This is a genomic window from Lactococcus fujiensis JCM 16395, assembly GCF_002441655.1.
Lineage (GTDB): Bacteria > Bacillota > Bacilli > Lactobacillales > Streptococcaceae > Lactococcus > Lactococcus fujiensis.
In genome coordinates this window covers 1-115,343 of record NZ_JXJU01000006.1, presented here as the reverse complement: position 1 = coordinate 115,343, position 115,343 = coordinate 1, and the positions used below count along the sequence as shown (strand labels likewise).

Sequence of the window (115,343 nt, the reverse complement as noted above, 5' to 3'; positions counted from 1 at the left end):
AATGTTAATGCCGATAATGACAGTTATTCTGTCGTTCACAAATGTCGCAATTGTTTGGTTTGGCGCTAAATTAATTGGTCAGGATGCCATGCCAATGGGAAATTTGGTCGCTTTTTTGACATATGCCAGTCAAATTTTGATGTCGTTCATGCAGTTGTCAGCTGTTGCCGTAATGGTTCCTCGAGCGCAAGTTTCTGCTATTCGAGTTCGAGAAATTATGGAACGTGAGGATAAAGTTCTTGACTTATCTAACCCAGTCAGTACTGATAAAGCGCAGATTGGCCTTGATTTCAATACTGTTTCTTATAAATTTGAAGAGGCTGAACGAGAAGCATTGTCAGCCGTGTCTTTTCATGTTAAAGGTGGGCAAACACTTGCAATTATTGGGGGAACAGGTTCAGGGAAATCGACCATTATAAATTTGGTGGCTCGACTGATGGATGTGACTTCTGGTGAAGTTCGTGTGAATCAAACGCCTATTCGGAGCATGAGTCAGCATGATTTACACCACTTTGTAGCAATGACCCAACAAAAAGCAGTGCTATTTTCAGGAACAGTTCGCTCCAATCTTTATTTTGGTAAACCAGATGCCACCGACGAAGAAATGTGGCAAGTTTTGCAGATTGCCCAGGCCGCCGATTTCATTCGTGAGCAAGGTGGACTTAATATGAAAGTCGAACAAAATGGTGCTAATTTTTCAGGGGGACAGCGTCAACGTTTAGCCATTGCTCGGACCTTGATTAAACCTGCCTCTATCTACCTTTTTGATGATAGTTTCTCAGCACTTGATTTTGCTACCGATGCCAAATTAAGACAAGCGATAGGCCAATCAGAAAAACACAGAAAAGCCATCAAAGTTATCGTTGCTCAGAGGGTTGCAACAGTCATGAATGCGGATCAAATCTTAGTCTTGGAAAATGGTCATGCTGTAGGACTGGGGCAACATCGTGAATTAGCACGTAATTGTGCTCAATATCAAGATATTATGCGTTCTCAGCTCTCAGATGAAGATCTGCAAGCGATGGGAATCAATTTTTCGACTAAAAATCAAGGAGGTGACTTCAAATGATGCGTAATGGAGGGAATTACCTCAATCGTGGTAGTGGAGCTGCGGCGCGTTTTGGTCAAAAAAAGAGTCATGCCGAAAATTTTTGGCCAACTTTGATTCGACTTTTTAAATATATGAGACGAGATCTTTGGGGCGTCATTTTTTCGATGGTCATTGCGGCGATCTCAGTCATTCTATCTGTTCAGGCCCCTAAAATTTTAGGGAATGCGACAACTGTCATTTTTGATGGGGTAACGAAATCTTTTAAAACTCATTCGTCAATTCAAATCGATATGAATAAAGTGGAATCAATTTTGGGGACGGTCATCATTATTTACCTGATTAGTTTTGTATCTGGCGTTTTGCAGCAAAGTATTATGACCAGAATTTCTCAACGAACCGTTTTTGCCCTACGTCGAGAATTTAAAGATAAAATGCGAAAATTACCCGTTTCATACTATGATTCACACAATAATGGAGATATCATGAGCCGAATGATTAACGATATGGATAACATCTCGGGTACCCTTAATCAAACGCTCATTCAACTGGTTACATCTGTTTTACAATTTATTGGAACCATTTACTTTATGCTGACCATCAGTTGGCAATTGGCTCTCGTTGCCTTCATCACTGTTCCGTTGGCTTTCATTACTGTGCGCGTGGTTGCACCTTTATCACAACGTTTTTTTGCCGATCAACAACGTCATTTAGGTTTGCTGAATAATCAAATTGAGGAAAATTATGCGGGCCATACCGTCATTAAAACATTCAACCATGAAGAAGAAATGATGGCTCGCTTTACTCAACAAAATGAGGCTTTTTACCAATCAGCTTGGAAGGCCCAGGTAGTTTCGACATTGATTTACCCAACCATGCGTTTCATAAATAATTTAGATTATTTGGCAATGGCAGTTATTGGTGGACTTAAGATCATTTCAGGGACAGTTAATTTAGGGGATGTACAAGCCATGCTCCAATATACCAATCAATTTGCTCAGCCTATTACCAATATTTCAAATATGTTGAACACGATTCAAGCGACAGCAGCATCTGCCGAACGTATTTTTGAAGTTCTAGATGAAAAGGAAATGCAAGAATATGAAGCAGTTCCTTCAATCACTACTGACAGTCTAATTAAATTTGACCAAGTCGCTTTTTCATATAACGAAAATCAGCCTCTTATGACAAACTACTCAATGGAAGTTGAGAAGGGGCAAATGGTTGCTATTGTAGGACCTACTGGAGCTGGAAAAACGACTATGATTAATCTATTGGAACGTTTTTATGATACAACAGGTGGAACAATTTATTTAAGAGGGAAAGATACCAAAGGCATTTTACGAGAAAAACTTCGTCAGCAAATGGCTATGGTTTTGCAAGAAACTTGGCTTTTCAGTGGGACAATCCGTGATAATTTACGTTACGGTAGACTTGAAGCAACCGATGAAGAAATTGTCGATGCTGCTAAAATGGCTTATGCCGACGAATTTATCCAGACTTTGCCCCAAGGTTATGATACGGTGCTAAACGAAGAAGCATCGAATATTTCACAAGGGCAACGCCAACTTTTGACAATTGCGCGTGCTTTTCTTGCTAACCCAGAAATCTTAATTTTAGATGAGGCAACAAGTTCGGTTGATACAAGGACGGAGCGCTTGATTCAAAGTGCGATGAACCGTCTACTCATTGGACGAACGAGTTTTGTCGTTGCACATCGCCTTTCAACCATTCGAGATGCTGACCAGATTTTAGTCATGAATCACGGTAATATTGTTGAACAAGGTAATCACCAAACCCTTCTTCAAAAAGGTGGGATGTACGCTGATCTCTACAATTCTCAATTTGCACAATAAAAAAACTTATCTAAGGATAAGCTTTTTTAATTTTTTAAAGAAGATTATTTTTTACTAAGAATTCGTGGGCCACATCAGCAGCATTTTTTTGTTCAACGTTTACTTCATAGTTCATCTCAACCATTTCTTGATCGGTAATTTTTCCAGCAAGTTTATTCAAAATCGTTTTTAATTCTGGATATTTCTTGAGGAGCTTTTCAGACAAGAGCGGAGCTGCTTGGTAAGGCGGGAAGAGATGCTTATCATCTTTAAGGACTTTCAAATCATATTGTTTAATTTGACTATCGGTTGAATAAACTTGTGCAATTTGGACTGCACCACTATTTAAAGCATTATAAATTAAACTGGTTTGCATCGTTTTGACATTGAAAGTCAATCCATATTTGCTTTGGAGCCCTTTGTATCCGTCAGAACGATTGGCAAATTCAAGGTCGAAACCAGCGATTGGATTATTCAAAGTTGATAAATCTGAAATATTGTTCAATTGATTTGCTTTTGCATAATTTGATTTTACTGCTAAAGCATAGGTATCTTGGAATTTCATTGGCTCTAAGTAAACCAGATTGTCTAATTTTTTGATATCATCACGCGCATTTTCATAGACTGTATTGGCATCAGTAGAAGTCGTTGGAGCCTTGACGAAAGTAGTCAAGATTGTTCCTGTGTATTCTGGATAAATATCAATTTTATCAGCTTTTAAGGCATTATAACAAAATGTCGTATCTCCGAAATTAGATTTTAAGTTGACTCTAATGTTACTGTCTTTTTCAATCAATTCTTTATACATATTGATTAAAATAGTGGGTTCGGAACCTAATTTTCCACCTATGGTAATTTGTGGATGATTGTTCGTTTGAGGTTGGTAATATGAGCCTCCCAATACGAGCAAGCCAATGAAAAAACTAATTAAAATCGTTTTAATTTTAGCTTTTTCAAGCAAGTGAAGGACATAAGAAAATGCAATGGCAAGGATGGCAGAAGAAATAGCACCAATCAAAATTAAATTGACATCATTTGAATTTATACCTAGTAAAATGAAATTCCCAAGGCCACCAGCACCAATCAAAGCAGCGAGTGTTGCAGTTCCGATAATCATAACCGCTGAAGTTCGTATACCAGCCATAATAAAAGGCATCGCGAGGACCAGTTCATATTTCATCAATCGTTCACGCCGATTCATACCAAAAGCGGTAGCTGCTTCAGTTAACGACGGATCAATTTGTTTTAATCCTGTGTATGTATTTTGAATGATTGGGAAAAGGGCATATACAACGAGGGCAACAATTGCGGGAAGGGGCCCAATTCCGATGATTGGAATGAGTAATCCCAAAAGGGCCAGAGAAGGGATCGTTTGAAAAATACCAGTGATTTGCAAGACCCATTCAGCTGCTTTTGGAAGGCGACGAATGAGCAAAGCGACTGGAATAGCAATCAAAATGGCAATAAATAAAGCCATTAATGAAATTTGAATATGTTGCAATAATTCTTGCCAAAATTGACTTTGTTGACTCTGAAAAGTCGAAATCAGATGATTCATCAAATTTCCCCGCTTTCATTGGCTTTTTGATAGGTTCGCAAAGCTTTTACAGCATCTGAAACAGTGCTGTTATTAGTGATGGCAATATTTTCATCGGAAATAAGCCCAGTCAGGTCAGACAGATTGATTTGAGATAAATCTTCTTGAAAATTCTCGAAAAAGCTTGCCACATAGTCATTGGCAGGATGCGCTAAAAGTTCTTTGGGACTTGCAATTTGTTGGATTTCACCCGTTTTAATAATTGCAATATGATCAGCTAAAATCATGGCTTCAGACATGTCATGTGTGACAAATACGGTCGTAATTTTAAGCTCTTCTTGCAATTTTTTTACTAATTGTTGTAATTGTTTACGAGAAATAGGATCTAATGCTGAAAAGGGTTCATCCATCAAAATTATCTTAGGTTCAGCAGCTAAGGCCCGTAAGATACCGACCCTTTGTGCTTCTCCCCCAGAAAGTTCATGTGGGTAACGGCTGAGGTATTTTTCAGCGGAGAGACCGACCAGAGGAAGCAGTTCTTCAACTCGTGATCTAATTTTCTCTTTGGACCAACCTTGCATCTGAGGGATGAGTCCAATATTTTCGAGGACGGTCATATTTGGAAATAAAGCGATTTGTTGTAAAACATAACCAATTTCTAAGCGTAAATCTCGAAGATTCAGACTATTTATTGATTGCCCATCGATTTCTATCTCTCCTGAAGTTGGCTCAATAAGTCGGTTTATCATCTTAAGGAGCGTTGTCTTGCCACCGCCACTACTACCTGCAAGAACAAAAAATTCACGACTTTCGATTGTAAAATTGATGTCCTTGAGTACGGATTTTCCACCGTAATCTTTAGTAATATTTTTAAATGTAATTGTCATGCTTTGATTTTAACATGAATTGAAAAAATTGGGGTCATGAGAGTTTTAAAAACAAAGCTTTGTGCTATAATAAAGGCAATTAAAGGAGTAGGAGGAGAAAGATGTTCAAAAATAAGAAATATATTAAATTTAACCAGCCAAAGAGTAGTCATGACGTACAAGATAGTGGAAATTTCGATGATTTTTTTGTGGAAGTAACAGATAAAATGCCACGAAAGTCTGCACAGATTTTGAAATCTTCATACAGCAAACTAAAAAATCAAGCTGAGAAAACACTCGAAAAAACGGGGGATAAGTTTGATCATTCTTTCGATTCGATTTTAAAAAACCTCGATGCTGAAAAACGAAGCCAATGCCACAAAGTTATTCATTCTGCAACATTGATGGCTGCCATTGTAACTCTATCACCGATTCCATTAACTGATTCAGCCATGCTAGTCCCTATTCAGGTCGTTATGATGAGCCGTCTCCATAAAATATTCGGTGCCACATGGCGCGAAGGAATGGCTTGGTCGATTGCAAAAGAAACGTTTCTTTTGGCCTTTGTAAGGGAAATCCCCGGGAATTTAATGAAAATTATTCCATTTTTTGGAACCGCGGCTGGAAGTGTTGCAAATGTTACAGTTTCAGTTCTAATTACCGAAACGCTTGGCTGGGTAACCGTCAATATGCTGAACAATGGAGAAGATATCTTTTCTGATAAAAAAGCGGTCAATAAGCAGGTCAAGAACTTGCTTTCCGTAATGGCGGTAGCTACAAATTTGAAAACAAAAAAATAAAACTGTCAAAATTGACAGCTTTTATTTTATTTACGGAAGCCATTTTCAAGCGTTTCGATAACGGTTAATATTTGTTCGTCTGAGACTAATTTTGGCTGTCCATTCACAATTGATTCATAGACTGCATCATATACACGTGCATAGTCACCATTAACTGATGGGATGCGTTTGACAATGCGATCACCATTTCCATTATAGTAGGTTAATTCGCCATAATCCGAAGGCGTATCAAGTCCAAATCCTTCTGTTCCGGGCATGATACCAACTTTTAAATCGTTTTCCTGCTGGTCAACATCCATTTTTACAAACGTGCCACGTGTTCCGTAAAGTATCCATTTTGGATGTGGCAATGCTGCAACCTCAGTAGCAGCAACCGTTGCACGGAGTGTCGGATAGATTAAGTTGACTGAGAAATAATCATCAACTGCATTGGTATCACGAGTTGAACGAATGTCATATTGTACTTCAGAAGGTTTGCCAAAAAGAGAAACCATTTGGTCAACCATGTGAACGCCGTGACCATACCATGCACCATCAAAATTTTCACCTTTAGACGCATCATTAGGGCGGAAATGGTCCATATTGACTGTAATATCAATCAATTGTCCCAAATAGCCAGTTTCGATTACTTTTTTTACAGTCAAAAAGTCAGAATCAAAACGGCGATTTTGGAAAGGCATGAAGAAAAGATCATTATCCTGTGCAATTTTAACTAATTCTTTGGCTTGCGTCAGGGTTTCCACTAATGGTTTGTCACATAAAACATTTTTGCCACCAAGCAACAATGTTTTGACCGTTTCAAAATGGGCAAAGGCAGGTGTAACAACAACCGCTAAATCGACGGTTTCATCATTGATGATGTCATTAATGTCCGTAGAAAAGATTGTCCCAGTCGCTTCAAGTGCGCTCTGTTCTTCAGGACGCTTGCCCAGTGTACGGTTGACTACACGAACAATTTTAAAATGCTCACGTGTTTTCACATAAGGAATATGGTAGCGATTGGTTGATTTACCAAAGCCAACATAGGCGATATTCATTTGTTTCATTTTTTCTTTCCCTCTACTTTTTTTCTCAACGCGTCAATTCTTGCTTGTGTCGCATTTTTTGTATTGATACCTTTTCCACCGTCCGTAGAATTTTTTTCGTGAAATTTTTGAACAGATGCTTGTCCTTTATAATCGAGTTGATATTTTCCCATTTTTTTCTTTCTATTTCCGCATTTTTTTCTTATTCTTAAAATTTTCCTATTTAAAAAACAGAATTCTATATTTTATGAAAAAATTAAGAAGAATTTCATACGATATAAATGTGAGATTAAATTAGATAATTTTTCTTTCGTAGGGATCAGTTGAAATTCCCTCTGATAGAATCTTTTTAGCCCATTCTTTAGCACCAAAAACGCTATGATTGCGATAGTTACCACATTCTTTTTCAGCAACACCAGGGACATTATCCCAACCAAATTTGTCAGATGCCATTTCTTCGAGCGCATTTTTGATCACTATTGCGATTGCTTCTGGTGAATGCTCTCCCCACATGATCATATGGAATCCAGTTTGACAACCAAAAGGCGAAAAGTCAATCATACCATCAATGCGGTCTCTAATCAAACTAGCCATGCTATGTTCAATCGTATGCAGGGCCGCCATTCCGATGACATTACTATTGGGTTGGACAAAACGAACGTCAAAATTAGTAATCACATCTCCTTTTGGCCCCTTTTCAGCACCAATTAAACGAACATAAGGGGCAAGAACAGCGGTGTGATCCAATTGGAAAGATTCTACTTCTGCCATAATATTTTTCCTCCGTAAGAAATAAATGAGAAAAATAATCTCATTTGTTAATATTTTCTGGTTTAATTAGAAATAAAAATGAAAAACAAATCTATTTCTAACCCTAGACTATTCTATTTTACCATTTTTAAGACAAAATCTTTTTTTTTTCACATTTAAAAGTGGTAGAATGGTCTTATAATAGACTAAAGGAGAAGGAATATGACTTTAACTGATACTTATACGTTAAATAACGGTGTATTAATTCCACAAGTTGGCTTTGGAACTTGGCAATCGAAAGATGGAGATGAAGCCTACAATGCTGTAAAAGTTGCCCTTGAATCCGGTTATCGCCATATTGATACAGCGGCAGTTTATGGCAATGAAGTTTCGGTTGGTAAAGCGATTGCCGATTCAGGAATACCACGTGAAGATTTGTTCATTACAACAAAACTTTGGGGAACTAATACTACCGAAGATGCTGCAGCAGCATTGGATGAATCTTTGAATAAATTAGGCTTGGATTATGTTGACCTTTATTTGATTCACTGGCCAAATCCAAAGGCTTTTCGTCCAAATTTTGAAGAACGTAATGCAGCAGTTTGGAAAGCAATGGAGGCTGCGGTAAATGCTGGGAAAGCGAGAGCCATTGGTGTCTCGAATTTCCATCCGAATCATATTGATAAGTTGCTCAAAACGGCTGAAATTAATCCTGCAGTAAACCAAATTTTTGTCAATCCAAGTGATCAACAAAGAGAAATTGTGGCCTATAACGTTAAACACAATATCTTGACAGAAGCTTATAGCCCACTTGGGACAGGTCGGATTTTTGAGATTGAAGAACTGAAAGATATTGCCAAACGTTATAATAAAACCGTTGCGCAAGTCGTTTTACGCTGGTCACTCCACAAAGGTTATCTCCCCCTTCCTAAGTCAGTTACAGCGGAACGAATCCGTGAAAATACTGACATTTTTGACTTCAACCTCAGTATTGAAGACATTGCTTTTATTGATGGATTACATGGGAAATCAGGTTTGGCAAGTAACCCAGATGAAGTGGATTTCTAATCAATACTAAAAACTGTGTGATTCACACAGTTTTATTATTTATTTCAAATAAATGAGATATTTTTCATGCTATAATTAGAGTAACAATCAAGAAAATGGAAGATAATCAAATGAAAAAAATTTTAGTAGTTGTCGATTTCCAAAATGACTTCATTGATGGAACTTTAGGGACAAGAGAAGCAGTTGCAATTATTCCAGCTGTTATTGAAAAAATCAAAAGTTATCCAGAACATGGACGTTTTGCAACACAAGATACTCACTTTGCTGATTATTTATCAACACAAGAAGGAAAAAAATTACCTGTCTTGCATTGTCAAAAAGATAGTAATGGGTGGCAAATTAGACCTGAAGCAGCAATCGGTTACCACAAAATATTTGAAAAGTATACTTTCGGTTCAATTGAATTGGCGCAATATATCAAGGATGAGAAGATTGATCAAGTTGAGATGATTGGAATTTGCACGGATATTTGTGTAGTTTCTAATGCACTTCTTATAAAAGCTTTTGCGCCAGAAGTTGAAATTACAGTTGATGCGGCTTGTTGTGCAGGAGTTAGTCCCGAAAAACATCTGGCCGCCCTTGAAACCATGAAATCTTGCCAAATCAATATTATAAACGAATAAGAAAAAGCTGTGAAAACAGCTTTTTTATTATTTTACTCTAAGATATTGACCAATGAGAATGGTATCACTAGACAAGTGATTCCATGATTTAATTTGTTGTATCGAAACGTTGTTGCTTTTTGCAAGTTGCCATAGGGTATCACCCGAAACAACTTTGTGTACAGATGTAGCATTTGAACTTGTTTTCGAAGGGGTCTTGTTGCTTGAAGCGTTTGTTGGACTCACTGAAGTAGTTTTGCCAACAATTAGTGTTTGTCCAACTAAAATAAGGTCACTCTTTAAATTATTCCACGCTTTAAGCTGACTCACTGTCGTTTTATTTTGATATGCGATTGCAGAGAGCGTGTGACCAGCAATGACTTTAATTGTCTTGTTTGTAGTAACCGTTCCTCCCTTGTTTGAAGATGGTGAAGTTGGAGTCGGGTTAGTCACTTTATTCGTTGTATTTGATGAGCTTGTTATATTTGACGAAATGGTTTTGCTGAGTTTTAGTTTTTGACCAATGTAAATGGTATCACTTTTGAGTCCATTCCACGTTTTGATTTGTGAAATTGAAACGTTATTCTTCTGAGCAATTCCCCAAAGTGTGTCGCCAGATTTTACAGAATAAGTCTGAGTTGTTGTTGTTTGAAGCACAGGATTAGAATTTATGCCAGCCGATGAATCTGATGTATTGCTTAATGAATTGAATCCATCGTATTGTGTTAAATTATACTGAGAAATCAATTTGTTAAGGGAGTTTCCATAATTTGGGTCAGTTGCATATTTTCCTGTTAATGCGGCAGTTGCTTGAAGGTAGGAAGAGGCATTCGAACGCCAAGCTGCAGCATAAAAGTAGCCAGCTCCAAAGTTTGTTGTTTTCAAAACACGTGCGTTGTCGGCAAAACTGGCACTTAACGATGGATATTTTCTAAAAGGCATTACTTTCGTGACAAATTGGCCATTGATATATTCTTTGGTGGTCATGCTGACAGAATTCCCGTTATAGCTTCCTTGGATACCAAAAAGATTATAATATGGATATTGTGATAGTGTGCTGGTTCCCCAATTGCTTTCTAAGATAGCTTGTGCAATCATTACAGATGGAAAAAGTCCATTTGCATCGGCAACTGGTTTTGCATATGAAGCAATATTTTGAATATAAGCTTGTTGGCTTGAAGTTGTGGCAGCCTCTGCTTTTGGTGCTTGATAACTTAGTAAGATTTCCGAAGTAGAAGTCAAGGCACCCGCTAATAGAACTGTTGAAGCGACTTTTGAAGCGGGTTTATGAAAATTAACTTCTTTTTTCTTCAAATGCTGATTTTTCTTTTTGATACGTGATTGTGACATAATAATCCTTTCCGTACAAAACTTGTCATAAGGTCGATAGCTTAATTTTAACATAGATGAACAGTGAGAACCAATAATATTTATTACATAATTATTAAAAATTAAAAAATAGTAATATATTTTAATACCAATGATAATATTTTTGCTTTTTTATTTTTTATTACAGAACTTTAATTGAAAACTATTGATTTTTCGTTAAAATTTGATATAATAAAAAGACTCAAGGGAGTAGCGGGAAGCAAGTAGCTTCTTATGATATCGTCAATACAGCGTAAGCTCGGTATTATATTAAACAGCGAGACTTGTGGCCATTGTGCTACAGGTCTCTTTTTAGCATAATGACCGCTTATATCATATATTGGAGGAAAATATTTTTGCCAGAAGAACAGAAAAAAGTTCAAGAAACTACACCTTTTTACAATTTACCCCTGACGGAAGTCTATGAAAAAGTGGGATCTACTGACCAAGGGTTATCAGTCAACCAAGCTCAAGAACGACTATCCGAATATGGACGTAATGAACTCTCATCCGGGAAGAAAAAATCCTTGTTGGTCAAATTTGCGGAACAATTCAAAGATTTGATGATTATCATCTTGATTGTAGCTGCTATTTTGTCAGTGGTAACAAGTGGTGGACATGATATTTCGGATGCACTGATTATCATGGCCGTTGTTGTCATTAATGCCATTTTTGGGGTTTACCAGGAAGGCAAGGCAGAGGCAGCAATCGAAGCATTGAAGGATATGAGTTCACCAGCCGCCCGTGTTAAACGAGATGGACATGTTCTTGAAATTGACAGTAAGGATTTGGTTCCTGGCGATGTGGTTCTGCTTGAAGCGGGGGATGTTGTCCCAGCAGACATGCGACTTATTGAATCAGCCAGCTTGAAAATTGAAGAAGCCGCGCTTACAGGAGAGTCTGTACCAGTAGAGAAAGATGCACGCATCGAAATCAGTGCTGACAGTGGAATTGGTGACCGACTCAATATGGCTTATCAAAATGCCAATGTGACTTACGGACGCGGGACAGGGATAGTTATTGCTACGGGAATGTATACTGAAGTGGGTAAAATCGCTAAAATGATTGAATCTGCTGATGAGACAGAAACACCATTGAAACGTAATCTTAACCGTTTATCTAGAGTTTTGACTTGGGCAATTTTAGGAATTGCTCTTGTGACCTTCTTCGTCCACATTTTCCGATTGGATACAATTACACAAGAAGGAGTTCTTGAAGGATTAATGACTTCAGTCGCACTTGCCGTTGCTGCGATTCCAGAAGGACTTCCAGCTATAGTAACAATTGTTTTAGCAATTGGGACGCAAGTTCTCGCCAAACGTAATTCGATTGTCCGCAAGCTTCCAGCGGTTGAAACACTCGGTTCAACAGAAATCATTGCTTCTGATAAAACAGGAACATTGACCATGAACAAAATGACTGTTGAAAAAGTTTTAACCAACGGTAAAGTTGTTGATCGTACTGAAAAATTGGCAGATGGAGATATGACATTACGTGTCATGAATTTTGCCAACGACACTAAAATCTCACAAGAGGGCGACTTTATTGGCGACCCAACTGAGACCGCGCTCGTCAAATTTGGGCAAGATCAAGGGTTCCAAATTTCGTCAGAGCTGACAGCAAATCCACGTGTGGCTGAATTACCATTTGATAGTGACCGTAAGCTCATGTCAACGATTCATAAACTAGCCGATGGACGTTATTTTGTTGCGGTTAAAGGTGCGCCTGACCAATTGCTCAAACGTGTAACCAAAAAATTAGTTAATGATGAAGTATCACTTCTCACAGCAGAGGACCGAAATGCCATTTTAGCAGACAACCATGCGATGGCTCATGAAGCTTTACGGGTCTTAATGATGGCTTACAAATACATTGACACCATCCCAGAAGAACTGACGAGCGAAGATTTAGAAAATGATCTGATTTTTGCTGGTTTAGTAGGAATGATTGACCCAGAACGCCCAGAGGCAGCGGAAGCCGTTCGAGTGGCTAAAGAAGCCGGAATTCGCCCAATTATGATTACGGGAGACCACCAAGATACTGCAGAGGCTATTGCTAAACGTCTTGGAATTATCAGTGCTGACGACAGCGAGGGGCACGTTTTGACAGGGGCCCAATTAAATGAAATGACTGATGACGAGTTCCAAAAACAAGTTGGAAATTATTCCGTTTATGCGCGTGTTTCACCAGAACATAAAGTTCGTATCGTGAAAGCTTGGCAAAATGAAGAAAAAGTTGTTGCTATGACTGGTGATGGAGTCAATGATGCACCTGCCCTGAAACAAGCAGACATCGGTATCGGCATGGGAATCACAGGGACTGAAGTTTCCAAAGGTGCCTCTGATATGGTGCTGGCCGATGATAACTTTGCAACGATTATTGTTGCGGTTGAAGAAGGTCGTAAAGTTTTTGCTAATATTCAAAAGACCATCCAGTATCTTTTGTCAGCAAATACAGCTGAAGTCCTGACGATTTTCATTGCGACATTAGCGGGTTGGGATGTTATGCTTCCAGTTCAATTGCTTTGGATCAACTTGGTAACAGATACTTTCCCAGCAATTGCTCTTGGGGTTGAACCAAATGAACCGGGGGTTATGAAAGAGAAACCTCGAGGGAAAAAAGCGAGCTTCTTTAGTGGTGGTGTGCTTTCATCAACAATTTATCAAGGGATTACACAGGCTTTCTTGACGCTCGGTGTTTACGGCCTTGCACTCGCCTACCCTGCTCATCCAGGTAACTATACGATGATCCACCAAGACGCATTGACAATGTCATTCGCAACACTTGGCCTCATCCAACTTTTCCACGCTTTCAATGTTAAATCACTTCATCAATCCATTTTCAAAGTCGGCGTTTTCAAATCAAAGACATTCAATCTTTCAATCTTAGTTTCATTCATCCTGCTTGCAGCAGTTATTATGGTTCCAGGATTGAACGACATCTTCCACGTTTCACATCTTGATTTCTATCAATGGGGCATGGTGCTCGCAGCATCTGTTTCCGTCGTCATCATTGTTGAAATTGTGAAATTCATTCAACGTAAAATGATAAAAAATTAATGAAAATTAAATAATAAATTTTCATGACATGAACCGTTCAATCAGTTGAGCGGTTTTTTTGATTTTTCTCTTGTCAAATAGTTCATCCATTTTACAAATTTTACGAGAACTATATATTGTGTCTTTTTGAATAAATAATAAGTTTGAATACAATATATGGTATACAAAACGAAAGTAATTTGATAAAATAGTAATGTATGAGATTGAATTTACAATCACAAAGATATCGGAGGCTATGAAATGAAACTGTGGACAGCAAATTTAGATTTGGAAAATAGAACAATGAACGTCGTCAAAAGAGATGGCCGATCGGTTCGATTTGACGAAGATAAAATTTTTCAAGCGCTCAAAAAAGCATCAGATAAAATTAGCCCATGGAGCGAGGCTCAACAGGAACGGATAGAGTCTGTCACAGATCGGGTTATTTCAGAGATTTTCAATCGCTTCCATGAAAATGTCAAAATTTATGAAATTCAAAATATCGTCGAACATGAATTGTTAGAAGCCGAAGAAATTGCATTAGCTGAAGAATATGTCTCTTATCGGACGAAGCGTGACTTTGAACGGAAGAAAGCAACCGATATCAATTTCACAATTGAGAAATTGATACAACGTGATTCAACAGTCGTTAATGAAAATGCGAATAAAGATTCAAATGTTTTTAATACGCAACGTGATTTGACAGCAGGTGCGGTATCAAAAGCGATTGGATTGAAAATGTTACCTCCCCATGTTGCCAACGCCCATCAAAAAGGTGATATTCATTATCACGATCTGGATTATTCTCCATTCACGACCATGTCCAATTGTTGTTTAATCGATTTTAAAAATATGTTTGAAAAGGGCTTTAAACTTGGAAATGCACAGGTAGACAGCCCAAAATCTATTCAAACAGCAACGGCACAGGCCAGCCAAATTATTGCCAATGTGGCAAGTAGTCAATACGGAGGATGTTCTTTTGATCGTGCAGACGAAGTATTGGCTCCCTATGCAAAATTAAATTATGCAAAACACAAACGAGATGCAGATAAGTGGATTGAGACTCCTGAAAAACGCGAAGAATATGCAAAAGAGAAAACGGCGAAGGACATTTATGATGCCATGCAATCGCTAGAATATGAAATCAATACGTTGTTCACCTCAAATGGACAAACCCCATTTGTAACAGTTGGTTTTGGTCTAGGGACGGACTGGTATGCACGTGAAATTCAAAAAGCGATGCTGAAGGTACGTATTAAAGGTTTAGGTTCTGAACATCGAACTGCGATATTTCCAAAGTTGATCTTTACTCTGAAACGTGGACTTAATCTGGAGGTCGGTACGCCTAATTATGATATTAAGCAGTTGGCACTCGAATGTTCGACTAAACGGATGTACCCAGATATTTTGAGTTACGATAAAATTGTTGAGTTGACAGGTTCTTTTAAGGCAAGCATGGGCTGCCGTTCATTTTTGCAAGGATGGAAAGATGCGCAAGGCAATGAAGTGACAGCCGGACGCAATAATCTAGGAGTGGTAACGGTGAATTTACCGCGGATTGCTTTAGAGTCTCGTGATTCAAATGGAAAAGCACAATTTGATAAATTCTGGGCGATCTTTAATGAACGGATTTCCATTGCAAAAGATGCTCTTCTTTTTCGTGTTGAACGCGTCAAAGAAGCCCAACCAAAAAATGCTCCAATTCTATTTATGAATGGGGCGCTTGGTCGATTGAAAGAGCAAGATTCCGTCGATGAACTTTACAAAAATGAACGTGCAACTGTTTCGCTTGGCTACATTGGATTATATGAAGTTGCGACAACTTTCTTTGGCCCAATTTGGGAAAATAATCCAGAGGCAAAAGCATTTACGATTGAAATCGTTAAGCGGATGCACGAAGATTGTGAAGAATGGTCAAAGGCAACGGGTTATCATTTTTCAGTTTATAGTACACCAAGTGAAAGTCTGACGGATCGTTTTTGTCGGATGGATAAGGAAAAATTTGGTTCAATTCCTGATATTACAGAAAAAGATTACTATACCAATTCATTTCATTATGATATTCGCAAAAATCCCACACCCTTCGAAAAACTTGACTTTGAGAAAGATTATCCAGTTTATGCCAATGGTGGATTCATTCATTATTGTGAGTACCCGATGATTCAACAAAATCCCAAGGCTTTGGAAGCAGTTTGGGATTATGCCTATGACCGAATTGGTTATCTGGGAACGAATGCGCCAATTGATCATTGTTATGCCTGTGGTTTTGAAGGTGATTTTGCACCTACTGAGAAAGGATTTAAGTGCCCCCAATGTGGCAATGCAGATCCTAAAACTTGTGATGTCGTTAAACGTACTTGTGGATATCTTGGGAACCCTCAAGCCCGTCCCATGGTTCATGGTCGCCACAGCGAAATTTCACATCGTGTAAAACACATGAATGGGTTAGTTGGAAGTTTGGCTAATGGACAGAATATTGATTCGGTTCTTGTTGATGAGAAAAAATCAGAATATTTTGTTGAGAGATAAAAAATCATTATACATAAGACAGTCGGTTTTTAGCAGTGTACAGGAGTATGGGAATGAACAATCCAAAAGCAAAAGAATGGCGAGCAGCTGATTTAGAGCAGGGATATATAGCGGATTATAAACCTTTCAATTTTGTCGATGGCGAGGGGGTACGCTGTTCGCTCTATGTATCTGGTTGCATGTTTCATTGTGAGGGGTGCTACAATGCTGCAACATGGTCATTTCGATATGGGAAAGCTTACACGTCTGAACTTGAAACAGCAATCATGAAGGATTTGGCACAGCCTTATGTTCAGGGGCTGACATTACTTGGAGGAGAACCTTTCCTTAATACAGGCATTTTATTACCTTTGTTAAAAAGAATCAGGGAAGAACTCCCGGATAAGGATGTTTGGTCATGGACTGGCTATAAGTGGGAAGAGTTACAGCAAGAAACAGATGATAAAATTGAAATGCTCGGATTAATCGATATATTAGTCGATGGTCGTTTTGAGTTGAGCAAGAAAAATCTTCTTTTGCAATTTCGAGGCTCGTCCAATCAGCGTATTATTGACGTGAAAAAGTCAATGAATGCTGACAAAGTAATAATTTGGGATCGGTTAAATGATGGCAAGGCCCAGGTTGAACAAATTCATAAAGAAAAAATGATATAAAAAAGATGTCACTTGTGACACCTTTTTTTACGATTCTGAAGAAAGTTTGACATTGTTCAATAATAAAGAAGAAACAACAACTGTGATTGAACTCATGGCCATGGCAAGACCAGCAAACTCAGGACTCAAAATGAAGCCTAAGGAGTAGAAAACTCCAGCTGCAATTGGGATACCAATGACATTGTAAATGAAGGCCCAGAAAAGATTCAGACGAATTCGATTGAATGTTTTCTTGCTTAATTCAAGCGCAGTTACGACATCTTGTAAATCATTTTTGACCAGAACAATTCCGCCTGATTCAATCGCAATATCTGTTCCAGAACCCATTGCGATACCAACATCAGCAGTCGTTAAAGCAGGAGCATCGTTGATTCCGTCACCAACGAATGCAACTGGTGCTGTTTGTTGAAGTGCTTTAATGTGATCGGCTTTGTCATTTGGAAGGACATCGGCAATGACCTCATCGATACCAACTTGATTACCAATGGCTTGAGCAACGAGCGGATTGTCACCAGTGAGCATGACGGTCTTTAGTCCCTCTTTTTTGAGTGCGGCAATGGCGGTCCTTGAACTTTCCTTTGGAGCATCTTGAATGGCGATTAAACCGATAATTTGATTTTCTATGCCAACAATGACAACTGTTTTCGCCTCGGACTGTAAAGCTTTCATCTGTTTCAGTAATAAGTTATCAGGAGAATAACTCTCGATGAGTTTATCATTTCCTACAAAGGCAGTTTTGTCATCAATGACAGCCTTGACCCCTTTTCCAGAAATTGCCGAGAACTGCTCAATTTTAGCTGGAATAATTTTTTCTTCTTCAGCTTTTTTCAAAATGGCTGTTGCGAGCGGATGTTCTGAAGAGCTTTCTAATCCAGCAGCAATCGTGAGGACTCGCGTTTTATCAGCTCCTATGATATCGGTTACTTGAGGCTTTCCCACTGTTATTGTCCCTGTTTTATCAAAGACAACTGTTTTGACAGAGTGAGCAGCTTCTAACACTTCGGCATTTTTAATTAGAATGCCTAACTTGGCAGCACGGCCAGTACCCACCATTAAAGCGGTAGGGGTCGCAATTCCAAGTGCACAGGGGCAGGCAATAATCAAAACGGACACAGCAAAGATAACCGAATTTACCAGACTAGCACCTAAAAAGACATACCAAACCGTAAAACTCAAGACAGCAATAATTAACACCAAAGGAACGAAAATGTTTGATATTTGGTCAACGATTTTTTGAATGGGCGCTTTACTCGTTTGTGCTTGCTTGACCATTTCCACAATTTGAGACAACAGTGTATCTTTACCAATTTTCTTTGTTTTAAAAATAAATGTCCCACTGTTATTTATGGTTGAACCGATGACATTATCACCTACTTTTTTCTCGACCGGCATTGATTCGCCAGTCACCATTGATTCATCAATAGTAGATTGACCTTCAGTAATTTGCCCATCGACTGCAATTTTTTGCCCTGGTTTGACTCGAATCAAATCGCCAACCAAAATTTGCTCAGCCGGAAGATTAATGAATTTTCCATCACGCATGACTTCGGCGTCTTTCGCTTGCAAATCAAGAAGTTTACTAACAGCGCCAGAAGCAGATGTTTTCATCTTTTCTTCAAAAAGCGAGCCGAGAAGGACCAGTGCAATAACGACAACGACAGCTTCATAATAGACACCTAATGAATTGAACATGGCATAAATACTATATAGATAAGCAGTGACAGTTCCCATGGCAACAAGCGTATCCATGTTGGCGTGGTGATTTTTGAAAGAAGCCCAAGCGGATTGTATGAAAGGCCAACCGGCAAATATCATGACAATTGTTGCTAAGATAAATGCAGTCCAATCACCACCAGGAATCATGTAGCCAAGTGGCATTGTAATCATATTGATAACTAACGGGACAGCTATAATGAATGAAATATAAAATCTTTTTTGGATGGATAACATCACAAATTCCTTCCTACTTTTATTTAACGGTGTATTTTCCTTTCACCATATTCATCCCACAAGACCATTCAATATCGCCTTTAGTTTGAGGTGTGAATTGGAAAGTTTCTGCTTCGTTGAGAGGTAAATCACGTGTTTCACCATTAAAAATAATTTGATCTAGACAACCTTTATCGGATTTCCTGATAAAAGTTACTTTTGCTGGACGGTCAGCTTTGAGTTTGAAGTTTGAAGGTTCGTAAGAGCCATCAACGATAACTGTAATTTCCTGTGTTTTGTTTTTATTGAACATGGTGTTCTCCTTTATTTGATAATAATTTTTCCATGGAACATATTCATTCCACAATTATAGGTGTATTCTCCAGCCTTATCCGTATCAATATCCAAATCAATCGGCTTGTTTTGGGGTAATTTTTCATGAATACCAAAATCTGGGAAGATGACTTCTTCCAAACAGGTTGAAGGGTCTTTACGTAAAAAAGTGACTTGAGCAGGGACCCCTTTTTTCAAAACAAGTGTATTTGGATTGTAGCCACCATTGACAGTGACGAGTGCTTCTTGCCCATTTGAAGTCAGGACTGAAGTCGATTCAGAACTCGTGTGTTTGCCAAAAAACCACCAAATAACAAAGGCAATAAATAAGAGCGCAATAATTAATATGATAATTTTATCCATTTTTTCTCCTTAACAATTACAAATATGGAATTTTGATAAACAATCGCAAGAGACTTTATCGACTTCTGTCTTAGCTGACAAATGACGATTGATTCTTGACTTATCATCTGCAGTAAATTCTCCGTAGTCAATTAAATTGATTACGACATCGGTTTGTTTCATGGCGCAAATTTTATGGAGTAATTCGGAAGTTAAAAGTTGAATCACTTCGTCCTCCGTTTTTTGCGCGTGATAAATAAATTTATGGCCCTTTCTTGTAGAGCTTGTGATGCCTTTCTTTGTCAGACGCGCTAAAAATGTTCGGACTGTGGATGGTGACCACTGATAAAAATCAGGGATGGCCGCAATAATTTCCTCGGAGCTAATATCTCCAAGTGTCCACAAAATTCGCATGACAACAATTTCGCTATCAGATAAATTGAATTCGTCTGTCATATTTCCTCCTTATTCAATATCTTTATATTCTTAGTCTACACTTGTAGATTAAAATTGTCAACTATTTGAATCTACAAGTGTAGATATAATTTTTCCATAGGGAATCCAAAAGAAAAAGACACCGAAGCGTCTCAATTTATTATTTTGTTATTACATGTGCAATTGCTTGTTTTGCATGAACTGTACTATTAACCGTACAGTCTAGATTAAATGTTCCCACCTTATCTACAGTATTTGTAATCAAGACGAGTATAACAGGGTCTAAACCTTCTTCAATAATCGCTGCAATATTAACATTCGCGAGTTGAGTATTTGGAGTAATCTCTTGCCCCTCACTCACCATTATTTCAAAAGGTTTTCCATTCAAACGGACGGTGTCTAGACCCATATGAATCAAAACTTCTAAACCGGTACTCGTGATAATTCCAATTGCATGTTTTGTCTTGAATATTGAAGAAATTTTTCCATAAACTGGAGAGTATACTTCTCCGGAATTAGGGATAATGCCATAGCCCTCGCCCATTGCTTTAGTCGAGAAAACGGGGTCATTGATTGAATTTAAATTTACAAGTTGTCCAGAGGCAGCAGCTGTTAGTCCTTCTGTGATTGGAGCATAAGGAGTCTTATTTTCTACCGATAATGGCTTTTCCTCCACATTTACAGTTGATTCTCCCTCGATAACAATCCCATTTTCAATGATTTGATTGATTTGTTGACTATAAATGTCAGCCTTCCCACCGAATATAGCTTGAATACCACCAGAGACTTCTATGACGGCTGGAGCACCAAGCTGCTTGAAGACCTTTTTTTCTATTAAGGTACTATCTTTAACGGCTACGCGGAGTCTTGTGGCACATGCCTCAACACTTTCAATATTATTTAAGTTTCCTAATGCATGAATGATTTCAACTGATTCATCATATAATTTATTGCCAGTTTTCGGAAGTGTTGAATCAGGGACGTCAGATTCAGCAGTTTCAAGCTCCATTCCTGGAATTTGAACTTTGAATTTAGTAATACAGAAACGGAATACAACGTAATAAATGATTGCCCAAATCACTCCCAAAAGAAGAACACTTGGCCAATTTGTCTTATCTTTGCCTTGTAAAACACCAAACAACAAATAGTCAATCAATCCACCTGAGAATGAATTCCCAATGCGAATATTCATGATGTCAGCAAAGAAAAAAGAGAGGCCGTCTAAAAAGGCATGGATGACATAAAGCCATGGTGCTGCAAAAAGGAAAGTGTATTCAAGCGGTTCGGTAATTCCCGTTAAAAATGAAGTCAAACCACCAGATAGATAGAGCCCACCATCCTTTTTACGATTTTCCTTTGGAATACAGTGATACATAGCTAAGGCAGCTGCAGGAAGACCAAACATCATCGTAGCGAAACGACCAGCAAAAAATCGTGTTCCATAGGTGAATAGCCCGTGGTGATTTGGATCAGCCAATTGCGCGAAGAAAATGTTTTGAGCCCCAACAATGGTGTGCCCAGCAACGACCTCGCTACCGCCAAGTGCAGTATACCAAAACATTGGATAAATGGTATGATGTAGACCGACTGCCCCTGTCAGACGGAGAAGAAAGCCGTAAAGGAATGTCCCAAAACTACCCATCCCTGCAATCGCAGTTCCAGCAACTGTAAGAACGCCTTGAATGGGTGGCCAAATCATATAGAAGAAAGCACCAATAAATATAGCCGCAAATGAAGTAATTATTGGAATAAAACGAGACCCGCCGAAGAAGCCTAAAAACTGAGGCAATTCAATCATTCGGTATTTATTATGAAGCAAGGCAACCATTCCACCAATGACGATTGATCCTACAACACCGGTATCGATCGTTGTTTTTGGGGCAAACATTTGTAAAAGACCACTAATCGTTGCCGTATAAACAAGAAATGAGACACCAGCGGAGAGACCAGCCGTTCCCTTATCTCCATTTGCTAAACCGACAGCTAGACCAATAGCAAAAATGAGAGCAATATTTGCGAATACAGCATTTCCAGCAAAACTCATAACTTTTAAAATGGTTTGTAGCCAACTAATATTTAGAAAAGGATAGGCTTTAATTGCTGCTTCATTGGTTAATGCACCACCTAAGCCAAGAAGCAAACCGGCTGCAGGTAATATGGCAATGGGAAGCATGAAAGCTCGCCCTAATTGGGAAAATTGTTTAAACATCTTATACCTCTCTTATCGCTTTTATAAATCGACTTGCTATTTCTAGGGGACGAGTAATTGCCCCGCCTACAACAATTCCAGACACACCAATTTTTTTGATGCGTTGAGCCTGTTCAGGTGTATGGATACGACCTTCAGCAATGACCGGGATTCCTTTATGGACTAATTTTTCAATAAGTTCGAAATCAGGTCCATCCTGTTTTACGCTTTCATCAGTGTACCCACTTAATGTCGTACCAATAAAATCTACTCCGGCTCCAAATGCATTCACACCTTCCTCAAATGTTGCACAGTCTGCCATTAGGAGTTGTTCCGGATACTTTTGTTTGATTGCTGCGATGAATTGATTAATCGTCAAACCGTCATGACGTTTCCGCAGAGTACAATCTAAAGCAATGACTTCGCAACCGGTCTCAACTAATTCATCAACCTCGTTCATTGTGGCTGTAATAAATGGTTTTTCTGGCAAATAATCTCGTTTTATAATTCCAATAATTGGCAGGTTGACTGCATTTTGTATTTCTTTAATATCGCGAACCGAATTTGCTCGAATTCCTACAGCACCAGCCCTTTCCGCTGCTATGGCCAGCAATGGAATAATTCCTCCATTTTCACTGTATAGTGGCTCTCCAGGTAAGGCTTGACAAGAAACAATGAGCCCCCCGTTGATCTGTTCTAAAAAAGCTTGTTTATTCATTCTCCATTTTTCCTCCAATTTATAATAGATATGGATATTAACTCCATAATTAATATAGCATGCGCTTTCATTCTTGTCAAGAAGAAATTTAAAAAAATTGGGTGCAAATTAATGAAAAATATGATAAACTGAAAAAAATGACCTGATACAATAGGGGTTAAACAGTTATCAAAGCTCGTTTTTTATTGAAACTGAGCTATGGGGTGAAAATGCAAGTCAAACAAATAATTAAAGAAAAATATGATTTACTGACAAAATCTGAGAAAAAAGTGGCAAATATTATTCTGTCGTCACCAGATCAAGTAGCTCACGGGACAATGAATGATATAAAAGGACTAGCTAAAGTAGGAGATGCGACCATCATCCGCTTTTGTCAAAAACTAGGCTATTCTGGATTTTCGGATTTAAAAATTGACGTGGCGAAGGAAGATTATTTTGAGCAAGAAAATAGCGTTAGTATTAATTCATTTTTCGAAAAAAGTGCTGAAAAAATAACAAAAACATTGGAATATACAAAAAAATTGCTCCAACAGGAAGTCCTTGAAAAAGCAATTGAATTGGTTTCTGACTCAAAAAACATTTACATATTTGGAGTGGGGACGAGTGGAAATACGGGACAAGACTTGGAGGCAATGTTTCTTAGGATCGGTATTCAAGCGAAATCAGTTAGTGACCCTCATTTTCAGGCTCAAATTGCCTCCTTGTTACACGAAGACGATTTAGTTATTGGAATTTCATTATCTGGGAAAACAAAGGATATATATGATTCTTTGTCGATTGCTCATACAAAACATGCTAAAATTATTAGTTTAACAAATTACCTCTTGTCGCCAATTGCTCAACAATCTGACCTTGTATTACAAACCGCTACTGATGAATTTTTCGATGGTGCCTCACTTTCTGGTAAAATTTCACAACTATATATTTGTGAATTATTAGTTAAAGGGTTCGAGAAAAGACATGAGGAAGGATCACTTACAAATCGTGAATCTGTTATTCGTGCGATTATGAACAAATCAATGGAGTAATGGCATCAGTATTTTTTTACTTTGATTAAAAAAATTAAATGACATTTGCTAAAAAATTTGTTAAAATAAATTGTCAGGTATGACAAACTAAGTTATAAACGACAACATAGATGAAACGATTTGGAGAGATGTCCGAGTGGTCGAAGGAGCACGCCTGGAAAGTGTGTAAACGTCACAAGCGTTTCGGGGGTTCGAATCCCCTTCTCTCCTTAATTAATGTAATAAAAATGCTCAGAAGAGCTTTTTTTATACCGAAAATGGACTGTCTATTAAGACAAGATGTCTGGAAAGGAAAACGATGAAAACAGTTTTGATTATTTGTGAGTCAGGCTATTGGCGCGATTTGCGTGATGAATTAGCTCAGGTAGGCTGTCAATTTTTAGGATTTGATAAGAAAAAACCGAATCGTTCAGAAATTGATTCGCTTGTTGGCAAGGCAGATTTTGTCGTCATTCGAAACCTAAACGTAGCTCATCATTCGGTCAGTTTCGCTAAAGAGGCTGCAAAAGCAACAGCAAAACCATTTTGGGTAGGAAGGAATTTCGGAGCCGCGAAAGTAATTGAACTTCTAAAAGTTGAATTTCCCGAAGAAAATTTTGTTGTACAAAAGAAATCATTTGAAAAATCTAAACCAAAGCAATTGAAAAACAAAAAGAAGTCGCTGAATCAAAACGTTTCTAAGACTCAGCATGAAGCCACTAGTAATGAACTTCAGCAGTATCTCAGTAGCAGCAAGAAAAATCTGCCATTAAAGACCGCATTGAAGGATATAAAACTCGACGATGATGATATTGATTTCGCAAAACTTTTTAAATCATAAGGTAGAATGGCCTTTTTCAGAAAATTTACACTTTTAAGTGGATACTTAAAACCGTATGGGGCAGAAGTTAGCAAAATTTGATATAATAAAAGTTATGAATAAAATTCTTGAAGTTGAAAATTTACACTTTAAATATGAAAAAGAAAGCGAAGTTGAGCAACTAGACGGCGTTAGTTTTTTTGTGGAAAAAGGTGAGTGGGTCTCTATTATCGGACAAAACGGTTCTGGAAAATCAACGACAGCACGACTTATTGATGGGCTGCTTGAAGAATTTACAGGGACAGTAAAGATAGATAATGAAGTTTTGACAAATCAAAATGTTTGGGATTTACGTCGAAAAATCGGAATGGTATTTCAAAATCCAGATAATCAGTTTGTTGGAGCTACCGTTGAAGATGATGTTGCCTTCGGTATGGAAAACCAAGGGATTCCACGCGAAGAAATGCTAAAACGTGTGGATGAAGCCTTATTAGCCGTAAATATGATGGATTTTAAAAAGAAAGAACCAGCACGTTTATCGGGAGGGCAAAAACAGCGCGTTGCCATTGCTGGAATCATTGCATTGCGCCCTGAAATCATTATCTTGGACGAATCAACATCTATGCTTGATCCAACAGGACGAGCTGATATTATGCGTGTCATCCATGAAATCAAAGAAAAATATGGCTTAACCGTCTTATCAATTACGCATGATTTAGATGAAGCTGCACAATCGGATCGTATCATTGTTATGAAGGATGGAAAAGTGGCAGAAGTTGCTAGACCTGAAGTTCTTTTTGGTTCAAATGAAGATATGGTTGAAATTGGACTTGATGTGCCTTTTACCTCAAATTTGATGGCTGATTTGCGCCATGTTGGTTTTGATTTGCCAAATGAATACATGGATGATAAAAAATTAACTCAAGTTCTAACTGGAATGTTAAAAAAATGATAAAATTTGAAAAAGTAAGTTTCACATATCAAGCAGGTACACCATTTGCAAGCCGAGCGCTTTTTGATATTGATATGGAAATTAAAGGTGGTTCATACACTGCGGTCATTGGTCACACTGGCTCAGGGAAATCGACCTTGATGCAACACCTAAATGGCTTGGTCAAACCGACAGAAGGAACGGTCACAGTTGGCGATATTGTGATTAAAAATGACAGTAAAGCGAAAGAAATCAAACCCGTTCGTAGAAAAGTTGGGGTTGTCTTTCAATTTCCTGAAACGCAATTGTTTGAGGAAACGGTATTAAAGGATGTTGCTTTTGGTCCCAAGAATTTCGGGGTGTCTGAGGAAGATGCTTTGCAAACGGCTAAAGAAAAACTGAATCTTGTAGGATTGCCAGAAGAATTTTGGGAACGTTCGCCATTTGAACTCTCTGGAGGTCAAATGCGTCGTGTTGCCATTGCAGGTATTTTGGCTATGGAGCCAGAAGTCCTTGTTTTGGACGAACCTACCGCCGGTCTTGACCCAAAGGCGAGAATAGAAATGATGGAATTGTTCGAGTCCATTCATGCAATAGGACAAACAGTTGTTTTGGTTACACATTTAATGGATGATGTTGCAAACTATGCAGATTTTGTCTATTTGATAGAAAAAGGCCGCGTGATTGATTGTGGTCAACCACATGATGTTTTTCAAAAAGTTGCGTTCCTTAAACAACATGAGTTAGGTGTGCCAAAAGCGACAGAATTTGCAGTAGCCCTTCAAAAACAAGGCGTAGAGTTCAGGCGTTTGCCCATCACAAGAGCTGAGCTGGTCATGGTTCTGTCAAGTATGAAAAATCATTTGGGAGGCGACTTATAATGAACAATATGTTAATGGGACGCTATATTCCTGGCGATTCTGCGATTCACAAAATGGATCCGCGTTCAAAATTGCTCGTTATGATTGCCTTCATTGCAGTTATTTTCTTAGCAAATGATTGGCTTGGCTACCTTTTATTATTAATTTATACTTTTGCAGGGGTTTGGCTTTCAAAAATATCAATCTCTTATTTTCTTAAAGGGTTGAGGCCAATGCTTGGTCTGATTTTGTTTACAGTTATCTTTCAGATGCTATTTACACCAGGCGAGCATATTCTATTCCATTTTTGGATACTTCAAGTCTCAATCGAATCACTGATAAATGCCGTCTATATTTTCTTCCGTTTTGTGCTCATTATTTTTATGTCCACAATCTTGACCCTAACAACGCCGCCATTGACTTTAGCGGATGGAATTGAAACAGGTCTATCCCCTTTGAAAAAACTCAAAGTTCCTGTCCATGAATTAGGATTGATGTTGTCAATTTCGTTGCGATTTATTCCTACCTTGATGGATGATACAACCATGATTATGAATGCTCAAAAAGCTCGTGGAATGGACTTTGGGGAAGGGAGTCTGTTGCAAAAAATCAAATCGGTTATCCCAATCTTGATTCCCCTTTTTGTATCTAGTTTCCGTCGAGCCGATGATTTAGCAATTGCCATGGAAAGCCGAGGCTATCAGGGCGGCGATGGGCGAACAAAATATCGTCAGCTTAAATGGCAAAGCCGTGATACAATCCTCGTTATCAGCATTATTATAATGGCACTTGTTTTGATTTTATGGTCAAAAGTAAGCAAATAAGGAGAACAAATGATTACATTGAATGTCAATAGTCTTGTTAATGCTGAGATTTTCTGGAAAGAATTAGGGCTTGAAGAAGAGGTGGCTTTAAATGAAGCTGTGATTACTCGGCCCCAAACGATTACAATGACGATTCCTTATATCGATGAGGTGCGTGATAAAGTGATTGAATTGGGATTAGCCACAAGTGAAATTGTGCCTACGGCAAATGACAAGTTTATGTTTTCATTTGTCGCCCCTGAGGAAAATACGGTTATCATAATAGGAGACTGGGTTTGCCAACCTTATACGAGTGAGAAAAGAGCCGAATTTTTCCACAATATAAAACATGTTGACTATGTTCGTAAATATGAACAGTTGACAACGCTTACTGAAGGAGAATATCTACTCTTTGGTCGGTTGACTTGTCCCTGGACGCGCTATTTTGCCCGCCAATTACCAGAAATCTGGGATAAGAAAATTTATTTTATTGACACAGAGTACACTGATTTTGATACTGAATTAGCTTCGCTTCGTGAAAAATATTAGGCACCATTCGTTCCAACCTTTGTTAAGATTGAAAAAAACGGTTCATTTGTTAAATATAATGAAAAAATAGGCACATTAACCGAATTTGTAAAATAACATTTTTGCGAGATTCTCGCAAAAATTTTTAATCAGAATTGTCAGAATAAGGAGAAAATTAAATCATGGATGCACAAAAATTAACGGCTCAAGAAATTATTACTTTTATCGGAAATGCTGAAAAGAAAACGAACGTCAAGGTAACTTATAAAGGTCATCTTAATGGAACTGTCCCAAATGATGTCTTTAATATTGAAACAGGAGCTGCAAATCAAACTCATCATTACGGAACTTTAGCCGGTGACTGGGTAAAAATTGAACCACTTTTGTCAGAGCTGACAGAAAATCAAGATTATATTGTCGAATTTGATGGTAGAAATTCAGCTGTGCCAATGCTTGATACACGTCACCTCAATGCTCGAATTGAACCCGGTGCAATCATTCGAGACCAAGTTGAAATTGGGGATGGAGCAGTGGTTATGATGGGAGCAATAATCAATATTGGCGCTGAAATTGGAGAAGGAACCATGATTGATATGGGTGCTGTCCTCGGAGGCCGCGCAACTGTTGGCAAACACGCTCATATAGGAGCAGGAGCTGTACTAGCGGGTGTTATTGAGCCAGCAAGTGCTGAACCAGTTCGGATTGGAGATAACGTCTTAGTAGGTGCCAATGCGGTTGTCATTGAAGGCGTACAAGTTGGAGCTGGTTCTGTCGTGGCCGCTGGAGCCATTGTCACCCAAGATGTACCTGAAAATGTAGTTGTTGCAGGCGTACCAGCAAGAATCATCAAAAAAATAGATGAAAAAACACAACAAAAAACGGCACTAGAAGATGCATTAAGAAATTTATAAAAGGAGAATCTATGTTAAATCTCGTTGAAATTCGGCGGCAGCTTCACCAGATTCCAGAAATTGGTTTACAAGAGTTTAAGACGCAAAGCTTCCTTCTCAAAATTATTCATGAGATTATTGATGGGAAAGACTATATTGAGTTAAAAACATGGCGGACTGGGATTTTAGTTTACCTGCATGGTCAAGCGCCTGTTAAAACAATCGGTTGGCGAACAGATATTGATGCTTTACCAGTGGAAGAAAAAACAGGACTTTCCTTTGCCTCTACTAATGGTTGTATGCATGCCTGTGGTCATGATATTCATATGACAGTAGCACTTGGCTTGCTTGAAAAAATTGCGCTCAATCAACCAAACGAAAATATGCTTTTCCTTTTTCAACCTGCTGAAGAAAATGAAGCCGGTGGTAAATTAATGTATGACGAAGATGCTTTTGGAGAATGGAAGCCAGATGAGTTTTATGGTCTCCATGTCCGTCCAGACTTGAAAGTTGGCGACATTGCCACCAATAATCATACGTTGTTTGCTGGGACTTGTGAGATAGAGTTAACATTCAAGGGGAAAAGTGGACATGCAGCCTTTCCACATGAGGCAAACGATGCTTTGGTTGCTGCTGCTTATTACATTACGCAAGTTCAAACGATTGTATCGAGGAATACAGATCCTCTTGGCTCAGCCGTTGTAACTTTCGGGGAAATGCATGCTGGAACAACGAATAATATTATTGCAGAAACGGCCTACGTTCATGGTACAATTCGTGCTTTAACACTCGATGTTTTAGAATTCACCAAAAAACGTGTGATTGAAATTGCTGAGGGAATTGGCAAATCATTCAATGTTGAACTTGATTTAAAAATCATCCAAGGGGGCTATTTACCAGTCGAAAATAATCCTCAATTAGCTGATGAACTGATGGATTTCTTTGAAAAATTACCTGATGTTAACTTAATTAATATTGATCCAGCTATGACTGGCGAGGATTTTGGCTATTTACTTTCTAAAATATCTGGCGTCATGTTCTGGCTTGGTATTGATAGTCCGGCAGCTCTGCATTCAAATCAAATGAACCCAAATGAGGGTGCATTAAAATTTGCTGTCGAAAATATTTCAAAATTCCTAGAAATGAAAGGAGGAACTGAACATTGATTCAGTTCTTTTTCATTTTTCGTATCTCGTTCTTGCAATTTATCTAAGTGTTTGATATAATAATTAAGTCGTTTGAAATAAAACATTGCAGGCATGGCTCAACTGGATAGAGTATCTGACTACGAATCAGACGGTTGTAGGTTCGAATCCTACTGCTTGCATCATAAAGACTGGCGTTAGTCATTTTTTTATTGAGCTACGGGAAGTAGCTCAGCTTGGTAGAGTACTTGGTTTGGGACCAAGGTGTCGCAGGTTCGAATCCTGTCTTCCCGATATTAGAAAAGTTCCTGAAAAGGAGCTTTTTTTTTGCTTTGTTTTGCACTGATTTTCTCTGTGAAACCCTGTTGATAAAAATCTGGGATTATCATAAAATAAAGTTGAAGAAAATCATTGAGTAATGTTTAGGAAGGAGAAGAAATGGTAAAAAAATTTGTTTTGGCACCAGATTCATTTAAAGAAAGTATGTCTGCTAATGAAGTTTGTCAGGCCATGACACGTGGAATATTAAAGGTCTTTCCAGATGCTGAAATTGTTTCTGCTCCGATGGCAGATGGTGGCGAGGGGACGACTGATTCACTTGTTAATGCAACAGCTGGACAAAAAATAAAAGTGACAATTAGAGGACCACTTGAAAGTCAGAGGATAGAGACTTATATTGGCTTACTAGGTAGTTCCAAAACGGCAGTCATTGAGATGGCGAAAGCGAGTGGAATCGAGTTAATTTCGAAAGAATTTCGAAACCCAATGATAACTTCTACTTTTGGTACAGGAGAACTCATTAGTGCCGCATTGGATCAGGGTGTAGAAAAAATTATTTTGGGAATTGGAGGCTCAGCGACAAACGATGGCGGTTCAGGAATGGCTCGCGCTTTAGGTGCTCGTTTTCTGGATGCAAAAGGAAAGAATATTCCATTCGGTGGAGGTGCTTTAGGGCAGGTTGATCATATAGACATGAGTCAGTTTGATCAACGCGTTCAAAAAGTGAAAATTTTAATTGCGAGTGATGTTACAAACCCATTATGTGGGGAAAATGGTGCGTCTGTCGTGTTCGGGCCACAAAAAGGCGCTACTGATGAAATGGTTAAGCAGTTGGATCAAAATTTAAGTCACTTTGCTGATCTTGTTTTACGTGACCTCGGTAAAAATGTCAGGAATATCGAAGGTGCTGGTGCTGCAGGTGGACTTGGTGCAGGATTACTTGCTTTTACGAATGCAAAGATGAAACGTGGAATTGACATTGTTACTGATGCCATTGATTTGGAACAAAAGATTGCCGCTTCTGATTATGTCCTCACAGGTGAAGGAGGGATGGACTTTCAAACAAAATTTGGAAAGGCACCCTATGGTGTTTCTAAAATCGCTCAGAAATATGGTAAACCTTGCATAGCGATGGCAGGTTATATTGGAAAAGGGGTTGATGTTCTTTATGACGAAGGCATGACGGCAATTTTTGGGATTCAATCAAAGGCTAATGACTTGGAAATGGCGATGAAAGAAGGTGCAATTAACGTTGAACGAACAAGTGAAAACATCGCTCGCCTTCTTGCTATCAAATAAAGAAATAGATTTAACTTGACGAAAGTCGTCTTTTTTGATAAAATGATAAGGTTGAATATAGCAGTCAGCTAGAGAACTCGTCAACATCGCGTTTTACAGTAAGGCTCACAAATGACTGAGAGCTTTACGTGCTTTATTTTGGTATTGAGGGGAGTAAGCAAATGTACAAAAATCCCATTTGCTTAGCCTTGAAATTTAAGGTAAAGTAAAGTAACCAAAGCTGTAAGGCGAAGTCGCGATGCACGAACTTGAAGCTGTCGAATATTCCTCAAAAATTATAGAGGAGGACATTTTAAATGTCACGTTACACTGGTCCATCATGGAAACAATCACGCCGCTACGGTCTTTCACTTACAGGTTCTGGTAAAGAACTTGCTCGTCGTAACTATGTTCCAGGACAACACGGTCCAAACAACCGTTCAAAACTTTCTGAATACGGTCTTCAATTGGCTGAAAAACAAAAACTCCGTTTCTCTTACGGACTTTCTGAACGTCAATTCCGTAACTTGTACGTACAAGCTACTAAAATTAAAGAAGGAACTGTTGGTTTCAATTTTATGACTTTGCTTGAACAACGCCTTGATAACGTTGTTTACCGTCTTGGCCTTGCAACGACTCGTCGTCAAGCACGTCAATTCGTAAACCACGGTCACATTCTTGTTGACGGAAAACGTCTCAATATCCCATCAGCACGTATCCAACCAGGTCAAGTGATTTCAGTTCGCGAAAAATCTATCAAAGTTCCTGCAATTCTTGAAGCTGTTGAAGCTACTAAAGGACGCGCAAACTTTGTATCATTTGATGCTGACAAACTTGAAGGTTCACTCGTTCGTCTTCCAGAACGCGACGAAATCAACCCAGAAATCAACGAAGCACTTATCGTAGAATTCTACAACAAAATGATGTAATCTGTCATTACTGACAAAAGAACGCTTAGGCAAATGCTTGAGCGTTTTTACTTGGTTTAAAATTCATTGTCAAATTGACCCTCCCTAGTTCCTGAAGATTTTATTGGTCAAAAAATGGTAAAATAAGTAATGATGATAAAATATTTTTATCAAAAATAAAATTGAGAGATTCTAATGGAAAATAGTAAAAAAATTGCTGACCTGTTGAAAGTCAAAGTTTCACAAGTCGAAAAAGTTCTTGAGCTTACGTCTGATGGGAATACAGTACCATTCATAGCGCGTTATCGTAAAGAAATGACGGGCTCACTGGACGAAGTCCAAATTAAGGCAATCATTGATGAAAATGAGAGTTTGACTAAACTTGCGGACCGTAAAACCACAGTTCTATCGAAAATTGAAGAACAAGGAAAATTAACAGCAGGGCTCAAAAAACAAATTAGTGCTGCTGAAAAGCTATCGGAAGTGGAAGAGCTCTATTTACCTTATAAAGAAAAACGGCGGACAAAGGCCACCATTGCTCGCGAAAATGGATTGATGCCTCTAGCTGATCAAATGGTCAAAAATGTTCAAGATATTGAAAAACAAGCTGTAAATTATATAAATGAAACATTCACCACTACTGACAAGGCCATTTCTGGTGCGCTAGATATTCTGATTGAGATGATTGCTGAGGCGGCACCTCTCCGGAGTTGGCTATTAGGCGAAATCAAATCAAATAGCTCGATCACAAGTAGTCTTAAAGCAGGAGCTGAAGACGAAAAACAAGTATTTCATATGTATTATGATTTCTCTGAAAAAATTTCTGAATTACCTAATCACCGCGTTTTAGCGCTTAATCGAGGTGAAAAAATGGGGATATTAACGGTAAAATTTGAAAATAATGAAGAAAAAATACTACGCTTTTTTGCCTCACGTTTTTCTGCACAACAAAATCCTTATATGCAAACGGCCATTCGGGACGCTGCGAAGAAAAAAATGATTCCTGCGATGGAACGTGCTATTCGTACGGAATTGACTGAAAAAGCAGAAGACTCAGCAATTGAAATTTTTGGTGAAAATTTGAAAAATCTTCTCCTAGTGGCACCGCTTAAAGGACGTGTTGTTCTCGGCTTTGACCCAGCTTTCAGAACAGGTGCTAAAATTGCCATCGTTGACGCGACAGGTAAATTACTTAAAACCACAGTGATTTATCCGGTCAAACCGGCATCGGCTATTCAAATTGAACAAGCTAAAAAAGACTTGGCTGGTCTCATAGAGACTTTTGGTGTCAATATGATTGCGATTGGAAATGGGACTGCAAGCCGCGAATCAGAGGCATTTGTTTCAGATGTTTTGAAAACTAATCAATTCACGGATGTCTTTTATGTTATCGTAAGTGAAGCAGGAGCGTCAGTCTACTCTGCTAGTGAATTAGCAAGGGAAGAGTTCCCTGATTTAACAGTTGAAAAACGTTCGGCTATCTCGATCGCCCGTCGTTTACAAGATCCGCTCGCTGAATTAGTTAAGATTGAACCAAAAGCTATCGGCGTGGGACAATACCAACACGATGTCGCTGAGAAAAAATTAAGTGCAAATCTTGACTTCGTTGTTGAAACAGTTGTTAACCAAGTTGGAGTAAACGTCAATACAGCTAGCCCGTCTCTTCTCGCACACGTTGCAGGATTGAATAAGAGTTTAGCTCAAAATGTGGTTGCATATCGTGAAGAAAATGGTGCCTTAAAGACACGCAGCGAATTAAAAAAAGTTCCACGACTAGGAGCAAAAGCATTTGAACAAGCTGCTGGATTCTTACGTATTCCAGAAGGTAAAAATTTCCTTGATAACACTGGGGTTCACCCTGAGTCGTATCCAGTTGCCAAAGCACTTTTAGAGGAAGTAGGTGGCGTGGATCACTTATCTACTGTTGATGTTTTAGCAATGGCACACAAACTTAATGTGGGTGAAGAAACATTAAAAGATATTATTGATGATTTAAAAAAACCGGGTCGTGATTTACGTGATAGTTTTGATACTCCAATTCTTCGCCAAGATGTTTTATCTGAAAAAGACTTGCGAATTGGTCAAGAGCTTGAAGGGGTTGTCCGCAATGTAGTGGACTTTGGAGCATTTGTTGATGTGGGTGTCAAACATGATGGCCTCATTCATGTATCGGACATGAGTAAATCTTTTGTCAAAACACCCTACGAATTTGTTTCAGTTGGCGAAATTGTTACAACTTGGGTTAAATCTGTCGACTTGCAACGAGGAAAAATTAATTTGACTCTTGTCAACCCGCGCGAGAAATAAGCTTAGCTGCTGTGGATAACTAAAAAATGATGGATAAAGAAAATCAATTAACAAATGAGTTGCTCACAATGAGGGTTCGGCAAATTTCATTAGATAAATTCCAAAGACCATTTTTACATCAAGCCTACTGGAATTATCGGTTGATATCAACTGGAGGTCGTTTTTTCCCAAAAGATGGTCACTTAGATTTTAATCCCAGAATGGCCGAATTACCAGAATTTGAACGAATCGTTTTGCATGAATTGACCCACTATCATCTTTTTATGCAACACAGGGGATATCGTCACCAGGATGCTGATTTTAAAGCTACTTTGAAAAAAGTCGGTGGTTCACGCTATGCCCCGACGATTACCAATCCAAAGTTCACATATCAATGTGAAAACTGTGGATTACTTTTTTATCGTCAAAGAAAAATAAAGATAAGTAAATACCGTTGTGGAAAATGTGGTGGAAAATTGATTCTGCAAAATAAAAAAGAACATCTGTGATGTTCTTTTTTGCATTTTTGCTCTAATTAGTTTATCATAGTGAAAATACTTTTTAGAATTGAGTTGATGGACTCGAAAATTTTGTTACAAGGAGATTTATTGTGTTACGGTCAGAAATTATTGCTCAAATGCCTAAAATTGAACTTCACTGTCATTTAGACGGTTCGTTAAGTTTAAATTGTATTAAACAATGTGCTAAAAATGATAACGTTTGGATCCCATTACAGGATAATGAAATTTTAAGACGGGCTCAAGCACCCACAACAACAAAAACATTACTAGAATATTTAAATCGTTTTGATTTTGTCTTACCCCTGTTACAAACCTATCAAAATCTGGAAATAGCTGCATTTGATGTTGCTCAACAAGCTTCAATGGACAATGTAAAATACATTGAAATTCGCTTTGCACCAATGCAACATCTCCAAAAAAATCTTAGTTTGGAAGAAGCAATTGAAGCCGTACTAGCTGGATGTGAAAGAGCTGAAGAAAGTTTCGACTTAAAAATAAATTTGCTTATTTGTGGATTAAAACAAGAGAAATTGAATCAGCTCGAAAAACTTCCAGCGCTTTTTGACCGAGTGATTAATGAGCACTTAGTTGGCTTTGATTTAGCTGGTGACGAATTAAATTATCCTATTAAGTCCTTTGAGTCTCTCCTTAACTCTGCTAAAGGAAATGGCCTAAGATTGACCCTGCACGCTGGCGAGTGCCCCCACTGTGCACAAAATATTAAAGATGCTATTCGGTTAGGTGCACAACGGATTGGTCACGGTGTCTGTGCTAAAGATTTTTCTGAATCTGAATTGTAAAAACTGATTGCTGATGAAATTGTTTTGGAAATGGCACCTACAAGTAATTTCCAAACAAAAGCCGTACAAAAATTGGCAGAGTATCCATTTAAGAAATTATTTGATGCTGGTGTTCATGTGACGTTAAATACGGACAATCGAACGGTGTCGAATACGACGCTTCAGAAAGAATACCAGAAAATTGCGGATTGGTATGATTTTACTCTTGATGATTTTGAACAAATCAATCATTATGCTGCGGATGGTGCTTTTATCAGCGCTGACGAGAAACTAACGCTACATCAAGTCATTTCTGACGAATACAAGTTGATTAAACTTTAATTAATGAAAATTTTGTTAAAAAAAACGAATCATTATAAGATTCGTATTTTTTTTATTGATCAGGAATAAGAAAAAGCCTTGAACTGTTTAGTATGCTTATGTTTATTTCAAATCATTACTTCTCATTATCATCTAATTTATTTGATTTTGGGTTGTTTGTTTCTATATTGTTGCCAAATTTAATTGAATCATTCCGAATACTTGGGTTAGTTACCAGCTCATCAACATAATCTTCATCAAACTTATTGATATGCTCATAGTTCCTTCTCCAATACTGTACTTCTTTTTCAAAATAATTTTCCTCTTTGTCTAAGTCAAAGAATATATTAATGTGGTTAACAGTATTTCTTAGAAATTTATCAACCTCTTCTTGTGTAAGAAGATTGTCAGCATGAGTTTCCATAAGTTGGTAAAGTAAACCACTGAACTTATTTTTGAAGTCTTGAAGTAAAGTTTCTCTCTTTTTATAAAACTCATTTAATTTTTCTTCGTGGTTAGACTGATGAGAATTTACATTAGTTAGTCCAAGTAAATAGTCAGTTGAAACTCCAAATAATTTTGCAATTTGAGCTAAAGATACAAAATTTGGTTGAGATTTTCCTAGTTCCCAATTTGAATATGTCACTCTATTTATTTCTAATAAATCGGCTAAAGCTTGTTTGGATAATCCTCTTTTTTCTCTTAATTCGGTTAATCTATCAGTGAATTTGCTCAAAATATCTCCTTTTTTATTAAAAACGAACAAAAAATGTTCTATTTCTATTGGCAACGAACTAAAATTGTTCTATTATATTAATAACGAACTGATTTGTTTCAATTGTATCAGTTTTGATAGAAAAAATAAAGGAGAAATAGCCTATAGGTCAAGCAAAGTATAAAAAATCTCTTTCCACAACCAAGAAGAAAGAGAATTAAAAAAGTAAACAGCTCAATTATAGCACAAATTATGTACGAGGTAAAATATGGAAAAGCAAGAAAATAAGGTTGAATTAGATGATTTAAGAAGAGGTCTGGGAGTTATCGCAAATGTAATGCTCCTTGGGCAACTAATATCTGAAGAACATAACGGAGTAAGTGAAGAACAATTAGTGACGAATTACAAAGATTTATGTGAAATGACTGGTACTTATACAAGAAAATTAATAGAAGATACTGATAAAGTTGAAATAAATTGGTATGAAGATGCGGTAACTGCTAGAGAATTTCGAAAAATTCAAGCAATGTCAAAAGCTGGATGAATTATAGAGAGCTTGCTGAAGTAATTGACTGCCCTTATAATACAGTTCGTAAATGGCGCGGAGAGATCACTCAATTATCTGGACATCAATTTAAAAGAGTAAAAGTTAGGAATGGAAAGGGACGTAAAAATCGAACAACTTATGATTTTGAAGAAATTGATGTTAAAGGATTCTTGTTACTCTCTCACTTCTTAAAAGAGGGAAAATCTAAAGCTGAATCCATTCGTGAGATTTTCGGAAATGAAGAAGTTGAAGAACTAGAGAAACAAAATAGTGATTTTGATATTCTAGAACAGAAATGTCAAGCATTAAGGGCACAAATTAAGGCACTTTCTAAGAGAATACAAAACCAAAAGAGTGAGCTTGATACTCTGAAAACAAAGACAAGTGACCTAACAGAACGAATTGAAAACCTCGAAAAAAGAGGACTAAAAAATATATTTAATAAGAAAAATAAATGGAGAAAATAATATGAATAATGTATTTAGCTTAAAAGATGAACAACCTAACTTATCGGCAGTAGAATTGAATATCAATCAGTTCAACATTCCAAAACAATTTTTATGTGATTTTTCAAAAGCACGTCATAACTTTGTTTATGAAAAAGGACATAAAACGGATAAAATTTCAAAAGCAACATTGATTACCATTGCAAAAGATGAAGCAGATAAACTGGCAAGCGTTGGGTTAGATGTCAAAGAGTATATGAAACTTCCTGTTGAAATTGAGGATTATAAGAGCATTGACGCTTTAATGGATAGTGAGGAGATGCTTGCAATTGAATTGGTAGATGTCCGTGTGAAGTTCAAAGTGGATAATTTCCGTGCGGTTGGCTATAAATTGGTTGCTCGGTCATTAAAAGTAATTGAGGATACAAAAGCGCCTGTTAAGCCTGCGAAATAATAAAACTGACTAAAAAACAAAACCTGTTTAGAGAGGGCGTTGAGGTCTGACTGCATAGCCCGTCGCTAGCGTAGCGAGGCGATAAGGGTGAGCAGTCAGAAGCTCCGCTAACAAGGCGCTCTCGATAAAAACGGGTTTTGTTTTATTAGATATAAACTAAATTATCTGACAATAAACAAAAAAGTGTAAGAGTTTCTGGGGATATGTGAGTGGTTAGGACACACCCTACGCCCGCACCGTTTTAGGGCTTGTCAACAAAAACGGTGTAAACCCCCACTAGCGTTAGCTTTAGGTTAGACACTTCTACCCAACTAAAAGCCAAAAATTACCAAAAATCAATAGATTTAGTGTCCTATGAAAGTGTCCTATGAAAAGTGGTTAGGACATATGACCTAGTAATTTGAAGTGGTTAGGACACTAGGATTTTATAAAATGACTAAAAATGGAAGAACCAGAATAAAAAACACTTTATTATTAAAAAAAAATGAGATAAACGAAAGGATAGAATATGAGGAAACAAAAAATTAGATGTTTTGTATTTGAACAATACTTTGATTCAGAATTTTGGGATTGGGATGAAAAAAGGTCTTGGTTTGAAAATTGGGAAGAAAATAAGGAAAAAATCTTTCAAGAAATCTACGACCGATTAAAATTTTACGATACATCAGAAAAACAATTAAAAATAGCTTTGATTGTTCATGATAAAGATAGAAAAAATAATGGACAATTGATTGAAGCACACATCCATGTCTATGTAGAATTACCTACACATCGTTCTATTGAATTGGTTGCCGATAGATTAGGAATTTCTCAACATTTTATTGACTACCCCAAAGGAAGAAATAACTACTTTCCTTTTAATCAAAAAGCTTATCTTATCCATGCACAACAACCTACTAAACATCAGTATGAGATTAGTGAAGTTGAAACTTTTGAAACAATGGACTATGAAAAGTTCATTTTAGATAATAAAGATGATTTTCTCAAACGGAGTGCGACAGTACGTTATAGGGAAATCAATGAGAGTTTAGACCTTATCTTTGATAAAGTTCTCTTTGGACAAATTACCTATGATGAAATCATGGAAGATGACAGCTTATAACGCCTATATGCGAATAATGAGCAACGCTTTATTTCAGCCTTTAATTCTTTCTCACAATATAAAGCCCGTAAGACTTTAAAAGCCTTGCGAAACAATGAATTTAAGTTGAGTGTAGTTTATATTCAGGGGAATTCAGGGATAGGGAAATCACACCTAGCTCAAGAAATTGTAGAAAAATTATGTGATGAATCAGAACAATCAGGGTATAACGGAGTTTCTATTTATTCAGCTTCATCATCTAACCCTTTTGATGAATACAAGGGGGAAGAAATCATTTTACTTGATGACCTTAGACCGGAATCAATGGAACGTGCAGATTGGCTAAAAGTTTTAGACCCTATGAATCGTTCAAGAATATCGGCTAGATATCGTAACAAAGTGATTGCGGCTCGTGTGATTGTATTGACGAATACTGAAACAGCAGAATCTTTCTTTAAAAATATAAAAAATGAAGATTTAGACCAGTACGTTCGTAGAATCAATTTAAATGTTGGAATTACTGAAAAACAATTTCCTCGATTTGAATACGATAATTATTATAACTTATCAGAAACGAAGAAATTAGATGAACCTAAGAAGGAACGAGTTTCAGCAAATGAATTCTTAGAGCGTCGCTACGGCTTTCAGGCAATATTTTCATCAGATGATAAAGAAATATTTCTAAACAAATTAATCTTTGATGAATTGTTGCCTAAGAGTTTTCCTAAAAATAAAGGAGTGATAAGAGATGTATCTTAAGAAAGTAGATAGTCAAAAAGCTAAAAAATTATCTGATAGAATGCCTTTTACAACTGGAACATGGTACTTAAAAATGAATGATAATGGTACAGTTGCAACAAATCATAAAGGTCAAACCCTTTATACTTGCATGGCACCACTTGACTTACAAATGGCATTAGAGAGTAAAGAGTTTACTCATGTGGAATATTAAAAAGAGAAATGGAGAACAATTATGTTTATTGATAAAAATGATTTAGTAAAATGTGGATTTGGTCCGTATCAAACGTATATGCTTATTAAACAATCAAAGGCAATCATGGTACAAAGAGGATTTGCTTACTATAAGTCTAACGGTGTTGGTAAAGTTCCAAAAGAAACTGTAGAAGAAATTCTCGGTACAAAGTTAGAAATTGAAAGTGTGGCAGATATTGCCTAAGGTTTCCCACGTATATAAAGATAAAGTGAGAGGAACGTATTATGCAGTCGTTTCTCTTGGTTTTGATGATATTACAGGTAAGAGGATTCAGAAAAAGAAAACAGGCTTTACAAGTCAAGTAGAAGCTCAAAAATGGTATGACTTTACAAAAGCAGATTTATCAAAAAGTTCAGTACAAATGAATAGTACAATGAGTTTCAAGACTTTTGTTGATAAATACTTTATGCCAGATTACAAGACACGGACAAAGTCGCAGACCTATGATGTTGGAGTAGCTCGATTGAAAAGATTAGATTATTTCTTTGATAGGAAATTAAGTTCAATTTCTCCGATAGTTATTCAAGATTGGCATAACTGTTTATTAGAAGAAAATGTATCTATGAGTTATATTTATTCCCTACATCAATTTTTACAAATAATCTTAAACTTTGCTGAGAAATTAGGACTTGTAAGCAGAAATAATGCTAAAGTTGCTGGAAATGTAAAAAGGTCAAGAGGTAAAGTTGATTTTTGGACAATTGAGGAATTTACTACTTTTATTCAGACTTTTAATAAAAAAAGAGTGAATGAAAAGCTGATGTTTACAGTTTATTGGTTTCTATTTTTTACAGGTCTGCGTATTGGAGAACTCCAGGCTCTGACTTGGAAAGATATTGATTTTGAGAAGAAGTAGGTATATATCCACAAATCTATTTATTATCGAAATCGAAAAAATTGGGAATTTACTGATACAAAAACTCAAAGTAGTGTTAGAAAACTATATCTTGATGATGATACATTGAAGTATATGAGAGAGTGGAAAGAAGTACAAGGACAAATCGGTAAAATTGATTTCATATTTTCAGACAATGGCTTACCTATTGTTAAAAATCGAGTGAATAAAATGTTAATTCGACATGCTGAAAAGATTAATATTAAACCAATTCGAGTACATGACTTAAGACATTCTCATGCTTCACTAATGCTACAGTTAGGAATGAATGATTTAGAATTAAAAAATCGCTTAGGACACTCTGATATAAGTATCACACTTGGTGTTTATTCACATCTTCACCCAACTGCAATGAGAAGTGTAGCAGATAAATTTAATGGACTAGTCAAGGTATCTGTGAGCGATAGCGAAATTTCTTAGGGGACTTAATTGTCCTTTTTTTTTTATATGTGTGTACAAGTGGAACGACAATATTAAACAGGGAGAAAAAGTGCGACAGTAAAAGCCTGATTTAGGAAATCAGACTTTTTAGGATAAATATTTTCTTCATTAGCTAGATTAAACACTCAAATAAGTTATTTATCGGTATTTCATTGATTTGTAAACGATTTTCCAATTGTAACTTTGTTAATAGGTTTCTTCCATGGTCTTGATTAGTAAACGTTGTTCCGTACTCTTCTATTAAATTTGTAACATTTTTTACTTGTTCTACACGTATAGTTTTCTTATCTACTCCTTCATATTGTGACCAGTAAAAAATAATTTTTGTATTGCTATGATAAAGGTCAACCGAGTCAAATATAGCTTGAAAGTATGAATAATCTGCTTCTCCAAGTCCATGACCATAAAATTTAATTATGTCTATATCAGAAGAAATATTCATTTTTGTATCTCTTCCACTTTCTAGTATGCGATATGATTTAGAAAATTCTATTGGTGGTTCTGTAAAATTATCTTTTAATTTATCATAGTCAATTCCAAAGAGAATATTTCCTTCACTAAGTGCACCATGTATATTTCTTAGATTGAGCTGTTTTAATGGTTCGGTATAGTTGAAAGATAAAATACTACTCATTATATCATCTTCAGAAAATAGTTTATTGATTGTATCTATTTCTTCAAAAAATAAATCAAATGAATCATATTCGGTAATATCTGTTAATATATCATTTAAGTATTGAATGGAAAAATCTGGCAGTTCCGAAGTGAGAATATAATATCCTATAATTAGAGATTTAATATAATAATTGTTGAGGTTCTCTTTTTTTATTTCTGAGAAAAAATCATCAATCTGTTCATCCTCGATATTGATTTGTTCTATAAGGTATTTGCAAAAGTCTTCTTCTAATAATAATAATTTCTTTATCAGTTGTTCTTGAAATGATTTTTTGGATGGAATCTCATAATAATAAGAATATAGAGAGGTAATTGCTGATGCTGTAAGTCTTAATGAAGGGTTAGAACCATTGAAAGAAATAAACTCCTCCAGTTGTTCTTTTACGATGTATTCATTTTCTTTTAATATTCCATTTGAATAAAAAATTTCTATGTTTTTTAATTCTATTAATATTTGTTTTTCGATATCAGTCCATCCATTAAAGTCTACTCTTCTATAATGTAAGCTCCTAAAAATATAGTACCAATAATTATTTTTAGACTCATCCTTATCAAGAATATATTCAAAAAAATGTCTATAAGTTGACTTAAGGCCGCAAGCTAAATCAAATCCATTTCCAAGAATTACTAACTGATTAAACGCCTTCTGATTTTCTACTATATTAACTTGTTGTGGGTATGCTCTAGTTAAACTGCTTAAATCAGGTAATTTTGGAACACTGAAATTGGGCATTTGGATATTAGGGTCAAGCATGATAACTACTCCTATTATTTATGAAAAAATTTTTTATATATTAATTATATCATAGGGGAGAATTAATATTTGTATAGTACAAGCATTTTTTTGTTTCTAAACTGTTGCTACGAGCAGTCAAAAAAGATAGTAACCCTTTAGGCTACTATCTTTATAATTATAATGAGCACTATTGATCAGGTGTCATAATCATTGGAACGACCAAAGGACTACGTTCTGTTTGTTTGTATAGGAATGGGCTAAGTGCTTCACGCATTGCGCGAGCTACGCTTGCTTCGTTTGCATTTTCATCTTGCATTGCCTCACGAATTGAGTTGAACAAAACACGTTGTCCTGAGCGAATTAAATCGCCAGATTCGCGCATATAGATGAAACCACGGCTGAGCAAATCAGGCCCAGCAAGGACAGTTCGATTTTCAAAGTCAACAGTTGCAACTGCAAGAACGATTCCATCCTCAGACAATTCGTGACGGTCATGCAAAACGGCATTTCCAACATCACCAATTCCAGAACCATCAACATAGGTATCAGATGCACCAAAATGGTCAGCATAACGTGCACTGTCAGCAGTCAAAGCCAAAACGTCTCCGTTTTCCAAGATGAAGCAATTTTCTTTTGGCACACCAACGTCTTGTGCAAGCCCAGAGTGAATTTTAAGCATCCGGTATTCCCCGTGAACAGGCATGAAATATTTAGGCTTAATCAAACGGAGCATCAATTTTTGTTCTTGTTGTCCACCATGACCTGATGTATGAATATTATTCATCTTTCCGTAAATAACTTCGGCACCAGCTTCGGAAATTTTGTTGATCAATTGATTTACGCCATAAGTATTTCCGGGAATTGCGTTAGATGAGAAGACGACTGTATCACCCATTTGTAAGGTAATGTGACGGTGCATTCCGTTAGCAATTCGCGAAAGAGCCGCCATTGGTTCACCTTGCGAACCTGTACACATAATAACAAGTTCGTGGCCGGGGTATTGGTTAATTTCACTCGGGTCAATAATCGTACCTTTTGGAGCGTGTAAATAACCAAGCTCAAGTCCATTTACAAGTGCCTTTTCCATTGAGCGTCCAAAAACGACGACATGACGGCCTGTTTTTACAGCACCATCAATCGCTTGTTGTAAACGGAAAATGTTTGATGCAAATGAGGCAAAAATAATCCGTCCTTCGATGCGTTCGAAAATTTTCATGATGCTTGCGCCGACAACTTTTTCAGAATTTGAGAAAGTTGGAATCTCAGCATTTGTAGAGTCAGACAACAAAAGCAAAACACCTTCGTCACCTAAGCGAGCCATGGCGTGCAAATCAGCGGGGTCACCTACTGGTGTAAAGTCAAATTTGAAGTCACCTGTTGCGACAATTTTCCCTTCCGGAGTATCAACAACAACGGCAATAGGTTCTGGAATAGAGTGAGTTGTACGGAAAAAACTCAAGCTCAAGTAATTAAATTTTATTACTGAATCAGGATGAATTTCGTATAATTTTGCATCACGCAAAAGACCATGTTCTTCAAGTTTACCACGGATTAACGCAAGACTGAGCGGTCCAGCATAAATGGGAATATTTGCTTGCTTAAGTAAGAACGGGATCCCCCCGATGTGGTCCTCGTGACCATGGGTAATGAAAAGCCCCTTTATGCGATCGATATTTTCAACGATGTAAGTATAGTCAGGGATGACATAATCAACACCTAAGAGATCATCTTCTGGAAATTTAATTCCAGCGTCAATGATGATAATTTCATCCTTGTACTCGACTCCGTAGGTGTTTTTTCCAATTTCGCCCAGTCCACCGATAGCGTAAACTGCGACTTCATTGGAATTAATTTTTAATTGTTTTGGCATGTGTTCCTTTCTTATGTTGGTATAGATAGATTAAATAATTAATTCCATATTTTTTTTAATGAATGCCTTTAATTAGCTCTTGATTCATGCAAATGAATCCTGAATAAAATGAGTTCCTCAAGGCAAAAAAATTTGTAAAACAAAATAACTTTAAACTTCACTCAATCTTGAGTAAAGTTTAAAGCAGTAGAATTTTTGCTTGTGAAATTAAAAAGTTGTAATTTCAAAATTGCCATTTTCTTGGTCATAAGCGACTGCATCATCGCTCAAGCCCTCAATAAATTCAACAACATAATCTGTATTTTGTGCAAGAATTTCGCGGCCTGCAATAACGCCAGCTTTTTCATCTTTCACATCAAGATCGAGGTACATTACTTGAGTTGTTTCACGACGTGGTGAACGGCTTTTATTTTTTTGGTAAAAAACTTTGAAAATCATAGGTTTATCATTAACGAGTCAGACTCGTTGTCCTTTCTTTTACAATTCTTCGTGTGTGCTTGTCACAATTGCATTACTTTAATTTTAGCATATTTATAACTTTTTGGAAAGAGAGAGTCTTTTTTTTGTGAAAGTAATCGCTGTCAAAGAAATAAAGGTGGAAGTTCAGGCTTTAGCGTGGTAAAATAGGATTGAAGGATTTTTGACTATATTTTGTCATCTAAAATGTATAAGAAATCAAAATTTTAAAAATATATGAAGAAAAGATTAAAATGAAACTTTTAGCATTAGATAGTTCATCAAAAGCCTTGTCGGTCGCCCTAGTTGACGATAAAACGATTCTAGGTGAAGTCACATTAAACTTGAAAAAAAATCATAGCACAACACTTATGACTGCTATTGATTTTTTAATGGCACAAAGTGAAATGGCGCCAAATTCGATAGACCGGATTGTAGTGGCTCAAGGACCAGGCTCATATACCGGGCTTCGTTTGGCTGCAACGGTTGGAAAAACACTTGCATACACATTAAATAAGGATATCGTTGGGGTCTCAAGTCTGTTGTCAATTGCCAGTCGAATTAAAACAAAAGATGCCTTAGTCGTTCCAGTTATGGATGCACGACGTGGAAATGCCTACGCTGCTGTTTACCAAAATGGTCGAGCATTAGTTCCTGATCAACACTGCCTCTTTTCCGAATTTTTAGCTGATATGAGCAAAAAGATTACGGATTTTAATCTTGTGATTTTTACTGGAGAAACAGGAAACTTTATTGAGGATATTAAGGCAGCAGGATTTCAGGATGAACAAATTCTGACAGATAGTTTGGTCGTTTTGCCATCTGCCTACGACTTAGCACTCATCGGTGCTAAGTTGGACATTGTGCCTGCACATGGATTTGCTCCACATTATTTGAAGAAGGTGGAAGCTGAAGAGAAATGGTTGGAAACACATGAAGAAGCTGAGAATGCTGCTAGCGGATACGTTCAGAGGATTTAACCCAAGACGTTATCTTGAAATGGATGAAATCGAATTAGAAAGTAATCTTAACGGCGTTGCTTATCGTTTAGCAGAGCGCCGAGACATTGTTGACATGCTTGCTATTGAGCGTGATGTGTATGAGGGAGAGGTTCCTTGGACGTTTTCGCATTTTGAACATGAAATTGTCCAGAATAAAGATGCTTTTTTTGTCGTTGCCGAAATTGATAATAAAGTCGTTGGCTTCATTGGCGCTCGTCTTACTGATAAAGGTGTAAATATTCATATTTCTAATTTGGCTGTTTTACGCGATTATCAAAAACGAGGAATCGCAACCACATTAATTAATCAGATTGTTCGATTAATGAGTAATTTAGGTAAGAATCAAATGACTTTGGAAGTCCGTCGTGACAATACAAAGGCACAAGGACTCTATCGTCGTAATGGATTTGAAACTGACAACTTGATGCCTAATTATTATGAAGATGGCGCAGATGCAATTTGGATGGTCAAAAAGTTGAGAAATAATGTTGAAAATTAAGCAATTTGACCCTAATCAGGATGAACTGAGCACATTTAGTCAAATCATTTTTGACATTTTAAAAGTGTCGGACGGACATGCCTCATGGTCATTGAATTTTATTGAGACCGATTTAATGGCAACTAAATCAGTCTATTATTTTGCCGAAATTGACAAAAAAATCGTTGGCTTTTTGTCAACGATTGATTTAGTAGACGAAATTGAAATCAGTAATATCGCGGTTTTACCTGAAAAGCGTGGGCAAGGAATTGCTTCACACTTGATAGAGAAAATTCCATTTGATTGGGGACATCAGCAAATGGATGGAACGATTAAAACGATTTTTTTAGAAGTTCGGGCGACAAATTTGCCAGCACAAAGGCTTTACGAAAAATATGATTTTGATGCATTTCACATCCGAAAAAATTATTATACAGAACCGCAGGAAGATGCAATCCTAATGCGGCGAACTAAAAAAATTAGTAAATAAAGAGAAAAGAATAAGAATGAAAGACAATTATATACTAGCATTTGAAACATCTTGTGATGAAACATCAGTGGCTGTTCTAAAAAATGGAACAGAACTTTTAACAAATATTATTGCTAGTCAAATCAATAGTCATAAGCGTTTTGGTGGAGTTGTTCCAGAAGTGGCAAGCCGTCATCACGTAGAACAAATCACAGCCTGCATTGATGAAGCGCTTGTTCAAGCTGGAATTTCGGCAGAAGATTTGAACGCAGTTGCTGTTACCCAAGGTCCTGGTCTCGTTGGAGCATTACTCATTGGGATTATGGCTGCAAAAACTTTTGCATGGGCACATCACTTGCCACTAATTCCTGTCAATCATATGGCAGGTCATATGATGGCTGCTGCTCTAGTTGATAAAATTGAATATCCTGCGATGGCTTTACTTGTTTCTGGAGGTCATAGCGAACTTGTTTATGTTGAAAAAGAAGGAAGCTACAAAAAAGTAGGTGAAACACGAGACGATGCTGCTGGTGAAGCATATGATAAAGTTGGTCGCGTAATGGGCTTGACTTATCCTTCTGGAAAAGCTATTGACGAGTTAGCGCACAAAGGAAAGGACACTTATCATTTTCCACGTGCTATGATGTCTACTCACGAAATTGAATTTTCATTTTCTGGTTTAAAATCTGCTTTTATTAATACCGTTCATAATGCAGAACAAAAGGGTGAAGATTTAGTTAAAGACGACTTGGATAACCTTGCTGCCTCTTTCCAAACTGCTGTTCTTGATGTTTTAATTGGTAAAACGAAATTAGCATTGGAAAAATATCCCGTTAAAACATTGATTGTAGGAGGAGGAGTCTCTGCTAATCAAGGCCTCCGGGAACGTTTGGCGAATGAAATTACAGAAGCTAAGGTCATTGTTCCACCATTGCGTTTGTGTGGAGATAATGCAGGAATGATTGCTGCTGCGGCTTATATCGAAATGAAAAAAGAAAATTATGCTGGCTTAGATCTCAATGCTAAACCAAGTTTGGTTTTTGATACTCTTTAATTTTGGAGGATTTTTAAATGATGAAATTAACTTTTAAACAATCAAGTGGATTGACTTATACAGAAGAATTTGAAAGCCCAGCTGCTTTTATCTCAGCACAATTAGCAGATTATGATGTCATTCCTGATGAAGATTTAGTTTTAGAACTTATCATTGATGATAAAATTGTTGAATTTGTAGGTAATGTTGGAGAATTATATTACGAATTAAGCTAATTGATTCAAGAATTATTTAATTTCTAAAAAAAGGAAGTGATCTATGAGGAAGAATTACTCGCTTGTTTTAAAAATTATTGTAGTAGTGTCATATTTTTTCTTATGTTTTTTTGTAGCAGGGCATTTGCCTCCGCTTAGAGCACCAGATGAAATAGCTCGTTTTCAGTTATCAAATTTTATTTACTTACATCATCATCTTCCAATTGGTACTGAAGCTGTTGTTCGAATACCCCATTGGGGGTTTTCCTACGCCATGGAGCCATATTTACCGTCAATGCTGGCTGTTCTGGTTATGAAAACAATCGGAACTTGGTTCTCTTTTAAGGTCGCGATTGGAAGTTTATTATTATCAGCGCGGATGGTGAGTGTCCTTTCTGCTGTGGGAATTATGATTTTTTCATACAAAATAGGGTCTAGAATTTTTAATAAATTAACTCCTACGTTGTTGTTTGTAGCCTTTTCAAGCTTTTTACCTCAAATTATTTTCTTGGGTGCATATCTGAATAATGATATATTTTCGATTTTTTCGACTTATATGATTTTTTATTTTTTGATTAGAGGGCAACAGACGCGGTGGGACTGGTGCAGCTGTGTTGGTTTAATTATTTCTGTTTCGGCTTGTATTTTAACTTATTATTCAGCTTATGCTTTTGTGCTAATGGCTGTTATGATTTATTTTATTGACCACAAAGTGACAGAAAAAGATTATCTGATTAAAACAGTTACTATAGTTGGGGGCGTTTTTACATTATCTGCTTGGTTTTTCATTCGAAATTATGCTCATTTTGGTGACTTTTTGGGAATTAAAACGACTGCTGAATATTATGAAAAATTTGGTGCTAATGTAGCTCACCCCGGTGGCCAATATTTCAATAATATCATCGAAATGATTTTTTCAAACCACTCTATTTTTGGGCCAGATCCGGGTTGGTTAGTTATGACGATAAAAAGTGCCATCGGAATGTTTGGTTTTATGGAAGTTCGATTTGCTAATAAGATTTATTTGCTCTATTTTTTGATTTTAATAATTGGATGTATTTTGGGACTTAATTCACTTATTCGTCACCGTAATAATTTTACGGTAACACAAAAATTCATGTTCTTGTTTTTGACCTTCTGTCTTGCTTTACCATTTGCTTTATCCGCTTATGCCTCTTATTTCCGAGATTATCAGGCCCAGGGGCGATATGTCTTGTCGGCCTTGCTCCCGGTAATGTTACTCGCGACAGAAGGGTACCGTTGGCTAGCAAGTAAAACGCATCAGATATTACTCTATCTGCTGACGGGGGGCTGGGTTTTGTTAGGACTTTATCTAATCAAAACCTATCTATTTCCAATTCTTATCCCATAATAAAAAAGCTAGTTTAACTAGCTTTTTTATTTTTTGACAACAGGCACCCAGAATTCTCCATAATAGGTCCCGTCTGTATTTTTCTCACGATAGGTGGCATTTGGCCCTCCTATGTAGGCATAGTCTTTGATCTGACTGAGGACCTCACCAAAGGCTTGATAAGTTAATTGGTCAAATAGCTCATCTTTGGGGCCGCTCCCACTGACAACGATATACTCACTGTCCGGAAATTCAATCAGTCGTGTTGCATTATCAACTGTTGAATGTGTTTCTACCGCAAAATAGTTCCACGGTTTTCCTTGGTAAACTTCATTAACTGACCATTCTCGATGATTTTTTGCTACTTTTTTGAGGTCATCGAATTTACCTGTAACTTGTAAATCATTCCAAAATTTATTTTTTTCTGAAATAAGGGCTTGACTATCTTGAAAGGGAGCAGTGATAACAAAACCGTAACCTGTCAGTGTAAAGCCAGTTTTATGAACTAAAGTGTAATTTGCCAATTTTTCTCCTTTGATCTATGAATTAAACAGATTGATTTTTTTAAACGAAGATCTGTAAGTGCTGACAAAAATACAAAGTGCAGTCAAGTGATCATTCAAAAACGACAACTTTTCCAGTTTATTGAACAACTGTGAGTTCATGAATTGTTCTTCCTTGATCGTCAATCATTTCGAGCCAGCTGTTCGTCCCAGCAAAATAAAGAAAATGACCGACCTCATTTACCGAACGTAAAATAATATCTTCAATGGTCACATAAGTTTCATGATTCCACTTAGCTGCGTTTTCGTCACGTAAATTGGCAGTGAATTTGGCAGGAAGTCCAAGTGTTCCGTCTTTTCGACGCGGCGCTGCCTCTTCAGTCAGCATCTTAGCCCCTGCAAAAAGGCGCATTTCATTTGACTTTTGCCAAACAACGGTACCAGTGGCTCCTTCGTGCTTAATATGAAATTCAATGGTTGAAATAGTCTTTTTCCAACGATGTTGAGCTTTTGGAGAAACATATTTCTTTTTTTCCAATTTAATTGAAAATGCTGATAAAGCTGTCAATAGTTCATCTGCAGCCTTGGCAGAGGCGTTATATATATTCTTAGGAAGCTTGATTTTTTCAGGCTGTCCTACTAATTTTATTCCAGTTTCCTCAGCAGTTTGGACAAAATATTGAACAAATTGCCCTAAATCGATGTCGTAAACACGAGGGTCAATAATGACCAAACGGTCGAATTCAATTTTGGGAATAGATGGTTTATTTGCTGAAATCATTTTGATCTGATTTTTTTTCAACAAGAAGAAAAACTCATTTTCTGAAAGTTCAAAACGGTTGTTGTTGCAATTAATGAGTTTCATTTTTGCACCAGAGGCCATTTCAATTGAAAGTTCTTCATCGTCAACAGTGACTGTAAAACTGATTTTATTCATGGTTTCATTATACTAAATTTTTGTCATTGATTACAGGTATATTTTTAGATTTTTTCAACCCGGAGCGCCATTTCGCCATAAAATTTATTTTTCTCAACAGATTTGACGAAAGTGGCGTTACCCGGTCCAATGTATTTATAATCAGAGGCTTCTTTTAAGCCTTGTCCAAAGACCATGCTAGTGATTTCATCTGCCAAGGTCATTTCATTGGTGCCATTTGCTGAAAAGATCAAATAATCTCCTGCAAGAAAATCCAAGACTACTGCACCGTCTAAATTGAATTCTCCCATAACACCAAATCCTCGCCAAGCCTTACCATCAAGAACATAATTAATTTGGTAAATTTGGCCATCACTCAAAGCTGTCAGCGCTGATAGGCTTCCGTTGGCTATAATTTCAGCTTTTTTTGCTGAGGTACGAGCAGCATTCCCTTGCCAATCATTAAAATCGTCGAAGGAAACGCCGAAAGCGGTCATTTTATAGTTCTTTGCAACGTGTTTAATTGAGTATTCCATTAGATTTCTCTTTTCTTTTTTTGATAATTCAAGTATAAATCTAAAAGGTATCAAAAAATGATACCTTTAAAAAATTGTTAAATTTTTGACAAGCTTAAAAAAGAGTGCTAGACTTAAACTTAGAGTTAATTAAGGTCCCATCTTCTAATGGTTAGGAAACTGGTTTCTCATTCCGGAAATAGGGGTTCGATTCCCCTTGGGACTATCATTAAGGTTTGGCTTAGGTCAAATCTTTTTTTTGTTAAAAAAAATCGAATTTCATGTTATCATAGAATAAATACAAGATAAAAGGAGTTGAAAGATGAGTTTGACAGCTACATATCTTTTACCAAATGGGATGAAAATCCCCAAAGTTGGTTTTGGGACCTGGCAATCAAAAGATGGAGAAGAAGCCTATCAGGCAGTAAAAACTGCGCTCGAAACAGGCTATCGACACATTGATACGGCGGCTATTTATGGTAATGAAGAATCTGTTGGACGGGCAATTAAAGATTCTGGCATTGATCGAGCGGACTTATTTGTGACGACAAAATTATGGGATACGGCCCTGACAACAGAAGATGCAGCAGTCGAAATAAACGAAAGTTTGAACAAACTGGGCTTAGATTATGTCGATTTATATTTGATCCATTGGCCAAACCCCATATCTTCTCGCCCTCATTTTGCTCAACGTAATGAACGTGTTTGGCGCGCCATGGAACAAGCTGTCCGCGCTGGCAAAATCCGTGCCATTGGGACTTCAAATTTTCATGCGAGACATTTAGAACCACTATTGGAAGTGGCAGAAATCAAACCTGTGGTCAATCAAATCATGATTAACCCAACTGACCAGCAGGAAGAAATTGTAGCCTTTAATCAAGCGCATAATATTTTCACGGAGGCCTATAGTCCTCTTGGAACTGGTAAAATCTTGTCTATTCCAGAGCTTCAAGACATTGCTGCGAGCTATAAAAAATCGGTTGCGCAAGTCGTATTACGCTGGTCACTCCAGAAAGGCTACTTGCCACTACCAAAATCGGTGACTCCTGCACGAATAAAGGAAAATGCTGATCTTTTTGATTTTGAGTTAGATGAAAATGATATTAAAACAATTGACGGTTTTCACGGTATAGCGGGTCTTGCTCGCAATCCAGATGAAAATTCTCATTAAAATTCAATAGAGATAAGGAATAACAGCTTTTGACTGTTGTTTTTTCGTCCTCTTGCTTTACTTTTTAAAAATATAGCTGTCCGATTAAAATTTTAAGAACAAGCACAGACAAGCCATTCAATTTGTGGTAAAATAGAAATGATTATGGACAAGATAATTGTTCAAATATAGGAGAAATATATTTATCATGTCAGATAAAATTCGCGTACGTTACGCACCATCACCAACAGGACTTTTGCATATTGGAAATGCCCGTACTGCATTGTTCAACTACCTCTTTGCCCGTCACTATAACGGAACTTTCATCATTCGTATTGAAGATACGGACCGTAAACGACATGTTGAAGATGGAGAGCGTAGCCAGCTTGAAAACTTACGTTGGTTAGGAATGGATTGGGACGAAAGCCCAGAAACTCACGAACGTTATCGCCAATCAGAACGTCTTGACATTTATCAAGGCTATATTGATCAATTACTCGAAGAAGGAAAAGCATACTATTCTTATCGTACAGAAGAAGAACTAGCTGCAGAGCATGAACGTCAAGAAGCTGCTGGCGAAACACCACATTATACCAATGAATATATTGGGATGACAGAAGATGAAAAAACAGCTTATGTTGCAGAACGTAAAGCTGCTGGGATTGTTCCAACTGTTCGTATCAAAGTTTCTACAACTTCTATTTACAAATGGAATGACATTGTGAAAGGTGAAATTTCATTTGAAGGTGGTAACATTGGTGGGGACTGGGTTATTCAAAAGAAAGATGGCTACCCTACCTATAACTTTGCAGTCGTTGTTGACGATCACTTGATGGAGATTAGTCATGTTATCCGCGGAGATGATCACATCGCTAACACACCTAAACAATTGATGATTTATGAAGCACTTGGTTGGGAAGCTCCACAATTTGGTCACATGACTTTGATTATTAATTCTGAAACAGGGAAAAAACTTTCAAAACGTGATACAAATACACTTCAATTTATCGAAGATTACCGTAAAAAAGGCTACATGTCAGAAGCGGTCTTTAACTTCCTTGCTTTCCTTGGTTGGAACCCTGGTGGAAATGAAGAAATTTTCTCACGTGATGAATTGATTAAATTATTTGATGAAAAACGTTTATCTAAAGCTCCAGCTGCATTTGACCAAAAGAAAATGGACTGGATTGACAATGAATATATCAAACATGCTCCTCTTGAACGCGTTGTCGAAATGGCAAAGCCCTTCCTAGAAGCTGCAGGTCGTCTTGATGAACGTGCAGAAAAATTCGTGGAAATGTATCAACCTCAAATGAAATCTGCTGAAGAAATCGTTCCTTTGACAGACTTGTTCTTTGGTGAAATGCCTGAATGGGATGAGGCCGAAAAAGAAATGATGTCACTCGAAACGTCACCAGTTGTTGTGGCTGCATTCAAAGAAAAATTAGCTGCCATTCCTGAAGCTGATTTCACATCGGAAAATATTTATCCTTTGTTTAAACAAGTTCAAAAAGAAACTGGTGTAAAAGGTAAAAATCTCTGGATGCCAATTCGCATTGCCTCAACAGGTTCAATGCATGGCCCAGAACTACATAATGCTATTGCCCTTCTAGGCAAAGAAGTTTCATTGAATCATTTAGAAACAGCGCTTAAAAAATAAGAATTCTTTTGGGATACAAATAAAAATGCTGTTAGCAATGACAGTGTTTTTTTGCACTCTTATTCTTGTGTAAGTTACAAAATTCACTAACAAATTGACTTTTAAGGGAGTTCAGCCAGATTAAAAATAGGGTTTTAAATTTTCTAGTTGTGAAAAAAATAGTACTTTTTGCATAAATTTGATATGATATTTTCATGAGAAAAAAATTAGTTTATCGTCTTGCATTAATCGCAATATTAGCAGCACTTAGCTGTGTTCTTCGAATCGCCTTTGTTGACTTTCCAAATGTCAAACCAATCACAGCCATGTTTTTTGCCTTTGCCTTATGGATTGGACTTTGGGATTCAATTGCAATCATGGGACTAACTATGCTTTTGACTGGAATTCTGCTGGGCTTTTCGCCAATAGTATTTGGCCAAATTTTCGTCTACGCTATAATTATTGCTTTTTTTAAGGCTATAGGGAAGCTTACCAAAAATGTTTTCGTCCTTTCAATAAGTGCTGGTTTTCTCGCCTTTGTCTTTGGTGCTCTGATTGATGTTTTATCAGGGCTCATGTATGGTTTTGGAACAGGTGGCTACATTGCTTATTGGATTGCAGGGCTCCCCTTTGATACCGCCCATGCCATCTCAACTTTAATATTTTATCCCATCGTTATAATGATTTTAGGGAGAATAAAAGCACTCCAATGAGTGCTTTTATTTTTCAATTGGGAAAATAATTTTAGATTGTGATAAATCAATGTCATAGGTAACATGCCGATTGTCTCTGACAGTATGTTCGAAGTCAGTGCTATAAATCAAAATCCGAATTTTATCCCCTTTTTCTAATTTGTAGATGGTTGGTTGAACGCCAAAGTGAACGTCAAGCCATTCATTTTCAGGGATTTCTGATATTTCCATTAAATCATTTCGATTTTGTAAATTTAAGAATCCTTTAGTCATAACTTGATAAGGACAGTTGACTAATGGCAATTCTTGCAGGTTTTCCAATTCAAAATTTCGCCCTCGATCGATTGCCTTTGGATCAATAATTTGAGTCGTATCTCGCAGACGTTTTTTCTCACCAAAATCTAAGATTTGAGCAGATAAAAGTCCTTTATTGTCATTTATTTTTAATTTGAGGTCGAGCTCAATTGCACCATTTACAAATATTTCATGCGTCATTTCAAGGTCAACGACTGTAGCTTGTGTTTTTCCTTCAAATAAATCTTTTTTGAAAACATTAAAATCAGCGCTGTAACGTTCAAAAGTAGCAAGGTCATAATGATTTTCGAATTGACTCAATGAGACAGCTGTTTTTGCGAGGGGCATAGATAATTTTACTTCTGAACCCCAGTTTTTGAGACTTGTAAATGATTGATATTTAGAATTTTCTTGTAAAATAATTGGAGGAAGATTAAGATTCAATGGTTTCTCTAATAATTTAGCCGAAAAGTACGTATTAATACATTCTGTGAAGTCCAATGACTGCCAATTATGATTATAAATGTGTGAGCCGCGGTGAAGAAAAATGTGTTTTGCTTGATTGGCAGGAAGAGCATTCCAAAAATTATAAGCTTGTTCTGGGGTCACATTCCAATCCTGTAAACCATGGTCAATTAAAATATCAGCTTTGACTTTATCCACATTGAGCAAATAATTACGGTTATTCCAGAATTGATTATAATCTCCTGATTGACGGTCAAGGTCTGAAGTCATTTTACTGAGTAATTCTTGGTATTGCTCATTGTTTTTTATGTAATCAGCACCGTCCATGTTTTTAGAATAAGTCAATTCAGCCAGAACGTCAAGGTCTTCTCCAGGGAATCCGCCAGGAGAGCGGACTAGACCATTTTCACGATAATAGTGGTACCAAGAAGAAATTCCGGCCTCAGCTAAAATAACTTCGAGACCATCAATTCCAGTTGTTGCTGCTGCATAAGCCATTGTTCCCAGATACGATTTACCAGTCATTGCAACCTTGCCATTAGCCCAGGTAGCAACAATTTCGTGCGTCTTCTTGCGCGACGTATAAGCTCGTGTGCGACCATTGAGCCAGTCAATTACTGCACAAATTGAATAAACTTGGTGGTAGTCGCCAGAAGTCTGGAAACCGTCTGAACCTCGTGTTCCTACTCCAGCAACATAAATCGAAGCGAAACCACGTGCTAAGAAATAATCGTTCAATGAATAAGTCCATCCATGAGTGAAATGCATAGGAGCCTCATCCACAGCTGGCTTTTCTTTAGTATCAAAATGTACTTTTTCAGGTAAACGATGCTCTACTTCAATATGTCCAGGCTCTTTTTTCTTCAATTCAGTTTTCATATCGTGCAGCCTGTTATCATTAGCTTTGTCATTGGTACCTAGATGATAAGGACTTGCTGTCATTACTGATGGAATTTGTTGGCGTGAAATAGGGCGGATAATCTGAACTTTTATCAGATCATATTGTCCACGGTTGTAAGTATCAACAGGACTTTCTACCCAAACCACTTCTCTTTTTAATTGAGTTGTGTCAAATGTAGCTAAGGCTTTGTCGTTGAAAAAATGATAGTCATTATCCACGGGAAGCAGACCTTCTGAAACCCAGTATTCAACTAAACTCATTCCATTTTTTCGGCGTGTTAAGAGAAGTAGGTAAAAAGCTTCAAAAAGATTTTCACTGTTCATTTGGCCTTCAAATTGAGGGAGATTAATTGATTTTGCAAATGCTTGTGCTTTCCCGATTTCAAATTCAAAATTTGGAACGAAGTCGAGCAGTTGTAAAGCGATTGTCCAAAAAATTCCCCAATCCAGTGCTGTTGTTTTAGAACGCAAAAAGTCCATTATATCAAGTTTTTCTGTGGCTTGAATAACTGTCATATCAATTGGACTTTGAATCAAAAAGTCTTTCAAAATCTTTTTTTCGTCCCAGAAAACGGACCATTTAAAGCCCAAATGATCTAAATCAGCTAATTTTTCATCAAATGTTTTTTCAACGATTGAAAAATGATTGAATTTCATATTTCGTCTGCTCCTTACCTTTTCAAAAATTGCGCCCATGTTAAAAAATACAAGAAATTGGCAATTTCCAATTTTTATAATTATATCAAATTTTCTGTAAAGTTGCAGAATGTGAATAAATACCCTTACATTAGGAATTAACTTGTTTTATCTTGTGATTTTTGATACAATCAACTAGTCTTTATTACAAATAACTATTGGAGGTTTTTTTAGACATGGATTATTCATGGATGGTGAAATACATCACAGAATTTATCGGAACAGCTTTACTTATTATTTTAGGAAATGGAGCTGTTGCGAACGTTGAACTCAAAGGTACTAAGGCATACAAGCAAAGCTGGTTGATTATTGCCTGGGGATACGGCCTTGGTGTGATGTTACCAGCAATTGCGCTTGGAAATGTAACAGCGCAAATCAATCCAGCCTTTACAATCGGTCTTGCTGCAAGCGGTTTTTTCCCTTGGGCACACGTTGCTCAATATATTTTGGCTCAATTGCTCGGTGCAATTGTGGGCCAATTGATTGTTGTTATGGTTTATCGCCCTTACTATCTTAAAACAGAAAATGCAAATTCAATCTTGGGAACATTCTCAACGATTGATGCAGTAGATGACAACGATAGCAAAACACGTTTTGGTGCTCAAGTGAATGGCTTCTTAAACGAGTTTGTTGGTTCATTCATCTTGTTCTTTGGAGCAATGGGAATCACCAATCTTTTTTACGGAAAAGAATTGATTACTTGGTATACAAAATTTGCGGCGAAACAAGGGGCTAATGTTTCAAGCACAGACGTTCTCAATCAAATTAATCTTGCAGCGTCTGGTACTGCTGCCTCTAGAGCAATCGGTATGGTTGTCCTTGGTTTCCTCGTCCTTGTTTTGGTCGCTTCTCTCGGGGGACCAACAGGACCAGGGTTGAACCCAGCACGTGACCTTGGGCCTCGTTTAGTTCATGCCCTTCTTCCTAAATCCGTTCTTGGTGAAGGAAAAGGGGATTCAAAATGGTGGTATGCATGGGTACCTGTTATTTCACCTATCCTTGCTGCACTTGCAGCTGTAGCACTCTTTAAATTGATCTACTTAAAATAAATTAAATTAAAATAAAAACACGCGTAGCGTGTTTTTTTATACCAATAGTGCTGCAACAATCCCAATGGCATTCCATAACATATGGATTGACATGTTCAGGTAAAAATTGCGATATTTTGCATAAATTGTAGTCAGTGTGAAGCTCATGGAGCCATAAACAAGCCAACTGTAAACATTGGTTGGACCATGCATATAAGCGAAAAGAAGACATGCTACAATAAAGGCGATTTTCGGTTGCTTTTTGAAAACGAGTTCGAAAATAGCTACACGATAAGTTAGTTCTTCAAAAAAGCCAGCGAAAATGGTTTGGATTGCAAATATACCAATTGGGATTACTTTTCTTAATTCGTTTAAGGCATCTTGATTGACTGTTCCAGTAGAATGTAACATTTTTCCAATCATACTACTGAAAAGAGAAAAAGCAAATAGGGTTAAAAGCCCAATTAAAATTTTTCCGAGTGGGAAATTTCTCCGTTTTGGTGCTTGAATGAGCTGCTTTTTTCGAGCTAAAAGATAAGAAAAGACCAATGAGATGGAAAATAATGCCATAAAGACAAGAATATCTAGTAAATTAAATTTTTTGTGAAAGTTTAAAATTAATGAGGTTGTCACCATCGGAAGAAGAGATAAACCAAAAAATAAAAGCCAACTTGCTCTACCGTAAAGAAAAAGAAGTGCAATGATATATAAAACCGCCACCGTTAACAAAAAAACTGAAAATGTGTGAGGAGAGAAAAGATAGGCAAAAAGGAGGACAAATGGTAGGCAAATGAGCCAGCGCCATTTTTTTAACTGTTCTAAGTGGGTATTATTCATGCAGTTATTGTACCACAGCATTTTAACTAAGGCAAAATTACAGCGAAATCTTTGAATTATTAAGGAAAATTTGCGAAAATAGGGGGAGAATATATGTATTTGCATTTGGAGGCCAAAATGAGTGAGATCTTAGACCATATAAAAAATTTTTTACCTGTCTACCGTGTATTAAATCGAGAAGAAAATTTAAACTTTTTCCGAGATGTTCTCGGTTTAAAAGTCCATCTCGAAGAGGGCGCGATGGTTTGGCTTGGTGGAAATCAATCAAAAGAAAATTGTTTTTTACTGGAGGAATCTCCGGAAGTCCGAACAGTTCGTGGGAATAAAAAGCATTCAAAGACTATTTTGACCGCAGATGAAGGTGAAATTGAGCAACTTTTGGCCCGTCATTCTGGACAAGTTGAAAACATCTTCACTGATGGTGAAAGATATGGCTTTGAAGCCATCTCACCTGAACATGATCACTTTTTACTCTTACCTAAAGAAATGCATCTTATGCTCCCGATTTCATCTGATGACATAAAATTTGAAATTGATGCTGATTTCAAAGGATTGAGTGGTGTTAAAATTAAATCTTTGGACTTGAATGTTTCTGAAACAGGTCTAATCGATTTTATTTCTGACTTATTAAATGTCGAATCATCTCAACATGCTGTAAATTTACCATTCGTTCGACTTAATGAAAAAATGGTGGAAGGTTCTGATTTACAAGCTACCGCTGATGAAACCCTTGATTTGGAATTTTTAGTTTTTATTGTTGATCAAAGTGCCGATTTGATTGGCTTTTCAAATGAAATTGATGCCTATAATGGTATTTATCTTGATAAGGCGGGTAAGACACTCTCACTTGATGCACCAAATAATATGGAAATTTGGTTTGTCAAAAATTAAAAAGTGATTCTGTCAATTCTGACAGAATTTTTTAATAGTCAACTTAGGAATATAATAAGATGTGGAAAAAAGAAAAAGTAATTGAACTGATTAATGCTTATATTGAGCAAGACATTTTCCCGGGAACAAATTTCGCTGTTTTAGAAGATCAAAAAATGAGTGAATATGTTTTGGGGAATGCAACGTTGATCCCTGAAAAAACACCGCTCGCATCTGGTAAAATGTGGGATTTAGCTTCCGTAACCAAAGTTGTTGGAACAGGTACAGTGCTAATCAATTTAGTTTTCGCAGGAAAAATTGATCTTGACGAAAAATTGAAGACTTATTTGCCAGAATTTTCTAATGAAACCCTTACTATTCGTCATTTATTAACTCATACCAGTGGAATTGATCCTTATATCAAAGATCGAAATGAGCTTGGCCCTGAGGCTCTAAAAAAGGCAATTTTAAACATTCAAGTCACTGATGATAAGACATTTAAGTATACCGATATTAATTTTATTTTATTGGGATTTATGTTGGAAGAATTCTTTGGATTAGAACTTGATGAGATTTTTCAAAGCGAAGTTTTCGATCCTTGGGAAATGAAAAAAACAACTTTTGGACCTGTAGAAAATGCCGTAGCAACTTCCCCAAATATACCTGTTGGGACTGTGCACGACCCGAAAGCAAGAGTTCTTGGGACACATTGTGGCTCTGCTGGTTTGTTTTCTGATTTGACATCGCTTGAAAAGTTTGTACAAGCTTATTTTTCAGATGATTCCTATCTTCAATTAGTTAGGGATTATTCAAACGGGAGCAAAAAACGAAGTCTAGCTTGGGATATTTTAGAAAAAAATGAGAATTGGATATTGCATACTGGTTATACGGGTACTTTTATTCTTATGAATTTGAAAGAAAAGAAAGCAGTCATATTTTTATCTAATCGAGTTCACATAAAGGATGAACGTGCTCAGTGGATAAAGGATAGAGATCGTTTGATTGAAGCATTTATTGCTGGCTTTTAAAAAATACAAAAAAACTGATTCAGCAGAATTGGTTTTTTAATTTGTAACCAATTGAAAAAAATATGAAAATATGGTATAATTTACGCAAAAAATTGGAATGATTCACTAATACAATCGAGACAATCGAAATATTTTGCTTTCATAGCAAATTGAAGCCGAATAAAGCTTTGTGAAGTGATGCATCGGAGGGTACATGAGTAGAATGATGCCAGCACGCGTGCGTTCAGAGGGGATTTCTCTTTACGCCGCAGGGCTTTTGTCGGATCCAGTAGAAGCTGACTTTAAACTCAGCGCGGAGATTGAAGGAGAACAAGTTATCTATGACTTGGATGGTGCACAGGACTTTTGTTCATGTAGCATCTTTCAGCAAAATCACCGCTATTGCAAGCACATTGCAGCTGTTGAAGAATATTTAAAAAATAACGAAAATAATTCAGAATTACAATCAAAAGATGAAGAACTAGAGCAAGAAGACACCATTTACAGTGAAAATCTGGTTTTTCTAGATGCTATTAATTCAACATCACAATCGAATTTTGGCTCAGATCAATATTCTTTAGAAATTATCGTCAGTGATGATGAAAAATTGCGAGATGTTTTTTCGCTCTATAATTTTCTATATTTCGATTTGCGATTAAGAAGTGAGCGTCTGGGAAAATCCTATGTGATTAAAGATTTACCTTATTTTTTGCGTGCTTTACGCAATTTTAGTCAATATCCAATGGGTGGAAATTGGATCGAACTTTATTTTGACAACTTTGACGAAGCAAGTCAAGATTTTCTTAGCTTTTTGATGAAAATTGATGCACGTTCTGATGAAAATATAGCCCGTTCCTTATTTATCAAAAATGGACGTTATTTGAATCTGCCTTTTTTATTTCTTGAGGAAGGGATGGATTTGGCTTCAAATTTGGAAGATTTTACACTTAAAATTTCTGAACGAGAACTAAAATTTTTCTCATTTGTGGCATTAAATGAAGAAGATGATTTGTTTGATTTTGTTGTCCGCTCAAAAGAGAATTTTATTGAACTGAGTCTTGTGAGTGTAGATTATCACAGCTTTTATGATGGCGCCTTACTATATTTCGACCATGCTTTTTATAAAATTAATCAAGAGCAACGTCGCTTAATCAGCGTTCTGGACAAGCAATTTCGTGTTGATTCAGCAATTCGTTTTGGATTTTCTGACAAAGATATTTTGGCACAGGCTCTGCAACAATTGTCAACCATTGGAAAAATTGATGCGCCAAAATATTTCCGAGTTCGCAAATTTAATCCTTTTTTCACTTTTGATCAAAAAGAAGGTAAGCGACTCGAATTGAACATGAAATTCGACTACGGTGATTTTGAAATCGAATCTTTTCATGACTTAGAAACTTTAGAATTTTCAAGAGACCTCCGTAAAGAGCAACGGATTTTTGGCTTAATGGAGCGTTTTGGGTTTGCGAGAGCCTTTACTAGCGGTATTGATATTCCGTCAGCACTGACCGAAAAATTTTTCGTGCGAATCTTACCTGCCTTCCAAAAAATGGGACATGTGGAACTTTCGCCAGCCCTGATGAATTTGAACATGGATGAAATTCCTGACATTTCGATTGACCAAAATGGTGGCTTATTAGATATTTCTTTTGATTTACCACACGTTGGTGAAAATGAATTTGCGGATGTTATTGCCAAATTACAAGAAAATGCGGACTATTTTGTCAGCAAAGAAGGGCGATTTTACCGTTTTGACAAGAAATTTGATGATTTGAAATCCGCCCTTAAAGAATTGGATGATAATTTTACAATATCAGGGAATTCACTTAAGGTTAATGCGAATCGAACTTTCCAAGTCTCAAAAATATTTGAAAATATTAGCGGGACATCATTTTCAGAAAAATTCAGTTCATTCTTTCATGATTTGACACACCCAGAAGATTTTGAATATGAAAAGCCTGAACATATCAAAGCTTCCTTGCGTTCCTATCAAGAAACTGGGGTATGTTGGATGAAGATGTTGACACATTATTCACTGGGCGGAATTCTTGCTGATGACATGGGTCTTGGTAAGACAGTTCAAGCCATCACTTATCTCTTGTCTTCACTTTCAGAAGGCCAGACTGCTTTGATTACAGCACCGGCAAGTTTAACTTACAACTGGGCGAGCGAATTTGAAAAATTCACGGACACTATTGATTTTGTTGTCGTTGATGGCATTAAACCTGAGCGCGATGAGATTATTAGTGGAAAACATCAAGTTTACATTACCAGTTATGGCTCATTCTTAAAAGATTTTGATAATTATCAAGAGAAAAAGCTGACTTACCTCCTCCTTGATGAAGCACAATATGTAAAAAATTACAGCAGTAAGACCAATAAAGTAATGAGCGCATTAAATGTCGAGCATACTTTTGCCATATCAGGGACTCCGCTTGAAAACCGACTTGAAGAAATTTGGGCCATATTCCAAGTGGTTATGCCAGGATTTTTACCTGTACGCGAAAAGTTCAATAAAATGGAACCAGCAGCTATTGCCCGAATGATTCAACCATTTGTCATGCGTCGTAAAAAAGAAGATGTGCTTAAAGAATTACCTGATAAAATGGAAACCACACTTTACAATAATCTTGCTGAAGATCAAAAAGTCATTTATGTGGCTCAGCTTGAATTGATGCAAAATAAAGTAAAAGCAATGGATAGTCAGGCACTTTCTAAATCTCGAATTGAGATTCTTGCTGGTATTACTCGCCTTCGCCAGATTTGTAATACCCCTGCATTATTTATGGCGGACTACAAAGGGAACTCTGGCAAACTGGAACGACTTCGTGAACTCTTAGTGCAAATTAAAGATTCCGGACATCGCCCATTAATATTCTCTCAATTTACCAAAGTTTTCCCATTTATTGAACAAATTATGGGAGAAGTCGGTCTTTCCAGTTATCGTTTAACCGGTTCTACACCTGTAAAAGATCGACTTTCTATGGTTCAAGCTTTTAATGCAGGCAGTCGTGATGCTTTCTTGGTTTCACTGAAAGCAGGTGGGGTTGGATTGAATTTGACCTCTGCAGACGTTGTTATATTGGTAGACCTCTGGTGGAACCCTGCGGTTGAAGAACAAGCTGTTGCGCGTGCTCACCGTATGGGACAAAAAAACACCGTTGAAGTCATCAGAATGATTACACAAGGGACTATCGAAGAAAAAATTATGGAAATTCAAGAACGTAAAAAAGACCTGATTGCCAATGTTCTTGAAGGTGATGTTGTTGATAAAGCACTAAGCGAAGAAGAAATTAGGGAAATTTTAGGACTTGGGCTTTCCAAATAAATAAAAATAAGCTATAATATTTAGTGAAACCACTTTTCACGTGGCTTATTCGGAATGCATCTGTAAAATACATTTTTAGATCACTCGAACAAGAATAGAACGATTGCTTGGAGCAATGGACAAGAGGTCAGTATGACAGAAAGAAGAAGAGTTACATTTCCAGTTATTGGCGACGATGAAGCTTTACAAAAAGATACACGTGTCATCTTCACGAACCAACAACTCATTACAAGAAATCCTAGCCTCCAAGAAGAAGGTTCGTTTAATAGTGCTCCACAAAAAGCGGAAAAGAAGCAATCTGAGCAATTTAAACCCTATTCCCCAAAGGTAAGCTATTCAACGCAGCATCGTCCCCTCAATGGGAAACATGAAGGGGTAAGCTCATTTGACAAAATGCCGAAGAAAACAAGTGTTGATGAATCGAAAGAACGTGCCATTCGTGCAGCAGCGACTTTGCCAAAACCTGTGAAAAAATACGTGTCGCCTCTTGAACGAGATAAAGATGACGTGTCAATGCGTCGTTCGTCCTCCGTAAATTTGACGAAACGTCCTATTATTAACGATAACCCCATTCAAGATATGAAAAAACGTGGGATGAATGTCTCCGACGCTATGGGAAAAACGGGAATGAAACAAGCTATACCGCGCAATCAGGCTGCAAATTCAGTTCAGCCCAAAAGTTATTTTGAAAATAAACGTAAGAATATTTTTGATCGCGGGATTGTTTAATAAATTAATAAAATAAAAAGTAAACTCTGTCAGGACTGACAGAGTGAATTTTTGAATTGTAACTTTGTAAATAAGAGAGGAAACTCTGTCAGTAATTTTATACTGACAACGAATTATCATGGAAAAAACTTATCATTTTATCGGAATTAAAGGCTCGGGAATGAGCGCACTTGCTTTGATGTTGCATCAAATGGGTAAAAAAGTCCAAGGGTCAGATTCTACAGACTATTTCTTTACCCAACGCGGGCTGGAATTAGCAGGTGTTCCCCTCTTGCCTTTTGACGAAAAAAATATTAAACCAGGAGATATTCTTATTGTCGGAAATTCATTTAACGATGATAACAATGTTGAAGTTGCTTTTGCGGATAAAAATGGTTTTCCTTACAAGCGCTACCACGAATTTCTTGGAGAATTCATGGAAGAATTCACAAGTATTGGTGTTTCTGGGGCACATGGCAAAACGTCAACCACAGGAATGCTTGCTCATGTCATGAGTAATGTGGTTGATACGTCTTACCTTATTGGCGATGGGACAGGTCGCGGAAATAAAGATAGTAAATATTTTGTGTTTGAATCAGATGAGTATCAACGTCATTTCATGCCTTACCATCCTGAATATACAATCATGACCAACATTGACTTTGATCATCCTGATTTTTTCCAGGGCATTGAAGATGTAACGGCTGCCTTCCAAGACTATGCACAAAACATCAAAAAAGGTATATTTGCCTATGGGGATGACGAAAATCTACGTCGCTTAACTGCACCAGTTCCGATTCATTATTATGGGTTTAGACCAGAAGATGACTATCAAGCGTTAAACCTGGTTCGTACTACGAGAGGTTCATCATTTGATGCATATTTCCATAATCAATTACTTGGACATTTTGTTGTTCCAACCTTTGGGAAGCATAATGTACTTAATGCCTTGGCCGTCGTAGGGGTTTGTCACCAACTTGGTCTTGATATGCAAGGGGTTGCTGATCACATGCTCACGTTTAGTGGTGTTAAACGTCGATTCACAGAGAAAAAAGTCGGAGAAACAGTCATTATTGATGATTTCGCTCACCATCCAACAGAAATTGAAGCTACACTTGACGCCGCACGTCAAAAATATCCAGACCGTGAAGTTGTTGCGGTATTCCAACCACACACCTTTACTCGTACGATAGCCTTTGCGGACGATTTCGCACGCGTTCTTGACCACGCAGATACAGTCTATTTAGCACAAATTTATGGTTCGGCTCGTGAAGTGGATCACCATGAAATCACTGCCCAAGATTTAGCTGATAAAGTACGCAAACCCGCACGTGTAATTAGTATGGATAATGTTTCTCCACTCCTTGATCATGAACACGCTGTTTACGTATTTATGGGTGCTGGAAATATACAAAAATATGAACTTGCCTTTGAAAAGCTGTTAAGCCAATTGACTGGAAATGTCCAATAAAAAAGATCCCATTGGGATTTTTTTTATTTCATTAAATAGAAAAAGCCGAATACCATGAAAGATATCCGACTCAAGGGGTTATGAAGAAATTATTTAGGGAGTAAGGACAGTATAGCTTAAAAGGCTTAAGATCAGCTTAAAGACGATATTGAATGAAAAACAGTATCAATTAATGTGACTAAATGAATTGCAAAAGCATAAAAAATATAATATAATATAGAAAAAGACGATAAGAGGTAAGCGATGAATTTCGGAGAAAACATTAAGCGGCTTCGCACTTCTGCGAATCTCACCCAATCAGAACTTGCGAAACAGCTAGGAATCAAACAAAGCAGCTACGTTTCATGGGAACAAAAAAAGAGTAATCCAACACTTGAATTGCTCGAAAAACTTTCAGCAATCTATCAAATTCCAGTTAGAAAAATTATCGAAAAAGATGATATAAAAACTGATGAATCAAAACTTCTTGATCAATTCAGACTCCTGACTAAAAATCAGCAAGAGGAATTAGTTGATTTTGCAAACTTTTTGAGCCAAAAACCAAAGCCAATACTTACTGTTGCACCTAATGTGATTGAATTAAAAACATTCAAACGTCAATACCTGAACTATGCAGTTGTTGAAGATGAACAACTTTCAGCAGGTTATGGTCAGACGGTTACAAACACGGGTGAAAAGTATAAAGCATACACAGACGAACGCCTATCACGTTATGACGGAGCAGCGAGAATAAAAGGAGAATCAATGGAACCCGATTTTCCTAATTATTCAATCGCAACTTTCCTAAAAACTGGATTTGATCAAGATGGAGGAATTTATGCCATCTCAGAAGGAGACTTAGGAGAAGAACAGCTTTATATTAAACAGATTTTTCAAGAAGGGGATCATTTCAGAATTCATTCTCTAAATCCAAACTATAAAGATTTTTACCTAGGTGAAGAAGATAATTTCCGTATTATTGGTCCAGTGGTGGATAATTTTACTGAAATTGAAGGAGATCAAATTGAAGATTAAATCATTTTAATCTTTGATTTTTCAATTGGAGATTTGTAATGATAGAAAACTATAAAGAATTACTACCAATGATTGCTATGGGGATCATTTTTGGTGGACTTTATGAATTATTAATATTAATTGACCGCAAAGTGGCAAATAACAATCAAGAAAAGAAACTTGCGGATAATAAAATTTACCTGTTAGACCGGGGAACAATAAAAACGAACAAAGCAAGTAAAACAATTGCCTAAGTAGGTAAATTATGCTGAACTTTCCTTTAATTAATGATACGAGTCGAAAAATCTTACATATTGATATGGATGCATTTTTCGCATCAGTCGAAGTACGAGACAATCCAGATTTAAAAGGCAAGCCAGTTATTATTGCTAGGAATCCTCGTCAAACTGGCGGTCGAGGTGTGGTTTCAACTTGTTCTTATGAAGCACGGGCCTTCGGAATTCATTCGGCCATGAGTGCTCAAGAGGCACTTGAAAAATGTCCACAAGCAATATTTATAGCTGGAGACTATGAGAAATATCGGGCTGTTTCACGTCAGGTTCGAGAAATTTTTTATCGCTATACAAATCTAGTTGAGGCGGCTTCAATTGATGAGGCTTATCTGGATGTAACAGAAAATAAAATTGATTCAAAATCCGCCATCAAGATTGCAAAACTAATTCAACATGATATTTTTGTTGAATTGAAACTGACTTGCTCTGCTGGTGTTTCTTACAATAAATTTCTGGCTAAAGTTGCATCTGATTACGAAAAGCCACATGGATTGACTGTAATTATGCCTGAGCAGGCGAAATCTTTTTTGGCGAAATTTCCCATTGAAAAGTTTCATGGTGTAGGCAAAGCAACTGTCCCCAAACTTCATGAACTTGGGATTGAAACAGGTGCTGATATTCAAGAGGCTGATCCATTGTTATTAGCGGATCGTTTCGGTGTATATGGCTGGGAGCTTTATTTGAAAGCCCATGGTATTCATAATGTACCTGTCAAAACGGATAGGATTAGAAAATCTGTTGGAAAAGAACGCACCTATGGAAAGCTACTTTATTTTCCAGATGATATAAAAGGGGAATTGGAGAATTTGTCAGAAAAGGTTGCAGAAATTTTGAAGTCACATGAATTAGTTGGTCACGTCGTTACGATAAAACTAAGATATGCGGACTTCACGACATTTACAAAGCGAAGGACCTTTCAACAGAATCTATCAAGCAAAGAAGAAGTTTTTATTTCTGCTCAGTTATTATTTGATGAATTCGAATATGATGAGCGTATTGGGATACGTTTGCTCGGGGTTACCGTTAGTGAATTTGGTGCGCTACAAGCAGAGTTAGATATCCAATAGTCAAAAATGGGATAAATGCAATTTCCCTTTTTTTGTATAAGAGGATCCAAATGATTCCTAGCAAAGAGGCAACCTGAATAAGGACAATGGTTTCTCTGAAAGATAGAAGGAATGAAATGAGTGTAAGCCATAAAAAATCACCACTCCCGATTTTCATAGGGTACCATTCTGCTAAAAGAGCCAAAATTAGCCAAAATATCATTTGTAAGTTTATTTTCCAAAAATAGAGTAAAAAAATGCTTGCGAAAAAAATCCAGAGCATTAATGGAAATTCGTGGTCTTCAGCATCTAATTTAGCAAGTATGAGAGAAAAAATTAGCATAATGATTTGTCCCGAGTTGATTAGGTTGAACAAACTAGCCAATGCAAGTGTACCGAAATAAAGCTCAAATATAAAGTTTGACAAGGGAAGTTTCACTCGGCAGTAGTGACAATGATTGAGACGAAAAATTTGAGAAAGAAGTGGGATGAGGTCCCATATTTTAAGGAGATGTCCACAATTGTCACAATGCGAACGGCCAAAAATGAATGATTCATTACGAGGAAGTCGATCAAGAACCAGTTTTAAAAATGAACCGATAACGGTACCTAGAAAAAAGATAATAATAGTCAACATACCTATTCATACGTTATTTTATTGAGTTTGTCACAAAAATTATTAAATGACTTGGAAAAAAATAACAATTTGTTATAATTAATAGAGAGAATAGATTTTAATTAAAAGGAGAAAAAGATGTCAATTGTAAACACAAATACGATTTTAAATCAGACAGTAGCGGATTTAGCGAAAGCTTCTGCATTAGTTCACCAGATCCATTGGTATCTTCGAGGTCCTGGTTTCTTACAACTTCATCCAGCGATGGACAAATTCATGGAAGAACTGAATGAACTTCAGGATGAATTTGCTGAACGTTTAATTACAATAGGTGGCTCTCCCTTGTCCACTCTGAAAGAATTTGATGAAACTTCTAAAATTAAACTTGAGATTGCAAGTTGGGACAATTCAATTGTTGAACGCTTAAACGAACTTCTTGAGGCATACAAATATTTGGCTGACCTGTTTAAAGAAGGGATAATTATATCAGAAGAGGATAATGATCCTGTAACAGCAGATTTGTACACGTCTGCCTTAGGAGCAGTTCAAAAAACAATCTGGATGATAAGTGCAGAAATTGGCATATAAAAAAAGTGGCTTTGGCCACTTTTTTTATATCGTCAATCAGTTTCCTTCTTTGACTTTACCTTTCCAATTTGAAATTCCATTTTTTAGAATATAAATTTCAGGTACACCTGCTTTTTTAAGTTGTTTTGCAACTTTTGCGGCTGCTACAGGACGTGCATTTTCATAAATCAAAACGGGTTTATGAGTGCTTATTGCATTCAGACTTGATTCAATTTGGGCTGCGGCGATATTACGTGCTCCTAAAATATGTTTGACACGGTATTGATTTGCTTCTCGAATATCAATGACTTGTGAAGTGGACATGAGTCGATTAAACTCTTCGTTGTCTACTACTTTTGCATTTCGACGTAAATTCCAACGTGGATACACGAGCATAGCGATAATTGCAAGAATTAAAACAATATTAATAATCCAAGTCATTTGATTCTATTCTCCTTTAAATTTCAAAGCGAGGCTAGCTGCCCCGATAATACCAGCATCGTTCCCGAGGACGGCCAATTTGATTTTAGTTGTTTCCCGAACTGTTGAGAAAGCATATTTTTTGAAGTATGTTTCAACTTTTTCGCGTAAAAATTCTCCAGCTGCAGATACACCACCACCGATAACGATTGAATCAGGGTTTAATGTAGAGCCGATATTAGCACATGCAAAACCGAGGTAGTAAGCAAATTTATCAACCACGAGGAGTGCAAATTTGTCACCAGCTTCAGCAGCTACAAATATATCTTTTGAAGTAACAACATCTCCATTATCAATTGAAGCTTTGATGTTAGAATTACCTTCATATTCTTCAGCGAATTTATTGGCTAAACGAACGATTCCTGTTGCAGAAGTCAATGTTTCCAAACAACCATGGTTGCCACAAGTACATGCGAAACCGTCATTAGGTTCAACACAAATGTGCCCAATTTCGCCAGCTGCGCCAGCAACCCCATGAATGAGTTGTCCAGCAGAAACAATTCCGCCCCCAACACCTGTTCCGAGCGTAATAAAGACAACATCTGGATTATTTTCGCCAGCACCTACCCAACGTTCACCAAGGGCTGCAACATTGGCGTCGTTATCCAAAATGAAAGGTAATCCAACTCCGTCAGCAATGACAGGGCCAACAACTTGAGTATCTTCCCAATTGAGATTAAAAGCAGCTTTAACCGTTCCTGCTTCAATATTTACGGTACCAGGAGTTCCCATTCCAATTCCAATAAAATCAGATTTATCAAGTTTATAGAGGTCAAGACGATGGTTGATAGATTCAACGATATCTGGAACAATATGTTTACCAGCCTCTAAAATATTTGTTGGGATTGCCCATTTATCTTGGACAATGCCTTCCAATGTTAAAATACCAAATTTAATTGAAGTTCCACCAAGGTCAATTCCGATGATTTTGCTAGCCATTAGAGTTTTCTCCTAATTTTTCATTTTCAAAACGCTCCTCACGTTGCAAGATGAGTCTTACAGTCAAATAGTCACGGTCATTTTTTTCAACTATTCCCGATTTCACCATAAATGCAAGTTCCTTTTGCATAAAATAAATTGCATCTAGCCGTCTCGGTGCCAAATTGATATAGCCAAATTTTTTGAACCATTCTTGTACATCATAGAGAGTTTTCATTATTATATTTTACCTTAATTGAAAGCGGTTTTCAAGTGAAGGAGGTAATCACCTCACTTTTATAATAAAATTTTAATTATCTTTAACAAAAGAGAAAGGCTATTTAACAGTCTTTTTTCTATAAATAAATGCGAGTAACAGGGATAAAAGGAGGATAAACGCAAGGATTATCGTGGGGTAGAGTGAAAATCCCCAGACCTCAAACATCCAACCTAGAGGGATTGGAAGAAGGAACATTCCGATGGTTGCAAAAGCGATATTAAATGAAATTATACGCTGTGCGATTGAAGCATCGTAAAGATCATATGCCTTTTTCATTCCCATAGGATAGAGTGGGGCTAATCCGATTCCCAACAGGATACCAGAAAGATACTGAATGGCTACAAGTGGAATAAAACCCAAGCCCCCTCCAATGAGTAAGATGACACAATGGACATAAATAATCGTACGACTCGACATAAAACGTGCAGTAAAGCCAGTTAAAAAACGTCCAATGGTAAGCCCCGCCCAATAAAATGAGGTAATTGCGGCTCCGGTGGCCATTGACCAGTGAAAGTGTTCGACGGCAAAACTAGAATAAAAGCGACCGATGATAAGTTCGATGGCGTAGAAAAAATAAAATAAGGGAAGGATGAAATACTTGAAGTTTAATTTTTGTTCTTTGATAGAATGCTCTTTAGTATGGCTTTCGGCTTTTTCTTTGAAACGATTTCTTGTCGCAAAACATAACATTAAAATGAGGATCTGTGAAAGGGTAATTATCCAAACACCGAGTTGCCACTTATTATTTCCTTGCATAGAAAAAGTCATGATAAATGAGCTAGCCATTACACCAATCCCATAAAAGCCATGCAGAAAATTCATTAAACTATTCGAGAAATATTTTGCAGAAAAATCATTAATTGCAATATCTACAGAGCCTTGTCCAAAACCAAGTAGGACACAAGAAATAAACATGGGCCAAAAAGTTTTTCCAGCACCTAATGCGATTAAGCCAACAACGGTTAATATGGTGCTAAAAATAATAAATTTGTCCAATGTCCAATGGCGGGCTAATTTTGGATAAACGAGGGTGGAACTAAAAGAGAATCCAAGTTGAATGGCACCGAGAATTCCAATCATGTCTACTGGATAAGAGTAAGTTTGACGAATTGCTGGCCAGGCGCTTCCCATGATTGAATCTGGAAGCCCTAGGCTAATATAAATAATAAAAACAATGAAAATGAGAAAAGTGGAGATTCTTCTTGTTGACATTATGACCGCCCTTATTTGTTAGTATACTTTATTATATCAGAACATCGTAATTCCTAAGAATTAATATTATGAAAATATCAGAAAAATTTAGTCCTATGATATATCTAATACTATTAGATTAAAGACGTGAAAAAGTGACCAAAAGTAGTGTAAAACTTGTAAACACATACATTATCACCTTTGGAAAAAGTGTGTTATAATAAATTTGATATATTGAAAGAATAGGTATGATAAAATTGACTAAATTACGCGAAGATATAAGAAACGTCGCTATTATTGCCCACGTCGACCATGGTAAAACGACGTTGGTTGACGAACTCTTGAAACAATCTCACACATTGAACGCCCGCACACAACTTCAAGAACGTGCGATGGATTCAAATGCGCTCGAGCAAGAACGTGGGATTACTATCCTTGCTAAAAATACTGCCGTTGAATATGATGGTCACCGGATCAACATTTTGGACACACCAGGTCACGCGGACTTTGGTGGCGAAGTTGAACGTATCATGAAAATGGTTGATGGTGTTGTTTTGGTCGTTGACGCTTATGAAGGTACAATGCCCCAAACACGTTTTGTTTTGAAAAAAGCATTGGCTCAACACCTTACACCAATCGTCGTTGTTAATAAAATTGATAAACCATCAGCTCGTCCACAAGAAGTCGTCGACGAAGTTTTAGATTTGTTCATCGAACTCGGTGCAGACGAAGATCAATTGGAATTCCCAGTGGTCTACGCATCTGCCTTGAACGGGACTTCATCAATGTCGGATGATCCAGCTGATCAAGAACACACAATGAATAATGTGTTTGATACAATTTTGGAGCACATTCCAGCACCCGTTGATAATTCTGATGAACCATTGCAATTCCAAGTTTCACTTTTGGACTACAATGAATTTGTAGGTCGTATTGGTATTGGACGTGTTTTCCGTGGAACAATTAAAGTTGGAGACCAAGTAACATTGTCTAAACTTGATGGCTCAACTAAGAACTTCCGTGTTACAAAAATGTTCGGTTTCTTTGGCCTTGAACGTCAAGAAATCCAAGAAGCAAAAGCTGGTGATTTGATTGCCATGTCTGGTATGGAAGATATTTTCGTTGGAGAAACAGTGACACCAATTGACCATGTTGAACCATTGCCATTGCTCCATATTGACGAACCAACATTGAAAATGACTTTCCTTGTGAACAACTCACCATTCGCTGGTCGCGAAGGCAAATGGGTTACGTCACGTAAAATTGAAGAACGTTTAAATCAAGAACTGCAAACTGACGTTTCACTTCGTGTTGTCAACACAGAATCTCCAGATAAATGGGAAGTTTCTGGTCGTGGTGAACTTCACCTTTCAATTTTGATTGAAACAATGCGTCGTGAAGGATATGAACTTCAAGTGTCACGTCCACAAGTTATCATTAAAGAGATTGATGGCGTTCAATGTGAACCATTCGAACGTGTCCAAATTGATACACCTGAAGAATATCAAGGGTCAATTATCCAAGCCTTGTCAGAACGTAAAGGTGAAATGCTTGATATGATTAATGAAGGAAATAATCAAGTTCGCTTGGTATTCCTTGTTCCAGCTCGTGGATTACTTGGATTTACGACTGAATTCATGTCAATGACCCGTGGATATGGGATTATGAACCACACATTTGATCAATACAAACCTTACATTCGTGGCGTAAATATTGGTGGACGTAACCGTGGAGCCCTTGTTTCAGCTGATACTGGTACTGCAACTCACTATGCTATTATGTATGTTGAAGAACGTGGTACAATCTTTATTGAACCAGGAACAGAAGTATACGAAGGTATGATCGTTGGGCAAAACTCACGTGAAAATGATATTACTGTTAATATTACACGGATGAAACAACAAACAAACGTTCGTTCATCTAACAAAGACTCTACTGTTGTTATCAAAGCGGCCAAAATCATGACGCTTGAAGAATCACTTGAATTCTTGAACGATGATGAATATATGGAAGTTACGCCTGAATCAATTCGTGTTCGTAAACAAGAATTGAACAAAGGAATGCGTGAAAAAGCTGCTAAGAAACGTAAACAAGCAGAAATGGAACTTGAAGGCTAATTCAATAACTTTTGTCAGTTCTGACAGAAATCATTGAAGTTGGAATTACCTGAAATCGGAGGACATTTTGTTATATATTATTCTTTTGATTTTGTTGGCATTGATCTATTTCTTTGTCATGCCAAAAGATATTCGGCGGAGTCTAGACATTTTCGTTATCGCTGCGCTTACGGTTTTGATTGTTGCATTGGCAATTTCTCAAGCCGTAATGAATCAATCACTTATCTTAGAAATAATTTTAGTTTTGGCGATTTTAGGGATTACAATTAAGGCTTGGACCGAGTTAGAAAAAATCGGTCCAAAGATTCGTCGCAGAAATGTAAAACGGAAAAAATAAGCTGTCAGAACTGACAGCTTTTTTCCGCCCTCCCCAGAAAAAAATAAAGGAGAAAATAATTATGGACATGGAAAAAATTGAACAAGCCTTCATGTTGATCAATGAAAATATTGAGCACATTGAAAAAACGCTTGATACAGATTTTTATGATGCTTTTGTTGAACAAAATGCGGCATTCCTAGGTTCAGTTAATTTAGTGAATACGAAATCCCCAACATCAGCAGAGGATCTTTTGGCAGCTTTGACAAAAAATAATGATCGTTTGCGCGCACTAAATTTGAACAAAAAAGAGTGGCAAAAACTTTTCCAATTTGTTTTGCTCAAAGGTTCTCAAGTTGCACCAATGCAACCAAATCATTCATTTACACCAGATTCAATTGCTACACTATTTCAATTTATGATTGAAAGCTTACATTCTGATCATAAACTTCGCATTTTAGAAATGGGTTCAGGCACTGGAAACCTTGGCGAATATCTCCTCGTTAACTTGAATCGGGAAATTGACTATGTCGGTTTTGAGGTTGACGACTTGTTGCTAGATTTATCGGCATCAATCTCAGAAGTGATAGGTACCGAAGCGACATTTATGCAAGTTGATGCTGTTCAGAGCCAATTGATGGAAGCTGTTGATGTTGTCATTGCTGACCTGCCGATAGGCTTTTATCCTGACATTCAAACAGCTCAAACATTCCAGGTTGGGCTTAAAGAAGGACACACTTTTGCACACCATTTAATGATTGAAGAAGCAATGAAATACTTGAAAGAGAGTGGCTTTGCTATTTTCCTTGCCCCTTCTGATTTATTGACAAGCTCGCAAGCCCCTCAATTAAAAGAGTGGCTGACACATCACGCCCATTTGGCGGCTGTTGTTACTTTGCCAGAAGGATTGTTCAAACATGATTCAAAAGCCATTTACTTGATTAAAAAGACAGCAACAGATAATAATCCAACATTTGTTTATCCAATCGATCAATTCACAGATCGGGAACGCATCCAAGATTTTATGAATGCCTTTCAAAAAAATGTAAAATAAAAAAGCCCCTCTAATAGAGGCTTTTTTCTTATCTTCTTTCAAATTTAAAACCGCTATCATTGTGAATTTGTGATATAATAGAAGAGAATAATTGTAAAAAAGAAGGAAATAGAAATGTCTAAAACACTCGCTGTCAATGCAGGATCGTCCTCATTGAAATGGCAACTCTATGAAATGCCAGAAGAAAAAGTAATTGCAAAAGGACTTATTGAACGGATTGGATTGAATGATTCAATTACGACTGTGAAATATGCAGGTGAAAAAGAAGAACGTGTCCTTGATATTCCAAATCATACTGAAGCTGTACGGATCTTGCTTGACGATTTGAAACGTTTTAACATTGTTAAAGAATTCACTGAAATCACGGGAATTGGACACCGTGTCGTTGCAGGTGGTGAACTGTTCAAGAAATCAACGCTTTTGAGTCCAAAAGTTATTCAACAAATTGAAGATTTGTCACCAATGGCTCCATTGCATAACCCTGCACACGTTGCTTGTATGCGTGCCTTTGACAAGGTATTGCCAGATGCGACAGGAGTTGCGGTCTTTGATACGGCTTTTCATGCAACGATGCCTGAAAAAGCCTTTCGTTACCCCGTTCCAAATAAATACTATGATGAATTCCAAGTCCGTAAATATGGGGCTCATGGAACTTCACACCAATATGTTTCGCAAGAAGCAGCAAAATTGTTAAACAAACCACTTGAAGAAACAAAAATTATCACTTGCCACATTGGTAATGGAGCATCAATTACAGCAGTTGATGGTGGTAAATCAGTTGATACATCAATGGGCTTTACTCCACTTGGTGGAATTATGATGGGGACTCGCTCAGGTGATCTTGACCCATCTGTTTTTCCATATTTAATGGCTCATGATCCATCTTTGAAAACTTCACAAGATGTTGTGGATATGCTCAATAAAGAATCTGGTTTGGCAGGGATTTCTGAAATCTCGTCTGATATGCGTGATATACGTGATGGACGTAAAGCAGGCAATCCGAAAGCTGTCTTGGCTTTTGAAATGTATTGCGATCGTATTCAAAAATACATTGGTCAATACCTTGCTGTTTTAAATGGTGCAGATGCTATTGTTTTCACGGCTGGGATTGGTGAAAATGCGGAATATATGCGTGAAGCCGTTCTTGATGGGTTGACTTGGTTTGGCATTGAATTGGATCATGAAAAGAATGCCAATCATGTCGAGGGTGAAATTTCTACGCCTGAATCACGCGTTAAAGTCTTTGTCATTCCAACAGATGAAGAATTAATGATTGCACGTGATGTTGAAGCATTGAAATAAAATAAAAATGAACCTTATGGTTCTTTTTTTATTACTCAAAGATATATATTTCGTTCTTTATTTTACAAAAATATGTTATACTTAACAAATAAAACGCATACATTAAGGAGCTTAATATGGAAAAAACACTCTCGGTCAATGCAGGTTCATCATCATTGAAATGGCAACTCTATGAGATGCCAGAAGAAAAAGTTATCGCAAAAGGGATATTTGAACGGATTGGTTTGCCTGATTCGGTCGCTACTGCAAAGATTGATGGGCAAGCTCATGTACGTAAACAAAAAATTGTTGATCACCTGCAAGCTGTTTTGCTCTTGATGGATACGTTGATTCACTTTAATTTAGTCGACGATTTTCGTGAAATTACTGGTGTTGGACATCGTGTGGTTGCAGGTGGTGAATTTTTCAAAAAATCTGCGCTTGTCACTCCAGAGGTACTGAAACAAATTAAATCAATTTCACACTTGGCCCCACTTCACAACCCAGCTAATGCTGCTGGAATTGAAGCCTTCTTAAAACTATTACCTGATGCTGTTTCTGTAGCTGTTTTCGATACGGCCTTTCATACGACAATGCCTGAGAAGGCGTTCCGTTATCCAATTCCAAATCAATACTATGAAAAATATGCTGTTCGGAAATATGGAGCTCATGGTACGTCTCATATGTACGTTTCACAAGAAGCGGCCAAAATTTTGGGCAAGCCAGTCGAGGAACTTAAACTAATTACGGCACATATCGGGAATGGGGCTTCAATTTCAGCGATTGACGGAGGGAAGTCTGTTGATACTTCTATGGGCTTCACTCCACTTGGCGGCGTCATGATGGGAACACGATCTGGTGAAATGGATGCATCCGTAATTCCTTACTTAATTGCTAATGATCCTGAATTAAATGATGCTCAAGATGTTATTGATATGTTCAACAATCGCTCAGGAATTAAAGGAGTTTCCGAAGTAACAAGTGATATGCGCGATTTACAAGATGCGCGTCTCTCAGGAAATAAGAATGCAATCTTAGCATACGAGATGTTTGTTGACCGACTAAAAAAATATATTTCACAATATTTTGGTGTTCTGAATGGTGCTGATGCACTGATTTTTACAGCTGGGATCGGTGAAAATGATGAGGATGTTCGACGCGATGTCGTTCAAGGTTTGTCTTGGTTTGGGATGGAAATTATTCCTGAGTTAAATGTGCGCGGCGCAGTTGGCGATATTTCTACACCAGAGTCAACGGTCAAAGTACTTGTCGTTCCTACGGATGAAGAATTGGTTATCGCTCGTGATGTTGAAAAATTTAAAAAAGAACTAAAAAAATAAGTCAAGTTTGAGACTTTTGATAAAAATAAATTAAATGGTGCTATAATAAATTTATCAAAGAAAAGAAGGTATTTTTATGAAAGCAAGTCTTAGGGGGGAGCTTGTGGAAATTTGGCACAAGTCATCGGAAGAACCAGAACCTGAACAGTGGGTACAAGATGTACTTGACTCGGGAATGACAATGGCGAAGCACGACGTGATTGTTAAGCATGCAAATGGAAACATTGAAATCTTTGACAATATTAAAGCCTTGAAAGAATTAAACCTTTTGTCAGCACCTCAAGTCCGTGTCATGATGATGAAAAAAGTTCGGGATGCTGAACTTTTAAAGGTAAAGAATGGTTTCGAAACAATTGATGCTTGGCAAATTAATCCAGAAGAAGAACCGATTGGTTGGCTGAAAACAGTGTTTGACAAAGAACAGCTCTACTGGGATGAACTACCCGAGACGCATACGTTAATTTTGAAGTCGCCTGGATTTTATCTAGGAGCTATCATTGGTCCAATTGGTTATTATCTTGTGAATTCAGGAAATCATTTTCGGATGCTTTCAGAGCGCGATTTCCATAAGCAATATCAGGTGGTTGAGGAGGCTTAGGATGCAAAATAATTTTGTAACGATGCTGATGCTAATCCTTGGCGGATTAGTTTTCATTGGTGGCGGTCTTTATTTCATTCTTCAGAAGCCGACTCTTGAAAAAAAATTTGTGAATCGCAGAACGCCATTGCCATTGTATGGACCGATAGGGAAGATATTAGGGATATTTTTGCTTATCATAGGTCTAATTTTATTCATGAGTACCTTAGGGGCAATTTAAAAAGAAAGGCTAATTCAGCCTTTTTTTCAAACGAAAATTATGGTAAAATAGTACTAATTAATAAAATGGTGTATTGTGTAAAGTATTACGGTACATTTGCTTTTGAGTGGCAACATTTTTGAAAGATAAAAAGTGCTGCCCAAGGGAATTATGCGTTCCCATAACTTCATGGAGGAATCATGGCTGAAATTAAATATAAACGTGTACTACTTAAACTTTCTGGCGAAGCACTTTCTGGTGAGAAAGGTTTTGGTTTTGATCCCGAAACTGCTAAATCTGTAGCAAAAGAAATTAAAGAAGTTCATGACTTAGGAGCTGAAATTGCGATTGTTTGCGGAGGCGGAAATATTTGGCGTGGTGTTACTGGTGAAAAAGCCGGGATGGAACGTGCTCAAGCAGACTATATGGGGATGCTAGCGACAATCCAAAATGGACTTTTTGTGCAATCAGCGCTCGAAAATCTGGGTGTTGATACGCGCGTTATGACAGCTATTTCAATGCCTGCCGTTGCTGAACCTTATATTCGTCGTCGAGCTGAACGTCACCTTGAAAAAGGACGCGTTGTTATTTTTGCAGGTGGGACTGGTTCGCCTTATTTTTCAACAGACACGACGTCAGCCTTACGTGCGGCTGAAATTAATGCAGATGTTATATTAATGGCTAAAAATGGTGTGGATGGTGTTTATAATGCTGATCCTAAACTTGATGAAAATGCAGTCAAATTTACAAGCTTGTCACACATGGATGTAATTACTAAAGGTCTTCATGTTATGGATACGACAGCATCAACGATGTCAATGGATAATCACATTCCACTTGTTGTCTTCAACATGAACGAAATGGGAAACATCAAACGTGTCGTTCTTGGCGAAAACATCGGGACAACAGTCGAATAATCAATTAAAATAAATTATTTTAAATTAAATAAAGGAGTCTGTCATCACTGACAGAAATTAAAATGGCTAACGAAATTATTGATAATGCAAAAGAAAAAATGAAACAATCCCTCGCAAGCTTGCAACGTGATTTGGCACATATCCGTGCAGGTCGCGCCAACGCTAGTTTGCTTGACCGTATACAAGTTGTTTACTACGGTGCTCCAACACCTTTGAATCAACTAGCATCAGTTACAGTGCCTGAGGCACGTGTCTTAATGGTGACTCCATTTGATAAGACCATATTGAAAGACATCGAAAAAGCCTTGTATGAATCAGATCTTGGAATTACACCAGCTAACGATGGCTCAGTTATTCGCTTGGTAATTCCAATGTTGACTGAAGAACGTCGTAAAGAATTGGTCAAAGACATGGGCAAATTCATTGAGGCTAGCAAAGTTGCTATTCGTAATGTTCGCCGCGACGCAATGGACTCCGTTAAGAAGCAAGAAAAAGCTAAAGAAATTACAGAAGACGAACGTAAAGCTTTTGAAAAAGACATTCAAAAGATCACTGATGATGCAACTAAAGAAGCGGATCGACTTGCATCTGTTAAAGAAAAAGAACTTTTAGATATTTAATCAATCAAGACTTTGGCTGATTTGTCAAATCTTAGGCAAAAAAGCGGCTCTGTGGGCCGTTTTTCAGAATAATTATTGCTTTCAAAAGAGAGCAAAGAGGAATTAATGGAAAATTATATAGCAACAACAATCTCCGCGCTCATTGTTGAAGAGGGAGAACAATTTTACTTTTTACAAAAGGGAGACACAATCTTCCGTTTGGCAAAGGAAGAAGGGGAACATCAAGTTGGTGACGTTGTAACAGGCTTTACATATGTGGACAAAGCAGAACATGTTCGTTTTACTACTGTTGAACAGAAAGCAACTCAAGAAACGTTCGGTTGGGGCATCGTTACAGACGTTCGAAAAGACTTAGGTGTTTTTCTGGATACTGGTTTGCCAGGAAAAGATATCGTCGTTTCGCTTGATGATTTACCACTTGACAAAGAAACTTGGCCAAAAAAAGGTGACCAACTGTATGTCAAATTGGTTGTCGACAAAAAAGGACGTATCTGGGGACATTTAGCTTGGCATGAGGATTTTTGGCAACTTGCCAATGTTGCTTATGACAATATGAATAATCAAAATTTGCGGGCAATTGTCTACCGGAATAAGGAATCTGGGACATTTGTTTATTTGCCAGATAACAACATGCTTGGTTTTATTCATCCCAATGAACGCTTTTCTGTTCCACGTATTGGGCAAGAAATGCAGGTTCGCGTAATTGGTTTCAGACGTGAAGATCGATCACTTAATTTGTCCGCTAAACCACGTTCATATGAAATGCTTGATGCCGATAGTCAAATGGTACTTGCTTATCTTGAATCAATGGGCGGAAAAATGAGTTTAAATGACAAATCAAGCCCAGATGAAATTAAAGCAACCTTTGGAATTTCTAAAGGGCAATTCAAAAAAGCCCTAGGAGGCTTGATGAAGCAAGGGAAAATTAAGCAAAATCCCGAAGGTACTGTGTTAGTAAATTAAAATAAGATAAAAGGATTTGCGAATTGTCACAAGTCCTTTTATTGATTTTCTGAAAAAAATTAATTAACGTAAACACTCTTTAAATCGTATTCCAATCCTGTGCCATGGAAAATAAGGTTATGGAGGTTATTGCTTTGAAGTGCTGGCGTCGTACGGAAGTAAATTGGATTGATTGAGCTTGAATCATAAAGTGCTTGTTCGGCAGCTTTGTAATCCGCATTACGTGCAGCATCATTACTTACGTCAGGTAAGGTTGAAGCTTTCGTCCATGCTGCTTGATAAGCGGCATTTGTGAATCCGCCGTCATTGTAGCCAGAACCTGAAGCAAAGAGTTGCAAGAAGGTTGATGGTTCAGCGTAATCGCCACCCCATAATGAATTGACCATATCAAATTGATGATTTGCTGAATCCTTTAAGCGTTGTTGGAAAGGAACAATTTTTTCAGTGATGGTTAAACCTGGAAGGGCTTTTGCAAGTGACGTTTGGAGAAAATCAGCCTGTGCTTTAGCACCTGTTGAATCTGCATCTGTTTCATATGAAAGGTTGACTTTTGTCTCCCCAATTTCTTTCAGGCCTTTTTCCCAGAGTGTTTTTGCTTCTGAGACATCATATTTATAAGGCTGTGCCGCATATTTGGCGAAGTCCTCACCAGTTTGTGTCTGCGCCATACCAGAAGGTACAAATCCGGTCGCATTCGATGAACCAGCTGTTGTTTGGGCAATAATTGAAGTACGGTCAGTCGCGAGATTGAGCGCTTCGCGAATGTCTTGATTCTGGAGAGCTTTTGCGGCTGTCGTATTTGAAGTTCCCTTACCGGTCTGGTTATATTCGATATAATCAGTGGTCGATTCCTTCAAATCAACGAGCGACGTGTTTTTAGTATAGCCTTTGTTTGCATTGTACAAGTCGGGTGTTCCTAAAGCAACTTGATCGAGCTTACCTTGTTTATAAAGTTGGACAGCTGTATTTGCATTTTTCACAACTTGAATGTCAACTTCATTTGATTTTACATTTGCTTTGTCATAATAATTTGGATTCTTGACTAATTGGAAGCTTTCATTGGTTCCAGTCCAACCACTACCTTTGTAAATGAATGGGCCGTCATACAAAGTTTTAGCGGAAGAAGTTCCATAATTCTTGCCCTCTTTTTCAACAAATTTTTGATTCAGCGGATAATAAACAGATTCCGCAAGCAAGAACTTGAAATATGGGGTCGGTTGGGTTAATGTCACTGTCAATTCAGTATCAGAATTAGCTTTGACTCCTAAAGTATCCAAATCGGCTTGAGTTGCTGTCTTTAATCCCATAATCTGATTTGCATTTTTGATGTTTCCTAGCAGATAGGCATATTGTGAACCTGTTGCAGGATTAACCGCACGTTGCCAAGCATAAACGAAGTCTTTTGCGGTCAATGCATCACCGTTCGACCATTTCAGTCCGGACCGCAGTTTAATTGTCCAAGTCAAACCATCTGATGATTCAGTTACTGATGTGGCCAAAGCATTTGCTGCTTGACCGTTAGCTGCGACCCGTGTTGCACCTTCTTCAGTATTTCCGATAAAAATATTTGAATAGGTATCAGTATTTAATGTTGAATCGAGTGTTGAAATATCAACAGGGATTGCAAGTTGTGGTACTTTTTGGGTTGAAGATGAACTTGATCCGCAAGCAGCAAGTAGCGCTGCGGAAGCCAAAGTGACTGAACCTAAACCAATTTTTTTCCAATTTTTCATGATTTTCCCTCTTTTAATAATTTTATTTAATTTTGGTATTCTGAATTCTATAGAATACGTTGGAACATATTATACTTAATTAAAACTCAAAAGTAAAGTATAAAGTAAATATTGTTTAGAAAATTAAAGGAATTCTGATAAATTATTCTTTTGAAATATAATAAATAAGGTGTCAAACCAAGTTAAAACAAGTCTCATGATCTTTTTATATTCTTAAAATTAATTTCTCTGTGGTATAATTAGTCAAAGAAAGTGAGAAATATGGCAACAGAAAAAGCAATATTTGCTGGGGGATGTTTTTGGTGTATGGTCCAACCTTTTGAAGAACGTGATGGAATTTTAACTGTGACTAGCGGTTACACGGGTGGTGACTTTGAATTTCCCACTTATGAACAAGTCAAACAACATGTTACGGGGCATACTGAAGCCGTCGAAATTATTTTCGATAATGAAAAAGTGAATTATTCAGACCTTGTTGAGTTATATTGGCAAACAACAGATCCAACTGATGCTTTTGGACAATTTGAAGACCGCGGGGATAATTATCGTCCAGTTATTTTTTATACAAATGAACAACAACGGATACTTGCTGAACAATCAAAAGCGACTTTACAAGCTTCAGGTCGTTTTGATGAAGATATCGTGACAAAAATAGAGCCTGCTAAGACATTTTGGCCTGCGGAAGCCTATCATCAAGGTTTTTATCGGACGCATCCGAAGGAATATAAGGAGGAGATACAGGACCGACGAGCCTTTATTCTGGAGCATTGGACAAAAAAGAATAAAATGTGATTAAAAAAGAGAGAGGTGGCAATGATGAGTATGCCGTTTTATACATTCTTGATGAAACATCGCTCGCCTATTGAAATTGACGATGTAACACGACTTGCCAATTTAGCATTTCGTGATTCCCTTTTTCCAAAACAAAGTAAAAATTTTGATGAAGTTTCCACTTATCTGGAAACTCAAGCTCCTTTTTACTACAATTTAGCCTTATTTGATGAAATTTGGGAAAAATATTTGGAAGGTTGAGACTTTAAACAGTCTCTTTTTTTGACCAAAAAATTTAAAAAGAATTTTTATTAGTTCCGAGTCTTCAATGAAGCAGGTGAATTGGATTGAAGATGTTGTACTGTCAAAAATAGGGATATTTTATTGTAGGTTTTGTCAAAGTTATGTTAGACATATCTTGTAAGACGAGCAGATGCTGAGTATTACACAGCTGACGAGAAAAAATTTAAAGGGAATGCCACCCATTAATTTAAGGATTCCCGGTAAGAATAAAAAACACTTTGTCGGTACTGACAAAGTGTTTTGGTTTTCTTATTTCATTGTTGGGAAAAGGAGGACATCGCGAATACTTGTTGTTCCAGTAAAAAGCATTACCAAACGATCAATACCAATTCCTAGTCCACCTGTCGGTGGCATACCATGTTCCAATGCTTCAACGAAGTCATAGTCAATTCCGGTAGCCTCATCGTCACCAAGTTCCTTAGCTTCAGCTTGTTTCTTGAAGCGTTCCAATTGGTCAATTGGGTCATTCAATTCTGAGAATGCATTTGCAAATTCGTGACCGTCAATGAAAAATTCGAATCGGTCTGTGAAACGAGCATCATCAGCATTAGATTTTGCCAATGGTGAGATTTCTTTTGGATGACCAAAAACAAATGTTGGTTGAATCAATGTTTCTTCAACGTAAGTTTCAAAGAATTCATTAATAATATGTCCAACGGTATTCATGTGGGGGTCAAGATGAATCTTATGTTCTTCAGCGATTTCTGAAGCTTCTTCAAAAGTCATTGGTTTCCAGAAATCAACACCTGAAACTTCTTTGATTGCATCAACCATGTGAACGCGACGATAATTGCCACCCATGTTAATTTCATGACCATCATAGTCCAAAACTTCTTTTCCGACAACATTTTTAGCGACAGATTGGAAAATTCCTTCGACAAGATCCATGACATCATTAAAATCAGCGTAGGCTTCGTAGCTTTCCATCGTTGTGAATTCTGGGTTATGAGTCTGGTCCATTCCTTCATTACGGAAAACGCGTCCCATTTCATAAACTTTTTCCATTCCACCAACAATCAAGCGTTTCAAGTGAAGTTCAGTTGCAATACGGAGAGCCATATCCATATCAAGGCTGTTATGGTGAGTGTAGAATGGGCGGGCTGCAGCTCCACCGGCCTCATTTTGAAGAATTGGTGTTTCGACTTCAATAAAACCAAGTGAGTTCATATAACGGCGAATTTCAGCAACAATACGAGAGCGAGTAATAAAACGATCGAAACTTTCACGATTTGAAATTAAGTCAAGATATCTTTTACGGTAACGTGTTTCAGTATCAGTTAGGCCGTGGAATTTTTCTGGCAATGGGCGCAATGCTTTACTCAAGAATGTTAAATGAGTTGCTTTGATTGTCACTTCACCAGTGTCGGTCTTCATAATTTCGCCATCCACTCCGAGAAAATCACCCAAGTCGGCTTTCTTAAAGATGTCGTAATTTTCTTCACCAACGGCGTCTTTTCGAACATAAATTTGAATTTGACCTTCGCGGTCTTGAAGATGTGCAAAACCAACTTTTCCTTTTCCACGTTTCGTCATCATACGTCCAGCGATAGTGGAAGTCAAGCCTTTTGCTTCAAGTTCTTCTTTAGTATCTGCATCATACTTTGTGTGTAATTCAGCAGAATTATGAGTTCGTACAAATTTAGTGCCAAATGGGTCAATACCTGCAGCACGCAGATTTTCCATTTTCTCACGACGAACTTTCATTTGGTCATTTAATTCTTCAATTTCAGCCAATTTAGATAGCTCCTTGTATAGTTTATTCTAGCTTATTTTATCATATTTTTGATAATTTTACAGCATGTCATTATCAAATAATATTGATGGAGACGTATTCATTTTATCAAGATGAAATAATCCAAAAAATATAGTGAAAAATTGATAGGAATCAAGTGCTTCATTGATGGATAAGAGAGTCAATCAATAACTTATAAAGCAATTCTTCTTTTGTTAAAAATAAAACTGTCAGAAAATGAAAAAAAGTGCTATAATAATTTGGTTATTATTATAGGAGTTAAAAAGTGTTTAAAAAATTTAAAGAAATTTTAATCGGCAAGCCCTTAAAATCTTCAGCCGATGATTCGCATTTGTTGAACAAGATGCAGGCATTAGCCATGCTATCATCAGATGCCCTTTCATCAGTCGCTTATGGTCCAGAACAAATTATCTTGGTTTTGATGACAATAGGAGCAACTGCGATTTGGTACTCAATTCCAATTGCTGCTGTTATCTTATTGCTTTTGTTCGCTCTGATTATGAGTTACACACAAGTCATTCATGCCTACCCTTCTGGTGGCGGCGCATATCTTGTGTCAACAGAGAATCTTGGTACTATCCCAGGCTTAATTTCGGGAGGATCGCTCCTAGTTGATTATATGTTGACCGTTGCCGTTTCGACAGCTTCAGGCGCAGATGCAATTACTTCTGCAATTCCAGAACTTTATAATTATAATTTGGAAATTGCGATTGTTCTTGCCCTGATTTTGATGTTCATGAATCTTCGTGGCCTTAGGGAATCAGCATCTTTCCTTATGATACCAGTCTATACATTTATTATCAGTACATTTATTTTACTGGGTGTCGGTATTTTCCGAATTTTGTCGGGCTCGCTTCCATATCAGGCTCCTGCACATATTGGAACCTCTATCGCTGGCGTTAGTTTGATTTTGATATTAAAGGCATTCTCAACAGGCTCATCTTCACTAACAGGTGTAGAGGCAATATCTAATGCTGTTCCCTTTTTCAAACGGCCAAAAGAGCATAACGCGGCGCTCACTTTAGTAATGATGGGTTCAATTCTGGCATTCTTCTTTGCAGGCGTAGTATTCTTCGCCTATTGGATGGGGATTGTGCCGCAAAATAATGTGACCGTTATTGCCCAGATGGCTAAAGGACTTTTAGGAAGTGGACCACTAGGGCAATTGATGTTCTTTATTTTCCAATTCTCGACTGCTTTGATTTTGGCAGTAGCAGCCAATACAGGCTACTCTGCTTTCCCTGTTTTAGCCTTTAACATGGCGAAAAACAAGTACATGCCCCATATGTTTACTGCTCGAGGCGATCGATTAAGTTATTCAAACGGGATTATCAGTCTTGCTGCTGGAGCAATTGTCTTGCTTTTGATTTTTAAAGGGGAAACGGAAAGGTTGATCCCGCTTTATGCCATAGGCGTATTTACACCATTTACATTGGCGCAAGTAGGGATGGTCATTCACTGGAAGAAACGTCTTGGAAAACAATTTATATGGCATTCGATTCCAAATATTTTGGGAGCTCTGATTTCATTTGCAGTCGTCATGATTCTCTTGATCTTCAGAACCGCTGAAATTTGGCCTTTCTTTATTGTTTTGCCTGTATTAATTTTTGCCTTTATTCGCGTTCATCACCATTATGTTAATGTTGCTGAACAACTTCGCTTGCGTGAAGGACATGCTGAGCATAAATTTGATGGGAATACCGTCATTGTTTTAGTTGGTAATGTAACAAATGTCGATTTAGGGGCAATTAATTACGCACGATCAATCGGAGAATATGTCATCGCCTTACATGTTTCAACAAAGGAAAATACTCGAAAAGAGCAAGAAATTGAAAGTGAGTTTGAAGCAGCTTTCCCTGATTTACATTTAACTGTCATACGAACGAATTATCGCGATATTATAGCTCCAGCAGTCCGATACATAAGTCTTGCAAGTAAAAATGCTAAAAAACGCAATTACACTACAACAGTTATTATCCCGAACTTTATCCCTTCTAAGCCATGGGAAAATATGTTCCATAACCAAACTGGCCTTCGTTTACGTGTTGCTTTGAATTCACATGAAGACATCATTTTAGCAAGTTATAACTACCATCTTAAAAAGTAAGCGAAAGCTTCTTTTTTTTATAAAAAAATTACAGAAATATGAAAAAATAAAATAATTTTTATGATGTTAAATTTTTGACTAATAAAAAATAAGCTGTTATACTTCTATAAAGTGACACTGTGTCATTTTGTGTAAGAAAGTGAACAAATATGCCTAAAGAAACTTATTTTAGTCTACCCGGTGAAAAAAGGAATCGGGTTTATCAAGCTTGTAAATTGGAGTTTGAAACTCATTCCTATCAAGATGCAAAAGTAATGCATGTCGTAAAAGCATTAAATATTTCACGAGGGAGTTTTTATCAGTATTTTGAAGACTTGAAAGATTGTTATTTTTTTGTGCTTTCAAATGAAACCATTGAGCTTCACCAGCTGTTTATCGACTTGGTTAAAGTTTATTCGATCGATGAGGCATTGGAAAAATATAAATTTTTGCTCTTAGAACAACTCATTCGGGGTGAAAATTATGAAATTTATCGCCATCGTTTCTTGGATTGGAATTATGATTTAGATCATGCTTGGAAACAAAAAGCGACGGGAACATTTCATTCATCAAAAAGCAATAATCCAATTACTCAAGTCTTAAAATCAGTAGTACACGACTTGGTCTACCGTCTCTTTTCAGAAAATTGGGATGAGGAGACATTTATTGAACATTATGAAAAAGAAATTGAAGTAGTTTGCATCGGACTCGAAGCCTACTACAAAAATATGAAATCACATCATTAGTATATGAGGAGGACTTATGTTTTTATCAACACGTGAAATATTACATTATAAAGCAAGATATATTTTAATTGGAAGTATCATATTTCTGATTGCTTATGTCGTTTTTATCTTATCAGGTTTGGCAACAGGTTTGTCTAACGAGTTCAAACAAGGAGTTGTAGATTGGAAAGCTGAAAAAGTGATTCTTTCAGACAGCTCGAATGATCTTTTGAACGGCTCACAAATTGCGACATCTGACGTGGATAAAATCAAGGGAGGGGAAACTTCACCAATTTCATTATTCACGACCTCTGTGGATAAAAGCAAAGATAATCGCATTAATATAACCATATTTGCAATGCCTGATGATTCAGTAATCAAGCCTGAACTCAAAAATGGCCAGATGTTTGATGAAAACAAATCGGATGAAGTAGTTATTTCTCAAGGACTTGCTGATGAGGGGTTCAAAATCGGTCAAAAAATTAAAGTGGGGAATCACAAAACAGAATTAAAGGTTGTGGGGATCTCCAAAGCTTCTGACTATTCAGCAACACCACTGGTTTATACTTCATTCAAGACACTGACTAGTGTCCAAAATGGGACAAGTTCTGAACAAATTCCATTTGTCAATGCAGTGGTTGTCAAATCAGGTGAGGCAACTTATAAAGATGTTAAAGCAGGACAATTGAAAACAATCTCAATTAATGAGTTGATTGACAATATTCCTGGTTATACGGCACAACAAACGACACTTGATGCAATGATTTACTTTATGTTCTTAATCGTTTTGATGATTGTCGGCGTCTTTATGTATGTCATTACCCTACAAAAAGTTCCAATTTTCGGGATCATGAAAGCGCAAGGGATTTCTAATTTTGTGATTGTTAAATCATTATTATGGCAAGGATTCTGGGTCGGACTAGTTGGTGTCGCGCTAGCATTTTTAGCAAGTTATGGAACAAGTTTTATACTTCCAGCTGCTATGCCATTCGGTTTGAGTATACCAACTTGGATACTTTATAGTGCAATCTTAGTTGTAGTTTCTGTTCTGGGATCAGTCTTTTCAATTTTTACAGTTCGAAAAGTTGACCCTACAAAAGCGATTGGAGCATGACAATGAAAAAGATATTAGTGATGAATAATGTTGTTAAAAGTTTTGGACAAGGACATACGGAAGTTTATGCACTTAAAGGAATCAACATCTCTGTTGAACAGGGGGAATTTGTTTCAATTATTGGTCCTTCTGGGTCTGGTAAAAGTACGTTCTTGACCATCTCAGGTGGTCTTCAAACGCCTACTTCAGGAACTATTGAAATTAACGGTCAAAATTTCACAAATTTGAATGAAAAAGAGCGTTCAAGACTGAGGTTCAAAGAAATTGGTTTTATTTTACAAGCGTCAAATTTAATCCCATATTTGAGCGTAGACGATCAATTTAAGCTTGTGGATAAAATTAATCACAAAAAGACAAATAGAGCAGATGTTGAAGAATTATTGACAACATTGGATATTTACGACTTACAAAAGAAATATCCTGGCGAACTTTCTGGTGGAGAACGCCAACGCGTAGCCATTGCTCGAGCGCTTTACAATAATCCAAGTTTGATTTTAGCTGATGAACCAACGGCAAGCCTGGATACTGAGCGAGCATTCCAAGTTGTAGATTTACTCAAGAAAGAAGCTCATTCAAAGAATAAAGCAACGATTATGGTGACACATGATGCTCGAATGATTGAACATAGTGATAGTATCTATCGAATTGAAGATGGGCAATTATTCAAAGAAGCTTAATTGGCATAAATAAATCAAAGATGGCAGGATAATAAAATCTTGTCATTTTTTCTAAAATTGAGAAATAAGATTCTAAATTCTGCTATAGATTGTGCTATAATTGGAACGTTGTGTATTTCTTGTTATGAATACAGTTTTCAATTTAGATTTGAAATAAAAAAATTTTAGAAAGAAGAAAAAATGACCGTAAATTATGATGAAATTATGGTTCGTTACGGAGAACTTTCAACAAAAGGGAAAAATCGTGTCTTTTTTATTAATCGATTAGCAAAAAACTTGCGTGAAGTTCTGTCAGACCTTACAGAGCTCAAAATTACTGCCGTCAGAGACCGTGCACATATTGTCTTAAATGGTGCCGATTATGCTGAGGTCTCTCATCGTTTGACAAAAGTTTTTGGGATTCAAAATTTTTCTCCGTCAATCAAAGTAGAAAAGACAATTCCTGCGATCGAAGCAGCAGTTGTTGACTTATTTAACGAAATCTATCTCGAAGGAATGACATTTAAAATTGCAGCGCGGCGTGCTGACCACAATTTTGAATTAGATTCTACAGAATTAAATCAGACATTAGGAGATCTGGTCTTTGATCATTTTGCATTTGCCAAAGTTCAAATGAAAAGACCCGAAATTACGTTGCGTGTAGAGATTCGACAAGACGCAGCTTATTTGAGCTACGAAACGATTAAGGGCGCTGGAGGAATGCCAGTTGGTACTGCAGGTCGCGGACATTTAATGTTGTCTGGCGGAATTGATTCTCCTGTTGCAGGGTACTTAGCACTTAAACGTGGGGTTGAAATTGAGGCCGTTCATTTTGCTAGTCCTCCTTACACATCACCTGGAGCGCTCAAAAAAGCAAAAGATCTAACTGCAAAATTGACAGCTTTTGGAGGAGCGATTCAGTTTATTGAAGTGCCTTTCACTGAAATTCAAGAAGAAATTAAAGCGAAAGCACCACAGGCTTATTTGATGACACTTACACGCCGTTTCATGATGCGCGTGGTTGATAGAATTCGCGAAATTCGTGATGGAAAAGTTATCATTAATGGTGAAAGTCTTGGACAAGTGGCTTCTCAAACATTAGGTTCAATGTCAGTCATTAATGAAGTGACAAACACACCGGTTATTAGGCCTGTCGTCACAATGGACAAGATTGAAATTATTGAGATTGCCGAAAAAATTGATACTTTCAATTTATCGATTCTACCATTTGAGGATTGCTGTACAGTCTTCGCACCTCCAGCTCCAAAAACAAATCCAAAGCTAGAAAATTGCCTGCAGTATGAAACGCGGTTCGATGTTGAAGGATTGGTTAATCGTGCAGTTGCAGGAATTATGGTTTCTACAATTTCAGGTGAAAATTGGGATGCCGAAGAAATAGATGAATTTGCAGATTTACTATAAATAAATGTAGATGAATCAATACGTTAAAAAGAAGTGTGAGCTTCTTTTTTTGACATAAAAAACCGAATAGTTCAGTTTATCATATAATAAAAAGAATACAAAGTGATATAATAAATGTATTCATAAATTACATAAAATGTAAAAAGAAGGCATTTTATAACGAAATTACTGGTCGCTACGGCGCATGCAGAACTATCAAATTTGTCGGTTTGGATGAAAGGTCCGCAAGAATTTTTAGCAGTTTATACAATGACACATTTACCGGATGAAATTGAAAGCGTTGATTTTTTTCGGAATACATTCCAGAGTTGGATAATGAGGTCATGATGACCATGCTGTTAACATTTCTAGGAACGGAATTTGCTTATCTTGCTGTCAAGGGGGATAATTATGCTCCTAGTAAGGGGAAAGTTACTTGAATAATTTATTGACAAAGTTAAAGAAGTTGCTGTGGAATTCTAAAATGAATCAGTGAATAATAAAGCTCTCAATGTTGAAAGCTTTTTATTTTTTCGAAATAGAAATTTAATATTTTGACAAATGCCAATCAATCTTTTATAATTCAAAGCTGATGAATAGAATAAGAAAGTAGGTGTCGCTTGTTAAATCGGACAAAAGCCTTGGTGGCGATTGGAATATTCACTTTTATGTCAACCTTAGATGGTTCAATTGTTAACATTGCTCTCCCGACGATGTCGCGAGAATTGCACACAAGTACGGCTCAAATCACTTGGGTTGTCACAATTTATTTGATTGTTATTTCAGCAATTATCCTGATCTTTGGTCGATTAGCGGACTTGGTTGGTAAAGCAAAAGTGACTAAAATCGGTTGGGCGATTTTTATTTTAGGTTCATTTTTGGCAGGAATGAACATGGGAATGGGGCTTCCATTTTTACTATTTGCACGAGTCGTTCAAGCGGTTGGTGCTTCGATGATGATGGCTACGAGTTTTGGAATTATTGCACAAATTTTTCCTGCTGAAAATCGCGCCCGTGCTCTTGCAATTAATTCAATGTTTGTATCAGTTGGATCGATAGCTGGCCCCGCACTTGGCGGCCTGATATTACAGGTTGCGAGTTGGAATTATATCTTCTTTATTAACGTGCCCATCGGAATTATTGCATGGATTTTCGGAAACCGAGCCCTTCCAAATGATAGAGGGCAGGGACAGATTTCCGATGTTGACCTCAAAGGTGGATCATTAATGACAGCAGTCATTGTTCTTCTTTTTATGGCACTCAATTTTGGAATGACACTGGGTTGGACTAACCCGATTATCATTGGCGCCGCGATTTTAGGAATTTTACTTTTTATTGCATTCATTGTGGTTGAAAGCCGGACAGCTGCACCGCTTCTCAATCTAAATATCTTCAAATCTAAATTGTTTTCACTGAGCTTGATTATGGCACTTCTTAATTTTACTGTTGCCATGTTTTCAAGTATCTTGTTGCCATTTTATTTGCAAGATTATCGTTCTTATGCTCCTGGAATTGCAGGACTTTTCATGATGTGTTATCCGTTAGCCATGTTAATTTTTAGTCCGATTGCTGGAACAATTGCTGACAAGATGGATAAAGAAATAGTTACCTTTGTAGGAATCAGCGGCATTGTGCTATCGCAAGTTGGATACCTCATGATTAATAGTCAGACTCCAGCTTGGTGGGTGGCAGTTGTTTTACTCCTTCAAGGTGGTTCAGTCGGGATTTTCCAAAGTCCCAATAATGCATTGATTATGGAAACTGTCGATCGGAAATATCTTGGAATTGCTGGATCGGTCAACTCCTTGGCTCGAAATTTTGCCTTCGTTATAGGGACGTCATTGGCGACTATTCTACTTTTCTTCGAGATGTCAAATATCACCGGTACAAAAGTGAATTCATATTTACCAAATCAGCCTGAAGTTTTCTTACAAGGAATGCATTTTGCTTTTATTTTTGCCTTATGCTTTACGTTAATTACTTGGATTTTGGCATTCATGCGGTTAATAGGAAAAAGAAAAATGCACTAATTAACAAGTCTTGTCGATTCAACTCGACAATTTTTTTGATATAATTTTGATGAAAAGGGGAAAATATGGCAACTCAAAAACATCATTTTTCATCACAAATCAATTGGTCTGGTGGTCGTAATTCGATTGGACAACTGAATACAGGTACGATACACTCGGCAATTTCCGTTCCGTCATCAATGTCAGGCCCGGGGGAGGGGACAAACCCAGACGAAATGTTACTTGGCGCTGCGAGCACATGTTATACTATTACGCTAGCTGCCCTTTTGGAACGCAATTCAATTGTGATTCGTGATTTTAAAGTTCAATCAGAAGGTGTCGTTGATGTGACAGACGGAATTTTCAACTATGAAAGCATTACACATCATCTCTATCTAAAACTTGGGGAAAATGCAAATGCACATGAGATGGATTTGGCACGTCGTCTGGCAGAAAAAGCTGAGACAAGTTGTATGATTTCTAAAGCTATTAAAAACAACGTACTTGTGAGTGCTGACATTCACATCGAAAAATAAAAACTCCAATGGGAGTTTTTTTATTGAGAATGATGGGCCTCATTGAATATCAATCTTTGCAGATGAGACAATGCATTCTCGCGTCCACAAATGACTTGAAATATAAGGAGTAAAAAGTGAAAAGAAAAACGAGCATTGCTCGCTTTTAAACAGTTACGACATCAACATGATTTTCTAATAAGAACTCTTTCATCTCATCTTTTAGGTCAGTATCCGTGTACACTTTTGAAATTTGATTTGTAGCAAAGCAAGTGACGGTCGCATTCTGACAGAATTTTGAGGAATCGGTCAGTGCAATAACTTGGTCACATGAAGTTGCCATAACCTGTGTTGTGGCACACCGAGAGATGTCATTGCAACGGAAACCACGTTCACAGTCAAAGCCATCAATCCCAATAAATAGTTTGTCAACGTAAAATTCTTCAACTACTTTTTTGACCAGGGGGCCTACATTAACTTGTGAGTTACTTTGGTATTCTCCGCCAATAAGGATAATCTTAACATTTGATGCTTGGCGAATAAAGTTAGGAAGGAAAGTAGAATTTGTAATAATTGTCACATTCTTGTTGCTGTTAGCCAACTCTTCTGCCAACAAGGCACATGTAGAACCAGATTCAATCATGACACTTTCGCCGTCAGAAATTGACTCCGCAGCCTTTTGTGCAATCCGTTGTTTTGTCTCGTGATTCTGAGATAAACGAAAATTAATGTTATCTGTACTGTTACTATTAATTAAGGCATAACCGTGTTGGCGATTAACAATTCCTTTATCTTCCAGCTTGTCCAAATCTTTACGAATAGTGACGTTTGAAACACCAATGAGGTGAGCCAATTTTGTCACTTCAATTTTTCCATATTCACTGACAAGGCTAATGATTTTCTCTGCTCTGGCCATTTCTGTACTTTCAAATATTTTCTTTTTACTACTTTATTAAATTTAACATAAATTTCGATAAATAACAATTTTATTTCAATCAATACTTTTTAACTTTTGAACAAAACTTATTTTTTACGTTTTTCCAAGAAATTAAAGAGAAGTGTGTGATGATTACTCTCCATAGAATAATCTTCAAGGACATTAACATTTTGCCGCAAAAGTCTCGCCTCGCGTGCTGTTAATTGGCCAGCTGCCTCATATTCAAAAATAATTTTACGTTCTAGGTAATAAGCTCGCATCATCTGACGCATGTTATTTGGCTCGGAACGATGCATGACTCGGGTAATGTAGCCACCATGAGCAACTAATTCAGCAGCCCGTAGCCGTTCTGTTTGTAAAAAATCAATCAACTGTGTATCGTAGACACTTTCCAAATTTTCAAGGGCTTGTAAAATAATTTCTGTATTTTTGAAATATAGGGTCGTAATTTCTTCTCTTGTAACTTCTCTTTGCTCGCGACTCTTTCGTCCAAACAATTCAATGTGCAGGATTTGTGAGAAAAACGAATGCAGCCCTCTGAAAATAATCAAAGAGAAAAATTGTAAACTGGAAACAAAATCGTGAACGATTGACTTTCCAATTGATCGGATGTAACGTTGGTAAATTCTATATGTTGGAAAACTGATTTCACCGTTTCGATAGGCATTCTCTAGCCCTTCAGCTTCGAGTCTGACAATTAAAAGTTGCAACTCGTTAAAATCGACGGAAGTAGATGCGCTCTCTTGCTCAATAATAAGTTTTTGAATTCGGTCTTGGTAATTATCAATTGCGATGGCGTATCCTTCTTTGTTTTTCACTTTTTCCATATCTGTACGAAGTTGCGCAACAACATCGTTTAAAATTGAAATCTTGGCCAGATTGTCGATTTTGACTGTTTTCTTGTCGGCAATAAGTGGGAGAACCGTTAAGCCGACGAGGAAAGAAATTCCAGTCACAGAAGCCGCTAAGAAAATGAGCAAACTATAAGGGGCTGAATCAATTCTAGGAATTAATAATATGGTAGCAATTGAAACAGTTCCTTTAGAACCAGCAAAGGTTAGCAGGAAAATATCATTCCAATACAGACTAAATTTTTGTTTCTTATTGAATGTTCGGAACCAGTAATAAATAACAAGGAAGATGAAACGTAAAGTAAACAGTGCAACCACAAGGACAAGGACCATTGCAATCAAGCGTGGATTTGAATAAAAGGGGCTGCGAATAAGTGGCATCGCGAGTTGATGCAATTCAATTCCTAAAAAGAGGAATACGACAGAGTTCAAAATGAAAACAATCATTTCCCAAAGGGTATTTTTAACTTTTGTGACTTGTGCATCAAACAGGGTCGTCTTTTTGAGGCCGTTAGCTTGTAGCACACCTGCTACAACTACAGCAATGATTCCAGAAACCTCAGCAACTTCAGCAATAAGAAATGCTGCGAGAGGAATAATGAATTCAAGAAGCAGATAACCGATGATGTCGCGGGCATCGACATATTCCAATAAATTCAAGATTTGATTTTTAATCCAAACAAGAACCATTCCAATCAGTGCACCACCAATTACCGATTTAACTAAGTCTATAGTTGCCATCGGAAGGGAGAACTCACCAGTGGTTAGTGCTAAAATAGCGATTTGAAAGGCAATAATACCAGAAGCATCGTTGAGCAAACCTTCACCTTGAAGGATCGATGTTATCCGCTTGGGAAATTTAAAATTTTTGGATAGCGCACCAACAGCAATTGCATCTGTAGGCGCAAGACTGGCACCAAGTGCAAAACAAGCAGCTAAAGGGATTCCAACAATTAAGAAGTGGGTTAAATAACCTAAACCCAGAGAAGTTAAAAAGACAAGCGGAAGAATGAGAAAGAGAATGGTGGAAATATGTTTAAAAATATGTTTGACATCAGCTTCCTCGCTTTCTCTGAAGAGAAGGGGGGCAATGATTAATCCCAAAAAGAGTTCGGGACTAACATCAACCAATTTAGAGGCTCCCATAAAACCAAGTAAAATTCCAAGGACTACTTGAACGAGAGGTAATGCAAGTTTTGGAAAGACTTTATTAATCACATTGGAGATAACTAGGGCGAGAATAAATATTATGACATAGAAAATGTTTTGAAGCATATAGACCTTTCATGTGTGATAGTTGAGATAATAAAATCAAAGCGATTGGTTGCTTTGATTTTCAAGCATTATTCTGAAATTTAACGGCGATTCATTTCAATTTTTTATAAATTTCTAGTTTTTGCTTAATTTTTATATCAATTTTGGCAGTGTCTTTTTGAATCAGTTTTAATTTTGATCGTTTTAACTCCAAATCGAGAAGTTGCCGTTTTAATTTCTCTTTTCGTTGATCGTCAGTTTCTCCACTTCGAATAAATTCCAACTTGTGCTCAAAAATATCTTTATGCTCTTCAAGATCAATTAATTTGTCTTTTAAGGCATTGATTTCTTCAATTGGAGCATTTTGATCAGTTAGAGCTTCAATTTTAGCAGTTAATTGCGCCGAATCGCTCATACAAACTTGTAAATACTCGAGAATTTTTTGTTCTTTTTCGACGAGAGACAAGGGGGTAAAAAGGTTCTCATCAGGATTTATGACGGGATGTTTTTCAAAATATAGTTCACGTAGTTCTTTTAATTTTTCATCAAAATCAAATTTGCTCATGGGGACACCAATCTAGTATTATTTCTTATACTTACATTATACCAAAAAGTTTGACATAAATAGAATATAATTTTTCGAATTTTTGTTTCTATTGTCAAAACATTTTAATAAATTAGTAAAAAAAAAGAACTAGTGTTCCTTTTTTATCATTTAATAAGAAAGAACGAAATTCTTTTTCTTTCCACGACGAATAACGGTTAGTTGTCCATCGATTTTATCCTCATCGCTTAATACGTAATCTAAGTCAGTTACACGTTCGCCGTTAATATAAATCGCTCCGTTTGCGATGTCTTCACGTGCTTGACGTTTTGATTTTTCAATTTCAGAAGAAATGAGTAATTCAACTAAATTTCGATTATCATCAGCACTGACAAGATGGTGTGGTACTGCTTTTAGGCCTGACAAAATATCTTTTGCCTTTAATTCTTTTAAATTTCCACCACCAAATAAAATTTCAGAAACATGAACAGCATGGGCGTAGGCTTCTTTACCATGAACTAAGCTAACGACTTCACGTGCTAATTCTTTTTGTGCCAAACGTTCATGAGGGGCAGCTTCAAACTTAAGGCGAATATCTTCAATTTCATCAAGAGTCAAAAAGGTGAAAATTTTCAGCATTTTAATTGCATCTGCATCATCAACATTGAGCCAGAATTGGTACATTTCATAAGGGGAAGTTTTGTCAGCATCAAGCCAAATGGCATTTCCTTCTGATTTACCAAATTTCTTTCCTGTCGAATCTGTAATTAATGGCAGAGTGATGACGTGACCAGTCTTATCTGCTTTACGACGTAGTAATTCAGTACCAGCAGTCATATTTCCCCACTGGTCGGAGCCTCCGAGTTGTAGCGTTACATGATGGAGTTGATTCAATTCATAGAAATCATAGCCTTGCATGATTTGGTAGGCGAATTCAGTGTAAGAAATCCCTGTTTCAATTCGACGTTTAACTGATTCTTTAGACATCATATAGTTAATCGTAAAATATTTTCCGACATCACGCAAGAAATCAATAAAGCTCATGTTTTCAAACCAATTATAGTTATTGGTCATCTCAGCTTTGTTTTCTCCATTCTCAAAATCAAGGAAACGTTCAAGTTGAGAACGGATTTTTCCAGACCACTGAGTGACTGTATCTTTGGTTTGTAACGAACGTTCAGCATCTTTAAATGAAGGGTCACCAATCAAACCTGTCGCACCACCAACAAGAGCATAAGGCTTGTGGCCAGCCAGTTGCAAGCGACGCATAGTCAAAATCAATACTAAATTCCCAAGGTGTAGTGAGTCCGCGGTAGGGTCATATCCAACATAATAGGAAACCATTCCCTCCGTCAGCGCCTTACGTAGCGCATCTTCGTCAGTTGTTTGAAAAATCAAACCACGTTCTTTTAATTCGTCAAAAATGTTCATAAAAAAATCCTTTCCATAAGATTTCCCTTGCCTTAAAATTATTTGTCAGAACTGATAATGTATCTGTCATCCTAAATGGAAGCAAGCTAAAGCTTATTATATCAAAAAATAGCAAAATAGGGCGAAATTTTAAGGTAATTTTGATATAATAGGGGCATGAAAAAAGACAATCCAGGATCTCAAGATAAAATGAGACGCCGTTTGGAACACAAAGTTCAAACGAAACGTGAAAACTCGAACGATGGGAAACAAAAAAATAATGACTTGAAGAGAACCTTATCAACCACTTTCACGGTTATTCGAGGGCTCTTAATCGTTTTTGGCGTTGTTTTAATTTTAGGGGGAACCTTTGGTGCAGCTGCTGGAATTGGTTATTTTGCACGATTGATTGAAAAAACGGACACCCCTAATAGGGCTAAAATGTTAGCAGAAATCAATGATATTCACGGCGTTTCCTCATTAAAATACAGTAATGGACAAACAATTTCGGATATTTCGAGTGATTTGGTACGTGTTAGCGTTGATAGTAATTCCATCTCACAAAATGTAAAAAATGCACTTATTGCTACAGAAGATGATACATTTGAAACAAACGCTGGAGTCGTTCCGAAAGCGGTAGTTCGTGGTATTATTGGTTCTGTTGGTGGAGGAACGACTTCTGGTGGGTCAACATTGACTCAACAATTGATTAAGCAGCAAATCTTAGGGGATAGTGTCACATTTCAACGTAAAGCAAGTGAAATTGTCTATGCACGAGCCCTGACAAAATATCTTTCAAAAGATGAAATCCTAACGGACTATTTGAATGTTTCCCCATTTGGTCGCAATAACAAAGGACAGAACATCGCTGGAGTTCAAGCTGCAGCACAGGGAATTTTTGGTAAGTCAGCTAAAGATTTGACTGTGCCAGAAGCCGCCTTTATCGCGGGGCTTCCTCAGAGCCCTATTGTTTACTCTCCCTATGCATCAGACGGCTCGCTAAAATCAAAAGCTAATCTATCATACGGAATTAACCGTCAAAAAATCGTTCTCTTTAATCTTTACCGAAATGATTATATCAGCAAGGCAGACTATGATAAATATGTTGCTTATGATATTTCCAAAGAATTTTTACAACCTGCTGCGGCAAGTGAAAAATCACATGGCTATCTTTATAATGTGGTCTATAATCAAGCAGTCGAAGAAATTTATAATTATCTTGTGAAAAAAGATAATGTTTCGGCTACAGATTTAGGAAATGATTCGACAAAAGCTGCTTATAAAGCTCAAGCCGAGCAAGATTTACAAAATAAAGGCTACACCGTCAAAACGACAATCAATCAAGCTGTATATAATGCAATGCAAAATGCTGTCGCTAATTATGGGAGTGTTTTGCAGGATGGTACAGGAACAGTACAACCAGGTAATGTTTTGATGGATAATAGCACAGGTGCTGTTTTAGGCTTCGTTGGCGGACTGGATTATTCAACTAATCAATTTAATCATGCCTTTTCTGGAGGTCGTTCACCAGGATCGTCAATTAAACCGCTGATTGCTTATGGTCCTGCAATAGATATGGGACTGATGGGTTCTGCAACGATTCTCTCCAATTATCCAGCCAAGTATTCTACTGGTCAGGATATTGAACACGTTGGCTCTAAAGGGACTAAAATGATGACCTTTACTGAAGCCCTCGATGTTTCATATAATATTCCCGCTTTTTGGACATACCAAGCTGTTTTGAAAAAAGACCAAGGTGCAAAACCTTATATGACCAAGATGGGATATAACATCTCTAATTATTCTATCGAATCTCTGCCATTAGGTGGAGGAGTTGATCCAACAGTTGTGCAACATACAAATGGTTATGCGACAATGGCAAACGGCGGAAAATATGTGCCTTATTATATCATCCAAAGTATTACGGATGACCAAGGAAATGTCATTTATCAGCATTCAAATCCGACACCTGTTCAAGTCTATTCTGAAGCGACTTCAACGATTATGGAAAGTATGTTACAAGGTGCAATTAAAGCCCAAAAAACAAGTAAATTCTATTCAGATTTACAGAGTCTAAACCCTACTTTAGCCTCAAATGTTGCTTGGGCTGGTAAAACAGGGACAACAGATAATTACACGGATGTTTGGCTCATGTTATCTACACCAACTGTAACTTTAGGGGGGTGGGCAGGTCATGATGACAATAGTGCAATGACATCTAACGCTGGCTATATTAACAATGCGTCTTATATGGCTAATTTGGTCAATGCAATTAATGCGGCAGATCCGACCGTTTTCGGAAGTGGTAAGCAATTTAAAGATCCGAGTACCGATCCAAATGTTACAAAATCGACTGTGTTAGAATCAACAGGTGAAAAACCAGGTAAAGTTAATGGCAAAGATATTACCGGTAAAACAGTCACAAGTTTCTGGGCTACAAAAGCAGGAGCACCAACAACAACTTACAAATTTGCTATAGGAGGATCAGATGCCAACTACGTTGATGCTTGGAGTTCAATTCTTCCTAGCATGACTGCATCAGACACAAGTTCTGCAACTACTGGTAGTTCATCAGGCTCAAGCTCGAAATCAAGTTCTAGTACAAGTAGTTCTTCGTCCAATTGAAAAAAACATCGCCATTAATTTGGCGATGTTTTTTGTCAGTTTAATAGTTTTTAATTTCAGCAACTTTTTTTGAATTAAGGCTGGTGGCGATTGCCCGTACATAATTTTGAGCATTTGTAAAATCGTCAAGGCTAAATATGGTTTGATGACTGTGGATATAACGTGCACAAACACCAATTGTTGTTGAAGGAACACCACCATTCGTTAGATGGGCAGCTCCTGCATCAGTTCCACCTTTTGCTATGTAAGCTTGCGTCATTATGTGACTTTCCTCAGCTGTGTCCAGCAAGAATTTTTTCATCCCGGGCAACATAATATGACCTGGGTCAAAATAACGCATTGTAACCCCAGCTCCCAACTTCCCATTATCATCCCCAAAAGTGTCACTGGCAGGAGAGCAATCAATTGCGAAGAAGAGATCTGGATTGAATTTAGTTGTGGATACTTTTGCACCACGAAGACCAACTTCTTCTTGGACATTGGCACCGATAATCAAGGTTGTAGGCAGTTCTTTCCCTTGTAAAAATTCCAGCAACTCAAGAATCATTAAACATCCATAACGATTATCCCAGGCCTTGCTCATGACATTCTTTCCATTAGCAGTTAAAATTGTTTCGGTTTCGGGAACGATAACATCACCTTGACGAATTCCAAATTGTTCAACCTCTGACTGATCTGTAAAACCGCCGTCGAAAACTATATCTGAAATATTTGGCAAACTTGGTGTTGTTCCAGTTCCTCTTAATAAATGTGGGGGTAATCCACCTGTTACGAGAGGGATTTTCTTACCATCTTGTGTAAACAAAGTGAAGCGTTGCGCCGAAACAACCATTGGATTCCAGCCGCCAAGAGAGACAACACGAATTGTTCCGTCTGCTTTAATTGAGCTTACCATGAATCCCACCTCATCCATGTGCGAAGCAAACATCACACGCGGTGCATTTTTAACTTTACTTTGAATGGTTACGAAAATTCCACCAAGTCCGTCAAATTCAGGTGTATAGCCCAATTCAATCATTCTCTTTTTAATGTACTCGCGAACGGGTGCTTCAAATCCACTTGTGGCTTGCAATTCAGTGATGGTTTTGATTTTATCAAATAAAGACATCAATTTCTCCTTTTGCTTTTTGCAGCTTATTCTAATGATTATGGGTACTATTATAGCAAGATTTATGATAAAATTTCAATATGAAAGAGATGTTCGTGAATGGTAGATTAATTTGCCTATCGCAAATCTAGAAAGAAATGTGGTAAAATTTGACATGAATAAATTTATCAAACTTGGTTTAGGTTTTGTTGCCGCGGCAAGTGCAGCACATTTTATTTATCATGGTTATCAAGATATGGAAGATGGTGTGATGCGAAACTTGACAGACGCTGCAAGGGACTATTTCGCCGATGAAAACATATTGACGGTCTGGATTTTCGATGACCCAGAACACGATGCAATTTTTAAAGGAGGAGTTGTTGTCAGCACAAAAGGCATTTCTGTCAGTTCTGACAAAGCCATTTCATTTGAAATTGATGCACGAACATTAGAAATTACAGAAATTAGTGAGGAATTTTTATGATTAACCCAGAAAATCTTGAACAATTGGCAGACCTTGTTAAAGCCGACGGCAAACACGTGTTTTTCTTTACAGCAGGTTGGTGTGGCGACTGCAATTTCATCAAACCAAAAATGCCCGAAATTGAAAAAGAAAATCCAGAGTTCACTTTTGTTGAAGTAGATCGTGATGAATATATGGATCTTGCGATTGAATGGGGAATTATGGGCATCCCTAGCTTTGTTGTCATTGAAGATGGCAAAGAAACGGCACGCTTGGTCAACAAATTACGTAAAACAAAAGATGAAGTGAATCGCTTTTTGGAGACTGCAAAATAATGCCAGAAAATTTGGATAGGGGGCCATTTTATCATGGGACAAAAGCCAAACTCGCAAATGGAACATTTTTAACTGCTGGTCATCATTCGAATTACAATAAAAACGTGGTGATGAATCACGTTTATTTTACGGCTTTGAAGGACGGTGCGGGGCTTGCAGCAGAATTGGCTCAAGGAGACACACCCCCTCATGTCTATCTTATTGAACCAACAGGGCCTTTTGAAAATGACCCAAATGTTACAGATAAAAAGTTTCCGGGAAATCCTACACGTTCGTATCGTTCAGAATATGCGCTAAAAATTATTGATGAAGTAGAAGACTATCAAAGGATTACTGCAGAGCAAAAGCTGTATTGGCAAGCCAAAATGGCAAATCCAAAACCAAAAAGTGAAATCATAAATTAATTAAGAATTTCTTAATTAAAGAAACAAATAGGAGTTAAGTAAAATGATTGCAATATATAACAGTCACGTTGGTGACGTCCTCATGTTAATCGTGGCTGATGACAATGGAGAGAAAGTAAATTTTAAACGACAGGGTAAAGTGGCTCGCGTTTTCCTTGAATCTACAGGTGAAACGGTCGCTTGGAATATTTTTCAAGCAAAATCTATTTTGCCTGAATTAACAGGTGAAGGACAAGTAAGTTTAACTGCGGAAGACGTTGAAAAATTGAATGTTCAAGTTAAAACAGCAGGCTTTGAGGATGTTCTGGTTCTTGATAAACAACCCAAGTTTGTTGTGGCTGAAATTGTAGAAATGGAAGACCATCCAGATAGTGATCACTTGCACATATGTAAAGTGAATGTCGGTTTCGCGGATCCTGTTCAAATTGTCTGTGGAGCGCCAAACGCTAAGCAAGGCCTCAAAACAGTTGCAGCCTTACCAGGTGCAATGATGCCAAATGGCGCACTTATTTTCCCTGGAGAACTCCGTGGTGTTGCAAGCTATGGGATGCTTTGTTCAGCGAGAGAATTGAATTTACCAGATGCTCCCCAAGTACGTGGAATCATTGGGCTTCCAGTGACACTAAAGGCAGGTTCAAAATTTGATTCAGAAACAATGTGGAAAAACTAAAAAGCAAAAACGGGTACCTCAGGGTACTTTTTTTTATCCCCGTAAATAAGTACGTGAATTCACAAACTTCACAAGCGCTTTCATTGGAGATGGATTTATATTGTGATAAACTAAACTTTGTAAGTTAATTTACAAACAATCTGTTTGAGGTAGAAGACATTTATCTTTCAAACAAGAAGGAGATTTCCAATGAAAATCGTCATTCTTGGCACTAACCATGCTGGTATTGCCGTGGCAAATACATTACTAGATCAATATAAGGGACATGAAATTGTCATGATTGATCGCAATGATAACATGAGTTATCTTGGTTGTGGAACAGCCATTTGGGTGGGACGTCAAATCGAACGACCTGATGAATTGTTCTATTCAAATCCGGCCGCTTTTGAAGCAAAAGGAGCAAAGATCATGACTGAGACAGAAGTTTCAGACATTGATTATACTAATAAAATTGTTCATGCTAGAACAAAATCAGGTGAAAAAGTCAACGAATCATATGATAAACTTGTCCTAGCAACTGGTTCTCGCCCGATTATTCCTAATATTCCGGGGAAAGACTTAGATGGAATCCATTTCTTAAAACTCTTTCAAGAAGGTCAGTCTGTTGATCAAGAGCTAGAAAAAGCAGAGGTTCAGCGTGTTGCTGTAATTGGTGCTGGCTATATTGGTACAGAAATTGCCGAGGCTGCAAGACGAAGAGGGAAAGAAGTCCTCTTGTTTGACGCCGAGGAAACTTCACTTGCCTCATACTACGACAAAGAATTTGCACATTTAATGGATCAAAACTTGGCTGATCATGGAATTGAATTGCACTTTAGTGAATTGGCGACGGCTTTCAATGGAAAAGATGGACGAATTAATGAACTAGTAACGGATAAAGGAAATTATCCCATTGATATGTTAATCAACTGTATTGGATTTAGAGCCAATAGTGCCTTAGCAAAAGGAGTACTCGACTTAGCGTCTAACGGTGCAATAATAGTTGATGAACATCAACGCACTAGTGATCCAGATGTATATGCGGTTGGAGATGTAGCTACGATTTTCTCTAATGCCCTTCAAAAAACAACGTATATTGCACTTGCTTCCAATGCTATTCGCACAGGAATTGTGGCTGGACACAATATCGGGGGAACAGAAATCGCGGCTCCAGGTGTTCAAGGTTCAAATGGAATTTCGATTTTTGGATTGCACATGACTTCGACGGGACTTTCTCTCACAGCCGCAAAAAAATTCGGTCTGGATGTCGAATATTCAGATTTTGAAGACTCACAAAAAGCCTGGTTCTTACATGAAAATAACGACAAAGTAAAAATTCGTATTGTATACGAAAAAATAAGCCGTCGTATCGTTGGAGCACAAATGGTGAGTCACAGTGAAATCATTGCAGGAAACATCAATATGTTCAGTCTCGCTATTCAAGACCAAGTCACTATAGACCAGCTAGCCTTACTTGATTTGTTCTTCTTGCCGCATTTTAATAGTCCCTATAATTACATGACAATGGCTGCCTTAAAGGCAAAATAATAAAAACGGATATAAAAGGCTCACTGAGCTTTTTATTTTTGTGACAAAACGGAGTTAATTACGTATTAGTAAGTGAAGGCTAACTTCAACTAGATAGGAGAATTGAACATGAATAAAACAGTATTAATAGGACGAATTGTGGCAGCCCCCGAATTATCGCACACCTCTAATAACAAGAATTTTATCCGGAACACATTGGCTGTAAATCGCCGCTTTAAAAATGAAAATGGCGAACGAATGACCGACTTTATTTCTATAGTAATTTGGGGAAAACTTGCTGAAAATTTTGTTTCATATGCACAAAAAGGAACAATGATCAGTATTGAAGGTGAAATAAGAACCCGGCAATACATAGACCAGCAAGATAAAAAACATTATGTGACAGAAGTCCTCGTATCGTCATATGAAATTTTAGAAAGTAGGTCAACAATTGCCCTACGAAAAAACAATCGAAACACGGAAGAATTAATTCTAGAAGGTGAAGAATTACCGTTCTAGGGGATTGATGAAAAAGTTAAAGATCATTGAGTTTTTTTCTTGACTATTTTTGACCTTCGCGATAAAATAAACATATAGATTAGCACTCTAAACAAATGAGTGCTAAAGCGAGGTGAATAATATGCACTCTTGCTTACTGTAAAAAGAGGAGGAATATTCAAATGTTGAAACCATTAGAAGATCGTGTTGTATTGCGCGTGAAACAAGAAGAGGAAAAATCTATTGGTGGGATTGTGTTAGCATCTGCGGCTCAAGAAAAACCTCAGACTGCCGAAGTTGTAGCTGTAGGACCTGGTAAAACGACGCATCAAGGAACTTTGATTGCTCCGACAGTTAAACCTGGGGATACAGTTATTTTTGAAAAATTTGCCGGTACTGTCGTTAAAACAGACGGCGAAGACTTCTTAATCATCAGAGAGTCTGACTTGTTAGCAATTGTTGAATAAAATTTTCGATAAAATACGATAATAAAGAGGTAAAACATAAAATGAGTAAAGAAATTAAATTCTCATCTGACGCACGTACTTCAATGATGCGCGGGATTGATATTTTAGCAGATACTGTAAAAACAACGCTTGGTCCAAAAGGTCGCAATGTCGTGTTGGAAAAAGCTTTCGGTTCTCCATTAATTACAAATGATGGTGTAACGATCGCCAAAGAAATAGAGCTTGAAGATCATTTTGAAAATATGGGCGCTAAATTAGTTTCCGAAGTTGCGTCAAAAACAAATGACGTTGCAGGGGATGGTACAACTACTGCGACAGTATTGACTCAAGCAATTGTTCGCGAAGGATTGAAAAATGTAACGGCAGGTGCTAATCCGGTTGGAATCCGTCGCGGGATTGAATTGGCAGCCCAAACAGCTGTGAAAGGCCTTGCTGCTTTAGCTATCCCTGTTTCAGGTAAAGAAGCAATTGCACAAGTGGCAACCGTATCATCACGTTCTGAACAAGTTGGACAATACATTTCAGATGCCATGGAAAAAGTTGGTGCTGATGGTGTTATCACAATTGAAGAATCAAAAGGAATGCAGACTGAGCTCGAAGTTGTTGAAGGAATGCAATTTGATCGCGGTTACTTGTCTCAATACATGGTGACTGACAATGAAAAAATGGTTGCAAATCTTGACAATCCATATATTCTCATAACTGACAAGAAAATTTCTAACATCCAAGAAATTTTACCTTTACTTGAAGAAATTCTTAAATCGAATCGTCCGTTGCTCATTGTAGCTGACGACGTTGATGGTGAGGCTTTACCAACTCTGGTTTTGAATAAAATTCGGGGGACATTCAATGTTGTTGCTGTTAAAGCGCCAGGATTTGGTGACCGTCGTAAAGCTCAACTTGAGGATTTGGCAATTTTAACAGGTGGGACAGTTATTACCGAAGAACTTGGTTTAGACCTTAAAGATGCAACAATTGAAGCTCTTGGCCAAGCGGTTAAAGTAACTGTTGATAAAGAACACACAACAATTGTTGAAGGTGCTGGCTCCAGTGATATGATTGCTAATCGAGTTTCTATTATTAAGGCTCAAATTGAGAAGACAACATCAGATTTTGACCGTGAAAAACTTCAAGAACGATTAGCGAAATTGTCTGGTGGTGTTGCCGTAATCAAAGTTGGTGCGGCTACTGAAACTGAGCTCAAAGCAATGAAACTTTTGATCGAAGATGCACTCAATGCAACTCGTGCTGCTGTTGAAGAAGGAATTGTATCCGGGGGTGGTACAGCATTGGTGAATGTCATTGCTGACCTTGATAAAATTGAGGCAGATGGAGATGTTCAAACAGGAATTAATATTGTACGTCGTGCACTTGAAGAACCCGTTCGTCAAATCGTTGCGAACGCTGGTTTCGAAGGCTCTGTCATAATTGACAAACTCAAATCAGTTGATCGTGGTGTCGGATTTAATGCTGCAACAGGAGAGTGGGTAAATATGATTGAAACAGGAATCGTAGACCCAGCTAAGGTGACTCGTTCTGCCCTCCAAAATGCTGCATCAGTTGCAGGATTAATTCTGACGACTGAAGCAGTTGTTGCTAACAAACCTGAACCAGTCAGTCCTGCACCAGCTATGGATCCATCAATGATGGGTGGCATGATGTAAAATAAAATAGAATCCCTTTATTATCAAGGCTCTAGCATTAAAATATATCTTATTTTACGTTTGGTGTCCAAAAGGTGGGCAAAAAAATCAAAAAATATTATCGAGAGACGAAGTGATTTGTTCTCTCGATTTTTTTGTTACATGGTTATATATAGATAGCGTTGTGTTAGCGTCAGAATGTCCCACGCGCTCCATTATTGCTTTGAGCGGTATATTATCCTCTGCTAGGATTGAAACATGCGTATGGCGAAATATGTGGCTTGAAACGTTTTTCTGTAATTCAACTTCTTTTGCAGCTTCTTTTAAAGATTTATTAAAAGCATGAATCGATAGTGGAGCATTTGGCTTTGATAGGAAAATATAGTCTTCTGGGAGAACACTAAATTTATATGAATTGTACTCTTTTTGTTCCTTTAAAATTTGAACCGCACGATTTGGCAAATCCACAATTCGTTCAGAACTAATATTTTTTGTAGAAGTTTTGACAGCTTCGGAGAGTTTCTTCAAAGTATAATCGAGCGTCCCCTCAATAAAGATTGATGTGTTTTTAAAGTTTTTCCATTGTAATGCTATTAATTCTCCATAGCGCAAACCTGTCAATAATAAAAATTCTGCCATAACTGCTTGAAGTCTTTTTCTATCGTCAAGATAAAGATTTTTAAGTAAAGCTTGGTACTCCTCTTTTTCAAGATACTTATCACTTATTTTCTTTCTATGCTGTCTTTCTTTTTCACGTTTTACTATTATTTTAGTTTTTGATACGGGGTTTGTTTCTAGGTATCCCTTATCAATAGAAAAATTAAAAATAGTTGAAAGTGTTGTCCTAGTTTGTTTTGTATAGTTGAGTGAATAGTCTCCGAAAGTGTACATTTGATCAATTACTTTAATAATTAAACTAGAATCTATAGCTGCAATCTTCATATCCTTGTGTATTATTGGAAAAACGTGTTTATCCATATAAAAAGGTACTTTAATCCAGCTTGTTCGTTTGTTTTGGACTTGATAATATTTATACCATTCTTCGTAAAGTTCTCCAAAAGACAAATTTAAGTTTTTTGGATCAATTTCCGTTTTCATATTTATTTTATCTTGAAGTAATCCCCTTGCTTTATTTATGGCCTGAGGGGTATTTTTATCTAAACTTATGGATACTGATTTCCATTTACCAGTGTAAGGGTCTTTATATTTATCTCTTAAAAGATATTTTCCATTTGTCTTTTGTTCAACATACATTGGTTTATCCTCCATTTCTAGGTAGTTTTTTATATTGCTTGATAACGAGAACCCCCTATAATCTCCCTAAAAATTTCAACAGCTCTTTCATATAAGTTATAAGCTAAATGATACATTTCTAAAAAACCATAGACATTTATTTCATCAACTACATCTAATGTACTGATATACTCTTCAATACACTTCTGAAGCGCATTATCATCAATATCTCTAAGACTATCCATTTCATTTAATTCATCTTCTTGCTCATGATATTGCTTTGAGATAATATCATAAGCCATGTAAAAAGGGCATTCAGTCAAATCAATAAAAATGTTAAAGTAATCGTAGCCACCGCCATTTTCTAAGAAAATGTCCCATAGGTATTCGATTGCTTTTTTATTTGCTCTTACTTCTTGTGGATTACAAGCATCATTATCGCCACCACGATGTATGTCTTGAAAAAACACATGCTGCTTTTCATGCGAAAGTATAAATGGTGTCAATTTTTTACCATTATATGCCATTAGTTTTTTTTCTATATTTACAATTGCAGGGACATTTATAGAATCATTTCTGATTATTTGAATTCCAAGGTTTTCAAATTGTAAAAAAAGGTGTTCCATTAAATCCTGTTTATTCATAGAAGATTCCTTAATCTTTTAATTGATTTCCAAAAATTCGTTTTAATATTAATTTATCTTCTTCGCTAATTGGCTTTCCGTCAAAAGAAACCCATTTATCCCAATCAACATCCTCATCATTGATGAGTTCTGCAAGGTCTATAGGTTCTGACAGTTCTTTAGGTTCTTCTCGGCCTAGTAAGTAATCAATTGACACATGAAAATAGTTGGCCAATTTTTCTAAAGTCTGGCCATTTGGGATTTTATTTTTTAGAGAATAAAGATAGTTTTCTCCAAGCCCCAATTCAATCGCAACTTCTTTTACGGTCTTATCACGACTTTTTGATAGTTTTTTTATACGGTCTAAGATAGTCATAGCAACCCTTTCGTGGTTTCCTACAAATAAAAAACTACTAAAAAGTAAGTTTTGTTGTTGACAAAACTATTTAAAAGTTGTATTATTGTATTTGTAAGATAAATAGTTAGAAAATAAGTTAGAAAAACTCCTTAACACAAAACGTTAGTTAACAAGCTTGCAGGCGGTTATATACGTTCGATTAAGTATTTTATTTATGCTTATATTGTACGCTTTTTGATAGTTTGTGTCAATAGCGAATTATAAATAATCTAACTATTTATCTAACTTTTTAAAGATAGGAGGATAAAAATGTCAGAAGTGGAACAAAGTTTTGATTCTCAACGAAAGAAAATTGTTGAATATTTGGAACAAGAGGGAAAAGGAAATAAAGATGTTATTTGGGCTTACGAAAACATCAAAGAACCACCCTATAAATTTCGTAAATCAGATATAAGTTCGATATTGAACGGAAATCGTAAGTATACTCAATCAGTAAAATGGCTTATTACATTTCTTATTAAATACTTTGATATCGAATAGAAAGGAGAACAGCATGGTAGAACAAATAAAAGTGGTTAAAGTTAAATCAATCGTTGAACTTGAAAGCCCATACGCAGATGATGACACAATAACGAGATACTATAATCCTTTGGCTAAAAGCAAAGAAGACTGGGCAAGGGCAAGACGTAGCACTCAAGACAAAATTAGAGAATTTGAGGAATTCACTTGCGGTAAATTTAATAGGAGTTTACGAGGGAGAGTTACGAACCTTAAAGCATTTGACACTTGGCTAGTTTGGAAAAATCAAACTAAAAATTTATCTCGTAAACCTAGTTTTACGTTTAGCGAACAATGAAAGGAAAAATAAAATGACACAATTACAAACGTTCAAAAATGAACTATTCAATCTATCTGTAAAAACAGATGGAGAAAACAACCTATTCAATGCTGAAGATGTTGCAAAAGCATTGGGATTTACCACCGTTGCCAAAAGTGGCAACGTAGTAGTTCGGTGGTCTAGAGTAAATGAATATCTTTCCCAACGAGTTGGGAAAATTAAAAAAGGTTCATTCATCAGCGAACCTATGGTTTACAAACTAGCATTCAAGGCTAATAACGCAGTAGCGGAGAAATTCACAGATTGGCTAGCTATTGAAGTACTCCCAACAATCCGCAAGCACGGAGCGTACATGACAAGCGAAGTCATCGAAAAGACATTAACTAGTCCAGACTTCATCATTCAACTTGCCATGCAACTTAAAACAGAGCAAGAAAAAACAGCGATGTTATCTCAACAAGTCGCTGAAAGTCGTCCAAAGGCTGACTACTATGATCGCATTCTTAAGTCTAAGTCACTTGTAACGATTAGTCAAATCGCTGACGACTATGGTATGACAGCACAGGCCCTAAACAAAAAGCTATTTGAGTTACAAATTCAACATAAAGTCGGCGGTCAGTGGCTATTGTATGCAAAGCACAAAAATCACGGATACACGTTTAGTGATACAACAATCTTGCCTAACTATAAAAAAGGTGGTGAAAAAGTCGTAATGAACACTAAATGGACTCAAAAAGGACGGATATTCATTTACAACGTGCTTAAGTCAGAAGGTATTCTACCAACTATTGAAAAAAATGATGCAGCTTGAGCTGTTTTAAGGAGAAAGAAATGACATTAGCAGAAGCAATTACAAAATTTTCAATCGAAGTACTACAACTTGACGAAACAAAAAATAGTCCAGAAATGGTTGCAGCCATTACTGAACTATTAAAAATTAGTAGAGTTAATCAGATTTAACTTCATAAAGAGATAGGTAAGAAATCTCTGAACCGTTCATAGATACTTGTACAGAACCTTTGAAGTTGTAAGTTAATGAATTAATAATAATGATTGATGAAAAATCAGTGTTGAATGTTTTACTTTTTCCTGCTTGACATATTGTTAATTCTTTGAATTCATTAACAGTAATTTCTTCTTGGTTTTTCAAATGAATCATAAGATTATACATTATATTCTCCTTTCTATAATATTTTGAATAAATCCGTAGCCGCGGTATTTCATTCATAAATTATTATAGCATAATTACTGAGAAAATACATCATATAGTTGTTAATAACTTTATCCACAACTACATATAGTGTCAAGGAGGGGAAATGAAAGAAATAATTATCCACAAAATGCAAGAAAAAAACATATCACAAAATAAACTAGCTGAGCTAGTTGGAGTAAAACAACAGTACATCTCTAAAATACTTTTAGGAAAAGTAGAAAGTCCTAGTTTTA

At 37.1% G+C, this 115,343-nt stretch carries 118 protein-coding genes, 4 tRNA genes and 1 pseudogene (1 of these 123 running past the window's edge); 86 read left to right on the top strand and 37 right to left on the bottom strand.

What is annotated here, in order from left to right:
* Together RT41_RS06175 and RT41_RS06170 are read left to right on the top strand one after the other, a co-directional pair.
* On the top strand, positions 1–1,069 hold the 3' portion of the coding sequence (locus RT41_RS06175; RefSeq protein ID WP_054639519.1) for an ABC transporter ATP-binding protein. The gene continues 707 nt to the left of window position 1, outside the view; the window shows 1,069 of its 1,776 coding nt (coding positions 708–1,776); the start codon falls outside the window, past its left edge; it ends in the stop codon at positions 1,067–1,069.
* Entirely contained in the window at positions 1,066–2,904 is a 1,839-nt protein-coding gene (locus RT41_RS06170) for an ABC transporter ATP-binding protein (protein ID WP_096818206.1), read from the top strand. Before RT41_RS06175 ends, RT41_RS06170 begins: the two co-directional genes overlap by 4 nt.
* Before the next feature lie 34 nt (positions 2,905–2,938).
* Here RT41_RS06170 and RT41_RS06165 read toward each other — a convergent pair whose 3' ends face one another.
* The gene (locus tag RT41_RS06165) at positions 2,939–4,441 is read right to left on the bottom strand and encodes an ABC transporter permease/substrate-binding protein (protein WP_096818204.1); all 1,503 of its coding nucleotides are present in this window, start codon (positions 4,439–4,441) and stop codon (positions 2,939–2,941) included.
* Positions 4,441–5,307, bottom strand: a complete 867-nt coding sequence (locus tag RT41_RS06160; RefSeq protein WP_096818202.1) for an ABC transporter ATP-binding protein — start codon at positions 5,305–5,307, stop codon at positions 4,441–4,443. Before RT41_RS06160 ends, RT41_RS06165 begins: the two co-directional genes overlap by 1 nt.
* A 101-nt stretch (positions 5,308–5,408) precedes the next feature.
* Between RT41_RS06160 and RT41_RS06155 the strand changes: the two genes are divergently transcribed.
* Entirely contained in the window at positions 5,409–6,086 is a 678-nt protein-coding gene (locus RT41_RS06155; protein ID WP_096818200.1) for a DUF697 domain-containing protein, read from the top strand.
* A 26-nt stretch (positions 6,087–6,112) separates the two neighbouring features.
* Here RT41_RS06155 and RT41_RS06150 read toward each other — a convergent pair whose 3' ends face one another.
* From RT41_RS06150 to RT41_RS06145, 3 genes are all read right to left on the bottom strand, one after another.
* Positions 6,113–7,132, bottom strand: a complete 1,020-nt coding sequence (locus RT41_RS06150; RefSeq protein ID WP_054639518.1) for a Gfo/Idh/MocA family oxidoreductase — start codon at positions 7,130–7,132, stop codon at positions 6,113–6,115.
* Positions 7,129–7,284 (bottom strand): hypothetical protein, encoded by a 156-nt coding sequence (locus RT41_RS10450; protein WP_180752691.1) that lies wholly within the window; start codon positions 7,282–7,284, stop codon positions 7,129–7,131. The genes RT41_RS06150 and RT41_RS10450 overlap by 4 nt, the downstream gene beginning before the upstream one ends.
* Positions 7,285–7,405: 121 nt before the next feature.
* On the bottom strand, positions 7,406–7,882 hold the full coding sequence (locus RT41_RS06145) for an S-ribosylhomocysteine lyase (RefSeq protein ID WP_054639517.1): 477 nt from the start codon (positions 7,880–7,882) through the stop codon (positions 7,406–7,408).
* A gap of 201 nt (positions 7,883–8,083) precedes the next feature.
* Between RT41_RS06145 and RT41_RS06140 the strand changes: the two genes are divergently transcribed.
* Together RT41_RS06140 and RT41_RS06135 are read left to right on the top strand one after the other, a co-directional pair.
* A complete protein-coding gene (locus RT41_RS06140) occupies positions 8,084–8,929 on the top strand; it encodes an aldo/keto reductase (protein ID WP_096818198.1) in 846 nt (281 codons plus the stop codon).
* Between the two features lie 110 nt (positions 8,930–9,039).
* Positions 9,040–9,552: a cysteine hydrolase family protein gene (locus RT41_RS06135; RefSeq protein ID WP_096818196.1), complete on the top strand. Its 513-nt coding sequence runs from the start codon at positions 9,040–9,042 to the stop codon at positions 9,550–9,552.
* Between the two features lie 27 nt (positions 9,553–9,579).
* Here RT41_RS06135 and RT41_RS06130 read toward each other — a convergent pair whose 3' ends face one another.
* The gene (locus RT41_RS06130) at positions 9,580–10,881 is read right to left on the bottom strand and encodes a LysM peptidoglycan-binding domain-containing protein (RefSeq protein ID WP_054639516.1); all 1,302 of its coding nucleotides are present in this window, start codon (positions 10,879–10,881) and stop codon (positions 9,580–9,582) included.
* 374 nt (positions 10,882–11,255) lie between these two features.
* Here RT41_RS06130 and RT41_RS06125 point away from each other — a divergent pair, with 374 nt between their 5' ends.
* The 3 genes from RT41_RS06125 to nrdG all read left to right on the top strand — a co-directional run bounded on the left by RT41_RS06125 (position 11,256) and on the right by nrdG (position 17,119).
* Positions 11,256–13,958 carry a cation-translocating P-type ATPase gene (locus tag RT41_RS06125; RefSeq protein WP_425435554.1) on the top strand — a complete coding sequence of 901 codons (2,703 nt, stop codon included), beginning with the start codon at positions 11,256–11,258 and terminating at the stop codon, positions 13,956–13,958.
* A 240-nt stretch (positions 13,959–14,198) separates the two neighbouring features.
* A complete protein-coding gene (gene nrdD, locus RT41_RS06120; protein WP_096818192.1) occupies positions 14,199–16,466 on the top strand; it encodes an anaerobic ribonucleoside-triphosphate reductase in 2,268 nt (755 codons plus the stop codon).
* Between the two features lie 53 nt (positions 16,467–16,519).
* On the top strand, positions 16,520–17,119 hold the full coding sequence (gene nrdG, locus RT41_RS06115; protein WP_096818190.1) for an anaerobic ribonucleoside-triphosphate reductase activating protein: 600 nt from the start codon (positions 16,520–16,522) through the stop codon (positions 17,117–17,119).
* A gap of 27 nt (positions 17,120–17,146) precedes the next feature.
* On the opposite strand, the gene RT41_RS06110 is transcribed toward nrdG, so the two are convergent.
* From RT41_RS06110 to RT41_RS06085, 6 genes are all read right to left on the bottom strand, one after another.
* Entirely contained in the window at positions 17,147–19,069 is a 1,923-nt protein-coding gene (locus RT41_RS06110; RefSeq protein ID WP_096818188.1) for a copper-translocating P-type ATPase, read from the bottom strand.
* A 19-nt stretch (positions 19,070–19,088) separates the two neighbouring features.
* Positions 19,089–19,361 carry a cupredoxin domain-containing protein gene (locus RT41_RS06105; protein ID WP_054639512.1) on the bottom strand — a complete coding sequence of 91 codons (273 nt, stop codon included), beginning with the start codon at positions 19,359–19,361 and terminating at the stop codon, positions 19,089–19,091.
* A gap of 11 nt (positions 19,362–19,372) precedes the next feature.
* Positions 19,373–19,744 (bottom strand): cupredoxin domain-containing protein, encoded by a 372-nt coding sequence (locus tag RT41_RS06100; protein ID WP_096818187.1) that lies wholly within the window; start codon positions 19,742–19,744, stop codon positions 19,373–19,375.
* Between the two features lie 9 nt (positions 19,745–19,753).
* The gene (locus RT41_RS06095) at positions 19,754–20,179 is read right to left on the bottom strand and encodes a BlaI/MecI/CopY family transcriptional regulator (RefSeq protein ID WP_096818185.1); all 426 of its coding nucleotides are present in this window, start codon (positions 20,177–20,179) and stop codon (positions 19,754–19,756) included.
* A 139-nt stretch (positions 20,180–20,318) separates the two neighbouring features.
* Entirely contained in the window at positions 20,319–22,367 is a 2,049-nt protein-coding gene (locus tag RT41_RS06090; RefSeq protein WP_096818183.1) for a PTS sugar transporter subunit IIABC, read from the bottom strand.
* 1 nt (position 22,368) lies between these two features.
* On the bottom strand, positions 22,369–23,064 hold the full coding sequence (locus tag RT41_RS06085; RefSeq protein ID WP_096818181.1) for an N-acetylmannosamine-6-phosphate 2-epimerase: 696 nt from the start codon (positions 23,062–23,064) through the stop codon (positions 22,369–22,371).
* 209 nt (positions 23,065–23,273) lie between these two features.
* On the opposite strand from RT41_RS06085, the gene RT41_RS06080 reads away from it, so the two are divergent.
* The 16 genes and pseudogenes from RT41_RS06080 (at position 23,274) to add (ending at position 36,441) form a co-directional block, all read left to right on the top strand.
* Complete coding sequence (locus RT41_RS06080) at positions 23,274–24,092, top strand: MurR/RpiR family transcriptional regulator (protein WP_096818179.1); 819 nt, start codon at positions 23,274–23,276, stop codon at positions 24,090–24,092.
* A 122-nt stretch (positions 24,093–24,214) separates the two neighbouring features.
* Positions 24,215–24,302 (top strand) — tRNA-Ser (locus RT41_RS06075).
* A gap of 88 nt (positions 24,303–24,390) precedes the next feature.
* On the top strand, positions 24,391–24,912 hold the full coding sequence (locus RT41_RS06070; protein ID WP_096818177.1) for a DUF2325 domain-containing protein: 522 nt from the start codon (positions 24,391–24,393) through the stop codon (positions 24,910–24,912).
* A 94-nt stretch (positions 24,913–25,006) separates the two neighbouring features.
* Positions 25,007–25,843, top strand: a complete 837-nt coding sequence (locus RT41_RS06065; RefSeq protein ID WP_096818252.1) for an energy-coupling factor ABC transporter ATP-binding protein — start codon at positions 25,007–25,009, stop codon at positions 25,841–25,843.
* On the top strand, positions 25,840–26,703 hold the full coding sequence (locus RT41_RS06060; protein ID WP_054639530.1) for an energy-coupling factor ABC transporter ATP-binding protein: 864 nt from the start codon (positions 25,840–25,842) through the stop codon (positions 26,701–26,703). The genes RT41_RS06065 and RT41_RS06060 overlap by 4 nt, the downstream gene beginning before the upstream one ends.
* Entirely contained in the window at positions 26,703–27,506 is an 804-nt protein-coding gene (locus RT41_RS06055) for an energy-coupling factor transporter transmembrane component T family protein (protein WP_054639510.1), read from the top strand. Before RT41_RS06060 ends, RT41_RS06055 begins: the two co-directional genes overlap by 1 nt.
* A 9-nt stretch (positions 27,507–27,515) precedes the next feature.
* Entirely contained in the window at positions 27,516–28,034 is a 519-nt protein-coding gene (locus tag RT41_RS06050) for a thiol-disulfide isomerase (RefSeq protein ID WP_245811627.1), read from the top strand.
* Positions 28,035–28,195: 161 nt separating this feature from the next.
* Entirely contained in the window at positions 28,196–28,924 is a 729-nt protein-coding gene (gene dapD, locus RT41_RS06045) for a 2,3,4,5-tetrahydropyridine-2,6-dicarboxylate N-acetyltransferase (RefSeq protein WP_096818175.1), read from the top strand.
* A gap of 11 nt (positions 28,925–28,935) precedes the next feature.
* On the top strand, positions 28,936–30,069 hold the full coding sequence (locus tag RT41_RS06040) for an N-acetyldiaminopimelate deacetylase (RefSeq protein WP_096818173.1): 1,134 nt from the start codon (positions 28,936–28,938) through the stop codon (positions 30,067–30,069).
* Between the two features lie 87 nt (positions 30,070–30,156).
* Positions 30,157–30,230: transfer RNA gene (locus RT41_RS06035), tRNA-Arg, on the top strand.
* Positions 30,231–30,268: 38 nt separating this feature from the next.
* Positions 30,269–30,342 (top strand) — tRNA-Pro (locus tag RT41_RS06030).
* Between the two features lie 144 nt (positions 30,343–30,486).
* Complete coding sequence (locus RT41_RS06025) at positions 30,487–31,626, top strand: glycerate kinase family protein (RefSeq protein WP_096818171.1); 1,140 nt, start codon at positions 30,487–30,489, stop codon at positions 31,624–31,626.
* 296 nt (positions 31,627–31,922) lie between these two features.
* Complete coding sequence (gene rpsD / locus RT41_RS06020; RefSeq protein WP_054639509.1) at positions 31,923–32,534, top strand: 30S ribosomal protein S4; 612 nt, start codon at positions 31,923–31,925, stop codon at positions 32,532–32,534.
* 174 nt (positions 32,535–32,708) lie between these two features.
* The gene (locus tag RT41_RS06015) at positions 32,709–34,820 is read left to right on the top strand and encodes a Tex family protein (protein ID WP_096818169.1); all 2,112 of its coding nucleotides are present in this window, start codon (positions 32,709–32,711) and stop codon (positions 34,818–34,820) included.
* Between the two features lie 29 nt (positions 34,821–34,849).
* A complete protein-coding gene (locus RT41_RS06010; protein ID WP_096818248.1) occupies positions 34,850–35,308 on the top strand; it encodes a SprT family protein in 459 nt (152 codons plus the stop codon).
* Between the two features lie 101 nt (positions 35,309–35,409).
* Positions 35,410–36,441 (top strand): annotated as a pseudogene (add, locus tag RT41_RS06005) (adenosine deaminase).
* Between the two features lie 115 nt (positions 36,442–36,556).
* On the opposite strand, the gene RT41_RS06000 reads toward add, so the two are convergent.
* Positions 36,557–37,156 (bottom strand): helix-turn-helix domain-containing protein, encoded by a 600-nt coding sequence (locus tag RT41_RS06000; protein WP_245811625.1) that lies wholly within the window; start codon positions 37,154–37,156, stop codon positions 36,557–36,559.
* Positions 37,157–37,403: 247 nt separating this feature from the next.
* On the opposite strand from RT41_RS06000, the gene RT41_RS05995 reads away from it, so the two are divergent.
* The 9 genes from RT41_RS05995 (at position 37,404) to RT41_RS10630 (ending at position 41,972) form a co-directional block, all read left to right on the top strand.
* A complete protein-coding gene (locus RT41_RS05995) occupies positions 37,404–37,679 on the top strand; it encodes a hypothetical protein (protein ID WP_054639508.1) in 276 nt (91 codons plus the stop codon).
* Complete coding sequence (locus RT41_RS05990) at positions 37,676–38,149, top strand: hypothetical protein (protein WP_096818167.1); 474 nt, start codon at positions 37,676–37,678, stop codon at positions 38,147–38,149. Before RT41_RS05995 ends, RT41_RS05990 begins: the two co-directional genes overlap by 4 nt.
* Before the next feature lies 1 nt (position 38,150).
* A complete protein-coding gene (locus RT41_RS05985) occupies positions 38,151–38,582 on the top strand; it encodes a hypothetical protein (protein WP_054639506.1) in 432 nt (143 codons plus the stop codon).
* A 508-nt stretch (positions 38,583–39,090) separates the two neighbouring features.
* Positions 39,091–39,684, top strand: a complete 594-nt coding sequence (locus RT41_RS10645; RefSeq protein WP_245811624.1) for a Rep family protein — start codon at positions 39,091–39,093, stop codon at positions 39,682–39,684.
* Positions 39,685–39,789: 105 nt separating this feature from the next.
* The gene (locus tag RT41_RS10640) at positions 39,790–40,422 is read left to right on the top strand and encodes an RNA helicase domain-containing protein (RefSeq protein WP_245811623.1); all 633 of its coding nucleotides are present in this window, start codon (positions 39,790–39,792) and stop codon (positions 40,420–40,422) included.
* On the top strand, positions 40,412–40,615 hold the full coding sequence (locus RT41_RS05975; RefSeq protein WP_054639505.1) for a hypothetical protein: 204 nt from the start codon (positions 40,412–40,414) through the stop codon (positions 40,613–40,615). The genes RT41_RS10640 and RT41_RS05975 overlap by 11 nt, the downstream gene beginning before the upstream one ends.
* A gap of 21 nt (positions 40,616–40,636) precedes the next feature.
* The gene (locus tag RT41_RS05970; protein ID WP_054639504.1) at positions 40,637–40,840 is read left to right on the top strand and encodes a DUF3173 family protein; all 204 of its coding nucleotides are present in this window, start codon (positions 40,637–40,639) and stop codon (positions 40,838–40,840) included.
* Positions 40,821–41,513, top strand: coding sequence for a site-specific integrase (locus RT41_RS10635; protein ID WP_245811622.1), 693 nt, complete (start codon positions 40,821–40,823; stop codon positions 41,511–41,513). The genes RT41_RS05970 and RT41_RS10635 overlap by 20 nt, the downstream gene beginning before the upstream one ends.
* A gap of 6 nt (positions 41,514–41,519) precedes the next feature.
* Positions 41,520–41,972 (top strand): site-specific integrase, encoded by a 453-nt coding sequence (locus tag RT41_RS10630; RefSeq protein WP_342743689.1) that lies wholly within the window; start codon positions 41,520–41,522, stop codon positions 41,970–41,972.
* Between the two features lie 133 nt (positions 41,973–42,105).
* On the opposite strand, the gene RT41_RS05960 is transcribed toward RT41_RS10630, so the two are convergent.
* The 3 genes from RT41_RS05960 to RT41_RS05950 all read right to left on the bottom strand — a co-directional run bounded on the left by RT41_RS05960 (position 42,106) and on the right by RT41_RS05950 (position 45,712).
* Entirely contained in the window at positions 42,106–43,422 is a 1,317-nt protein-coding gene (locus tag RT41_RS05960) for an AbiH family protein (RefSeq protein ID WP_143467352.1), read from the bottom strand.
* A 169-nt stretch (positions 43,423–43,591) separates the two neighbouring features.
* Positions 43,592–45,274, bottom strand: coding sequence for a ribonuclease J1 (gene rnjA / locus RT41_RS05955; protein WP_096818165.1), 1,683 nt, complete (start codon positions 45,272–45,274; stop codon positions 43,592–43,594).
* 207 nt (positions 45,275–45,481) lie between these two features.
* On the bottom strand, positions 45,482–45,712 hold the full coding sequence (locus tag RT41_RS05950) for a DNA-directed RNA polymerase subunit epsilon (RefSeq protein ID WP_054639502.1): 231 nt from the start codon (positions 45,710–45,712) through the stop codon (positions 45,482–45,484).
* Positions 45,713–45,984: 272 nt separating this feature from the next.
* Here RT41_RS05950 and tsaB point away from each other — a divergent pair, with 272 nt between their 5' ends.
* Genes tsaB through RT41_RS05920 form a run of 6 tightly spaced genes read left to right on the top strand, consistent with a single transcriptional unit; the run spans position 45,985 to position 50,298 of the window.
* A complete protein-coding gene (gene tsaB / locus RT41_RS05945) occupies positions 45,985–46,710 on the top strand; it encodes a tRNA (adenosine(37)-N6)-threonylcarbamoyltransferase complex dimerization subunit type 1 TsaB (protein WP_096818163.1) in 726 nt (241 codons plus the stop codon).
* Entirely contained in the window at positions 46,664–47,230 is a 567-nt protein-coding gene (gene rimI / locus RT41_RS05940; RefSeq protein WP_054639501.1) for a ribosomal protein S18-alanine N-acetyltransferase, read from the top strand. Before tsaB ends, rimI (RT41_RS05940) begins: the two co-directional genes overlap by 47 nt.
* Positions 47,217–47,699: a ribosomal protein S18-alanine N-acetyltransferase gene (gene rimI, locus RT41_RS05935; protein ID WP_054639500.1), complete on the top strand. Its 483-nt coding sequence runs from the start codon at positions 47,217–47,219 to the stop codon at positions 47,697–47,699. Before rimI (RT41_RS05940) ends, rimI (RT41_RS05935) begins: the two co-directional genes overlap by 14 nt.
* A gap of 16 nt (positions 47,700–47,715) precedes the next feature.
* Positions 47,716–48,732: a tRNA (adenosine(37)-N6)-threonylcarbamoyltransferase complex transferase subunit TsaD gene (gene tsaD / locus RT41_RS05930; protein ID WP_096818160.1), complete on the top strand. Its 1,017-nt coding sequence runs from the start codon at positions 47,716–47,718 to the stop codon at positions 48,730–48,732.
* A 17-nt stretch (positions 48,733–48,749) separates the two neighbouring features.
* On the top strand, positions 48,750–48,947 hold the full coding sequence (locus tag RT41_RS05925) for a DUF4649 family protein (protein ID WP_054639499.1): 198 nt from the start codon (positions 48,750–48,752) through the stop codon (positions 48,945–48,947).
* Between the two features lie 43 nt (positions 48,948–48,990).
* Entirely contained in the window at positions 48,991–50,298 is a 1,308-nt protein-coding gene (locus tag RT41_RS05920) for a glycosyltransferase family protein (RefSeq protein WP_096818158.1), read from the top strand.
* 26 nt (positions 50,299–50,324) lie between these two features.
* Here the strand turns inward: RT41_RS05920 and RT41_RS05915 are convergent, their stop codons facing one another.
* From RT41_RS05915 to RT41_RS05905, 3 genes are all read right to left on the bottom strand, one after another.
* Complete coding sequence (locus tag RT41_RS05915; RefSeq protein ID WP_054639497.1) at positions 50,325–50,801, bottom strand: GyrI-like domain-containing protein; 477 nt, start codon at positions 50,799–50,801, stop codon at positions 50,325–50,327.
* Between the two features lie 118 nt (positions 50,802–50,919).
* Positions 50,920–51,717: a hypothetical protein gene (locus tag RT41_RS05910; RefSeq protein WP_096818156.1), complete on the bottom strand. Its 798-nt coding sequence runs from the start codon at positions 51,715–51,717 to the stop codon at positions 50,920–50,922.
* Positions 51,718–51,761: 44 nt separating this feature from the next.
* A complete protein-coding gene (locus tag RT41_RS05905; protein WP_096818153.1) occupies positions 51,762–52,232 on the bottom strand; it encodes an early set domain-containing protein in 471 nt (156 codons plus the stop codon).
* A gap of 133 nt (positions 52,233–52,365) precedes the next feature.
* Between RT41_RS05905 and RT41_RS05900 the strand changes: the two genes are divergently transcribed.
* From RT41_RS05900 to RT41_RS05885, 4 genes are all read left to right on the top strand, one after another.
* Positions 52,366–52,437, top strand: a tRNA-Glu gene (locus RT41_RS05900).
* A 96-nt stretch (positions 52,438–52,533) separates the two neighbouring features.
* A complete protein-coding gene (locus tag RT41_RS05895) occupies positions 52,534–53,382 on the top strand; it encodes an aldo/keto reductase (protein ID WP_096818151.1) in 849 nt (282 codons plus the stop codon).
* Between the two features lie 187 nt (positions 53,383–53,569).
* The gene (gltX, locus tag RT41_RS05890) at positions 53,570–55,021 is read left to right on the top strand and encodes a glutamate--tRNA ligase (protein ID WP_096818149.1); all 1,452 of its coding nucleotides are present in this window, start codon (positions 53,570–53,572) and stop codon (positions 55,019–55,021) included.
* 194 nt (positions 55,022–55,215) lie between these two features.
* Entirely contained in the window at positions 55,216–55,713 is a 498-nt protein-coding gene (locus RT41_RS05885) for a DUF6580 family putative transport protein (RefSeq protein WP_096818146.1), read from the top strand.
* Between the two features lie 6 nt (positions 55,714–55,719).
* Here the strand turns inward: RT41_RS05885 and RT41_RS05880 are convergent, their stop codons facing one another.
* On the bottom strand, positions 55,720–58,008 hold the full coding sequence (locus RT41_RS05880) for a Xaa-Pro dipeptidyl-peptidase (protein ID WP_096818144.1): 2,289 nt from the start codon (positions 58,006–58,008) through the stop codon (positions 55,720–55,722).
* Between the two features lie 215 nt (positions 58,009–58,223).
* Between RT41_RS05880 and gla the strand changes: the two genes are divergently transcribed.
* Positions 58,224–59,096: an aquaglyceroporin Gla gene (gene gla, locus RT41_RS05875; protein ID WP_096818142.1), complete on the top strand. Its 873-nt coding sequence runs from the start codon at positions 58,224–58,226 to the stop codon at positions 59,094–59,096.
* Between the two features lie 36 nt (positions 59,097–59,132).
* On the opposite strand, the gene RT41_RS05870 is transcribed toward gla, so the two are convergent.
* The gene (locus tag RT41_RS05870) at positions 59,133–59,645 is read right to left on the bottom strand and encodes a CPBP family intramembrane glutamic endopeptidase (RefSeq protein ID WP_245811620.1); all 513 of its coding nucleotides are present in this window, start codon (positions 59,643–59,645) and stop codon (positions 59,133–59,135) included.
* 384 nt (positions 59,646–60,029) lie between these two features.
* Here RT41_RS05870 and RT41_RS05865 point away from each other — a divergent pair, with 384 nt between their 5' ends.
* From RT41_RS05865 to dinB, 8 genes are all read left to right on the top strand, one after another.
* Positions 60,030–60,803: a CppA N-terminal domain-containing protein gene (locus RT41_RS05865; RefSeq protein ID WP_180752690.1), complete on the top strand. Its 774-nt coding sequence runs from the start codon at positions 60,030–60,032 to the stop codon at positions 60,801–60,803.
* 59 nt (positions 60,804–60,862) lie between these two features.
* Positions 60,863–61,810, top strand: a complete 948-nt coding sequence (locus RT41_RS05860) for a serine hydrolase domain-containing protein (protein ID WP_096818136.1) — start codon at positions 60,863–60,865, stop codon at positions 61,808–61,810.
* Between the two features lie 193 nt (positions 61,811–62,003).
* The gene (locus RT41_RS05855) at positions 62,004–65,117 is read left to right on the top strand and encodes a DEAD/DEAH box helicase (protein WP_096818133.1); all 3,114 of its coding nucleotides are present in this window, start codon (positions 62,004–62,006) and stop codon (positions 65,115–65,117) included.
* Positions 65,118–65,249: 132 nt separating this feature from the next.
* Positions 65,250–65,846, top strand: a complete 597-nt coding sequence (locus RT41_RS05850; protein ID WP_096818130.1) for a hypothetical protein — start codon at positions 65,250–65,252, stop codon at positions 65,844–65,846.
* 118 nt (positions 65,847–65,964) lie between these two features.
* Complete coding sequence (gene murC, locus RT41_RS05845; protein WP_096818128.1) at positions 65,965–67,296, top strand: UDP-N-acetylmuramate--L-alanine ligase; 1,332 nt, start codon at positions 65,965–65,967, stop codon at positions 67,294–67,296.
* A 243-nt stretch (positions 67,297–67,539) separates the two neighbouring features.
* Positions 67,540–68,310 carry a helix-turn-helix domain-containing protein gene (locus tag RT41_RS05840; RefSeq protein WP_054639491.1) on the top strand — a complete coding sequence of 257 codons (771 nt, stop codon included), beginning with the start codon at positions 67,540–67,542 and terminating at the stop codon, positions 68,308–68,310.
* A gap of 38 nt (positions 68,311–68,348) precedes the next feature.
* Positions 68,349–68,543, top strand: a complete 195-nt coding sequence (locus RT41_RS05835; RefSeq protein ID WP_054639490.1) for a hypothetical protein — start codon at positions 68,349–68,351, stop codon at positions 68,541–68,543.
* Positions 68,544–68,554: 11 nt separating this feature from the next.
* The gene (gene dinB, locus RT41_RS05830) at positions 68,555–69,649 is read left to right on the top strand and encodes a DNA polymerase IV (protein ID WP_096818126.1); all 1,095 of its coding nucleotides are present in this window, start codon (positions 68,555–68,557) and stop codon (positions 69,647–69,649) included.
* Here the strand turns inward: dinB and RT41_RS05825 are convergent.
* The gene (locus tag RT41_RS05825; protein WP_096818123.1) at positions 69,606–70,265 is read right to left on the bottom strand and encodes a prepilin peptidase; all 660 of its coding nucleotides are present in this window, start codon (positions 70,263–70,265) and stop codon (positions 69,606–69,608) included. The two genes, dinB and RT41_RS05825, sit on opposite strands and share 44 nt — an antisense overlap.
* A gap of 117 nt (positions 70,266–70,382) precedes the next feature.
* Here RT41_RS05825 and RT41_RS05820 point away from each other — a divergent pair, with 117 nt between their 5' ends.
* On the top strand, positions 70,383–70,832 hold the full coding sequence (locus RT41_RS05820) for a Dps family protein (protein WP_054639488.1): 450 nt from the start codon (positions 70,383–70,385) through the stop codon (positions 70,830–70,832).
* Between the two features lie 36 nt (positions 70,833–70,868).
* Here the strand turns inward: RT41_RS05820 and RT41_RS05815 are convergent, their stop codons facing one another.
* The 4 genes from RT41_RS05815 to RT41_RS05800 all read right to left on the bottom strand — a co-directional run bounded on the left by RT41_RS05815 (position 70,869) and on the right by RT41_RS05800 (position 73,701).
* Positions 70,869–71,252 (bottom strand): rhodanese-like domain-containing protein, encoded by a 384-nt coding sequence (locus tag RT41_RS05815; RefSeq protein ID WP_096818121.1) that lies wholly within the window; start codon positions 71,250–71,252, stop codon positions 70,869–70,871.
* 6 nt (positions 71,253–71,258) lie between these two features.
* Complete coding sequence (locus RT41_RS05810) at positions 71,259–72,230, bottom strand: ROK family glucokinase (RefSeq protein WP_096818119.1); 972 nt, start codon at positions 72,228–72,230, stop codon at positions 71,259–71,261.
* A complete protein-coding gene (locus tag RT41_RS05805) occupies positions 72,223–72,447 on the bottom strand; it encodes a YqgQ family protein (protein ID WP_054639487.1) in 225 nt (74 codons plus the stop codon). The genes RT41_RS05810 and RT41_RS05805 overlap by 8 nt, the downstream gene beginning before the upstream one ends.
* A gap of 99 nt (positions 72,448–72,546) precedes the next feature.
* Complete coding sequence (locus RT41_RS05800; RefSeq protein ID WP_096818117.1) at positions 72,547–73,701, bottom strand: MFS transporter; 1,155 nt, start codon at positions 73,699–73,701, stop codon at positions 72,547–72,549.
* Between the two features lie 236 nt (positions 73,702–73,937).
* Between RT41_RS05800 and typA the strand changes: the two genes are divergently transcribed.
* The 10 genes from typA to RT41_RS05750 all read left to right on the top strand — a co-directional run bounded on the left by typA (position 73,938) and on the right by RT41_RS05750 (position 83,085).
* Complete coding sequence (gene typA, locus RT41_RS05795; protein ID WP_180752692.1) at positions 73,938–75,797, top strand: translational GTPase TypA; 1,860 nt, start codon at positions 73,938–73,940, stop codon at positions 75,795–75,797.
* A gap of 67 nt (positions 75,798–75,864) precedes the next feature.
* Positions 75,865–76,134 (top strand): DUF3165 domain-containing protein, encoded by a 270-nt coding sequence (locus RT41_RS05790; protein WP_096818113.1) that lies wholly within the window; start codon positions 75,865–75,867, stop codon positions 76,132–76,134.
* A 61-nt stretch (positions 76,135–76,195) separates the two neighbouring features.
* Positions 76,196–77,167, top strand: coding sequence for a class I SAM-dependent methyltransferase (locus RT41_RS05785; RefSeq protein ID WP_096818111.1), 972 nt, complete (start codon positions 76,196–76,198; stop codon positions 77,165–77,167).
* Positions 77,168–77,281: 114 nt separating this feature from the next.
* The gene (locus RT41_RS05780) at positions 77,282–78,469 is read left to right on the top strand and encodes an acetate kinase (RefSeq protein ID WP_054639484.1); all 1,188 of its coding nucleotides are present in this window, start codon (positions 77,282–77,284) and stop codon (positions 78,467–78,469) included.
* Between the two features lie 116 nt (positions 78,470–78,585).
* Positions 78,586–79,788 (top strand): acetate kinase, encoded by a 1,203-nt coding sequence (locus RT41_RS05775; protein ID WP_096818109.1) that lies wholly within the window; start codon positions 78,586–78,588, stop codon positions 79,786–79,788.
* A 76-nt stretch (positions 79,789–79,864) separates the two neighbouring features.
* On the top strand, positions 79,865–80,386 hold the full coding sequence (locus tag RT41_RS05770; protein ID WP_054639483.1) for a hypothetical protein: 522 nt from the start codon (positions 79,865–79,867) through the stop codon (positions 80,384–80,386).
* 1 nt (position 80,387) lies between these two features.
* Positions 80,388–80,606: a hypothetical protein gene (locus RT41_RS05765; RefSeq protein WP_054639482.1), complete on the top strand. Its 219-nt coding sequence runs from the start codon at positions 80,388–80,390 to the stop codon at positions 80,604–80,606.
* A 179-nt stretch (positions 80,607–80,785) separates the two neighbouring features.
* Entirely contained in the window at positions 80,786–81,502 is a 717-nt protein-coding gene (gene pyrH, locus RT41_RS05760) for a UMP kinase (protein WP_096818107.1), read from the top strand.
* A gap of 62 nt (positions 81,503–81,564) precedes the next feature.
* A complete protein-coding gene (gene frr / locus RT41_RS05755; protein ID WP_096818106.1) occupies positions 81,565–82,122 on the top strand; it encodes a ribosome recycling factor in 558 nt (185 codons plus the stop codon).
* 105 nt (positions 82,123–82,227) lie between these two features.
* The gene (locus tag RT41_RS05750) at positions 82,228–83,085 is read left to right on the top strand and encodes a CvfB family protein (RefSeq protein WP_096818104.1); all 858 of its coding nucleotides are present in this window, start codon (positions 82,228–82,230) and stop codon (positions 83,083–83,085) included.
* A gap of 59 nt (positions 83,086–83,144) precedes the next feature.
* Here the strand turns inward: RT41_RS05750 and RT41_RS05745 are convergent, their stop codons facing one another.
* Positions 83,145–84,818: a peptide ABC transporter substrate-binding protein gene (locus tag RT41_RS05745; RefSeq protein ID WP_096818102.1), complete on the bottom strand. Its 1,674-nt coding sequence runs from the start codon at positions 84,816–84,818 to the stop codon at positions 83,145–83,147.
* Between the two features lie 261 nt (positions 84,819–85,079).
* Here RT41_RS05745 and msrA point away from each other — a divergent pair, with 261 nt between their 5' ends.
* Both msrA and RT41_RS05735 read left to right on the top strand, forming a co-directional pair.
* Positions 85,080–85,610: a peptide-methionine (S)-S-oxide reductase MsrA gene (msrA, locus tag RT41_RS05740; protein ID WP_096818100.1), complete on the top strand. Its 531-nt coding sequence runs from the start codon at positions 85,080–85,082 to the stop codon at positions 85,608–85,610.
* Between the two features lie 30 nt (positions 85,611–85,640).
* On the top strand, positions 85,641–85,850 hold the full coding sequence (locus tag RT41_RS05735) for a YozE family protein (protein WP_096818243.1): 210 nt from the start codon (positions 85,641–85,643) through the stop codon (positions 85,848–85,850).
* A gap of 291 nt (positions 85,851–86,141) precedes the next feature.
* Here RT41_RS05735 and lysS read toward each other — a convergent pair whose 3' ends face one another.
* Positions 86,142–87,596 (bottom strand): lysine--tRNA ligase, encoded by a 1,455-nt coding sequence (gene lysS / locus RT41_RS05730; RefSeq protein ID WP_054639528.1) that lies wholly within the window; start codon positions 87,594–87,596, stop codon positions 86,142–86,144.
* A 314-nt stretch (positions 87,597–87,910) separates the two neighbouring features.
* Between lysS and RT41_RS05725 the strand changes: the two genes are divergently transcribed.
* The 7 genes from RT41_RS05725 to RT41_RS05695 all read left to right on the top strand — a co-directional run bounded on the left by RT41_RS05725 (position 87,911) and on the right by RT41_RS05695 (position 96,172).
* Positions 87,911–89,752, top strand: coding sequence for an APC family permease (locus RT41_RS05725; RefSeq protein ID WP_245811618.1), 1,842 nt, complete (start codon positions 87,911–87,913; stop codon positions 89,750–89,752).
* Between the two features lie 149 nt (positions 89,753–89,901).
* Positions 89,902–90,477, top strand: a complete 576-nt coding sequence (locus RT41_RS05720; RefSeq protein WP_096818096.1) for a TetR/AcrR family transcriptional regulator — start codon at positions 89,902–89,904, stop codon at positions 90,475–90,477.
* 16 nt (positions 90,478–90,493) lie between these two features.
* Complete coding sequence (locus tag RT41_RS05715) at positions 90,494–91,570, top strand: ABC transporter permease (RefSeq protein WP_054639478.1); 1,077 nt, start codon at positions 90,494–90,496, stop codon at positions 91,568–91,570.
* 2 nt (positions 91,571–91,572) lie between these two features.
* Positions 91,573–92,247 carry an ABC transporter ATP-binding protein gene (locus RT41_RS05710; RefSeq protein ID WP_054639477.1) on the top strand — a complete coding sequence of 225 codons (675 nt, stop codon included), beginning with the start codon at positions 91,573–91,575 and terminating at the stop codon, positions 92,245–92,247.
* Between the two features lie 180 nt (positions 92,248–92,427).
* Positions 92,428–93,648: a tRNA uracil 4-sulfurtransferase ThiI gene (gene thiI / locus RT41_RS05705; protein ID WP_096818094.1), complete on the top strand. Its 1,221-nt coding sequence runs from the start codon at positions 92,428–92,430 to the stop codon at positions 93,646–93,648.
* Between the two features lie 599 nt (positions 93,649–94,247).
* Entirely contained in the window at positions 94,248–95,657 is a 1,410-nt protein-coding gene (locus RT41_RS05700; RefSeq protein ID WP_054639476.1) for an MFS transporter, read from the top strand.
* Between the two features lie 65 nt (positions 95,658–95,722).
* Complete coding sequence (locus RT41_RS05695) at positions 95,723–96,172, top strand: SACOL1771 family peroxiredoxin (RefSeq protein ID WP_054639475.1); 450 nt, start codon at positions 95,723–95,725, stop codon at positions 96,170–96,172.
* 145 nt (positions 96,173–96,317) lie between these two features.
* On the opposite strand, the gene RT41_RS05690 is transcribed toward RT41_RS05695, so the two are convergent.
* From RT41_RS05690 to tyrS, 4 genes are all read right to left on the bottom strand, one after another.
* Positions 96,318–97,067, bottom strand: a complete 750-nt coding sequence (locus RT41_RS05690; protein WP_054639474.1) for a DeoR/GlpR family DNA-binding transcription regulator — start codon at positions 97,065–97,067, stop codon at positions 96,318–96,320.
* Positions 97,068–97,174: 107 nt separating this feature from the next.
* On the bottom strand, positions 97,175–99,214 hold the full coding sequence (locus tag RT41_RS05685) for a cation:proton antiporter (protein ID WP_096818091.1): 2,040 nt from the start codon (positions 99,212–99,214) through the stop codon (positions 97,175–97,177).
* Positions 99,215–99,305: 91 nt separating this feature from the next.
* Positions 99,306–99,758 (bottom strand): hypothetical protein, encoded by a 453-nt coding sequence (locus RT41_RS05680; protein WP_096818089.1) that lies wholly within the window; start codon positions 99,756–99,758, stop codon positions 99,306–99,308.
* 150 nt (positions 99,759–99,908) lie between these two features.
* Complete coding sequence (gene tyrS, locus RT41_RS05675; protein WP_054639472.1) at positions 99,909–101,168, bottom strand: tyrosine--tRNA ligase; 1,260 nt, start codon at positions 101,166–101,168, stop codon at positions 99,909–99,911.
* 156 nt (positions 101,169–101,324) lie between these two features.
* Between tyrS and RT41_RS05670 the strand changes: the two genes are divergently transcribed.
* Positions 101,325–103,772: a transglycosylase domain-containing protein gene (locus RT41_RS05670; protein ID WP_096818087.1), complete on the top strand. Its 2,448-nt coding sequence runs from the start codon at positions 101,325–101,327 to the stop codon at positions 103,770–103,772.
* A gap of 40 nt (positions 103,773–103,812) precedes the next feature.
* On the opposite strand, the gene pepA is transcribed toward RT41_RS05670, so the two are convergent.
* On the bottom strand, positions 103,813–104,880 hold the full coding sequence (gene pepA, locus RT41_RS05665) for a glutamyl aminopeptidase (protein ID WP_096818085.1): 1,068 nt from the start codon (positions 104,878–104,880) through the stop codon (positions 103,813–103,815).
* A gap of 154 nt (positions 104,881–105,034) precedes the next feature.
* Here pepA and RT41_RS05660 point away from each other — a divergent pair, with 154 nt between their 5' ends.
* From RT41_RS05660 to groL, 8 genes are all read left to right on the top strand, one after another.
* The gene (locus tag RT41_RS05660; protein ID WP_096818238.1) at positions 105,035–105,343 is read left to right on the top strand and encodes a hypothetical protein; all 309 of its coding nucleotides are present in this window, start codon (positions 105,035–105,037) and stop codon (positions 105,341–105,343) included.
* On the top strand, positions 105,340–105,657 hold the full coding sequence (locus RT41_RS05655; RefSeq protein ID WP_054639470.1) for a thioredoxin family protein: 318 nt from the start codon (positions 105,340–105,342) through the stop codon (positions 105,655–105,657). Before RT41_RS05660 ends, RT41_RS05655 begins: the two co-directional genes overlap by 4 nt.
* A complete protein-coding gene (gene arr / locus RT41_RS05650; RefSeq protein WP_054639469.1) occupies positions 105,657–106,061 on the top strand; it encodes an NAD(+)--rifampin ADP-ribosyltransferase in 405 nt (134 codons plus the stop codon). Before RT41_RS05655 ends, arr begins: the two co-directional genes overlap by 1 nt.
* Positions 106,062–106,104: 43 nt before the next feature.
* A complete protein-coding gene (ytpR, locus tag RT41_RS05645) occupies positions 106,105–106,731 on the top strand; it encodes a YtpR family tRNA-binding protein (RefSeq protein ID WP_054639468.1) in 627 nt (208 codons plus the stop codon).
* 189 nt (positions 106,732–106,920) lie between these two features.
* Positions 106,921–108,258 carry a H2O-forming NADH oxidase gene (gene nox / locus RT41_RS05640; protein WP_054639467.1) on the top strand — a complete coding sequence of 446 codons (1,338 nt, stop codon included), beginning with the start codon at positions 106,921–106,923 and terminating at the stop codon, positions 108,256–108,258.
* Between the two features lie 108 nt (positions 108,259–108,366).
* A complete protein-coding gene (locus RT41_RS05635) occupies positions 108,367–108,756 on the top strand; it encodes a single-stranded DNA-binding protein (protein WP_096818083.1) in 390 nt (129 codons plus the stop codon).
* 161 nt (positions 108,757–108,917) lie between these two features.
* On the top strand, positions 108,918–109,202 hold the full coding sequence (gene groES / locus RT41_RS05630; protein ID WP_054639466.1) for a co-chaperone GroES: 285 nt from the start codon (positions 108,918–108,920) through the stop codon (positions 109,200–109,202).
* 41 nt (positions 109,203–109,243) lie between these two features.
* Positions 109,244–110,866: a chaperonin GroEL gene (gene groL / locus RT41_RS05625; RefSeq protein ID WP_096818081.1), complete on the top strand. Its 1,623-nt coding sequence runs from the start codon at positions 109,244–109,246 to the stop codon at positions 110,864–110,866.
* Between the two features lie 87 nt (positions 110,867–110,953).
* On the opposite strand, the gene RT41_RS05620 is transcribed toward groL, so the two are convergent.
* The 3 genes from RT41_RS05620 to RT41_RS05610 are packed head-to-tail and all read right to left on the bottom strand — an operon-like array spanning position 110,954 to position 113,077.
* Complete coding sequence (locus RT41_RS05620) at positions 110,954–112,099, bottom strand: tyrosine-type recombinase/integrase (RefSeq protein ID WP_096818079.1); 1,146 nt, start codon at positions 112,097–112,099, stop codon at positions 110,954–110,956.
* Positions 112,100–112,128: 29 nt separating this feature from the next.
* Entirely contained in the window at positions 112,129–112,722 is a 594-nt protein-coding gene (locus RT41_RS05615; protein ID WP_096818077.1) for an HAD family hydrolase, read from the bottom strand.
* A 10-nt stretch (positions 112,723–112,732) separates the two neighbouring features.
* Positions 112,733–113,077, bottom strand: coding sequence for an XRE family transcriptional regulator (locus RT41_RS05610; protein ID WP_096818075.1), 345 nt, complete (start codon positions 113,075–113,077; stop codon positions 112,733–112,735).
* A 291-nt stretch (positions 113,078–113,368) separates the two neighbouring features.
* Here RT41_RS05610 and RT41_RS05605 point away from each other — a divergent pair, with 291 nt between their 5' ends.
* The 4 genes from RT41_RS05605 to RT41_RS10745 are packed head-to-tail and all read left to right on the top strand — an operon-like array spanning position 113,369 to position 114,857.
* Positions 113,369–113,599, top strand: coding sequence for a hypothetical protein (locus tag RT41_RS05605; RefSeq protein WP_054640054.1), 231 nt, complete (start codon positions 113,369–113,371; stop codon positions 113,597–113,599).
* Between the two features lie 13 nt (positions 113,600–113,612).
* On the top strand, positions 113,613–113,915 hold the full coding sequence (locus RT41_RS05600; protein ID WP_054640053.1) for a hypothetical protein: 303 nt from the start codon (positions 113,613–113,615) through the stop codon (positions 113,913–113,915).
* 13 nt (positions 113,916–113,928) lie between these two features.
* Positions 113,929–114,708 carry a phage antirepressor KilAC domain-containing protein gene (locus RT41_RS05595; RefSeq protein WP_096818073.1) on the top strand — a complete coding sequence of 260 codons (780 nt, stop codon included), beginning with the start codon at positions 113,929–113,931 and terminating at the stop codon, positions 114,706–114,708.
* Between the two features lie 20 nt (positions 114,709–114,728).
* A complete protein-coding gene (locus tag RT41_RS10745) occupies positions 114,729–114,857 on the top strand; it encodes a hypothetical protein (protein ID WP_281251373.1) in 129 nt (42 codons plus the stop codon).
* On the opposite strand, the gene RT41_RS05590 is transcribed toward RT41_RS10745, so the two are convergent.
* Positions 114,844–115,068 (bottom strand): hypothetical protein, encoded by a 225-nt coding sequence (locus RT41_RS05590; protein ID WP_054640052.1) that lies wholly within the window; start codon positions 115,066–115,068, stop codon positions 114,844–114,846. The two genes, RT41_RS10745 and RT41_RS05590, sit on opposite strands and share 14 nt — an antisense overlap.
* A 145-nt stretch (positions 115,069–115,213) precedes the next feature.
* On the opposite strand from RT41_RS05590, the gene RT41_RS10795 reads away from it, so the two are divergent.
* On the top strand, positions 115,214–115,343 hold a 130-nt coding region (locus RT41_RS10795), incomplete at its 3' end, for a helix-turn-helix domain-containing protein (protein ID WP_143467351.1).

Excerpts from the sequence above, each read along its gene's own strand:
- RT41_RS06170 (WP_096818206.1), top strand. The coding sequence starts at position 1,066 with ATGATGCGTAATGGAGGGAATTACCTCAATCGTGGTAGTGGAGCTGCG.
- RT41_RS06165 (WP_096818204.1), bottom strand. The coding sequence starts at position 4,441 with ATGAATCATCTGATTTCGACTTTTCAGAGTCAACAAAGTCAATTTTGG.
- RT41_RS06160 (WP_096818202.1), bottom strand. The coding sequence starts at position 5,307 with ATGACAATTACATTTAAAAATATTACTAAAGATTACGGTGGAAAATCC.
- RT41_RS06155 (WP_096818200.1), top strand. The coding sequence starts at position 5,409 with ATGTTCAAAAATAAGAAATATATTAAATTTAACCAGCCAAAGAGTAGT.
- RT41_RS06150 (WP_054639518.1), bottom strand. The coding sequence starts at position 7,132 with ATGAAACAAATGAATATCGCCTATGTTGGCTTTGGTAAATCAACCAAT.
- RT41_RS10450 (WP_180752691.1), bottom strand. The coding sequence starts at position 7,284 with ATGGGAAAATATCAACTCGATTATAAAGGACAAGCATCTGTTCAAAAA.
- RT41_RS06145 (WP_054639517.1), bottom strand. The coding sequence starts at position 7,882 with ATGGCAGAAGTAGAATCTTTCCAATTGGATCACACCGCTGTTCTTGCC.
- RT41_RS06140 (WP_096818198.1), top strand. The coding sequence starts at position 8,084 with ATGACTTTAACTGATACTTATACGTTAAATAACGGTGTATTAATTCCA.
- RT41_RS06135 (WP_096818196.1), top strand. The coding sequence starts at position 9,040 with ATGAAAAAAATTTTAGTAGTTGTCGATTTCCAAAATGACTTCATTGAT.
- RT41_RS06130 (WP_054639516.1), bottom strand. The coding sequence starts at position 10,881 with ATGTCACAATCACGTATCAAAAAGAAAAATCAGCATTTGAAGAAAAAA.
- nrdD (WP_096818192.1), top strand. The coding sequence starts at position 14,199 with ATGAAACTGTGGACAGCAAATTTAGATTTGGAAAATAGAACAATGAAC.
- nrdG (WP_096818190.1), top strand. The coding sequence starts at position 16,520 with ATGAACAATCCAAAAGCAAAAGAATGGCGAGCAGCTGATTTAGAGCAG.
- RT41_RS06110 (WP_096818188.1), bottom strand. The coding sequence starts at position 19,069 with ATGTTATCCATCCAAAAAAGATTTTATATTTCATTCATTATAGCTGTC.
- RT41_RS06105 (WP_054639512.1), bottom strand. The coding sequence starts at position 19,361 with ATGTTCAATAAAAACAAAACACAGGAAATTACAGTTATCGTTGATGGC.
- RT41_RS06100 (WP_096818187.1), bottom strand. The coding sequence starts at position 19,744 with ATGGATAAAATTATCATATTAATTATTGCGCTCTTATTTATTGCCTTT.
- RT41_RS06095 (WP_096818185.1), bottom strand. The coding sequence starts at position 20,179 with ATGACAGACGAATTCAATTTATCTGATAGCGAAATTGTTGTCATGCGA.
- RT41_RS06090 (WP_096818183.1), bottom strand. The coding sequence starts at position 22,367 with ATGTTTAAACAATTTTCCCAATTAGGGCGAGCTTTCATGCTTCCCATT.
- RT41_RS06085 (WP_096818181.1), bottom strand. The coding sequence starts at position 23,064 with ATGAATAAACAAGCTTTTTTAGAACAGATCAACGGGGGGCTCATTGTT.
- RT41_RS06080 (WP_096818179.1), top strand. The coding sequence starts at position 23,274 with ATGCAAGTCAAACAAATAATTAAAGAAAAATATGATTTACTGACAAAA.
- RT41_RS06070 (WP_096818177.1), top strand. The coding sequence starts at position 24,391 with ATGAAAACAGTTTTGATTATTTGTGAGTCAGGCTATTGGCGCGATTTG.
- RT41_RS06065 (WP_096818252.1), top strand. The coding sequence starts at position 25,007 with ATGAATAAAATTCTTGAAGTTGAAAATTTACACTTTAAATATGAAAAA.
- RT41_RS06060 (WP_054639530.1), top strand. The coding sequence starts at position 25,840 with ATGATAAAATTTGAAAAAGTAAGTTTCACATATCAAGCAGGTACACCA.
- RT41_RS06055 (WP_054639510.1), top strand. The coding sequence starts at position 26,703 with ATGAACAATATGTTAATGGGACGCTATATTCCTGGCGATTCTGCGATT.
- RT41_RS06050 (WP_245811627.1), top strand. The coding sequence starts at position 27,516 with ATGATTACATTGAATGTCAATAGTCTTGTTAATGCTGAGATTTTCTGG.
- dapD (WP_096818175.1), top strand. The coding sequence starts at position 28,196 with ATGGATGCACAAAAATTAACGGCTCAAGAAATTATTACTTTTATCGGA.
- RT41_RS06040 (WP_096818173.1), top strand. The coding sequence starts at position 28,936 with ATGTTAAATCTCGTTGAAATTCGGCGGCAGCTTCACCAGATTCCAGAA.
- RT41_RS06025 (WP_096818171.1), top strand. The coding sequence starts at position 30,487 with ATGGTAAAAAAATTTGTTTTGGCACCAGATTCATTTAAAGAAAGTATG.
- rpsD (WP_054639509.1), top strand. The coding sequence starts at position 31,923 with ATGTCACGTTACACTGGTCCATCATGGAAACAATCACGCCGCTACGGT.
- RT41_RS06015 (WP_096818169.1), top strand. The coding sequence starts at position 32,709 with ATGGAAAATAGTAAAAAAATTGCTGACCTGTTGAAAGTCAAAGTTTCA.
- RT41_RS06010 (WP_096818248.1), top strand. The coding sequence starts at position 34,850 with ATGGATAAAGAAAATCAATTAACAAATGAGTTGCTCACAATGAGGGTT.
- RT41_RS05995 (WP_054639508.1), top strand. The coding sequence starts at position 37,404 with ATGGAAAAGCAAGAAAATAAGGTTGAATTAGATGATTTAAGAAGAGGT.
- RT41_RS05990 (WP_096818167.1), top strand. The coding sequence starts at position 37,676 with ATGAATTATAGAGAGCTTGCTGAAGTAATTGACTGCCCTTATAATACA.
- RT41_RS05985 (WP_054639506.1), top strand. The coding sequence starts at position 38,151 with ATGAATAATGTATTTAGCTTAAAAGATGAACAACCTAACTTATCGGCA.
- RT41_RS10645 (WP_245811624.1), top strand. The coding sequence starts at position 39,091 with ATGAGGAAACAAAAAATTAGATGTTTTGTATTTGAACAATACTTTGAT.
- RT41_RS05975 (WP_054639505.1), top strand. The coding sequence starts at position 40,412 with ATGTATCTTAAGAAAGTAGATAGTCAAAAAGCTAAAAAATTATCTGAT.
- RT41_RS05970 (WP_054639504.1), top strand. The coding sequence starts at position 40,637 with ATGTTTATTGATAAAAATGATTTAGTAAAATGTGGATTTGGTCCGTAT.
- RT41_RS05960 (WP_143467352.1), bottom strand. The coding sequence starts at position 43,422 with ATGCTTGACCCTAATATCCAAATGCCCAATTTCAGTGTTCCAAAATTA.
- rnjA (WP_096818165.1), bottom strand. The coding sequence starts at position 45,274 with ATGCCAAAACAATTAAAAATTAATTCCAATGAAGTCGCAGTTTACGCT.
- RT41_RS05950 (WP_054639502.1), bottom strand. The coding sequence starts at position 45,712 with ATGATTTTCAAAGTTTTTTACCAAAAAAATAAAAGCCGTTCACCACGT.
- tsaB (WP_096818163.1), top strand. The coding sequence starts at position 45,985 with ATGAAACTTTTAGCATTAGATAGTTCATCAAAAGCCTTGTCGGTCGCC.
- rimI (WP_054639501.1), top strand. The coding sequence starts at position 46,664 with ATGAAGAAGCTGAGAATGCTGCTAGCGGATACGTTCAGAGGATTTAAC.
- rimI (WP_054639500.1), top strand. The coding sequence starts at position 47,217 with ATGTTGAAAATTAAGCAATTTGACCCTAATCAGGATGAACTGAGCACA.
- tsaD (WP_096818160.1), top strand. The coding sequence starts at position 47,716 with ATGAAAGACAATTATATACTAGCATTTGAAACATCTTGTGATGAAACA.
- RT41_RS05925 (WP_054639499.1), top strand. The coding sequence starts at position 48,750 with ATGATGAAATTAACTTTTAAACAATCAAGTGGATTGACTTATACAGAA.
- RT41_RS05920 (WP_096818158.1), top strand. The coding sequence starts at position 48,991 with ATGAGGAAGAATTACTCGCTTGTTTTAAAAATTATTGTAGTAGTGTCA.
- RT41_RS05910 (WP_096818156.1), bottom strand. The coding sequence starts at position 51,717 with ATGAATAAAATCAGTTTTACAGTCACTGTTGACGATGAAGAACTTTCA.
- RT41_RS05905 (WP_096818153.1), bottom strand. The coding sequence starts at position 52,232 with ATGGAATACTCAATTAAACACGTTGCAAAGAACTATAAAATGACCGCT.
- RT41_RS05895 (WP_096818151.1), top strand. The coding sequence starts at position 52,534 with ATGAGTTTGACAGCTACATATCTTTTACCAAATGGGATGAAAATCCCC.
- gltX (WP_096818149.1), top strand. The coding sequence starts at position 53,570 with ATGTCAGATAAAATTCGCGTACGTTACGCACCATCACCAACAGGACTT.
- RT41_RS05885 (WP_096818146.1), top strand. The coding sequence starts at position 55,216 with ATGAGAAAAAAATTAGTTTATCGTCTTGCATTAATCGCAATATTAGCA.
- RT41_RS05880 (WP_096818144.1), bottom strand. The coding sequence starts at position 58,008 with ATGAAATTCAATCATTTTTCAATCGTTGAAAAAACATTTGATGAAAAA.
- gla (WP_096818142.1), top strand. The coding sequence starts at position 58,224 with ATGGATTATTCATGGATGGTGAAATACATCACAGAATTTATCGGAACA.
- RT41_RS05870 (WP_245811620.1), bottom strand. The coding sequence starts at position 59,645 with ATGGCATTATTTTCCATCTCATTGGTCTTTTCTTATCTTTTAGCTCGA.
- RT41_RS05865 (WP_180752690.1), top strand. The coding sequence starts at position 60,030 with ATGAGTGAGATCTTAGACCATATAAAAAATTTTTTACCTGTCTACCGT.
- RT41_RS05860 (WP_096818136.1), top strand. The coding sequence starts at position 60,863 with ATGTGGAAAAAAGAAAAAGTAATTGAACTGATTAATGCTTATATTGAG.
- RT41_RS05855 (WP_096818133.1), top strand. The coding sequence starts at position 62,004 with ATGAGTAGAATGATGCCAGCACGCGTGCGTTCAGAGGGGATTTCTCTT.
- RT41_RS05850 (WP_096818130.1), top strand. The coding sequence starts at position 65,250 with ATGACAGAAAGAAGAAGAGTTACATTTCCAGTTATTGGCGACGATGAA.
- murC (WP_096818128.1), top strand. The coding sequence starts at position 65,965 with ATGGAAAAAACTTATCATTTTATCGGAATTAAAGGCTCGGGAATGAGC.
- RT41_RS05840 (WP_054639491.1), top strand. The coding sequence starts at position 67,540 with ATGAATTTCGGAGAAAACATTAAGCGGCTTCGCACTTCTGCGAATCTC.
- RT41_RS05835 (WP_054639490.1), top strand. The coding sequence starts at position 68,349 with ATGATAGAAAACTATAAAGAATTACTACCAATGATTGCTATGGGGATC.
- dinB (WP_096818126.1), top strand. The coding sequence starts at position 68,555 with ATGCTGAACTTTCCTTTAATTAATGATACGAGTCGAAAAATCTTACAT.
- RT41_RS05825 (WP_096818123.1), bottom strand. The coding sequence starts at position 70,265 with ATGTTGACTATTATTATCTTTTTTCTAGGTACCGTTATCGGTTCATTT.
- RT41_RS05820 (WP_054639488.1), top strand. The coding sequence starts at position 70,383 with ATGTCAATTGTAAACACAAATACGATTTTAAATCAGACAGTAGCGGAT.
- RT41_RS05815 (WP_096818121.1), bottom strand. The coding sequence starts at position 71,252 with ATGACTTGGATTATTAATATTGTTTTAATTCTTGCAATTATCGCTATG.
- RT41_RS05810 (WP_096818119.1), bottom strand. The coding sequence starts at position 72,230 with ATGGCTAGCAAAATCATCGGAATTGACCTTGGTGGAACTTCAATTAAA.
- RT41_RS05805 (WP_054639487.1), bottom strand. The coding sequence starts at position 72,447 with ATGAAAACTCTCTATGATGTACAAGAATGGTTCAAAAAATTTGGCTAT.
- RT41_RS05800 (WP_096818117.1), bottom strand. The coding sequence starts at position 73,701 with ATGTCAACAAGAAGAATCTCCACTTTTCTCATTTTCATTGTTTTTATT.
- RT41_RS05785 (WP_096818111.1), top strand. The coding sequence starts at position 76,196 with ATGGACATGGAAAAAATTGAACAAGCCTTCATGTTGATCAATGAAAAT.
- RT41_RS05780 (WP_054639484.1), top strand. The coding sequence starts at position 77,282 with ATGTCTAAAACACTCGCTGTCAATGCAGGATCGTCCTCATTGAAATGG.
- RT41_RS05775 (WP_096818109.1), top strand. The coding sequence starts at position 78,586 with ATGGAAAAAACACTCTCGGTCAATGCAGGTTCATCATCATTGAAATGG.
- RT41_RS05770 (WP_054639483.1), top strand. The coding sequence starts at position 79,865 with ATGAAAGCAAGTCTTAGGGGGGAGCTTGTGGAAATTTGGCACAAGTCA.
- RT41_RS05765 (WP_054639482.1), top strand. The coding sequence starts at position 80,388 with ATGCAAAATAATTTTGTAACGATGCTGATGCTAATCCTTGGCGGATTA.
- pyrH (WP_096818107.1), top strand. The coding sequence starts at position 80,786 with ATGGCTGAAATTAAATATAAACGTGTACTACTTAAACTTTCTGGCGAA.
- frr (WP_096818106.1), top strand. The coding sequence starts at position 81,565 with ATGGCTAACGAAATTATTGATAATGCAAAAGAAAAAATGAAACAATCC.
- RT41_RS05750 (WP_096818104.1), top strand. The coding sequence starts at position 82,228 with ATGGAAAATTATATAGCAACAACAATCTCCGCGCTCATTGTTGAAGAG.
- RT41_RS05745 (WP_096818102.1), bottom strand. The coding sequence starts at position 84,818 with ATGAAAAATTGGAAAAAAATTGGTTTAGGTTCAGTCACTTTGGCTTCC.
- msrA (WP_096818100.1), top strand. The coding sequence starts at position 85,080 with ATGGCAACAGAAAAAGCAATATTTGCTGGGGGATGTTTTTGGTGTATG.
- RT41_RS05735 (WP_096818243.1), top strand. The coding sequence starts at position 85,641 with ATGCCGTTTTATACATTCTTGATGAAACATCGCTCGCCTATTGAAATT.
- lysS (WP_054639528.1), bottom strand. The coding sequence starts at position 87,596 with ATGAAAGTTCGTCGTGAGAAAATGGAAAATCTGCGTGCTGCAGGTATT.
- RT41_RS05720 (WP_096818096.1), top strand. The coding sequence starts at position 89,902 with ATGCCTAAAGAAACTTATTTTAGTCTACCCGGTGAAAAAAGGAATCGG.
- RT41_RS05715 (WP_054639478.1), top strand. The coding sequence starts at position 90,494 with ATGTTTTTATCAACACGTGAAATATTACATTATAAAGCAAGATATATT.
- RT41_RS05710 (WP_054639477.1), top strand. The coding sequence starts at position 91,573 with ATGAAAAAGATATTAGTGATGAATAATGTTGTTAAAAGTTTTGGACAA.
- thiI (WP_096818094.1), top strand. The coding sequence starts at position 92,428 with ATGACCGTAAATTATGATGAAATTATGGTTCGTTACGGAGAACTTTCA.
- RT41_RS05695 (WP_054639475.1), top strand. The coding sequence starts at position 95,723 with ATGGCAACTCAAAAACATCATTTTTCATCACAAATCAATTGGTCTGGT.
- RT41_RS05690 (WP_054639474.1), bottom strand. The coding sequence starts at position 97,067 with ATGGCCAGAGCAGAGAAAATCATTAGCCTTGTCAGTGAATATGGAAAA.
- RT41_RS05685 (WP_096818091.1), bottom strand. The coding sequence starts at position 99,214 with ATGCTTCAAAACATTTTCTATGTCATAATATTTATTCTCGCCCTAGTT.
- RT41_RS05680 (WP_096818089.1), bottom strand. The coding sequence starts at position 99,758 with ATGAGCAAATTTGATTTTGATGAAAAATTAAAAGAACTACGTGAACTA.
- tyrS (WP_054639472.1), bottom strand. The coding sequence starts at position 101,168 with ATGAACATTTTTGACGAATTAAAAGAACGTGGTTTGATTTTTCAAACA.
- RT41_RS05670 (WP_096818087.1), top strand. The coding sequence starts at position 101,325 with ATGAAAAAAGACAATCCAGGATCTCAAGATAAAATGAGACGCCGTTTG.
- pepA (WP_096818085.1), bottom strand. The coding sequence starts at position 104,880 with ATGTCTTTATTTGATAAAATCAAAACCATCACTGAATTGCAAGCCACA.
- RT41_RS05660 (WP_096818238.1), top strand. The coding sequence starts at position 105,035 with ATGAATAAATTTATCAAACTTGGTTTAGGTTTTGTTGCCGCGGCAAGT.
- RT41_RS05655 (WP_054639470.1), top strand. The coding sequence starts at position 105,340 with ATGATTAACCCAGAAAATCTTGAACAATTGGCAGACCTTGTTAAAGCC.
- arr (WP_054639469.1), top strand. The coding sequence starts at position 105,657 with ATGCCAGAAAATTTGGATAGGGGGCCATTTTATCATGGGACAAAAGCC.
- ytpR (WP_054639468.1), top strand. The coding sequence starts at position 106,105 with ATGATTGCAATATATAACAGTCACGTTGGTGACGTCCTCATGTTAATC.
- nox (WP_054639467.1), top strand. The coding sequence starts at position 106,921 with ATGAAAATCGTCATTCTTGGCACTAACCATGCTGGTATTGCCGTGGCA.
- RT41_RS05635 (WP_096818083.1), top strand. The coding sequence starts at position 108,367 with ATGAATAAAACAGTATTAATAGGACGAATTGTGGCAGCCCCCGAATTA.
- groES (WP_054639466.1), top strand. The coding sequence starts at position 108,918 with ATGTTGAAACCATTAGAAGATCGTGTTGTATTGCGCGTGAAACAAGAA.
- groL (WP_096818081.1), top strand. The coding sequence starts at position 109,244 with ATGAGTAAAGAAATTAAATTCTCATCTGACGCACGTACTTCAATGATG.
- RT41_RS05620 (WP_096818079.1), bottom strand. The coding sequence starts at position 112,099 with ATGTATGTTGAACAAAAGACAAATGGAAAATATCTTTTAAGAGATAAA.
- RT41_RS05615 (WP_096818077.1), bottom strand. The coding sequence starts at position 112,722 with ATGAATAAACAGGATTTAATGGAACACCTTTTTTTACAATTTGAAAAC.
- RT41_RS05610 (WP_096818075.1), bottom strand. The coding sequence starts at position 113,077 with ATGACTATCTTAGACCGTATAAAAAAACTATCAAAAAGTCGTGATAAG.
- RT41_RS05605 (WP_054640054.1), top strand. The coding sequence starts at position 113,369 with ATGTCAGAAGTGGAACAAAGTTTTGATTCTCAACGAAAGAAAATTGTT.
- RT41_RS05600 (WP_054640053.1), top strand. The coding sequence starts at position 113,613 with ATGGTAGAACAAATAAAAGTGGTTAAAGTTAAATCAATCGTTGAACTT.
- RT41_RS05595 (WP_096818073.1), top strand. The coding sequence starts at position 113,929 with ATGACACAATTACAAACGTTCAAAAATGAACTATTCAATCTATCTGTA.
- RT41_RS10745 (WP_281251373.1), top strand. The coding sequence starts at position 114,729 with ATGACATTAGCAGAAGCAATTACAAAATTTTCAATCGAAGTACTACAA.
- RT41_RS05590 (WP_054640052.1), bottom strand. The coding sequence starts at position 115,068 with ATGTATAATCTTATGATTCATTTGAAAAACCAAGAAGAAATTACTGTT.